This window comes from Prochlorococcus sp. G5PB11 (assembly GCF_059772425.1).
Genome location: NZ_CM186287.1, coordinates 547,076 through 652,240 on the forward strand (window position 1 = coordinate 547,076; position 105,165 = coordinate 652,240).

Genomic DNA, 105,165 nt, shown 5'->3' on the forward strand with positions numbered 1-105,165 from the left:
TTTATTGCAGAACTCTTATTATTTTGTTTTTATTCAAATAATCGATGGGAGAAGCAAAGAGAAGAAAAGAACTTGGATTACCACCAAAATCTTCAAAGCAGAAAAAGATAACTAGAGAAGAAAGGCTTTTCTCTTGGTCACCCTGGCCTACTAAATATCAAATGAGTCGATATCCTTATGCTCCAATTGTGACTATGGCCCTAGGTTTGATTTTTCTAATGTGGGGTTTCGAACTCAATAGTTGACTTGGCTAGTAAAGAAGAACGGACTGACCTGAGTCAGTCCCAAGGTTCCGATAGCAATCGGCTGTCGAGCTTTTTTATTTTGACAGGTTTAGGAAAAAACTCTTGGGTATGGAGTTTGTCCGTTCATTAATGTTGTGTCTATTGGCTTGCAGATATTCATTAATGCACTCAGTCCAAAACCAGGCCCTGTAGGACCATCAATGAATTCCTGGAATTCTTCTATAGAAATCCCTTCTTTTGTTTCCCAAATACAGTAGATAGGACCATTTGGAGTAACAGCATTAGCTGAATGGTTGAAAAACCCTTTTTCTTTGTTGGCTGCTACAGCTTCATCCCATCCTCCACCAGGAGCCATTGCTGAATAAGCAGTTTCCCACCACTTAGCGGAAGTACCAGCTCTGAATTCGTGATGAACGATATAAAAGTTAGAGGCCATTTGGATTTAATTTGCAGGATATTTTTAACTTAAAAAATGATTGTTGAGTTAATTCATCCTGCTTTCATGACATTGATTTTGATAAAGGTAAAAATCAATAAAAGCATTAACTATCGCCCAGGGATAGCTATAAAAAAAGAGTAAATGATTGATACGCATGCCTAAAAGAACATGGATGAGTGGTTTTAAATTAAATATTCATGCACCAGGAACGGGATTTGCACTGATGTTATTAGCTCTAACTCAAGTGCCAGTAGCTATTAAAACCACAGCAGAAATTTATTGTATGGAAAAGCTAGGTCAGAAATATAATTCTGCAGTCGTGGCGATTATTCAATGTAATGGTGGTAAATGAATCCATCCCAATCATCAATCGCTTTATTAGCTGTTTTGATTTTAGTAATATCTATGTGGTGGATCTCTAGAACACTCAAAGAAGGTAGAAAAGCCGTAGAGGAAATGAAACAGGTACAGTTAAATAATCATTCAACTTGATAAGAAGATCATTTATCGATATGGACTTGTAAATCAATTGTCTACAAATTTGAGAGGTTAACGCTAAGGAACAGAAGACCCTTCGGATGACTTTCAGTAAAGCCCAGATAAGTACGTAGAGCTGCAAGAAATGGATAGACGTTATTTAATTCTTATAGTAATCACCCTATCTTGGTACACCATGATAGGGTGAGGGCAAAAAATCTGGTAGACCAAGTTTTTGTGAGGCCTCCTTGTAAGGGATCTTTTCCACTGCTGCATTTGCACAAATGGCTTTTGCATCAGTAATGGCATAGCTTTGAGCCTTATTATTCATTCATACAGAGAGAAGCCCAGCAGTTAGGGCGAGTAGTAAAAAGTGCTCCATTGCTTGTCTTTTATTAATCCATAGGTACACAAAACAGGGTTAGCAATAAGGAGGATCCAATAAAGTGAAGGTTGACCAGACTCAACAATAATTCCCACGTTAAGAATATTGAATACTGCAAGTATCAATAAGCAAGACATCAAGCCCAGCTCACCTAATAAAACTTTCCGAGCAGATTCATGTTCTCTAATGGAACTTGCAACTATCAATAAAAATCCAATACCTATATTGCTTGCAGCGACAATATCGACAAAGTCTCTCATAAATAACATTGTTTTAGCTGAGACTGATGGGGCAATGGTATCAACTGAGAAAAATTAACATAGGGATCAGTATTACACCCAATACAATTTGAAGAGATCCAACAGTTTTTAGAATCGTTTTTATTTTCATATATAAAATCCGTGAGACGAAGGCGTAGAAATTGTTGGTTCTCACTTGACATTAGCCAATAACTCTAAAAACTAAAATGAATTACTTTACATACGTATTTGTGTGGCTTTGTGTCGCATTGTGGCTTCCTGTAATGCTCTTTCTCTGGGCGTTAGATATCAAGAGAACCTGGATTAACAAATATAAAAGTTACGACTGGACTTGGAGCAAGATTGCAAAAATCAATGGAGCAAAACCTACTAATGTTTAGTGGTGGTATAAAACTTAGTAACGAGCGTAGAGATCAAACAGAATACCACCAATAAACTCACCTAGTCCGAACCATGATTTCTTCTTTGGTTGTGCTGGAGTAGATGTTGTCATTACATGCACTGGCGAAGTCTATTAACAAGGATTGTTGAAAAGCCAATAAACAGACCTGCAGGAATAGCCAAGCTGGCAATAATTGTTGCTTCGTTGATTTCGTACATAATTTTCAAGCGTTGGCGTTGGCCTTGCTTAGTCGTAGTTTTAAATAAAAATTGTTTAGTGGCTCCTTTATGGAAAGTATTTTTCCGTAGAACTCTTCACAATGTTGGAGTAAAGGCTTGAAAGGATTCATGTCCATTTTTTTAGTCCTAAACGAATACTTAAAAAGAAAACTCCCACGTTGGAAGATTAACTAATGGTTTTTTGATTACAAAAAAAGTGCAGACCTAATGAACTTTTAATGAATTAGCGAAGAGGGGACTGGGATTTCGACGACCGTCCCCCGATCTAGCTTGATGATGCTTCCTTATCACGTCATCAATATTGTCTAGTTTAAAAAAGATTTATTGAGTCCTGATGTTCGGTTGAAGTAGGGCTTTCCCACTCCCTTATTAAAAGCAGGAGGAGGAGACCAAAGATGTAGCAAGGGGAGATCTTTATAAGACTATAAACTCACTTCACCATCCCCAAAAAAGGAAAACTGCGACTTTTTCAGAATTAACAAGAACAAGAGAAAAAAACAGTTGAAAAACACTTTTTAGATAACCTTTTAAAAAACATTTAAATGCAAAGATTTGATTTTGTTTTTGATTTACATGCAACTTCCAGGCGTTGGTCTTTGGCTTAAAGACTAGATACGAGGAAATATTTCTATTTAAACCTTTACTGGAGAACCAGCTTCGAAAACTCCTGCGAATAAAATGTCCCCTCCCCAATGGCAGAGAAGAGACACTTTGAAAATTGTGTTAAAAATCAGAGTTAGACAATTCCTGGGATAATCCAGCCAGTGAAACCGTAATTAATAACAGCTGCAAGAAGACCCATCATTGCAAGTCGACCATTCATTATTTCAGCTGTTTTCCAGTAGTTAGTTGTTTTATCCATCACACAAAACCTGGAATAATTTGTCCAGTTGTTGCATAGGCACCTACAAGAGCAATGCATCCAAATAATGCTGCATAGCCGTTAAGTCTTTCAGCAGTTACCTTTTCAGGATCAATCTTCCTACTGTTGTTGTCGTTTTGAGTAATCATTACACGACACCTGGGATGATTTGGCCAGTTGTAAGATATGCACCGATGAGTGCCCAGCATCCAACAAATGCTGCGTAGCCGTTGAGTCTTTCGGCAATTACTTTGCCTTCTTCGACTCTTGGGGTTTCAACAGTTGAATTTTTCACTAAACGACACCTGGGATAAGTTGGCCTGTTGTTAGGTAGATACCTGTTAGAAAAACGAATGCCATCATGGCTGGTCTGCCGATGCTTCTTTCTAGGATTGTTTTGTTAGATGGTTGCATTGTTGTGAATAGTTATTGGGTTAGAAAATACCAGGAATAATTTGACCTGTTGTTGCATATGCACCGAATGCTGCTACGAAGCCAAGCATTGCTGCCCAACCGTTGAACTTTTCTGCTTCTGGAGTCATTACTGTAGTTGCGTTGATGTATACAAACATAAAATATGAATTTTCCGAATGAAAGATACGGTCATGTACGGCTTCTTCTAATAATAGATATATTTACCTTTCAAACATCAAATACATCAACTGATTAGAGATGTATTTTCGAATAATTAGATTTATTAATGACTATAATAGATATAAATAGCCCGAACTGGTTAGCCATACTTCAACCGTCCTACATCACTTGAGAACTACTTTTATGTTGTTCACATCCTCAAAACAAGCTAAGGACCTATTAATCATGCTTGCAATCAATAAAACTACTGCTGCAAAACTAATCGTTCTGTGGAATCTTCCTGCACTTTTTTTGTTAGCTGAGGCTTTCGAAGTTGGTTCTACCTTATTTGCATAACTAATAATGGCATCATCTAAGAGCCCGAAAAATTGGTCTGAGTGGAATAACACCAAGCATTTAACTGACTATTAAATAGACTCAGGTAATAGCAAATTTGTTCGCTTTACTATTGCTGCATTGCTTTTCGTTCCAGTTGGCTTCTTTGTTTATATGACTATAATTAAATAATTAATGATATCAATGAACAATATTAGAAATAACAAAAGATTCTTTGAGGTGATTGCCTATGGCATACCTGATAAATAATCAACCTTTCCTGTATTTCTTATTTATCTGATGAGTAGCTAAACTATGATAAGACAAGAAAAAAATAAAAGCAGCTGAAGAGAGAATCAAAGAATTAAAAATACTCATAAAGCATTAAAAGAATTAGAATTCAATAATAAGTTGACCAATAATTATTAAGAAATAAAGTTAGCATTAATAGACTTATCGCATGTTGATTACTATATTTTTAAGATCAATGTAAGAGCACATATTCTAGAAAAACTTTAATTTTGTCTTAGGGAAATCCATTTTAGCTTTAACAAAGAAAAAGTTAACTCTTAAAATTATTATTTAAATTTATTCCTTTTAATGAAAGAAGTGATCATATCTCATATCTTTTTAAAAAGATTTACTTAATACGACTGATTATGAAAGTGAATGCATTGAATTTGTTAAAAGTTCGCCGATTAATTATGTCTTATGAATTTTCTATTTAGCTCGGCCTCATTTATTAATACAAGTTTGAGTAAAAAATTATTGATAGTTTATTGTTAATTCTCATTTTTCAGATGGACATCAACGCACTTTGTTGTACATTCAATGCCGCCATTGTCCAGTAAAAAAAAAAATGTCGCACACGCGAAGTATAATTCAATGCCATCTCTCTCTTCTAAGTTTTGACTCTAAGCTTAAGGAATAGAAGCCGTATTGACCCAAGCATATCACTAATAACTATTTAACATTTATGCTCCTCTTATATATTCTTCACTAATTTATATAATTACCTAGTTTATTCATCAAATCAGATATTAATTAAACGGTAATTCTCAAATCTAATTAAGGAAATTAAGCTATGTGGTAATGAAAAAGTAACAATAGAAATCAATACTTGATTCATAGTTAATAGAAAATCTCCTTTTGGACTTAATATATTAGTTGCCTTATACACAAATGATAAGAATGACTAATATAGGTGAATCTTATTAATCAGCTTCGGAAAAGAGAAATTAATGATTGGATAAGTAGGTTTTATCCATGCGAATAGAATTACTAATTTCCTTTAGCCAAATTTTGGTGAGTTTACCCATCCTTGTTATCTGATTTAGAAGCTAAATTCACTTTGTCAGATTTTTCTGATCTTACCTATTGCTCTTCCGAGCAAATACTTAACGTTCTAATTCATGACCACCATTCAGCAGCAGCGTTCTTCGTTGCTCAAAGGTTGGCCACAATTCTGCGAGTGGGTTACTTCCACCAACAATCGTATCTATGTCGGTTGGTTCGGTGTATTGATGATCCCTTGCCTTCTTGCGGCAACAACTTGTTTCATCGTTGCATTTATCGCTGCTCCTCCAGTCGATATCGACGGTATCCGTGAGCCAGTAGCTGGTTCATTTATGTATGGAAACAACATCATTTCTGGTGCTGTTGTTCCTTCAAGTAACGCTATCGGCCTTCACTTCTACCCAATCTGGGAAGCAGCAACTCTTGATGAGTGGCTATACAACGGTGGCCCTTACCAGCTTGTAATCTTCCACTTCCTTATTGGTATCTCTGCATACATGGGACGTCAGTGGGAGCTTTCATACCGTTTAGGTATGCGCCCATGGATCTGTGTTGCATATTCAGCTCCTGTATCAGCAGCTTTCGCTGTATTCCTTGTTTACCCATTCGGTCAGGGTTCATTCTCTGATGGTATGCCTCTAGGAATCTCTGGAACATTCAATTTCATGTTCGTTTTCCAGGCTGAGCACAACATCTTGATGCACCCGTTCCATATGGCTGGTGTAGCAGGTATGTTCGGTGGTGCTTTGTTCTCTGCAATGCACGGTTCTTTGGTTACTTCATCACTTATCCGTGAGACCACAGGACTTGATTCACAGAACTACGGTTACAAGTTTGGACAAGAAGAAGAGACATACAACATCGTTGCAGCTCATGGCTACTTCGGTCGTTTGATCTTCCAATATGCAAGCTTCAACAACAGCCGTAGCCTTCACTTCTTCTTGGCTTCATGGCCAGTAATTTGTGTTTGGTTGACATCTATGGGCATCTGCACCATGGCTTTCAACTTGAACGGCTTCAACTTCAACCAGTCTGTTGTAGATACTTCAGGCAAGGTTGTACCAACCTGGGGTGACGTACTTAACCGTGCAAACCTTGGTATGGAAGTAATGCATGAGCGTAATGCTCACAACTTCCCACTTGACCTAGCAGCTGCTGAGTCTACTTCTGTAGCTCTTGTTGCACCTGCAATCGGTTAAGTCTTTAACTTGATTTTTCAAAGCCCTCTTTTAGAGGGCTTTTTTTTTGCTTTTTTCAAACCATGATTACTATCACTTCTGGTGGTTGATTCTGATTAAATAGCCATAAATGAAAAGCCAATAAAAGTCAGTGCTAACGTCGAAAAGATCAAGAGTAGTTCAGTAAATTTCATTAGTCTCTGTAGCCAAAGAACAATTCATCTGGTCTTGGTGAGGTCATAGGTTTGGAACAGAAACCAAACTGCAAACACTCCATTTCCTCATCATTCCTGAACTTATGATCATGTTTAGGCAAATTGAGAATAGATTCTCTTACGTTGTGAAATAAATGATTAAAGGGATTTCCGCAGGACATAGCTAAACCTCCTATAGAGCTCTATCCATATCTACTCCTACCGCTTGCTGAGTGACATGAGGGAGATCACTCAAGTATTTATTACTGATATTCATGGAGTAAGTTCAACAATAGATAGGAGGTGGTCTATGGCTAAAAAATTTTATTGACAGCTATAAAAGCTTTTTCCACTTTTGAGTAATGCCATCGATATTGGCTTCTAGGAATCTTTGGATTGCTTTGTATGTAATGCCCCCCTTGAGAGTAGGTCTTTGTTTTCATCCAAAGTGAATCCACGTAAAAAATTAGAGGATTAATGCTATTGATCGAAAAATTGCCGTTACTATTTCGTAATGGCTTAGTTGAAAAATACGCTTGAATAAAAAAAGGGAGCATGTGCCCCCCTAACAAGTCGACTTTCAACCGTGCATTTACTTCATTACGAAGCAATCTCTTCCCAAGGATCATGTGAAGGTAGCTCCTTGAATGGTATCAATTTAAAATCACCTCTCCTGATACCACTACAGATTAATCCATCTGCATGTTCTCTATTAAATATGTCAACTGCATCTTGTTTTCGTTTTGCTGGAATAGTGACTTTATAAATTACGTCACCTGAATCACGAATCTTATAAACAAAAAACCAATCATATTCCTTAATATCCATCATCAGTTAATGCTGATTAACTTTGTTTTAACTCACTTTCGGCAGTCCTACAACTGTTAGGAGGTGGAGTTTTGCACAAAATAGAGGTCATAATGCCCTCAAAAAAAATCGACCGTCAACCAAGCTATTACTTTAACTTTTTATTCACATTTTTGTAGTGTTTTCCTACTCCCTATAGGCCAAAAGAAGGAGTAGACCAAAGTTGTAAGAAGAAGGAGGTCTTATGAGACTATTCACTCCCTTCACTATCCCTAAAAAGGAAAACTGCGACCTTTGCAGGATTAAAACTAATAAAAGAAAAGCAACTGAAAATCGATTCATAGATCAAATATTTAAATTCCTCTAAGGGATAGGGTTGATTTGGTTTTCGACTGACCTTGAACACAACAGTAGAGGAGGATTTGAAATGCGTTTAAATTTTGTTCCTACTCACGTTTTCCGTGAGACACCTCAAGTATCTTTCTTTGATGCAGGAGTAAAAGGATGTAATGGCTCTGATGTCGTAATTCATCACGGCAATGCCATCTCACCTCCAAACGATGACGATTTTGAACAGTATTACGTACATCGACATCAGATTGATCACAATTTAGTCATTGAAGGTAGTCGTATTTTTACTTTGATCAATCCTGAATGGGATGAACCACATCACATCATTTTTTTAAACCGCGCCATGGGAGCGCTTCAAATTCCTGTCGGTACATATCATCGATCAATTTCTAATAAAGAAGGAAGTATTGTTCTAAACCAAGCCATAAGAGATGAAAAATTTAATCCTGAAAATGAATTTATACCTGTTAGTTTAAGAGACAGAAAAGATCTTCAAATAGCTCAAAAGAAAAATCCTGTTTACTGGGTTTGGGAAAAAGATCAGATTAAAAGGATTAAGTTTGATCCAGTCCTTCATTGCAATTGCCCAATTCCTACATTTTGAAGTAACACCAAGTTTTTGTTTAGTTTCTCCAGAATTAACTTTGACGACTATTCCATCGGTAGGAAGATTTTAAAGAATTCACCACCAAACCATAGAGGACGCTGAGTACTAATTAAATACTTTTGTTTTTAGTTAAACCTTTCAGGCTTAAGTTCGTGAAGCGCAGCCTCAACTTGAGCAAGTATTTTATCTAGTTCATCAGTTTTAATTAATGATTTTTCTGCCATTAATCTAAGTTTTTTAAGTTCACCAGAGACTGATTTCATATCATCTCTTTGCAATAATTTTTGATGTTAAAGGGGTATCAATAAATAAATAAGTAAAAGTTAAGGTGAAAAAGGCTAGTAATGCACTTAAAAATAAAAACAGTATGAATAAACCTGTGCTTGATTCAATATGTAAAAAATCAGCAGCCTTTGTTAGTTCGTTTCCAGTAAAACCCATAAATAATAATTTAACTTTCTCTAAAATAATCATTTTAAAAATATATGTAGTAGTTAAAAGTTGACGAGACATACTAAAAATATATATTTCAATGTGACTTATAATCCAATTCAAACTTACAAATGCTAATTAAATAGAAAGTCAATTTATTTATATTCAAAAAAGTCCTCTCTATGGGCTAGAGAGAGCTAAAAATGCTTTATAAATTTAATAAAAAAAAATGATATGATTAAGAGCTACATTTTATATGAAATGAAAATATCAAATATACATAACAAATAGATTTTAAATACTTGATTATGTAAGCATTCAGAATTCAGTTGATTAAATTTTTAGATTAATCAACATTCTTGGGCTGGCTTCATACAATCGCTGGAGTATTTACACCATCAAAATTAGGACAAATTATTACTCCTACAATCGCAAAAAGTGCTATCGAAAGAACACCCGCCAAAGCTGCCTACGGAGCAGGGATGCCAACTAATGAAGCAATAATCATAAGTCAATAAAATAATTAGAAAGAAGCTAATTTAGCAAAAGATTTTTTAGTACTAGAAACAAGTGATATGTAATTAATATGTATTTAAATGATTTTAAAATTTGAACAAATAATAGATTGATGACTCTTTTTTTATAGATAAATCTTTAGAAATCGTTTTAGATCGATTTTATAAGAGCCATTATTCGAGAGCCGAACTAATGAATAGAAATACTTACTAGTAAGCCGATCTATTATTTTTTATTTAATTAATTCACCTTAAATCGATTTTTTTTTACATTGGGTCAAATTCGAACATTTCAAGAAAGCTTATCCGTTTTTCATTTGCTTCTGTTATGTTTTAGTCCTTTGCTTCCTTTTTTATATTTTGAATTAGTTTCTAAATTACTAACGAAAGACGATGACGACGATAGAGTAGTGGAATCATCTTCTTAGCTTATCAAGCTTCAGCGAACAAAGTAAACTAAGTAAAATAAGTAAAATAATTCGTATCTTTATAACTATTCTCCAAGAGCAATAGGTATATTTGCTGTGATCTTTCTTTCTCTCTGGTTGACAATTTGATACCAAATAATATGTTATAAAAACACAAGTATTAATTAAGTTAAGGGTTCAACCTAGCAATAGTAATTCATAAGATAAGATTTCGATTCATTTAATCTAAATTAATGAAATCAGCTCAAGATAGATATTTTTACTGCTTGGAAAATTGTCACCACCATGAACAAATTGAAACTCCAAAAAGGATTTGTTTAGCAGTTTTAACAGATGATCCTTTTGACAATCCAAAAGTAAGTATTGTTCAGTCTTAAATTTATCAAACCTAAATATATGGCTTTTGATTTTAAAACTGTAATTGAAGATTATTGTGGAACAGGAAAACTCTCAGAAGAAGAAGTTGACTTCTTAGAGAGGGAGCATATTAAAACAATGAGTACAATGAGTGAAATATTATCTCCTTCAATTGCCCATTGGAATATTTGCGAAGCTTGTAATCTTGAACAAGGAAGTTACTGGATTACTTGTAATGCCTCAATCCTTGATAGGATTCGTCCAGTTAGGACGGGAAAGCCAAGAGCTTACAAATTATTTGATGCTCTTTGTCAATATAAGCTTTATGGACAAAATACATAATTCAATTAATAGGACAAGTGTTAATGGTTGAAAATGATTTTAATTAACCTATACGTGCTTAGTACAGGATGAAGTAGATAATCTTAAGAAAAAATTATCACTTACATTTTTGATGAAAATATGAACTATTCAAATTTTCGAACGGATGTAGTTTGTTAAAACTACAAGTTAAATAATTATGCTTTCTAGAGAAAATGCTCATGAAGCAGTAGTAATTATGTTCGAACAAGCAGTAAAGCGTATGGAAGAACTAAATGAACCTGGCAGAAGGTGCCTTTACGAAGAATATAAAGAATGGATAGAAGGTCTTGGCGATAAAGGAGAAGAACAAGATGCGATGATCTTTAAATATATGGGCAAGCCCCAAATCAACTAAACATTTATTTCACCCAGGCAATTTGAATTAAGGAATGAATCCTATAAATTCTCTCAAAAAATGGTTACTAAATATATTAATTCCTTTTATAGAAGGGAAAAGGAAGCACAAAGGAAGGGATAAAGAATGAATGATCCTTGGAAATAGATTAGAAGACTGAAATATACGCATGACTAATATCAATTTTTTAGAAGATTGAGGCCGTAACTTAAGAAAGTAAATAGGTTTTCGAATGACTAGCCTCAATAACTAGGTAAAGAACCTAGCTTGGTTTACTGTTTTTATTAGAAGATGACATTCTCTGAAGCTTTTTAAGCATTCCTGAAATCTTGAAGATTCCTAAGGGAAATAAAACAAAAATCGAAAAAGCTACTGCCAATTTATAGTCATCAATGGAGAAGAAATTCTAGTTAGCCATCATAAAAAATATAAAAGCACCACCTATAATTATTTTTACAGCGATACCGAAAGCAATTATTTTCCCAAATCTAATTATTAATTTAAGTTTGGTGGTATTAGTTTTGGCTGGATTAGTGGAATTTATAATAGAAGTTCTTCCAAAAAGTGTTTGCATGATTATCGATAAAAATTATCTAAATAAACTAACAACTTTTTAACTTGGTTGAGATAAAGGTAACTAGCATCAAACTTCTTTTATCTAATTTTATAAAATAATGTAGTCTTATTTAGAAGTATTTTAATTTGAACAGGTCTCTCTTTTACAGGTAAAGTAATTCATCAGCCCTTTCCAATTATTTTTACTATATTTAATTATAAAAAATTCTTCTAGACTTTATTAACATATAATCTATATTCTTTTACTGCTTATCAATTTAACTTCTATTTGCAATAGTTTTTTTACTTTTATATCAACTTTTATCGCAAAAAGAAAACCTAAATTTATTTATCACATTAAAGTAGAAATAGTTAAAAATCATTTAGAACGAATATACAATCTGAATAACTTTAGAGACTCAGTGCATCAATAATCGACTTTTAGCAGAACCAAGTCTCAAGATCACTTCTTTAATCTAATATGGATAAACAGTATCTAATTAGTATTCATATAAATATTCTTGGAATTATTTGATTAGCTTAAAAAACGTCTTTAATTGTAAATTTAATCCATTTTAAAAAAGTAAATGGATTTAATAAGGATTTAATTTCTCTGTTACCAGTCAAAACAAATTCTATTTTAAGAAAATCTTTAATACGTTTAACTAGTCCTGAGGAAACAATTTTATCAGAAAAATAATAATTCCTTGTACATTCAGAAAGTTCATTTTCAGTAACTTTTATTTCAATATTGGAACGCAGTTTTATAATAAGAAATTCACCTGAAAGTTCACTACTGTAATCAGTAAGTATACCCTCAGGCATCAATGCTATTTCTCTATTTGACTCATCTTTTAAATTATATTTACTTTTAATAGTATCAATAATCACTGGAGAACCTAAGGGTATTTTCTGTTTTTTAGTCAATTTATTTTGAAATATTTATTAAAAATTTTAAAAAGAATAATTAGCTCTTGTAGCACTGTTAATTACAAATGATCGTAGAAATAAGCACCAAGCTCTTGAGTATAAGATCACTTTAATATGGTTCATTTAGGCAATAGAGGCAATGAAAATAAGAATTAATAAGTATATAAAACACAGGTAGAGCTGGAGAAAGATTGCTGATATTTATGGTGTGAGTCCTACTACTATCAGGCGGTGGAGTATGACTTAGCTCCCTCATATGAAAGACCATACTTCTTTGCATATCTATTAGCAAATCTCATGAATCTATTGAAATCTCTTTCTGTTCTCCAGCTGTAAATAGCCTCAATAGCTGTATATTTCCCATTTTTTCTTGATACAGCTATATGTATTTCTCTAGTAGTAATTTGTCCTTCCTCATCTAGTAAATACATTCCCTGTATTTCTTTGAAATCATCTGATAACAATGCTTCTGGATTCTCAAATCTAAAATAAGCTTGACCTGCTTGCCCTGACTTGCTTTTGCTAAGTCTTATTTGAGGTACAACTTTTTCATCTATGCCATTAAAAAATTGTATTGCAATAGCCGCCATGTTTATCTTCTGCTAGTGATTTTTACTTTATTAACTATTTGCAATCAGGATTTTTAAAGCCTCATTTCATACTTCGATATGTAGCTGATATACACTTCGCTGGCACCTCAAAAGTTGGGCGGTGGTATATAGGTTAAGTCCTAACAAAGGGAAAATTCAGTAGTCATCTAATCCTTCTTCCCGTACTTGATCATTGCGACAAGAAGTCAATTTTTAGCAAAAAGCATTATTTAGAGACTCCTGCAGTAATTAGAAACATTACCTTCTTCATTACGAATAAACTTTTTTTGAATCTTTTCGCTAGCAAGAAATCCCCTATTTGAGTCTTTAAGCGAATAATATTCAGCACATAAAAGTTTTGCTTTATTTACTTTGAATTGAGGAATTAATCCGACAACAATCGCAACCAAAGCTGCAGTTGAGGTTATGACGCAATACCTAATTATTTGAGGACCTTTATGTGGTGACATAAAAAAAGTAGCTAATTGATCCCAAAATAAATCGACATCAACCGAGAATTTATAATGTGTTAATAGATAATAATGAAATTTATATTTAACTCCTTTGTAAAATAGGAATCATTTTTCCCCCATCAAAATCATCATCATCATCATTATCATTTAAAAATCTCATTCCAAAATCCCATCCTAAAAATCCTAATAATGTAAAAAACAAGCTTTTCAAAAGTATTCCATGAGAAATATATGTCGCTAGTCCAATAATTATTCCAAAACAGATTATTAATATTTCCAAGCTTTTTTTAAAAATTGGATGCTAACAAAGCGATTTTGTTTTTGATGTCTCTTTTTTTTATATAAGTATTGATATTAAAGACATGAAAATAGTTCATTTAATCCTGGCTTTACCATTATTTATCAGGCGGTGGTCTATTACTTCTGAACGATTCCTTTTGCTTTAAGAATCGGCGTGTATGGGCAGTTATCTCTGCTAAGCAATTCAAGAGCTGATGCAATAGAGCTTCTTAATCCATCTCTTAAAACTTTTTTAAAATATTCACACATTTCAAGAAGTTCAACTTCTGAGGGAGCTTCTCTGGTCATCTATCTGAAATCTTCAGTGAACTCAATAACGTCTCTGCTTAATCCAAGCTTCATAGCTTCTTCTTCCAAAGTTAAATGACTTTGTTCGATGTCTTTTCTATAATTCATCACCCTTTTACTTTCGTTCCCTGAAGGGGGGATTCCATCAATGACATCAAATAAAATACTTTTTCTTAGTTTTAATTCCATAAAAAAGTAATCTCTTTTTTATTTATGACTAATAATTGGTCTTCGGTAAATGATTTTTTAACTCATTCTTTGTATCAAATGGATAGTTAACTCGATTGTTGATATATACGGTCTTAGTCCTACAGCTAATAGGAGGTGGTCTATAGCTTAATCCCGCCGCTCGTCCCGCCAAGTGGTTTCATTTTTTAATCTTTTTAAATTTAAAGATACCCATTATTCGTTCACCAAATGAACTCCAAAATATGACAACAAATGGGCTTAAAGCTATTAGTCCAGTAAAGAAAAGAAGACTTTCACCAATTCCAAATACTATTGCACAGAAGACTAAGGCACCAACGATTAAGGCGCTTTTTCTTTTCTTAAATAAGTCTCTAAATCTTTGCTCTTTAGATAAATCCTTCTTTTTCTTATTAGTGCCTTCGAGGTATGGCATTCCTTCTATGTAAGGCACCAAGATATTTAATAACCATTTCTTGAAAGCATTTATAGGATTCATTTCAAAGCCAAAGCCCAATTTGGTGTTTTTGAATTTACACCAAGCTTTCGCTTGACTTCACCTGAGTTAATCTTAACGACTAATCCATCACAAGGAAGGTTCTCAAATAATTCACCAGCCAACCATTCACGATGCCATCTTTTAACTTGCTTTGGATTGACTGTTCGATTTGTAGGAGGAATTTCAAAGAACCAACTTTCCAAGCGTTTAATATCATCAATTTCATCTGCAGTACTTCCAAGAATTTCATAAGCAACAAAACTAAGTCCATGACCAGTAGGAACTTTCTTTCTTAAATGTCCAGCGGCTAATGCTTGAGATCTAATCCTAGAAAGGTTTGGTGCATAAAGTTCACCACGGATCTCAAGTGGTTCTTCTGAAACTGCAATTCCATCTTCTGGAAGTTCTACAGGCAAATTGCAAATAGTTCTAGCTGCCTCGGTAACATCTTTTCCACTTCTAGTGAAGGCTGCAACAAGTGTTCCAGACTGGTATCTCAACCCCAAAGCACACCCATCAAATTTAGGTTGGACAATCATCGTTTCACATCTGGCAGACTTAGCCCACCATTCTGAAAAACAATAATCATCCAAACCAAGTAACTTCATTTCTTCTGAAAATATGAGTTCTGAGGATCAATCTCCTTAAGCCTATTTTCTAATTGATCAAATTGCTTTTCACTTACTTGCGCATTGCCCGATCTGTAGGCCAAGTCTAGCTTTTTGATGAAGACTGAAGGTTCTTTTGCATGAGTTTTGCTTGCCTTCATTTGGACCATTAAATAGGACTGCCTGGGAAAGCAGTCCTGCTCTGATCGAGAGAATGCTGAGCAATTAAAAGAAATCAAAGAATCATTATCAGCATTAGAAGGCGGGAGAGTTTTAGATATTTGATAGTTAAGGCTGTGATGATTAATTCAAAAAGATTATCCTTTTAAACCCTATGCAAAAATTTATTTACTCTTGTTTGTAGGCCTTATAAAAGCAAGCATGATGGAAGAGTAAATTCATTAATAAATAGATGGCTGAAGAATGCCAAGTGAGGTGGGAAGCAACCGAAGAACAAATTGAGACCATTATTATTCCTGCAATGAAAAATATTGCTCAACAATGTGCTGGATACGGGGAAAAGCTTCAATGTCCTCCTGCTTTTATTGCTGTAATGCTTAGAGATATTGCAGATGCCTTTGATAAAAAACCACCAGAAGGCGAAGGTAGTTGTGATTGTTGCTAACTATCAGCTCAATAGGTAATTGAAGTTTTACACTCCAATAGAAATTAATTAGTAAAAGCGGCATCATGATGGAAATAACTTTTTAGTAGAAATGGTATTAATGAGATTGATAAAGACTGATAAGCGATTATCCGAGCATATACAGAAAAAATTAAATTTCAGCAACCATAAAATGCTTTGCCTAAGTTGGGCGATTGGCCTAGTAATGGGTATAGCTATAGATATTCTCTTTATTTAAATCAGCGTGGCAAAAGACAATACTTTCAAATGGTTCGTACTCACTTACTTAGCAATTCCAATCTTTCTGATAATTACTGTATACGGATATTTAATTCTTAAGTAATTGGATTTTTTATTTTTATACCTAGCAGCTTAAGTTCTCTGGATCATATCCTCTATTCTTCATTTGATCTTTAATCCTGGTAACCCTACTTTCGCAATATCTTTTAGTTTCTTTATCCTCATTTAGATCAAGCTCTCTTATCCACTGATTGAGTTCGTTTTCCAACTTGACCAACGATCTCCATGTTCAGGATCAGGAATACTGTTGAAGAAATAACAAAAAGAAGCATGATTTAGTTATGAACTTCTCTGATAACTTGGCTAGGGTTTTTGTTGTGATTACTTTTCTTACTTTTGGAGAAGCTCAAATCATTGGTGGAATCGTTCCCAATCTGATTGCTTTTGGGCTGTTCCTTGGAGCAATTGGATACTTTGCTTCAACCGGCAAAATGGCTGAGATGTTTGGCTGGAAAAATAAGAAATAACAGATATAAAAGTTACGGCTGGAGTTAAAAAAAAGATTGCCGCAATTTATGGAGTAAGTCCAATTACTGCTACGCGTTGGTCCATTAGTCGAAGGCTAAGCAAAAGAAAATATTGTTCCTAATTGTTAGCTAAAAATTCAATATATTTTTTCAATGTATAACCATGACAATCGCAAGGGTATCTAGCTTGTAAACCTACTGCATCATCTTGACCTCTAAATCTTCGACAATTACAAACAAGATCAATATCATTTCCAGCTTTAAACTCTTTCACTCTTGCTTCAAACCACTTTTTAGCTGCTTTTGGAATATTTCCCTCTTCATGCCAACTCTGCCAAAACAAACTATCAAACATTTTTATTCCCTCTGCCCTAACCACTCCATCGATTCTGTCAAAGGGGTTTCTTACTGGGCATTTTGGTTCATTTATAAAGAATCTCTTTGGTGACTTTGGGCCATGGATCCATGAACGCTTTTCCATAGAGCCAAACACCTCTATTTGGTCAAAATATTTCTTTGGATGGACTTCAGGTTCAGTCATATTTCGCATTTATTCGGTATTTTGATCCATAAAAATGGGGACCAATGCCCCCAAGATAAATCTACTGTCAACAATTCAATTCTGAATCAAGAATCCATTGCTGCAACTTCATCACGAGCTTGATTTTGTCTTTCTTCAAAAACTGAAGGTTTGTAAGAAGTAAATACTCCTTTCTTAAATGTTGCAAGTTGAGCCGCGTGAAGCCTTTCTGCTTTTTCAATACGTTTTTTTGTTAAAGCTAGATTGTTCATGATCTGTTCAATCACTGGAAATCCCGTTCCGTATTTCCATCTCATGCACCCAATGATGTTGGGCGAACGTGCTTAAAGTTTAACAAATAAGAATAAGTAGTTAAGCCGGCATTACGACAATTTAAGTAGTGTTTTCCTACTCCCATGGAAAGAGGGTTGCTTATAAGTAGGCAAAAGAAAACCCTCGCAGTGGAGGGTTTCAAAAACTTAGTGAGGAAGTTTTACGAAGAGACGACAGGATTTCACCAACTGTCCTCTGATCTATCTTGAGCTTGTTGAACGCAACGCAGCCTTTAACCCAGTTACTCGCTCTAGCCTGAGGTAACACTAAAAGGAAGTTTTCTTAAACTAAAGTTCCGTTGGGGTAGTGCTTTCCATCTAATTCCCACTCAATTTCTTTTTGCCTATTTTTTTCTCATAGTTTTCAACCGTTGGAAGGATATTAGTTATTGGTCCTTCAATCGGAGATTCAATTCTTTTTTGTACTTCTTGCTCGTAAGTGGAAACTATCTCTCTAACCTCTTCACCATGCACAAATTTAATCTCGCCTGTATCTACATTTGCGACTTGAAAAAGAGTCGGGGCTAATGGATCTCTAGCACCTCCAACAAATGAGAGAACTTTGCAAATTTCATCTTCTCCAACTAAAACGGTGTCTCTGGATTTGACCTGGAGGAATAGTGGATTTTCTTCTATTTCGTGCATTTAACAAGAATTAATAGATAACGCCAGTCAGTCGAAGTACTGTAGTTTATTTATACCAAAAAATAGGGGGCTGACTGCTCGCTTGAAAATCGACTGTCAACGGAGATATAAATCTACCAATCGGGATACTCCCCTTGAACTGGTTCCTCGTAGAAATCACCTTTTTTTATACCAGCAAAATATTCAGTTAAAAATTCTTCCTGGTTGGCTTGATCTTCCAAATTAAGCGTCAGTTTCTTTTACTTGCTCAGTTTTTGTTTCTTGGTTTGTTTTGTCTTTTGAATAAGAGCAGCCACCTTCACCCCAACCCCATGCAAGAGATGGACTTCCAATAACTGAAACAGCAAAAACTAATGAAATAACCTTTTTCACTTTGAAGTTGTAAGTAGAATCAATATTTTAATTGCATTTTCTTTTGTCTGTTAAGTCCAGTCAAATCAAGCTGAACATTCATTAATGAGTTACTCCACCATCAATGATAGTGATGTTGGTATCTGTTGAATTTGCCCAACGTAATTTGCTTAGTTCTTGATATTCCGAACAATTGAAAGCATCAATTGCAGCTTGTTTTGAAGGGAACTCAATGATGACTCCTAATTTTCCACCCTTTCCTTCAACAGTTTCGGCTTCCATATCTTTGGCAAAAACTGAACCACCCACCGACTCTACCCAAGGCTGAAAGGCTTCAACATATTCAGCAAATGCTGGATTCGTAACCGTGGTAGTAACAAGCCAGAGACCCTTAGCCATGAAACAAAAAATAATTGAAAAGAGTTTCACACACTCCATCTACTTTGTATATAAATATTTAAGAATCCTTTAAATTCTCTTATTTCATCTGACTTTTGGGTTTAGCTTTTATCTCTTTTTGTAGTTCGTGTTCACGCTCATCAAGAACTTTGACTCTAGCTTGATAACTCTCTTCCAACCTCTTGCGAGAAGTCTCGATATTATCAAGTTCTTCTTGTCGTTGATTACGTTTGATTTCTTCTAGCTGACTATCAGAGACGACATAAACTGTTCTCATTGGAGAGAAGAAAGAATCAGCGAATACAGCATCAAATAAAGAGGAATACATTACATTCATTTCAAAGGACATAACTACTTTGACTCGACTAATTTGAATTTAAAATGTTGCAAACCGAAAAATTAGATACGGCCTCTACGACCAAGATCGGTTGCTACTACTTATTGGTTGGGTATGCCGATAGATCAATAGTAAGTCTTATACAAAACTCTTTACTATAAATTAGTGCAAAATGGAGTTAGCAATTGAATTAGATTTGGTTATTAGGGAATAATTCTTTAGTTGACTCAGGAGGGTAACCTTGTGGATTCATTGGCTGTAGATCCCGTGGAAAACCATACTTAAAAAATTCTCTTATGTTTAATTGATTCAAAGATTCTCGTTCAGGAATAACAAATGTATCTCGAATCAAGTTCACCTCAATTTTTTTTCTTTTACCTTTTTCGTTAGTTCTACCAATGACTAATTTAATTGGCTTATCTTTAGGACCTTTGATTAATTTAATTGCCTCCTTTAAACCCATTCCTTTAGTAGACTTTCCATCTATCTTTAGGATTACATCACCTGATTCCATATCTGCATCACTGGCAGGAGAGCTATTAATAACTGATTGAATTGTTAATTCTGCTGTATCACTATTCAGAAAAAGCATTATACCAATACCAGTCATTTCTCTTTTAAAACTTGGAGTTTTACCCCGGTTAGTCATTACGCAACCTGAGTAATCCCTAGCTTCTAGGCAACGTTTGTGAATCTCTTCTAAGACTTCAGCCTTTACAGTGATCGGCAATACAAAAGCAGAAATAAGAGGAAGTAGTAAGTGTTTCATTCTTGGATGTTCCCTACACTAAATTTAAGCTGTATGCGCTATCAATTTCTAACATATGCCGTCCACTTGATTTATAGCTACTCCTATTTTTAAAAGCTCTTTGAAATTTAAATATAACTAGTTAAAAATGAAAATACGGAATATCTTTTAGACGAGGAGGATTAGAGGAGCAAATACCAAATTGCATGCACTCAATCACATCATCATCATATTTGGGTTTGGAAGTGGAAAACAACTCATGGTTCAGGAAAGATCCTTTGACATTCTTTAGTAGATGATTAAATGGATTTCCACAAGACATAATAAGTCCTCCTAAAAATGTTGGGGAGGCATTCCATCCAATATGACTTTGAATGCCTTCCCCTCTACTATCAGAACCGAGTCTTAAAAAAATGTTCTGATAATTCTTTTCTAATCAAAGTGATCTAAAAATCAAATCAGTATAAATTACTGTTTTATCTTGCATTTTTTGCGGGAGGCATCTAAACCTCCCTAAAGCCTTAGCCAATAATCAAAGTGTAGGCAGAGACCCTGGGAAAGGTTTAATTGAAAACGTAATAATTGAAAAGGGTGCTATCACCCAAGTATTACTACAGTTGGGTTAATTAATAACTAATAATGCAAAGGATACTAATTACACTTGGACTTGTAATCGCTTCGATTGGCGTTCTATATCCCTATTTAAAACAAATAGGGTTGGGACGATTACCTGGGGACATCATTCTTAGAGGTGAGAACTCAACTTTCTATTTCCCAGTCGTTAGCTGTATAGCCATTAGTCTGCTTCTTACATTCATTTTTAATTTGTTTCGAACTTCCTAGTATCTGCCATGGCACAAAAGAAACTCCCGCCACACGTAGTGCTTAAAGAATCGAAAGAAGTGATTTTCTACTTGGAAAACCCATTGCCTTCAGAAATCACAATTCCTACATGGATGAAATCTTTCCCTGATGAGTACAAAGGAATGATTATGACAAATGCCTGCTTGTTTAAAAGATTAAAGGATCACTCATAAATCGGAATTAATAGAATTTATTGAGAGTTATCTTCTTTCTTTTCAACAGGTTGAACTTCTTCGCCAGGCTGAGTCTCTTCAACAGACTTAGCTTCTTCAACAGACTCAGCTTCTTTGACAGGTTGAACTTCTTCGACAGGCTGATTCTCTTTAACAGGCTGAACTTCTTCAATTGGTTGATTTCCTTTAAAGAATTCAGAAATTTTGTCGCTAAGTCCCTTTAAAAGCTCAGCGATTTTCTGACTTATCTCTTTTAAGTAGTCAGAAAGTTTTTGCAGAAAGTTTTTCATTGATTTAAAACACCTATAAAAATCAGATAACCTTATGAAGATTGCGGACTCATATAAACATTTTTAATACAGAGTGTCACTGGAGGCTAATACTCAAAACAAATGCAGTTGTGCTTTTTTGTCGCTCAAATAATTAATTCGGATACATTAGGCGTTGAGAATAATATTCTTGGTATCTTCTTTACTTACTCTTATATGTCTAATTCGTACTTTTCATTAAATGAATTAACTCACAATATATCTATAAATCGTAGTTAAAAAAAATGACTCTTGAGATTTCAGAAATTGTTCTCGCTAAATCATTTTTAGTCTTAGGCTTGCTTGCGTTTGCTTGTATCGGATTCGCATCGTTAGTTAATCAAAAACAAAAAGGAGCAGCTGTTAAATAAACTTATGCTCTAATTTTTAATAGAGCAATACCTTCTGAAAAGAGCCAAATAGTTAATCTCCTTTTTTATTATCCTCACCTGAATAAGGTTGAGTCCCTATATCTGGTGGTGGATTATTACCAAAATCATCAACCAAAGCATCTGCTTCGCTGGTGAATAATTTGCTGAACCATTGCTTGGTTGCAATGATGGCAGTCCAAATTTTGTCTCTTTTTCTACTCATAACAATATTCCTTTAATAGTTTTTTCATTATAAGACAAGTGTTTTTTCTTATTCTCACCTGTTCCAACAGGGTTTAAAAATAGATTAGGAGACAGGGCACGACAGGTATAAAAAACAAGTGCCTGTCTCAAATGGGGCGACCAAAATCTCGCCCCATTCTTCATGCCATTTTTTCTTTGAATTCGTATAAAGCGAACTTGCCAATAATGAGTTCTTCGTACTAACTAGGTATGAAATGTCTATCCATTATCTGCTATGAGATTTGCAGTTACAATGGTTAATTCAAAAGGAAAGACACACGAAGAAACCATAATTGCCAACAATAAACAAGAGGCAATGTGGCAGGCACAGGATTGCAATCCATTCTCAAAAATTATTGAAGCCAGTTGGGTTTACAAGTAAGAGAATTTCTTAAAGGAACTCTTCTTCGCATTTTGAACTATTCAACCATGTCGGCATGATCAAAAACAGCTAGAGAATCTTCGTAATGACTTTAACTTTTTAATTTTATTTGTTATGGTATGCCATACGTTCGTCTGGTTATAACTGGACGCATGACATGGAAATAGGGAACGGGGTTTCCATTAACAGATAAGGGTTATGAACAACCTAGCTTTAACTAAAAAGCGTATTAAGAAAGCAGAAAGGCTTCACGCCGCTCAACTTGCCGCGACGCAAAATGGAATGCTTATTTCTTATAGGCGTTCTGCTTTTGAAGAAAGGCAACAACAAGCTCGTGATGAAGTCGCAGCGATGGATTTTTAATTGAGAATCCATTGCTGAAAATGATAGCTAGGGGGCAATTAGCTCCCTTTTTTTATTTACACCTCTAACCTTTATTACCAAATTCAGATAAGCACATATCCGATATAGTGGATAAATAAATAGAACAAAAGCTATAAAGGCTCTCAAACTTTCATTTTTAGGATTTTTTCTAGCCTCTCTTTTTGTTCTGTTAGAGAGAGTTCTTTGTGGGTGATGTCTGTTTGCTTTATATAAAGTTGATTATTTGAAGCTTTATTTTCTTCTATATATTTTGTAGTAAACATTCTTCGAGATATAAGTATTTGATTGCCAAAAAAGTAAATTAGTTTGCTAAGTCCATGAAACATTCTTTCACTAAGAATTAAAATCAACAAGCCAACACCTGCGAATGACAAGAGAGCTCCTATCATTGCAATTGATGGGGACGTTGAAGCAAAATTAAAATAAAATTCCATTTTTCAAACCTAGCAAAGTCAAGAAGAACAGAATGATTATTTTTTACTTAAAGATGAATAGTTTTAAACTCTAATGGGTAGACGTTGCTTCTTTCTCTACTCCTAATTGGTTAAACATATGAGGTGGAATCTTTGGGATATCAAATCTGCTAATTAATTTTGAAATTCTTTTTTTAATTGTTTTAGAAATAAAAGCCATAAATCTTTTAGTCGTGGTTGTTTTGACGGCACACCAAGTACTTTCTATTCTCTGCTAACTGTTGAATTGTCGTAAGTGTATGGTGTGTCTTTATTGACTTTTTTAGCATTTTTAAAATGAATGACACCCATTACACTCTTGATAGCAGGGCTTTGTCTCACAGTATTGTTACCTGTGATGTTATTTATCTGGGCATTAGATACAAAAACGAGGGCTAATAGATATGAAAGTTATGGCTAGATATAGAGATTGATGAGTTTGATTTACTTTGTCCTACTGGATAATTCCTTTAGCCTTAAGCATTGGTGTATATGGGCAATCATCTCTACTGAGCAATTCAAGTACTGAGGTTATAGAGCTTCTAGATCCATCTCTTAAAACTTTTTCTAAGTAGTCACATATTTCAAGAAGTTCAACTTCTGTAGGAGATTGTCTAGACATCTACCTGAAATCCTCAGTGAACTCAATTACATCTCTACTTATTCCTAGTCTCATCGCTTCTTCCTCCAAAGTTAAATGACTTTGTTCAATTTCTTTTCTATAACTCATCACCGCTTTACTTTCATTTCCTGTAGGAGGGATACCATCAAGTACATCGAATAGAATACTTTTCCTTAGTTGCGATTCCATAAGAAATTAACCTCTTTTTTATTTATGCATAAAAATTAGTTTCCGAGAAATAATTTTTTAAACAATTCTATGTATCAAATGGATAGTTATCTCGATCACTTATATGCAAACTTATTCGAACCTCCATACAGGAAATATTATTAACTAAAAACTGTATCTAATGTATTCTTATTGTACACGTATTTTACTAAATAAGCCATTAAATTTTATCTTAAAAAATAAGATTTAATCTAGATATTAAGTATTTATTCTGCTTGAATAATGATGCTTTGGTCTTTAGTAGGACGCACACCAAAGTCAATTAAAGCTACGTTTAAGGCGCGTAGCTTTTTAATATTTATCATATAATTGTACTTTTAAGTCAGATAACATTAATCAAATTTTACAATGATATTAATTAATTTAAAAAAATATAAATTAAACAAATAATACTAAGTATCTAGTATTATTTTAGCTGAAATTTATTTATAAAATGAAATCAGCCCAAGATAGATATTTTAATTGCTTGGAAAATTGTCACATGCATGAGCAATTTGAAACTCCAAAAAAAATTTGTGTAGCAGCTCTAACAGATGATCCTCTGGACAATCCAAAAGTAAGTATGGAACAGCCTTGAAGTGTAACAACAAAACGTATGTCTTTTAACTTTAAAGCTATTATTGAAGACTACTGTGGCACAGGAAGACTGTCAGAGGAAGAAGTTGATTTTTTAGAAAGAGAGCATATTAAGACAATGAATACAATTAGTAAATTACTAATTCCATCAATAGCAAATTTGCATATTTGTGAAGCTTGTAATCTTGAGCCAGGAAGTTTCTGGATTATTTGCAATGCTTCAATTCTTGATAAGATTAGGCCTGTTAAAACCGGTAAGCCAAGAGCTCATAAATTATTTGATGGTTTATGCCAATATAAGATTTTTACTAGAGAGGACTGATTTTATAAGAAGAATGAATCCTATAAATTCTCTCAAAAAATGGTTACTAAATATTTTAGTTCCATACATCGAAGGCAGTAATAAAAAAAAGGGTAAGGACAAAAAATGAATTATCTTTTTTAAAACTATTTTTTTAAGGTAGAAAGATATATCTGCTTAAGCTAAGGGGTCTATCACTTAGAGAGTTGGCTCTAGAAAATAAAAATTAACTTGGTGATCTGCTCAATCCTTAGTGATTAAAAATACCATAGACTTAAATAAAGTCTAACTATTTCCTCTTGTTGGGAATTGTCGTTGGGACTCCTTCGAGGAATATAAGAAAATAATGATCAATAGTAACCATATCCCCCCTGCCAAAAAGAAAATAGGAGCATCATTAAGCGACTCAACAGAAAAAATGCTTCTTGCAGTTGGTATTAAGCCAATAGAGACAAAGGTGATTCCTGAAAGGTATGCAAGTTGAGATTTAGTCACGATTTAATCAGAAGTATTACTACCTGAGTCAATCTCAGATAAATTTTCTGCTCTTACTAGTTCCTTCTTCTCTTCTGTTGACTCATCGTTTGGAGCTGACTCTGGATTTACAACCTCCTTTCTTTTTACAGAAGTATCATTAGAAACTTCTTTTACTCTTTTAATTCCAAAATCATCCTTACCAATAACAAAGAATGCTATGCCTAAAATAAAAAATGCTGCAATAGCTATTAATGGAAACATGTCATTTATAATTATGAGTTATATATATATATATATTGATTTTTAATTTCCTTACTCGCGAGGATTTAAATATTTATATTGATGTTCATTCGAAAGGCATATTAATTACTTTCATTACAATTCTATGTTAAAAACAAATAGCAGAAATGCATCAATGAGTAAGTCAGAGTTTTTTTATCATTTCATTAATTTAAGCTTAGAGACAATCAAATCAAAACCCTTTGGTTTCTCCTCATCGGATATAGGTTGGACTTGAAAGAAGGCCTATTAAAATAAAAGTTCATACCAATATCTTTTTAATTTATTGAGTTCCTGCTAATCGGATATTATCTCTTTTTTAAACAAAATTGTAATTTCACTAGATATTATTTTGTAGCCTTTTTTACTTAAAAAAAGTTCTCTCTATACACACCTCTTAATTCTTCAATCCGTTTCAAATTATTCAAGTAATATAATTTACAGAAAAATTTATAAGAATAACTTTATTTCAATGCCATTAGCTTTATTTTACTGCTTGTTTATTTTACTTTTATTTGTGATATTTTTTACTTATACGTCAACTTTTATCGCAAGAAGGCAGCCAAAATTAATTCATAAGATTCAGATAGAAATGATCAAAACCCATTTAGAGCAAGCTTATAAATTAAATACTTATCAAGACTCATCGCATAAATAATTAACTTTCTTAGGTCTACTAACTTGTCAATTCTAGAAATACTATGAAATAGTTTGTTTTCAATTCAAATCAATTAGACATTGATTTAATTCTTGCTATTTTTTTACTTACTCTTAAAAAAAGTGATTTGATTTTATCTGATTTTACGCTACACCTACTAGCAATGAAAGTACCATTGAAAAGATTATTTTTTATCTCTAATTCGTATTCCCTTGCTTGACTTTTATTATCAGAATCTCTAGAGGAATTGAATTTTCAATCAGACTTAAATTATATGAATCAATTAATCAGAGAATCATTGCCAATTCCGACAGGCTGGCTAGTCTCTCCTACCAGAGACTTATGTATGTTTTTTATTCGTGATCCGAAATCACTCATGAGTTATCCAAGCGTGATGACTCAACTTTGGCACTGTACAGAAGAAGGAATACCTACCAAATTGAAAAACACAAGAAGATTGGAATATAAAAATGCACTAGAAACATGGCATGAGCTTCAATCGGACGGTTGGCAATTAATAGAACGTCAAATCAACGATGATGCTGCCTAATTCGTCACTTTTCATTTATTCCATCAATACTTTTCGGCTGACTTGTCTGCAAAATTCATTTCTAGACTTTGCTGCTTTTTCGGCATCTTCAAATTTATTTACATGAACAATTTCTTTGATATCCATCCCTCCAATGAAACAAGAAACCTCGACTTTCATTGTTGACCTCCTCCTGGTTAGGAATAAAGGGTTCATTTTTAAGAATTATCCATATGAAAACTTATTTAACAATCTCAAGCAATAGTAAAAAAATTGGGTCTTTCAGGTCAAACAAATTGAAGGAGAATCACTGTACGTTTATAGAGATGAAGATAACATTGAGGAAAGTCTTATAGAGAAAGAGTTGCTTCTTATTGATACCGATAAAAATCAATGAACAAACTTACAAAAATTACAACTATTGGATTACCAGCTGCGATTGGCTTAGGACTCGCATGGGTAGGCGTTCGGATTATGAGTAACGAAAGAAAACTTGCAACTAGAGAAATGGAGCTACGGCTTCAACTTGATGCTAGTCAATAGAAGTGAGTTACCCTCGCTTATTACAAATCCCTTTTTCATACTGCAAAGTATCTTTTCTTATCTCAAACCAATCCACATCACTATCACCCGCTAATTCTTGTAAACCCTCGAAATTCAATTTAAGTAAGTTGTTATACGATCTCATCTTGTTACATGCTGCATCATAGTCAGCCATTTTATAAAACCTAATTGCATTGTCATAGAGTCTTTTCATTGTTGGATATTGCTTCCTAGCAAGACCAGCTGAATAACTCTCAGCATTAGCAGCGATAGGGGAGAGAAGCCCAGCGGTAAAAGAAGGGGGCTTACTGCCCCCAAGATAAATCGACTGTCAACCGAGCTTTCACTTTAACTTTCAGGCGATGGTCTATGGCTCTAAGGAGTGGGCAAAAGAAAACCTCCTTTTTAGGGGAGGCTCTCTACTTCTTAACCTGAGCTAGCAGTTGCTAGCAGGGCTAAGCCTTAACTTGATGAGATTATTTTAACCTTCCCTTCAAAGATTTTGCGAGAAAGGGAACTGCCATGCAGTACAGCCCCCCGACTCTAATTAGTAGAAATTCCGATAACTACCAACGTGATAAAAATCTAAGAAAAAAAATTTTTAATCCTGAAGTTCGGTTGAGGTAGTGCTTTCATTCTCCCTTAGGCAGAGAGTTGCTTATAAGTAGGCAAAAGAAAACCCTCTTTTTAAGGAGGGTTCACTAATTTTATTTGGTTAATTAACCAGAGAATGGGCAAGCTCCAGACATAGCACTTGCAAGGAAATTCTTGAAGATCGGTGCTTGGCCTAATCCATATAAGAAGAAGGTAGAAGAAGTCAAAGTGAGAGCGAGTTTTGAGGCTCTGTTTAACTTGATGCCTTCGCCTCCTCTGGTAAGAGATGAATTCATTTGTTTTGTGAAAAGTTGGACAAACCTAACGGGTTATAAAAGTTTATGTAGTAAAGGAGGATACGTTGTCATATAAAAGAGTGGAGGGCAGTAGTCCTTCAGTGATAGATATTTAGACAAAAGAGAACCCTAACGAAGGAGGGGTAACTAAAATTACTGACAACCCCTTTAATTTTTTTCAGTCTTTCAACGCAACGGTTGGACTTCTATTTGGATTATCAATTTGTACGTTGGGAATAATGAAAAGCAACGGCCAACTAATTACGTTTAAGCCAATAACAACAGACCAAAATTTTGAAACCTTGTTCTGAAGATTAGTTATCTTCCTGTATTTTTGTAGATCAGAAAGTGAATTATCTTCAAAAATCTTTTTATATTCTGATTTCTTTTTACTCATAGACAGATTGTGTGAGGAAGTTTTGAAGGGAAAAGAGTGAACATTCCACCCCTTCAGGTTCTCAAAAAAAGTGCAGACCTAATGAACTTTTTTGAGTTAGCGAAGAGAGGACAGGATTTCGACGACTGTCCTCTGATCTGGCTTGATGATGCTTCCGTATCACGCCATCAACTTGTAACTAAGTTAGGGAGAAGTTTTTCAGAACTGATGTTCGGTTGGGGTAGTGCTTCCCTACTCCCATCCAATAAAAAGAAGGATTAGACCAAATGTGCAAGAAAGGAGGCTTTATGAAACTCTTTACTCCCTTCACCATCCCCAAAAAAGACAACTGCGATCTTTGCAGAATTAAAAGGAATAATCAGAAGAGGGGCAAATAGCCTCTCTTTTTACAGCTGCTTGATTTCCTCGTAAAGCGAAGAAGGCTTTTTGATTGTTGTCCTATATTCGCAAACTATTTCAATCACTTCTTCCCCATGAATCCAACGGATTTCGCCGGAATCTACGTTGGCAATTTGAAAGAGTGAGGGTGCATCAGGATCACGAGAGCCGCCAACAAAAGTAAGAACTTTTCCAATTTGGTCCTTTTCATATAGAACAGCGTCCCCAGGTCTGACTTTTAAAAATAAAGGTTCATCCATAAGTTCATTCTGTCCAAATCCATCAAGCAAGGGAAGTATGCTTTTAGACCAAATTTCTAAGTCCTTTTAATCCAGTTAAATCAAGTGATTTCAACGACTCTTTGCTCTCATTCCTGACACATATCTGACACAAACAGCTGTGTCAGTACGAGACATTAAAAAAGCAAGGGCTGGGAACCCTTGCTATTACTGATCGGGGCGACAGGATTCGAACCTGCAACCTAGTGCTCCCAAAGCATTAAAAAAGGCCTCTTCCGTAATGACAGAGAAGAGGCTTGTTTTTATTTGACTTGAAAGGTAGGACTATACAATTCCAGGGACGATCCAGCCTGTTATTCCGTAGTTAATCACAGCTGCAAAGAAGCCCATCATCGCAAGACGACCATTCATCTGCTCTGCTGTTTTCCAATAATTAGTTGCTTTGTTCATTACACGAAACCTGGGATGATTTGACCAGTTGTGGCATAAGCACCAACAAGAGCGATGCAACCAAATAATGCTGCATAGCCGTTAAGTCTTTCTGCAGTTACCTTTTCAGGATCAATGTTTCTGTTGCTGTTGTTTTGAGTAGTCATTAAACGACACCTGGAATGAGTTGACCGGTTGTTAGGTAGATACCTGTTAGTAGAACGAATGCCATCATGGCTGGTCTGCCGATGCTTCTTTCTAGAATTGTTTTGTTAGATGGTTGCATTGTTATTGGTAGTTATTGATTTAGAAAATTCCAGGAATGATTTGACCTGTAGTGAAGTAAGCACCTAAAAGACTGATCATTCCGATCATTGCCCAACGGCCATTTGTCTTTTCTGCTTCTTCTGGGTAGCTGGTGTAGTCCTCTACAAGCTGAGGCTGTGTTTCACGAGCAAAGATGTTTTGCTTGCCGTACTCAGTGATTACCTGAGATGAGGTTGAACTTGTCATTACTGGAATTGAGTTGATGTGAACAAATGTAAAGTATGAATTTTTCAAATGAAAGATACGGTCGGGTACGGCTTCTTCTAAAAGTCAATAGAAATAAGTCTAAAAACCCAACGGTAGCAACTAGTTAGAGAGATATTTTTTCAATGATTAGATCTATTGATGACTCTAATAAGTACAAATAGCCCGAACTGGTTAGCCCTACTTCAACCGTCCTGCAGCACTTGGGACCTCTTTTTTATGTTAGCCACGTTGATCCAACCCAAAAAACTTTTAGTCATGCTTGCATTCAACAAAATCACTGCTGCAAAACTAATTGTTCTCTGGAATCTTCCTGCACTTCTTTTCTTAGCTGGTGCTTTTGAAGTTGGTACTACCGTATTTGCTTAACTAACAATGACATCATCTGATAACAGCCCTAAGAATTGGTCCGAGTGGAACAACACAAAGCACTTCACTGACTATTCAAAAGACTCAGGAACGGGAAAGTTTGTACGTTTTACTATTGCTACCTTGCTCTTTGTTCCAGTTGGCTTCCTTGCTTACATGACTACTATTTAATTACTAATGATTTCAACAAACAATATTAGAAATAACAAAAGATTCGGGAAGGTGATTTCCTACGGCATAGCTACGAAATTATCAATCTTTTCTTTATTTCTTATTTATATGATGAGGAGTTAAATTATGACAAGACAAGAAAAAATAAAAGCCGCTAAAGAGAGGGTCACAAAATTAAAGCCAAATACCGACGACTGGGAAGAAAACAATGATTGCTTTATTCAATTTCAAAAGCTTGATATTGCAAAAACCAAACTTGAACTTAATTACAAAAATAGGCAGGAGCAAATAGATCTACTAACTGAATCTCTTGCATCTTCATCAAGAACCGATAGATGGATTTCGAGTGTTAAAGCAATTTTTAATTAATCTCAAAATATCTAGTCAATGATTTTTAGCAATTTTCTATACTCATACAATTTACTTATATTGATATAGCTTCTGAGCTAGCAAATTTATAAAACAATGAAAATATTGTTTAACTTTGCTCTGTCGTAGAAATTTGAAAAATCGAAGCAGAGATGACTATCAAAAGGTTCCGAAACAATATTACGTGATAAGGAGTAAACACAATGACTGAAGATAAATTGCATTAGGCAGATTTGATGATCAAATACTGTAGTGCAACTACTACTTTTATTAGGGGTTTCTACACGTCTAGAGGACCATGTAAATGCTTTAGAACTCTGATGTTTCATAGGAGAATTTATGAAATTGTTTACTCCTTTCAGCATTCCAAAACCAGAGATGAATGAGCTTTGCCGCATTCAAAAAGCAGCAAAGAAAAAACAATCAAAGATTTTTAGACATTTTAGCTAACACAATGAAATCAACTACTTTCTACCTCTCATTTTTTAGTCGTAGACCATTAGAAATGAGTTTGTTTTTTATCTATTGCGGAGCTTTAGCATGCTTCGTTAGCTCAATTGGTCACTATTAATAAAATCCAATGAACTCTTCTAATGATTTATTTCAAAAACCACTGGCGATGACTTTCGCTTTTGTTGTTTGCACTTTTTTAGCTGACTCTCTAATTGGTAACTTTGTATGAAAATTCCAACAATCAGCTTAAAAAGAACTCTTGAAGTAGCTATGAATAATGCATCAAAGAGAATAATGGAACTTGATAGGCTTGATAAAAAAGCTCATAAAGAAGAGTACAAAGAATGGATTCAAGCAAGTGAGGGTAGTAAAGACCAGCCACACGTTCTTTATGCCAACCAGATAAATATTGAACAACTATAGGTTTTAAACAAATAATAATCATGAATGCAATATCAAAATTGATAGAAGTTCTTGAACATACCCCTAAATCAAATCAGATCGCAGAGCTCATAAAACTAGCTGAAAGCGAATCATCTGTAGACATAACAAAACAAATTGATCTGCTCACAGGTGTATGGGAACTTAGATGGAGTACTTCTAACTCACCTCTTTTAAATTATTCACCACTATTAGATAACTTACAGATACTTGAGCCAAAGAGAAGTAGAGGGCTAAATTTATTAAGACCAAAAGGTTTTGCCAGAAAGCTATTTTCTACTAACATTCTTGCTAGCTTAGAAGTCATTGATCAGAGACGTATAAACGTTAGCTTTATAAAAGCAGGAATAATAGGTCCTAAGTTACTAGGTAAAAAGATTAGTTTCCTATCAGAAATAAAAAAGACTCAAAAAGGTTGGCTAGATACAACTGTATTATCTCCCGACTTACGTATATGTAAAGGTTACAAGGGTACAACTTTTGCGTTGTTAAAAAGAAATGATTTATCACTTACTGAGTTTTTTAATCCTTAGCCTTTGTCGTGTTAAGCGTAAAAATTTGTCGTACAAGCCTCAATCAAAAAGCATGCAGATGCTTTAGAACAAATTAGTCATCATTTATATCATTATGACTTCAATTCCTACTTATGATTTTCCATCATTCTCTCCAATCCTAGTTGTTGGTTTTTTAGGGATCGCTGTATCTCTTTACACACTTTATACAGTGAACAAAGCTTATTACAACTCACCTTTTCGAGGAGAAGCGTGACTTATTTTAATAGAATCACTCTGGAAGAAGTATTAGAGGAAGACCTATTCTTTGATTACAACGAGTATTCAAATCTTCTAGAAGACACTGATTGGTAAAAAACCAATCGACTACGTTCATACTTACTTTTTTTGACAAAATAACTAGAAAAATAGCTAAAAGCTAAATATTTTTAGTTATCCTTCATTGACCTGTGATTGGTTATAAATATGCACTATCTATCGTAGTACCCAAAAACAATGCCATTAAATAAATACTTTAAAGGATTTTGATTAAAAACATAGCTATATACAGCGTTAAAACTGGTATCTAATAAAGGTTCTTATAAAAGTCCTACTGACAATTAAGCTCTCGGATGTAAATCTGGGTACCTTGTCGTTTCATCTTTAACTCTGTTTGGATTTTCATGATCAGAGCTTCTAGCTGCGTTAAAAATTATTAGGAATGGAATAGCTATTGCAAAGAAATAAAAATGCAATAAAAGAAGGTCCCAAGGAACTCCTGAACTTCCATAGTCGGGAAAAAACAAAGCAGTAGATAACAGCATCAATCGAAGGAAAACCTTTTTTTATAGACTAAAAGGATTATGAACAATTCGTGAGATATTTTTTTTTGCTTATTAGTCCTTCAGAATTGAGAAGGCGTTGAATAATTAAAAACCAGACTAACTGACCAAACAGAATTAACACTCATTTATTTTCTGTTAATAGACAAATGCTACTGAGCGTGTCCAATATGTATATGCAGATCCTTACTTCGACTATGGATTCTCACAAAGAAGCTCATAAATATGCTTTCGAACTAGCAAAGGCTTCAAAAAAAATACCAGTCGATCGTGCAGAAAAGCAACCTCATATTCAAGAAATAAGAAAGAACTATCTACAAAAATCTTTGAGATTAAGAACTAATAAAAAGTTTAAATAGAGGGGCTTAAATTTGAAATTTGTTCTCAACTTAGTTTTTTAAATAATAATATTTTGGATTATTATTTAAGTCTCTCCACAGGCACGCCATTACATATAAAAAAGCAGCAGAAGCAATTAGAAAAAATGTAGAAGTCATATTAAGCCCAAACTCCCAGCAGTAAAACCAACTGCACAGAAAAAAATAAATTCAACTAAATCTCTACTTGCTGTTGGAATTGAATTTAGTACGACGTTAATACGTTGAGCCATTTAACCTTGTATTACATAACATTTAATCTAGAAGTAAAAACTTAAGGGCGTACCTACTTAAATGTAGGGTTTACGTGTATTAGTTAGACTTATAAGTATTATTCTTTAAGTTTCATAGAATTACCATATTTAGTTAGATAGCAAAAAGGTTATGCTTAAACTTGACCTAGCCAAGATTACTTAGGTAATGAAATTGATATGGAAGAGTGCTAGTGATACTAAACACGATCAAGAACATTCCTGTTTTATCTAAACGCTTCATATCTATAATTTTTTTTTTATATTTTAAAATTTAAAAATAAGAACTGTGATGTTCTAGGAAACTATTTTTTGTATAAATTGATTGTGAAGTTAACCAGCAAAACCTTGAACGATTCCTCCTGCCAATCCATTCAGTAATACCAATACGAACCACACACCGCCAAGAGCTTCTATTTTCCTTATGTTTGAATTTCTATTATCCTCTGGACTATCTTGAGTCATGTAAAAGACTGGAACACCTACAACTAGAAGTAAAGATGAGAACAAAAGTGCATTAGCGAGAATGCCTGCAAGGATGGACATTTGTCAGTCATAAAAAGGTTATTTTGGAAGCCGAAGTAATTTATTTCTAGCACGAAGAATGTCCCAATGAAAACCATACAGGATAAACACATAATCACATAGCTACTAAATTTGATGAGATTGATTTAATGATTATTAAATAACTACTAAATCTATCCCACAAACCAAGAATAAAAACTAGATAGAGCTCAACAACTGTTTCCTTATTTCCTTACTTTATTTCAAAATTTACTCCGTTGCAGTTTAAGCCGCTGCACTGAAGCTTGAACAAGAGAGATAAAACGAAATGATGAAAACTTGGGATAGCTTTATCTAAACAAATAAAGAATATCAACATAGAAACCATGGTCATTGATAGATATTGCATCCAATGGATCCCAATAGCATCTAAACCATCGTTATTAAATTGTTTTATTTCCATAGTTTTCATCTGACCCTAACCTAATATCAATTAGACAGTGGCTTTGGTTAAGCGCAGTTTTAAATAAAGCTTATTTAGTGGATCTTTCAACGCAAGCATTTTTCCATAATATTCTTCACAATGCTGAATAAAAGGCTTGAAGGAATTCATATCCATGGTTAAGTCCTAGACGATTACTGAAGTTCCGATTTCAAAAGCACCCGCCATAAGAAGTAAAGCTGGAAGGTTCCATAGAACCAAAACTTTTAAGGCAGTTGATTTATAAGTTGCAGCAGTCATGTTTAATTAGAGATCGAATGATTTTTCAGTAAAACGATTACTGAAGTAACTGATATTCTCAAATTAGAGAAACTAGCCGTGAAGCCGTTGTTCGGTTGAGGTAGGGCTAACCAGTTCGGGTGGTGAGGGAAGAATTACGAGGACTATCTAAGAAACCGTACTTGAAGTTCATTTCATTTGTTTTGCTTGGCTTGCTAACTTAAGTAGACGTTCGTTCCATCCTTGTGGGGTGCATGGAATGGAAGTATGGAACGGGATTTCCAGTAATCGAAAAAGGTCATGAACCGTTTAGTTCTAACTAAAAAGCGAATCAAAAAAGCAGAGAGGCTTCATGCGGCTCAACTTGCAACCTTTAAAAAAGGAGTATTTACTTCTTACAAACCTTCTGTTTTTGAGGATAGACAAAAGAAAGCTAGTGAAGAAGTCGCAGCAATGGATCCTCAATTCAGAATCCATTGCTGATAGTTGAAAGATAGGGGGCAATTAGCTCCTTTTTTTAATTAAATGAAAGTTGGCCTATTAACTTTCCCAAAACGAATCTAGACTTTTTCTTTGCTTTAACAGAAGTCAATGAAGTCATCAATTTAAGAAAGTTTTTGGATAGCCTTATCAGACTTTTTTAAAATTTTTAGAGCCTCTTTTCTTGAAGTACAAGCATCCGCTTTAGCTTGAAGTTTTAAAAGTTTGGCGTGTTGTTTATCTAAGTTCATCCAAAATTGGATAAAAACGAAGAAGTCAAACTAACAACTTTAGGCCCTAATCGAGGAAAGCCGACTCGTAAGGTTCTCTAATTTGTATATTTTGAATTTTTGCATTAGAAAACCCCTTTTTTATGAGGGGTTTTCTAACTTTAATAGTTACTTAAAGCTCCAAATAGGAGAATCGAAGTGAATGATTAAGCCCGGTATGTAGTAGGAAATGCAGAGCTTAGATTTGTTTATAAAGGAAATCGGAGGACTACCTTTAATAAATTTGCAAGCAAGGGGACAGGATTTCGACGACTGTCACCTTCTCTGACTAGAGCTTGAACGCAACGTGTCTTTAGTAGAAGTTACTCGCTCTTGCCTCAATAAAACATAAAAAGAATTTCTTTAAAACTGATGTTCGGTTGAGGTAGGGCTTTCCTACTCCCTTCTTACTAATAAGAGTTGTAGAACGAAGGTGTAGCAAGGAGGGTTTATGAAACTCTTTACTCCTTTCACCATTCCTCAAAAAAACAATTGCGATCTTTGTAGGATTGAAAAGAATAAGCAAAAAGTAGTTGAGAATCCATTCATAGATCGACTATTTAAAAACCTCTACAAGCAAAGATTCGATTTCGTATTCGACTAACCGCGTTCTTCAGTTGAAAGGCTAAACTCAAACTATCAAGTTAAGACTTCGCTCTGCTAGCAACTGCTAGCTCAGGTTAAGAATAAGAAAGCCTCCCCTAATAAGGAGGCTTTCAATTTGTATATGGCTGAATATTTAATCGACTCAAAACCAAATACTCACAAAGATCAATTATTAGAGGAAAAACTTAGTAGTACGATCATTAGATAATCGTTCATGATTATTTCTCTCTATTTTTTCTGATCAATGGGTTCTTTGGAAAGAAAAAAGTTACTAAACGACTAAGAAAAAGCTTCCTAGCAAAATGAATCCACCACCAACAACATAAATAAGTAGGTTTGCTTTAGTAGAGGTAGCGAGAATCGGAATCATGGCAACGGCATTTCATATAACCAAGTTAAAGTTCAATCAGTTCGTATTCAAAAAACAAAAATCAAAAAGAAATATTTTAAAATTTGCTGGATAGTTATTCCAAGCCAATTCTCTGAGTTCATCTAATTCATCATCCGTCATTCTTTTCATATTTGCGTAGACATAAAGAGCATCATCAATTTCCTTAGGTACATTTTCTTTAAGAGAAAATGTACCATCAGTTTTATTAGGGAGAAAAGCTTCTTGATTAGTGTTAAAGAAATCGATCTTTTGAATGTCCGTTTTACATTCTTTTGCTAATTTGCCGAACTTTGATTTGTTATTCAAGTCGATCACTTAATAGAAGTATGAGAAAGAATCAAATGAAGCTCTAATGGGGTTAAACCAGTATTTTCTATTCCCCATAGTTCTCCTTTGTCTGAAGCTTCAATAATTGATTCGTAAAAATCAGCAGAGAATATTGGCATTATTGGATTAAAAAGTACAGTTAATTAGGTGAATAATGTTTAGCGAGAAAAGGAAGATGCTTTGCAGTACAGCTTCCTTGACTCTGATTGATTCACTACTACGAAAATCGATATAAGACGACTTTAACTTGAAGCTTTTGAGAAAAATAGTTCGGTCGAGGTAGGGCTAACTAGTTACGGTTTACTTTTTAAGATCATTACTTAATCAAATAATTTTTAAAGTCACAGTCAGAAAATTCTCCTTTTAATATCGTTTTTTTAACAGATAATCATGGGAGAAGCCAAAAGAAGAAGAGAACTCGGATTACCTCCAAAGTCAAAAAAAGAGAAGAAAACAAAGACCAACGAAAAACAGTTCTCATGGTCACAATTCTCGATTAACAAACTAAAGAATCAGTATCCGGCAGCTCCTTTTGTGACTACTGCATTGGTTTTAATAGTTTTACAATGGGGTTTCTCGCTAAATAGCTGAATACCTAAATGGAATTCTTTGATGAGTTCGAAATAATTGGTGGAATCATTCCTAATTTGATTGGGTTAGCGGTTTTCTGCGGTGTGATTATTTATTTTGATCAAACCAGAAAAGCAAAAGTCAGACGAGGAGAGAAAGTACCTCCTCATCAATAAAAATGATTCTTTTAGCTAAAGCTCAGATCATTGGTGGAATCGTTCCCAATCTGATTGCTTTTGGGTTGTTCCTTAGAGAAATTGGATACTTTGCTTCAACTGGAAAAATGGCTGAGATGTTCGGCTGGAAAAACAAGAAATAAAGCTATCACTAGAAAGTAAAGACTCAGGAGATCCCGCTGAGATCCCAGTCTCATTTATCCATAAAAAAAAGACAGGCTGGGAAACCTGTCTCTGACTGATCGGGGCGACAGGATTCGAACCTGCGACCTAATGCTCCCAAAGCACCTGCAAGAATAATATTTTATTAAATATTACATTTTAAAAAATTAATTTATTGAATGAATCTTATATTGATAGTTATTGGATTAAAAATTTAGCTAATTTGAGTTTTAAGAAAATTATTACAAATTTACTTGTTAAAAATAAGTTTTATAAAAAACCTTTATCAATAAGAATGCTTACTTTAATTTTCTCAAGTTCAATATTAGTAACGTTTTCTGATTGGCTAATAAATGATCTGGATAGAGGTTCTAATGAGTTTTTTCAACAACATTTACTATTCTGGTGTGGAATTCTTTCTATTTATTGGGTATTAAGGAACAAATCTTTTCTTGCGATATCAATTCCTGGCATATATTTTTTCTTATCGCTGGATGATTATTATTATTATCACGATAGATTTGCAAATAATTTATTCCCTGATCTATACGAAAGGTTTTTTTCTTTTCCAATCCAATCAATTGCTCCTATTGAGCGTATTGGCGAATTAATTTACTGGTTGTTTATTTTTTTGTTTTTTATTTTTATATCTTTTCCAGGAATAAAATCAGGTATTAAGCCTATCAAGAACTTTATAATGATGAATTTTGCAATTTTATTTGCTTTATCTTTCTTTGAAATTTTTATTGATTATATATATATCTATATAAATTTTAATTCACCATTTTGGACTTGGTTTTTCAGTGGAACGCTAATATTTATTGAAGAAATTGGATCAACTATTACTCTAGCTTTCGCATGTATCAAATTATTTGATATGAATATCAAAAATCCTATAAAATTATTAAGTTAAAACCATTTAAAAGTTTAAATAAATTGATATCTCCTATTTAATTCAATTTCAAAGGAAGACCTAATCAAATACAAAGAAGATTTTAGAAAACTCGCTGATTGTGTAGATAGCCAAAGTCCTAACCATTAAAGAATAAACCAACTGACCAAATTATGAATATTTGAATTGTTTTAGTTTGATCTTGGATAAATGAACTTGGGATAGTTCAGCGAAGACAGATTTATTGAAAAAAGTTTTATGTGATATTTGTTTTAACTAGATCAGCTAGAAAGGTATAGAGATCTATATTCCTCATACAGAAAGAGTCCTAAATGAATCCAGACTTACGAATAAATGATCCTGATGACTTCGAGAAAGTCGTAGCGAGACAATGTATGACTCTGGGCTACGAAGTCGTGATGCCAACAAAAAATAATCCCGGATACGACATTGAATTAATTAAAGGGAAAGAGAGAATCGCAGTACAAGTTAAATGTCATAAAGCAAAGCAGAACACAGGTCAATACAAAAAGTTCGTTGCTTTTTTAGAACTTCCAATAGCTTCAAATTTCACTAGTGGATGGTTTATCTCGCAAAGTGGATATAGCAAAAATGTTTTAGCTCTTGCTGAAGCAGATCGAGAGCCAAATCTAAAGCTAGGAACTTCCTCACAAAGAGGAATCAAATGGAATTATGACCCTGATTTAGCCCCAGGAGAAAGCCCTGAGGAAGAGAAAGAAGAGGATATAGATGAAAAGAATTTAAAAGATGAAGCAGTCAAATATTTTGGAATTTTCACTTGTAAAGGAGGTGTTGGGAAAACGACTGTTGCAGCTCATCTAGCTGGTGCATTCGCAATAATGGGTTATGACGTAATCCTGCTAGATCTTGATCCTGACAGGAATTTGAGGAAATTGTTTCTTCAAGATCAGGACTCTGATGAAGATGCTTCTTTGTATATTCCCCCCAATAAAAAAGGTTTTTCAGGTGCAACAATCACTGTCTTAAATGCCGACGAATGGGATGAAAGGTCATATTCCGAAAAAGTCGTTATTTGTGATTGCTCGCCTGTCCTTTCCGAAAATCCTAAGTATCTAATAAGAAAATTTGATTATTGCGTAATACCCACAACCCTTAACCCTCTGGGTATCGCAAAGAATGGCGATGTGATCACAAGAACTTTTAAACATATTAGAAAAATGAATAACAAGGCTGAAATGTTTTGTTTGATCAACTCTTATAGCGGAGCTCAATCATATGAAGAAAGAAATAAACATCTATTAGCCTTGGTTGAAAAGCCAATCAAGGAATATCAAAAGAACGATCCAAAATGTCAACTTATACATCCTGATTACGTGAAGATTCGAGAAAGTAGAGCTCTTCGATATTGGGGGTATCACCTTGTCGATGGATCTCCACCTCAATTAGCTTTCAAATCTGTTGCGAATAGAAGTGCTCCACGAACTGACTTCATGCAATTGGCAGAATATTTAGAGGATCACACCTCAATCACTTCAACAAGAGACCTTGATTAAAAGCTAATAAGAAAAGAATTTCTTTTACCAGTCGCCACAACCTAGGGACTATTAATGCAAAAAATGCTCATTACAATAGGACTTCTGATCGCATCAATAGGTGTTCTATATCCTTACTTAAAACGAATAGGATTAGGACGATTGCCTGGGGACATCATTATTCGAAGTGAAAACTCATCTTTTTATTTTCCAGTAGTAAGCTGTATTGCCATAAGCCTGCTTCTTTCAGTCATTTTTAATTTATTTCGATCCTCCTAATGAGTTTCGCTGATAACTGGGCAAGAGTTTTTGTTGTGATTACTTTCCTGACTTTTGGAGAAGCTCAGATTATTGGTGGAATCGTTCCCAATCTGATTGCTTTTACTTTGTTCCTTGGAGCAATTGGATACTTTGCTTCAACTGGAAAAATGGCTGAGATGTTTGGCATTAGAAAACAGCCCAAATAAGATTAGTCCTCCACCGTTTGACCGCCGATTGCTATCGAAAACACAGGAATGATTGACTTAGTCAATCATTATTATCAAATTCTTCTTCATTCTGGATTTTAATTTCAACTCTCATATTCATTCCTAAAAAAACAATAATTACTCCTATTACCGGAAGCCAAAGGCCAAATTGTTTTGATTCAGCTGCTGCTTGATTAAAAATATCAGGAGTCATTGTTGATTAACGCTCCATTTATCTTGATAAGGAAGTTGGTAATCCTCTTTATTCATAGGAATCCAACTCCAATCAACGCAAATAGTTATTTGATAACCAATTACATATAAAGCAAGCATTGCATTGAATAAATTTATGTGTTGAACGGGAGCATCCATAATTATCACAAAAAATTTCACTAGATAGTCTCACAGAAGATAAGAATATAGTTGACGGAAAATACTACACAAATTCATCCGTCGGAAGGCTACCTCAAAAGTTACTTGATGTTAACTGGAAGACTTTTTGCATCTTTCATATCGATTTTCGTTAAAAATCAAATTCAAATATATTGTTCTTCAATGGCTCTTTTTAAACTTGACTGGGCATTTCCTACTCAGGAATCATCATTTGCAGGAGGAGAAAAATTTCTTGAATATCTTGAAGCTGGTGGTCCAGCTGACGAAACTGAAGGTTTTAAAATTCTTTGGCGTGTAACCAACCCACTTAATGGAACAGGTAGCTTCGTAGCTGAAGCAACTGATATCAGCAAGATGTGGGAACACGCTGCTCCTTGGATAAAAGGTTTTGGATGTATGTGCGAAGTAGAGGCTGTATTCTCAGATGAGCAATTTGTTACTACTGCGAAAAAAATCTACGCATCCTAAGTAATTGACTTATCTATATTTGCAATCATTTTTGGATGAATACTCAGGACTGACTTAGCTCAGTCCTTTTTTATTAGTTAGCCATCATATAAAAAAGAAATCCTGCAAGAATGGTGAGCTTTGCACCAATTCCGTATGCAATTATTTTTCCAAATCTTGAGCCTCTGGAATAATCAGACCAATGATTACGAGCCTTATTACTTGAAGTCATTTCTAATTAGAGAAAAGGTTTAGCGAGAAAAGGAAGTTGCTATGCAGTACACCTTCCTTAACTCTCATTGGATCAATGCTCACTGATAACCAATGTTCTAGGAACATAACTAGAAATTCATTATTCCTCTAGGCCGGTTGAGGTAGGGCTAACCAGCACAGAGAGGTCAAAACCATTGCAACTCAAGACAAGTAACTACTCGGGAGATCCCGCTGAGATCCCAGTCTCATTTATCAATAAAAAAAGACAGGCTGGGAAACCTGTCTCTGACTGATCGGGGTGACAGGATTCGAGCCTGCGACCTAGTGCTCCCAAAGCAAGGGTACTGTCCTAGCGAGAACGGTAATATTTAAGCTATAACTTCAATCACAGTCTGCCTACTAATGCTTGAGACTGTAAACTAATGACCACTAAAGGTTGATTTTACCCCCAAGTGGGGGTAGAAATAGGGAACCAGAAACCTAGTGCTCTCTTGCCTCGGAAATCAGATCAACCAAGCTGGGTAAAAGAATTTCGAAAAGCAGTTAAAGCTTCCACCCCAAAAGGGTGGTTAGTCATGCAAGGGAAAAAAGAATCTACAAGGGTTCAAATTCGTAAAGACGCTAAAAAAATTGCAGATATAACAATTCCATACGCTTGGAAGGAATCGGATTGGCCTGATTCATTGATGAGGATAAAAGCAGCGGCAAAAGCCTATGAGGAGTCAGGGCAAAAATTAGATCTAAAAACTTGCTTCAATATTGCTCATACAGTTTCAAGCGAAACCGAAGTTGATTGGGCTGGAGCTTTAGTTGCTTATCGAAAATCAAAAGGCAAAAAAGTAAAAGATTCAAATTGGGAAAATAAATATATGCCTGTCCTTGTTGATTTCAAACATGAAATTATTGATGGTCGAAGAAAATATAAAAAAGATTCCCAGGGTAAAAAAATCCCTTGCTCTCCTAGCAATATTGAGCGACTAGCCAAAAGGTATTCCAACGGTAAAGCTCTTTGCAAAGCAGCATTAAAAAGATGGGAACAAGGAACAACGCAACATAGGCACATGCGGCTTGCCCTTTATGGGTTCCTCAGATATTGCGTAGAAGAACAAAACTTTGAATCAATTTGGATGCCTCCAGCGGTTACTTCTAAAGATGCTGTAGAGGAAGTAAAACGAATTGGATACCCATTAACTGATGCTCAAATAATTCGATTATTAGATTCATTCCCCATTGATGATGTTGGTAATAAATGGAGGTTTGCTTTTCAATGTATGGCTGTTTATGGCTTACGTCCTGAAGATCTTAGACACATCCACACCCGTAATGGAGGCCAAGAAATTTGGTCAAATTATGAAAAATCTAAGGGTGGTAAAAAAGGCAATAAAACAGAACCAAGGCGTTTATATCCCCTGCTGGTACATGACATTGATGGACCTATTTCCTGGCATCTAAAAGAACAGCTACATATTTGTGAACAGGAGGGCAGATCTCTTATTCCACCTCTAGGCAAGGAAGGCGAGGCGGCTGCATCTTGCAAAACCTACTTAAGCCGGAGAAAAGTTTGGGATGCAATTAAAAAAGAAATTGCAAAGGAAAAGCAAGAACTAACCCCCTACTCCTTCCGGCATAGATATGCCTATTACGGTCACAATCGACCTAAAGCGGATGGAAGTTATAGAGCACCAAAACAAGTTGCTGATGCAATGGGCCACACGTTAGATACTCACCTATTGAGCTATTCCAGATTTCAAACGAAAGATCTTGCTAGTGCTTTTGACGAAACCTCGCTTCTAGTAAAAGCAGCTGCTTAGTAACTTTGCTTACATCAAGAAGATTAGTTGTACTAGATCAGGAATATTTAAAAGCTTGTTCCTACTTTTAATTTGTATGCATTTTCTGGTTCTGGATCAGACAAATCATGATAGATATTCTCATAACCCAAAGCTGTAAATAGGTTTGAATTTACATCCGGATAAAACTTTAATTCTAATTCCAATCGATTGCTAGATATAGCTCGATCTCCTTCGCCGTTTGCATTTGTATAGGTATTATATAAATCAAATTCGAGATGTTTACTTATTAACCATCCAAATGTTGCCTCTAGATTAGTTGCATAGATCAAGTCCCCACAACTTGTAGTAATTGAACAGTCTTCTCCTCCTTCTGTCCAAATCAATGCGGGACCTAATGAAATTTGAAAATCTGAACTTTCATTTTTAAAAAGATAATAACCTAGTCCAACAGATCCTTCTATATCATGCTTGCCGGCGTGACTTTGAGAATCAAAATAATAATCAGATGATGTATATACTGAAAATTTATCAGTTAAAAGATAGTCATTTCGTGCCTTTATTTCGGCGTCATAACTACTAAGTTCTTCACCAGTTTCTTTATCTTCCTCACTTCCGTAATTAAATTCGACCTCAAAATTTGATAAATTCTTTTCTCCTTCATATTTACCCTTTGATTCAATTGAAAAGCCGGAATTTTTATAATACTGATTATAATTACCATCTAATCCAATGAGTACTTTACCTGACAATAATTTCTGATCTGTCGGCAATTCATCTTCATAAATACTATCAACATCAATCTCTAATCTTCCTAATATTGGATGTAATATAATTTTTTTACTATTAGTACTCTCTTCCTCTATTAATTCACCACTAATTGTATCTCCATTTTTAAGCTCAAAAAAAACTTCTTCTGCTTTTATTGAAGGCGCTGTGGTTAAAACTATTGAATTAAAAATTAAAAGGAATTGTAAAAGCTTTTTTTTCACTTAATTGTTAACTAAGAGTCCTCATTGAATTAATAAAAGCACTTCTTCTGGAAAGAGCAACATATCAATGTAAAGGATGTCCAGCTGTTTTTGAAATTTTGGCTAAAGTCGAGAATGATTCAGATTGTTGTAACTTCAACTTAAATATCTTATGCGCCGTTTAGCCGTTCTAGCTCTTAGTTTGGTATTGTTTTCACCTACTACTGTTAATGCAGGCAATAATCTCAAGAGAGGAGAGAAATGTACACAGAATAGTGAATGTAAGTCGGGTTATTGTAGAAGGGAGAGGGGACAAAGTTGTGGCGCTAGCAGGAGAAAATATGAAGAAAGAAGATGTCTTTGTCACTAATAAGTTTTCGACTTAATTATCTTATGCGCCGTTTAGCTTTCATTGCTGCTGCTTCTCTTGCTTTTATAGCAATTACCGAGCCAATATCTGCTCGTCGTCACCGCAACGATCACACTTTAAGAGTCGATAATGAAGAGTATCTAAAATGTATGGAAAATTGTTATCAGAAGGCGCCTAAAGAGACAACCAAAAACATTAAAATATGCTCAGATGGAAGAGTTTGTAACAACGACTATCAAAGATGCAAGAGAAGTTGCTGTCGCAAACATATAGGCTTTTGTCCAAAAGAAAAATTGCCGAAGAGTATTCCATAGTAGTCCCAAAGGACATGAAGGCGCAGTAGTCATGTCTTGGGTCCTAATCACATAAAACTCATGTGGGTCATCCTACGGCTCTCGATTTCTCTAGGGTCAGAACTTCAAATTTTGAGAATCTCTTGTAGACAAGATTAAGCAAGAATAAGAGTGTTTAAGCGGCTTTTAGAGAGAGTTAAGGTTAACTTCTATTGACTTTCTTCGGTTAATCTTTGTTGCTTTTTTTCGTAGTATCTATCTCTCACTTTTTGCAAACTTTCCTCCTCTTTAGGGTCAAACATGAACATTTCATGCCCACCTCTAAAGTTAACTAACGCTCTAACACGCTTCGCCAAAGCTGGAGATTTACCTCTAGTACCCATCCTGAGTAATACCTGCCCTTCATACATCTCTATATAGTCGTCAAGCAATCCAGCCTTAAGCAATCTGTATAAAGTTGCTGGACTTTGATAATTCAAATAGAACGCTGCTTCGGGTACATCGCAATACATTGGTTCTCAAGGCAATTGGTGGAATTTGTTTGTATGACTTGGATATTGGTGGTAAAATGTTCCGCTCTTGGTGACTTATTCTCAAGTTGCTGGGGTTGACCCTAGTTAAAATTTGAGGATCGAATACCCCCTTGGCGAAAAAAGACAAATTGGGACCCGCTGCTAAGTTTGAGATAAGAAGATTCATCCAATGAATAAAAAAAAATCTTTTAAAGCTATTTACTAAAGCTGCAATTTTTGGGTCAGCATTAGTTGTCTTAAGTACTCCAAAGACTTTTGCTCAACCAAGTGATCAAATGGCAAATGTATTAAGAAGGCTTGGATGGATGCAGGCTTCATGCACTTTTTATAAATTGGGATACATGTCCAAAGCAAACGCTCAAATGGCTTTGACAGTAGCCCTTGAGAACATTGAGAAAGAAGCGACAAAAGAGGCGGCTGATCTAGTCAAGAAACAAACATTGGCACAATATCCTGCTTGTTCAAAAATCATGCCTTGATAAGGACTTAGATCAATAAAAACAAAAACCGACGCTCCGGAACACTAGATCAGGGCCATCTTTTCCTAATGGTGCAATGAAAGTAGGCAAGTACTGGAGGTTCACTCACCCACTTCCACAATTACGGCCAACTCCGCACCACCAGCCCTGCAACGTGCCACAGAGGGAGGATACAAACCTTGAAAAGCTCCTCCAGTTGACCGCTTTTATTAGGACGCTGCTATGGCATCCTTCATTGCTGCAAATGACTCAGCATGAGCAACAGCTATATCTATTGATTGAATAGCTCTAACTCCAGTTGTTCCCTTTGCGAAATCGGTGTAAGGATCAACAAGAATTTCTAGTGAACCCCACATGCCAACATAAAGATCACGGAAGTTTCCATAAAGGATTGCACTCAAGTTTGACCCTGAACCTTTACTTAAATTTGATGGAATAGCATTAGTTACTTCAAAGCGGCGTGATGCTATTTGCTGCTTTCCAATTTCCCCTGCATAGGGTGATAAGTGATAAGCGGAATTTCCGTCTTTTAGTTTTGAGAGAACTGCTTCTACTTTTGAATTAGTGACATAAGCCGCATTAGCAGAATCAGCGTTATCTATTGAGACAGCCTTCTTGAGATCAATAACGTGGTCAAGAGTAGGAGCGAGCCCATTACTGCCACCTGCCACTGATCCAATCCCTGAAGTCTGGAGGATTCCAGTTGGTTGAGAAGACGAACCGCTTCCATTTAATGCTGCCTCATCAATAGCGTTTGCAAGGATCGCAACAAAGCCATTTCTAATGACCTGTTCGATTTCTGGCGTGGACTGTAACCTCATCAAGTGTGAGAACTTTGTATAAGCCCCAACAGTCTTAGGTGACATTGTTACCTGTCCAATCGTGCCAGTGGTTTCGGTGATTGCATCGCTGTTATCAGCTCCAAACCATGTAACGGAATTGTCACCAGTACGTTTTGGAATAGCGACATCTCCAACTAATCCAGGAAGCATTCTTGCTCCAAGTTCACCAACAACAGTTCTATTCCTGAGAGCTTCAATAAAGTTGTCAGCTAGTAAATCAGTTGCAACTAAATTGCCACCAGCAGAAGCAGTCCCAGCAACATAAGCACGTTTAGACCAACCGTTAGAAGGGACGTAGAACCCTTGAGTTCTCTTGCCACTGCGATTCTCCAACTCTTGATTAATTTCTAGCTCGCGACCTGAAAGACCTCTGCCAGATGCGATACCTTTTGCAGCATCAACAATAGAAAAGTTGCGACATGATGGATTTATAAACAGGGATAAAAAGGTTCTTCTAACTTTCATTGCTGCGATGCTGGGCGCAATAGCTTTTGCTGCAGCTCAAAATCTTTTCTATGAGATCTGGAATTATCAATTCAATCTTGGCTTCTTAAGTTCGCAGCGTGTTTTCTACCCTAAATCAATTTTTGATTACAGAAATCCTCTAGCCTTTTTGGGAACAATCGAATTTGTTTGCGAAATTCTCGGTCTTTTATTTGCTGGAGTCTTTACCAGTTGGCCTATTTATTTAGGCATTAGAAAATTTATCTGGAAGTAATAAAAAAAATAAACTACGCAAGCGTAACGAGTTGGAACAGCTAAAACAAATATGCTTCGACTTTTTAATAATGATCTTTGCGCAAGAAGGACTTGGTGTTGAAATCTTTTCTCCATTAGGGATTTTGATTCTTGTTATCGGAGCTGCTTTTACTGTTGGACTTCCTGTTGCAATGATTAAGTACGGAAAGAAGGATTAGATAACTACTGAATTTCCCCTTTGTTAGGACTTAAACCATAGACCACTGCCTGACAGGATGAATATTTATTTAATACGCTATCGCATAGCTATCACTTCATACGCACTTAGTTCGAAAGAGTAAAAGTTGAGAGGATTAAAAATCGAAAGATTTATTTTTGATCGGTTTAATAATTGTATATTCTTTCTCTCTAGAGCGTTTAAGTTGTGAAAAAGAAGGACTTATATATTTAATTTTTTGTAGCTTATTTTTAGAGGTGATAGATATGTTTTGTGGATTAAATGTTAATGACTCAGATTTGGTTGATTTAACTTTGATTGGATTGTTGAAATTACTTGTTTTAATAATATTAGGCAAGTTCTTATTAGCAGCTTGCAAAGCTAGAAAACCTGACCCTCCTAAGGCTATAAAAGCTAGACTTCCGAGTCCTACTATTTTGGGAGATGAAAAGCTACTTAGTTTATTTATTATTGTCTTTTCCGGGGTTAATGTTTCTTGAACACATTCTTCAAAGTCCAATTGATTTTCAATTTTATTTTTAGAAAGAACAAAAATCTTTCTTTCTTGTAATTCTCTAAAAATATATTGACTGCAAGAAATTATTAAACCAAGTCCAATCAAAATAGGTAGAAGAAAGATTGAATCTGAAGTTATTGGAATTTTAATCGTATTGAAGTTGCCAAATAAAAGTTCAGTAATTACAAATGTCATATTTAATGTATAGCTCAATACATTAAACCTCTTTATATTAGTAATGCTATAGAGGGCTTACTTGTTTGTATAATTTGAATTTATATTAATACCGATTATACAACCTAGATGAAGAATAAACTCATAGTAGTCAATTCCAAAAACAGAGTAGGGGTAATACTAGGTTAAAAGTACTAGACAGGCCTAGTTATAAACACTTAATAGCTTTTACATCAAGTTAAAGCCGTAGCTCCATTTCTCTAGTTGCAAGTTTTCTTTCGTTATTCATAATTCGAACGCCTACCCATACGAGTCCTAATCCAATAGCAGCTGGTAAGCCGATAGTTGTAATTCTTGTAAGGTTGTTCGTTGATTTTTATCGTATTAGATAAGAAGCAAGTATGTCTCTAGAGGATTTTCCTAACGGAAGGTTATACCTGTGATATTAATGAATTAGCAGCCATTATATAAATAAATTATTTGTGTATAGAGTCTTTATAAGTTTGTAAATCATATATTTCCTCTAATTGATTTTTAAGCGTATCTAAATGAATTTTATAGACAAATTTTGGCCGTCTTCTTGCGATATAGGTTGACGTATAAGTAAAAAATATCACAAATAAAAGTATAGTTGAAAGGCAATAAAACATTGCGAAAGACATAGCCCCTGAGCTTGGTTTAATATTTTCTTTACAATCTAATATAGTTGAGCGTTGCGAATAAAAATATTCAGAATATCTATTTGTAAAAAGGGAGCACTTACACAAATAAATTGGCTACAAAAATATAGGTATAGATAATACAAAAATCAATCAAATATTTTCTTGGATATATTCATACAATTTAAATTTTCAATCAAATCCATACTTAGTTAATTCCTAGCTTGCCAATATACTTAAAAATTATTGCATCTTGACCTATCCCTTTGTCGCCAAGCCCCTCAATCCACTCTTTGTATTCCTCAAAAAGACATTGCCTATAAGGCTCATTTAATTCTTCAATTCGTTTTAATGCATGTTCGAACATGATTTCTATTGATTTATGAGCATTATCTTTAGAAAGCATAATTCCTATTTCGTTTTTAATAAACAGCTATACAAAAAATACATTCAAGAAAAAATATGAAAAGTCCATATTTACACTCAAAATGTAAGTGCTTATTTTCTCTTTATATTTTCCTTTTAAATTTATAATTTCTTTGATATTCAGAGGGCAATGGCTTTATCTATAAGCTTATAAAAGGCTAATAAAATAATTAGATTAATATAACTGTTTTCTAATTCTCGCCCGTCAGGTCTTGGAGGTAAAAAGTTGATATTCACAAAGTGCATCAAATAATTTATGTGCTCTTTGCTTACCAGTCTTGACTGGTCTAATTCGATCAAGTATGGAAGCATTGCAAATAATCCAAAAGCTTCCTGGCTCAAGATTACAAGCCTCACATATATCTATGTTAGCAATGGAAGGATAAATTATCTCACTAATAGAACTCATTGTTCTTATGTGTTCTCTCTCAAGGAAATCCACTTCATCTTCTGAAAGTTTGCCCGTTACGCAATAATTTTCGATTAAAGTTTTAAAATAATATGCCATAGGTAATGTATAAAGTTGTGCAGAGTTGAGAAATCATTAATCTTGGAATATCAAAAAAGTCGTATTTCATAGTTGCTTTGCAAATCTTTTTGGAGTTTCAATTTGCTCATGATGGTGATAATTTTCTAAGATTGCAAAGCTAAAATATTAATCCCACCATCAAAGTCATCATCATCATTGTCATTTTTGAAATTATTTATTAGTTCAAAAAATAAAAATGGAAGTAAAGGAGTAAAACACAATAAAAGTATTTGAAGAACTGAAAAGCTTTCTGGAATTGCTTGAAATAGATCCATCTGTGAAATCTCGTAAAAAGTTGAGCAAACTTAAATTAATTAAATAAAAAAAAATAGATCGGCTTACTCGTAAGTATTTATATTTAGTAGTTCGGTTCTTTAAGAATTGCTAATATGAAATTTGTTTAAATCGATTTCTAAAGGATTTATCTATAAAAAAAGAGTCATCAATCTATTATTTGCTACATTCTTAAAATCATTTAAATACAGATAAATTACATATATCTTATTTCTAGTACTAAAAAGCTTTTGCTATATTAGCTTCTTTCTAATTATTTTATTAACTTATGATTATTGCTTCATTAATTGGTACGCCTGCTCCAACAGCAGTCTTAGCAGGTGCTCTTTCGATAGCACTTTTTGCGATTGTAGGATTAATAGTTGGTCCTAATTTTGATGGTGTAAATGCTCCAGCTATTGGGAGTAGCCCGACCAAGAAAGATGATTGATCAAAGAATATTAATAAACTAAATTTCAAATGATTACATAAAAAGCATTTAAAATTTATTGATTATGTATATTTTGATGTTTTCCTTGTAACTTAAAATTCACGCTTAAACTGATTGCATCTATAGTTGATTTGATAAAGCATTTTAAGTTCTCTCTAACCCATGGAGAGGACTTTTTTTTGAACATAAATAACTTTACTTTTTTATTTTTTTCTAATTAGCATTTGAAAGTTAGAATTAGATTATAAGTCACATTGAAACATGTATTTTAAATCTGTCTGATCAACTTTTAATTACTTCGTATGTTTTTAAAATGATTATTTTAGAAGAAGTTAGATTATTTTGTAATGGGTTTTACTGGCAACGAACTAATAAAGGCTGCTGATTTTTTGAATTTTCAATCAAGTTCAGGTTTATTCATCCTGTTTTTATTTTTAAGTGCATTCTTGGCTTTCTTTATCTTAACTTTTACTTATTTATTTATAAACAATCCTTTAACATCAAAAATCATTGCAGAGATTAGATACAGATTGGTTCGATGAAATGAAATCAGCCTCCGATGAACTTAAAAAACTTTGATTAATGGCAGAAAAATCATTAATAAAAACTGATGCACTAGATAAAGGGCTTGCTCAAGTTGAGGCGAAACTTGCACGAACTGAAGCCCGAAAAGTTTCAGATAAAAACAAAAGTGCTTAATTAATAATCAACGTACTCTATCGAAAAGCTCTCCTCAGCCTTGCGTTGAACTAGATCATATAGAAAGACGTAGTAATAGAAAAACGCTTCAAGTTGGTTAATATGTGACCAAAAAAAGAATCATATTTTATTTTTTTGATTTTATAAGTTGGATACTTTGTTTTTATAGCGTCTTAAATTTTTATCATTAATGGATTTGCATAGCTTATATCTATTGATTTTGGTTCCAATAGCTGTTGTTAAATTTATTTTGTTTTTTAATAAGGTCATATGGTTATCACAAGATCAACTCACAAGGGAAAGAAAAAAGCTTGAAAAGATTTTCATATCAAAAAGTGCTATGAGCACCTCATAAAACTTGTGAACTTTTCCGCTCAGATATTCATTTATTTAGATGCTTTAGCTTTTTTACTGCTGTTGGCAATGTTTTTTCTTTTGTTTAAAAGTACTAAGTGGTTTCAAAGTTCTCGATCTTTATCAAAAAAAAAAGATGACTAAGTCTGCGATAAATACGCCAAGTTCTACATGAAACGCTTACTACAGTCATGGGAATAGCAATCACTTATGCCATAGCAAATCTTGCAGTGCTTGGATTGTTCTTTTATGTCACCTATCGAATGACTAAGAAGTAGCTAATAGTTGATTGCCGTTGATTGATATGTATCGGTTATTGCGTCCATTGCCCGTTGATTGAAATATTGAGCGTTCATTGCGTCCATTGCGTTGATATAGTTTTTAGAAATGCTTTAATTCAGAGTAAGAACAAATAATTAAATGACTACTGCATTTTATATAATTGCGATGGCTTGTTTTATGTATTTGTCTGCTTGTTTATGGAGAGATTTAAAAAGAAAAAAAACAGAATGAAACGCTTCTTCCTACTCGCCCTAACCGCTGGGCTTCTCTCCCCTATCGCTGCTAAAGCAGAAAGTTATAAATTACTTGTCAAAGTGAGTGAACGTGGCGCAGTCTCTACTTCTGTCCTGACAATGGCTAGTAAACAAGCATGTCAAGAAGCAAAGGAAAAAGTAGTGGATATTGATAATTGGGATGGAAGTTTTTCTGCAGATAGTCTGGCTGCAATTTGCATTAAGAGTGAATAAAGCATCCATAGGTTCTTGTATGGGCTTCACCATGGGTCGTCTAAAACGGCTTTTGTTTCTCAGCGTCAAACCTTCAAATTTTGAGAATAATCTACTGTTGGCAACAAGCAAAAATAGCAGTGTTTAAGGGCTTTTAAGACGGTTTAAGGATTAACAATTATTGTTTAGCTTCGGTTAATTTCTCTTGCTTTTTCTGCTCGTATCTATCCCTTACTCTTTGCAATGATTCCTCCTCTTTAGGGTCAAACATAAACATTTCATGCCCGCCTCTAAAGTTTAAAAGTGATCTAACCTTTTTTGCCAGCGTGGGAGATTTACCCTTAGAACCCATCCTTAATAAGATTTGCCCCTCATAGTTGGAGGTATATTCTTTTAATAAGCCTGCATTGATTAGACGATATAAGCTCGCTGGACTTTGATAGCCCAAATACCAAGCGGCTTCGGTGACATCACATAACATGGTTCTCAAGGCAAAAGGTAGAAATTGTTTGTATGACTTGGATATTGATGGTAGAATGTTTCGCTTTTTGTGAATTATTCTCAAGTTGCTGGGGTTGACCCTAGATAAAATTCGAGGATCGAATCCCCCCTTAACGAAAGTGCCAGAAAGGACCGACAATTATTAATCATTCAAAAACTACCATATTGGTTCTACGTTATATTTAAGACGATTTTTGTTAATTGGATCTATTAAATCATCAAGTATCCTTTGTGTCTCATGTATCTTTTAAAGACGTGGTAGACATTAAAGACCCCTCCAAAGTAAGGACACTCTAATTTACATCTAATGGGTTTCTCCATTGCCAGTGTCATCAATTGCACTATGTCCTTTGAGTCCTTGCTGTCCTTTGATGTTGTACTGAATTTGCCCTTTACCCTTACCAGCACCTGCAATTTGAATAATTAAACCTTTTTTTCTTAGTTGAGTTAGCGTTCTGCCTGCCTGCCTATGAGATATTTCAAGTTTAGTTTCGATGTCTTTAGGGCTTGTATTGACATTCATTGCCGAACGTCTACGAACTTCCTCAAGAGTTTCATCTTGGGTGTCATTTAATTCTTGCTCTACATCAATCAAGCGTTGCTTTGCCATAACTTCTGTCGCATCACCTTCTAAAGACCACCTTTCCTCTTCCTGCAAAATTATTATTGAAAAATCTTCGCCTCTCCCCTCAGTCTCTATCACAACCCTTTTATCATTTAAATCTTCTTCACGCCTTAGCCATCTCATATTGATAATTTGACTAACCGCCCCAGGGAAGGCGGTTGAACCTCTACATGCAGCCACAGCACCTTGACCTTTTCTACTATGTCCAGAGTGATGAATCATCACAGTAGTTGTTTTATATGGTGCAACTGCTTCAAGCAAATCCCCTATGGGACCGGCAAAGTTCGCATCACCTTCTGACAATCCAAAAGGTTGAACCAACTTTGCATAACAATCACAAAGCAAAAAACATCCTTCATATTTTGCGGCCTCATCAGCTATTCGACTTAAACCTGCATCATCTAAATGGAGTGGATTATTTGTAGTAAATAGTCCTTTAATTGGTCCATCTTTTATAAAGTGCCACTTCTTATCCTCACCTAAGTAAGCCAATCCAAATCGGCCTAACAATGGCATCCATCTGGCTGTAGGCATATCAGTGCCAACAATTAAAACAGGCGGGCATTTTCCATGAAATTTCTGTCCTAAGTACTCATCACAACCAAAATGCCATTTAGCAATTAGATCAATCAATAAAGTAGTCTTCCCAACTTTTGGAAGTGCAACCAATACATTTGAATCTGCCTGCATTATTAGGTTTTTACATGCCCACACTTCTTCTGGGGCATCAATAGCCATATCAGGGGTCAGCATTTCAACTGACCCAGCCTTGCGCTTTCGGCCCTCCCAAATCTTTTTCCTGATTTCATCATCCCTAATTCTTAAACCTGATTTTTTTATATGGTCACGCAGGTGAATCATTCGATCCTGAGGTTTAATTATGCTGTTCTCTAGGAACAAGCGATCAATTTCCTCATCAAAATCAAGTAATAATTCCGCAGTAGTTTTCTTGCGGTTTTTCGTTGCCTCGACCTTTGCTTGGCAAGAGCTCCAACTAGGTTCAGTATTATTTACTTTCATTTTGCACTGGCGTCCATTTTTTTGAGGAAGTAGCTAATTCATTTAAATGGCTCTGGTTATAAACCTCTTTATCTTTGATCTTTTCTGAAGCTGCTTTTGCTTGCTTTGCAGTTTGATCAAGTAGAGCCTGGCGGCAAAGTTCAACACAATAAATGTGCTTACCACCTTTAGAGATATTGCCGAGAGCATAAAAATGTTCTCCAGCTTTTAAAACCTCAAGGCGTTTGGCTGAATAAATAACTTTTTCTGAGCAAAGCAAATGCTTACAAAGCTCGGTTATTTCAACCCAAGTTAAATTTGGATTCATTGAAACTAATTAGAGAATTTATTTCTGCTGACTTCTTGCCGCCTTAATTTCCTTCAAATCTGCCAAAACATTTTGAGTTCTTACTACCCATTCGTGATCTGTTGCTAAGCCATCATCGAAATGCTCATTTAAAAGCTTTTCATTTTGAGCTATTTGCATATCCAACTTTGAATTAAACCCAGAGCCACGCATCAAAAGCTGGTCAAAATTGGCCGATTTCTTTTGCTTACGTGTATAAGCTTTCCTCCACCTTTTTAGTTGAGAAGGGGTTGGTTCAAAATCACTTGGTATAGGTTTAAGAGATATTCGAGATTTTCCTTGAGATGAAGTTTCTAACCAAGCATGTTCACGTACCCAATCGTTTTTAACTTTTAGGCACATAGATCTGGCTTGCTCATATTCTTTCTGCTCTAGGAGAACACCACGAAAAACACCCTTTTTATTCTGACTAGAAGTCATAAGGCGAAATCAACAGCAATTCTCCCCATTGGTTCTGAATGTCACATGTCTCGATTCTGGGGAAGAACCTTCGAAGTTGACCGCTTCAACAACGAATGATCAGAGACAAGAGATCTACGCAAAACCTTCTTATACACCATATATAGCATGACTTTCTTTTATTAACTACTAGATACCACTAGGACTGAATAAAGTTGCGTGTAAAAAATCCTAAAAACCCTTACTATATGGTTGTATTTACACTCATTTCTACACTCAATTAATTTGAGACATAAAAAAGACAGGCTGGTAAACCTGTCTAAAACTGATCGGGGCGACAGGATTCGAACCTGCGACCTAGTGCTCCCAAAGCACCCGCGCTACCAAGCTGCGCCACGCCCCGTAACTAACTAATCTTAATGCTTCAAAGGCAATTAATTACGTGGAATCAAAAAATATATTGATTTTACCGTTATTTTCAAAAAAATCTGTTAAATTAATTTCACAATTTAACTATTTAGATTAAAAATCTAAAACAAACATTCAAGATCAAAAAAAAAAAAAAAATATTAATTGGTTAAATATTATTTACATTAATTATGAATTACTTCACTATATTCAGATAAGTCCAAACTTGAAAATTATTTTCAGGAAACACCAACTATTAAGTTCTCGACTAACAAATATTTCTAAACTTATATTCGTACATAAATAAAAATATAGAAGAACGAAGCATAATTAACAAAAAGATTTTTAAAGATAAAGATCTAAAAAATACAACTTGCTTGCTCTATTGAAATTCTAAAATTGCAAAAATCTTTGAAAAGAACAACGATTGAAATTTTAGTAGATGAATATTGTTTTCAAATCAAAAGATACCTGGAACAATTTGGACTGTCATTGCATGTGAACCAAAAAGATCAAAGGAACCAATCATTACAACTCAACCTTGAAATTTTTACATCCACAGCCATGATCGCTCACAGATGTTAAAAATTTTTTCTTAAGTATTTAGTTTTGTAAAGCTTACAATCCTTTCAAGCCTATTGGAGTGGTAATTATCAGACCTAATCTTTCAGATTCAATCCATGAACTCGTGGGAATCCATCCAGTTGATTAAAATATAAAAAAATTTAAACCATTGGCACCTCATTTAGAACACCCTTTTTTAATATTAATCTGGCACATACTTGTTGGATATCTGCTTACTGTAAGCTGCGACTGGAACTGGATTCCATTGACAAAGGATGAGAAAAAAAGAGGTCCTTCTCTAGACCAAGTCAGAGGTAGAATCTTTAGTTGAAAAATATGAGATAGGAAAATAAGGTTTGTTGGCCAAAAAATTCCACTCAAGCTAATAGATTTTTCCATGAGGAAACTCATAAATCAATTTGACTGTAAAACGAATAAAATTACGCTTTAATTAAGCAAATATAAACTTAAAATAAGTAGAAATTATAAAGGTACGGTTAAACACCGAACAATACTCCACAACAAAGAAATTTTTCTATTATCTTTTTCTTTTCACCTGCGAGTACAAGGTCAAATGGCTCAACGAATTAACGTTGCATTGAATTCAATCCCCTCTGGATGTAGAGATTTAGCTGAGTTTGCTTTCTTTTGCGGTATCGGTTTTGCATTTGGTAGCCTGGGCCTGATATGAACAATTATTTTAATGGCAGCATCATTCTTTTTTCTTTAATCTTATTTATCAAGTAAAATACAAATTGACTTTTTTCAAATAAGTAGGTTAAACGTAAGAACATAATATAGATTTTACTTTCAAAAAAGATATATTAATAGAAATTATTAAAGTATTTAGCAGATAATAGTCATAGAAATAAGTATTTATAGAGGATTAAGAACAATTCCAAAAATTCCACCTCCATCAAACGAAGATTGAGGACAGTTTTTTTATTTGATGTCAACCCGCAGCTTTCTATTCTTTTTACCATATGAAAATTTTATGAGATTTTAGATACACATTTGAAATAATAGATAAACAGCATCCAATTCTCTTCACGAAAAGAATAAAATTCTTTCATAATTCATACATGCATTCAGGTCAGTCAGTGAAGCTGATACCAAATTTTGCTGAGTTACTTCATGAGATTAAATTACCACCGCCAGAAAAATGCTTTTTAATTGAGGATGGCGATGAAAAATACATAGGAGAATGGATTAGAAATGGAGAACTCACATGTGAACTTGAAAAACTCTTCGAGTGGATAAATATGAAGTACAAACTCAAAAAAAATAACCTAAACCCCAAAGAGAGAGAAATTGCTGAAGATGTAAAAAAAAGATTTCCTTTAGAACAATGGCGAGTGATAAAAATTTTTAGCGACCACCAACGAAAATATCGATATTACAAAAAAGCCATAGAAGACGTAAAAAGTAGAACAACTCCTCGAATGAACGAACAAGCAATCATGACCATATTCAGACCAGGCTGGAGTATAAATACTTAGTATGGTATAATTACCTATAAGATTTTAAGGATTTTAAATTCACATGTTTAAAAAGTACCCCTTGCTTCCTTTCATTATTTTTGCTGGAGCGTTATTAAGCACCGCTACAATTGGTTTGCCTGTATTTGCAGGATAATTTGAATACAAATTCAAATTACTTAAGTTAATCTACCTTTAGCCCTTACTATTAAATATAGTTTAAAATAATATTAGAATCTCATAACCAACTAAAAATTGTAAATAATAAACAAATAAAATTTAATTCAATTTTAAATTTGAAAAGATATTATTATTTTGATAGAATAGTAGACCAATAATTAAACAAGAAATATGATGAATATAAAAATATAGAAAGGTAAACCCAATTAAGCCAGGCCGGACGCTCATTACCATTATTCATTGAATCTAATAAAAGTATGGTCTATATAATATACTTTCTAAATATGTTATTTAACAATAAGCTTATAATGCTTAACGTTAATTCTAAAAGTTGAAACCCAAAAGTAATTACATAAGAGGAGGTATCTATGAAAAAACGATACAAGTTTCTAGAAAAACACGTAAATGAATTTATCAAAACTTTCGAAAGCTTAAGGGGAAACGAATGGTCTTTGAATTTTCCAGTTTTTATTTTTGATAGAGATTGGTTTAAACTTAAAAAAGTAAAACTTTATGATTTAGCGAGAGAACTTAAGCCAGACAACTCACAAGAAGCCCCAGAACTAATTCAATATCAAAAATTACTCAAGGATGGACACGATCATTTGCTTGCCATTCAAGAATGTTGGAATGAATTTGGAATTGAAGACTTTCATAGATCTCTAAGAAACTCATCAGAATGGAAATCAAGAGGGAATAACGGGTGGACTTTTAAAAAATACGCTGAACTACTAATAGGATATAGAAATATTATTGAAAATAAAGAAGTTCGCATACCTATTATTATCCTCGGAAGAAATTCAAGCGAAGATCACAAACTTGAATGGATAAGCTATGAATTCATTACAGAATTAACTACCCAAGACTAAAACATATAAATTCTATTACTTCTCAAGACTTTCAAGCAATAGTTAAATCGTCAGATCTAGTACCCCACTCAGTGTCTTCGAGAAGATCAGAGTAACAAGAGGCATTTACCAAGTTATATTTCTGAAATTTCCAATCTGAATCTTCAAGGTAATCTGAATACTCGAATGTTTTGGCAAGAAGAGAGAATTCCTTACTGAAAGGGCACATAAATCTTATGCATTTTTTCAATCATTCACACTCCTAAAGATAAAAGCAACTAAAAATTATAATTCCTAAATATTTAAATAGAAGAATTAAGTCCCAATACAACAAAGTAATTCAACACAGCATCTGTTATACGATGATTGACTGAGAAAAACCTTTTTCAAAAAGAATGAATAACGTAAGAAATGAAAAAGATGGGGAAATTGATTTCGAAAACCTTCCAGAAGGTGTTTATTTCTTTACAGGTCAAGAGGGTTTTGTGAAAGTTGAGGTAGATAATCAAGGTAATCAAAATTGGGATCTAAATAATTGGTTTGACTCATTAGACCCAGACATACATGAGGCTCAACATCAAAAAATAATTCAAAACATCAAAAAAAGAATAAATGCTGAAACAGGAAGGATCAATCCACCTGAAAATTTAGTAAAAAGAATTTTCTCTAATCCTTTTAAAAATAAATAAAAGAGAACACCTTATTTATAAGACAAAAATATTTGATTCACTGCTAATCCAATTAGCAAATATCTCAATAATGTACACCATGCAAACAAATAAACACATTCATAATCTGACTTAGAAATTTCATCACCTTTTCGACTTAATAAAAGATTAAAACGATAGTTTGAATTGTTTTTAATAATAAATACAACAGATAATATAAATGTTTTTAAAATACTTGTGTTTATACATAAAGCCAGAGCCGCAAAAAAAGAAATATTTGATATGAAGTCAAAAAAAGGAATAATTACGGCAGGCAAAACAAACAAATTAGATAAAGTATAAACAACTCTGTTTTGCTTAATCAAAAAAAACATCGTTTATACGAATACAAATATTTATATCTTTAGCAAACAATTAAAGGAATGGCCATTTTCAAATAAAAATTAATAGAAAAAATCCCTTTCTGATAAGCAAATAAATCAATACCCCTAAAGATTGACATCATTGATTAATCAAATAAAATTATCAGTATTATGATTCGAAGATCTTATAACTAATTATATATTTTTTTTTCATATTTGAAAACGGCATTTCTAAGAAGTTATAATTATGTTATTACAAAAGACAAAATGAGAATATTACTTCTCCTTTCTATATTTATATTAGCTGTTTTATTCATTGGGAAGAAAATTCTTTATTCTGCAAAAAGGAATCTATTCAAAGATCAAGCCGCATGGTCTGGTAAAGATATAACAATTACATATAACAACTCAAAAGAAGTTTCACAGAGAAAAGAAATTGATAACTATTTAAAAATCATTGCTGATGAATCAAAAATCTATTTAGAAGACCAGTCTAAAAAAGAGGAAGAATAATACCAAACAAATCAAAATAGAAGAAAGAATCAAGAGAGATTAAATAAAAAAAATTAATTCATACTTTAAACTATAATAGGATTAATCATTTTATAAAAATGTATTATCACTTGTTTTCCATAAATAATTTATATTTCATGTTAATAAAGACAACTCTAATTAATATGACTATTAATAATCCACTTTTTATTTTAGCAGTAATAACAGTGATTTGGTTCATTCCAGGAATTATAGTTAGACGGTATAATGAATCAAAGCAGATAAAGAAAAAGGAAAAGAATCAGGCTGATGCCATAAGAAAGCTATACCCTGAGTCCAAAGATTGATTGAATATATAAACCAATAACAAGTTTATATATTAATAAAAAATTAGAGCCTTAGTTATTCTCTGAAAAAGTAATAACAGTTACTTTAAAGTCAAAAAACAAATACCTTTTAGTATTAGTTGTACGATTTTAGATAGAATGAGTTAGTCTTAAAAAAAAAGAAGTTGATGATGATAAGGAAACTAGGACAATATGGTGGTTATTTACTAAGTGGAATATTAATAGCATGGCTAATAAATCCAACAGCAGCTCTAAGATTCCTTGAGATTTTTGTAAAAATGACTTTATTAGTAACTATTCCAATTGGTGGAGCTTATCTTCTAGATAAAATTATCCTTTTAAAGCATCAAAAGTTATGGAATATAATTTTTCCAACATGGATAATAGTCAGTGTCTATTTTAGTTTCAGGCTAGTTAAATTAATAGAAAGACTTATTAATTAAAGATTTAAGGTTATCAAAAATATTTAATTAATAATAAAAAATATTATTACTAATTATTCTTTTCTAAAGGGTAATTTCAAATAAGAATCGATTCATAACTCAAGTTAAAAGCTTAAGAGGCAAGACCTCAAAGTATGCTTTTGCAAAGTACATAGCATTTCTAGAAGTTAAAATATCCTCCTTTATCGAAAAAATTAATGCTTTATGGATAATGATTAATACAGTTGAAATTCGAACATCATGGTCCTCCCTTTCCTTACCGCAATATTTTTCCCTGATTATGGTTACCAAGGTATCCCTTGGGATTTATATTTACTTCATTTTTTCTTCTTTGCAATTGTGATTCCATTTCATGTAATTATTTTTGCAGCTCGTAGTGCTCAAAAGGTCAAGCCTAATGGGGTGAAAGACTGGCTCAAGTGGGAAACCAATGCAACTAAAGACGACTTGACTTCAAGATTTCCAAATAATTTCCCTACCGCTTGAGTAACTTTAGAGCCTCTTAAAAATGTCTGAATTTATCAAGGTGCTACAACTTCATTAAATTTGGGCAATTTTAGGTTTATATATATACCTGCATCTAAAAAAAAATGCTTCATTTGCCATTCTTAACCTTTGCTTTGGGAGGAGGAAGCCTCTCAGCAACAATTGTCGGTGTTCTATCCGTTGTTCTTTTTGGACTAGTTGGTGTAATTGCTGGTCCTAATCTATCTAAATTTGATTCTGAAGCCTAGGAATACAGCTCATAGGCTAAATCTATGAGCTAATTTCCCTAGCTAACTATTTTTAGATTGCCAAAATCTATCTAACGAATCAAACTATCAAATTAAAAAAGATCTTTATCCATCAAGTGTTTTTACTCTTGATGGATTTTTATTTTTTATCTCAATTGCAATTGAAAAAAATAAATAAACAAAATCACCAAAATTAATGGCTAAAGACAAAAAAATATCTAGAAAAAATTAAATTTAGACAAAAACAAAGCCTGGTATATACATAAGTAAATCTTATAGCCAGCATGACCATAAGAAATGAGGGTTGATTAGTTGCAGCGCTGGCTTATACATTTATATGTACAAAATTTACAAAACTCAGTCAAATGGAAATGAATCCTTATAAGCCTTTGATACAAGCTATTCAAAAAGTCTGCAGAAACTTCAAGTAAAAGATTAGACGAATTTAATGAGCAGATTTAAATTCACCTCCTCTTCCTCCAGCTTCAGAGGCTTGTCCTATTCGAGAAAATAAATTCAAGCTTTCATCATTTAAATTAATCACTTCGACTTCAGATCCGCCTAATTTTATTCTCCTAATTACTTGGTCAAGCACCGTTACGCCACTTTGATCCCATATATGTGCTTCTGCCATATCGATAGTAATTTTTTTAGGATGTTCGTGAAGTTCAAAGCCTTGCCTAAAGTAAATACTACTAACAAAGAATAATTGGCCTTTAACTTTATAAACCCTGTGGTCTTCGCTATTTAAAGAGGACTCAACCTTAATAACTTTTGCAACCTTTCGACTAAATAATATTGCGGCAAGCCCAACCCCTGAAAGCAGTCCTAGGGCTAAATTATGTGTAATAACAGTTACGAACACAGTTAATATCATAACTGAACTATCACTTCGAGGGATACGGCGTATATCTTTAATTGAGATCCAACTAGCAGTATTTATTGCAATCATTATCATTACACCAACCAATGTCGCCATTGGTATTTGATTCACCCAATCTTTAGCAGCAAGAATCATTGCTATTAAACAAACCCCGGAACTCAATGTTGAAAGGCGAGTTCTTCCCCCATATCCAACGTTCATAACCGATTGTCCTACCAAAGCGCATCCGGCCATACCTCCGAAGAGAGAACTAACAATATTACCTATACCCTGTCCTCGAGCCTCAACATTTTTATTTGTAGTTTTATCAGTCATATCATCAAGAATATCTTGAGTAAGAAATGTCTCCATTAGACCTACTAAGGAAATTGCTAAAGCTGTTGGAAGTATCAAACCGAGCGTTTCAAAATTAAGAGGAACTTTTGGGAAACCAAAGCCAGGTAATCCATTTGGAAGGATTCCTAAATTCGATACCGTTGGAACATTTAATTTAAATCCAATAGAAATTGCAGTACAAATAAAAATGGCTACCAATGCTGAAGGCAAAAGCTTAGAAACTCGTGGTAGCAAATAGATAATTAACAACGTAAGTATGGTCAAACCCCAAACCGCAGGTAGTTGAACTGCAGTAACTACTTTTTCAGAATGTGCCATCTCAATACCCAAATGAGGCAATTGAGCAAGGAAGATTAATATAGCCAAACCATTTACAAAGCCATCCATAACAGGTTGAGGTACAAATCTCATCTGATGAGCAAGTCTCAAATACCCCCAAGCGATTTGAAGAATTCCCGTGAGCAATCCAGCAGCCAAAAGATATTGCAGGCCAAGGCCAGGGCTAATGTTTTCTCCTTGTTGAACAATCCCAGTCATCAAAAGAGCAGTTGAACCAGTTACTGAGGTAATCATGGCCATTCTGCCCCCAAAAATTGCCAGAGTTACAGAGAGCAAAAAGGCACCAAACAACCCCACTCTTGGATCAACACCTGCAATCCCAGAAAAAGCTATCGCCTCTGGGATCATCGCGAATGCAACAACTAGTCCAGCAAGCACATCGCGAGAAGGGGAGACTATTCTCTCCTTGGCTAAAAAATTGTTCAATTTCAAAACAACGCTTTTACCATCCTGCCTCATTAGACATAAGAATTCAGATTAACAAGAAGATCTTCTTACTAATCTGAATAAATAATCAATCGGATTCCTCTTTTCTTTCAATAAATGAATCCATCAATTTTTTATATTCATTCTCTCTTGAACTTTTCGCAAAGCCGACAATAAAAACGACAGATGATACGACAATTAAGGTTAGTATTGTCGGACTAAGACCCATTTCACTAGAAGTCAAAGCAAAGAAAAAATGAGCTATCATTAAACAAGCAAATACTTTAAAAAGAATAAGTTGAATAGAACAATCTTTAAAGTTTTTTAGACAGAAGTTTATTTTTTAGATAAACCAAAAATAATGAATACGAAAGTTTATAACTATTTTTCTTTTATTAAACTAACAAACTCTTCAGTAGTTAAGGCAGGTTTATACTCCCAAGTCATTCCAAATTTATCTCTCCAGGGACCAAAAACCTTAAATAAAACTGATGCACTTGAAGCTTTACAAATGATCACTCCAGTTCCATCTTGTGGAGTATGAGCCCATTCAATTCTCTCATAACCATCAATAAAATCCTCAGATTTTCCACTTTCGACATAATCTACAAATGCTTCAGATGAATAATTTTGATCCTCAGATGATTCGAATTTCCAAGTGACTATATAAAGCTGCATTTTTTTAGTAAAAAATTTATTCTATCTGAAAATTATTTTTTATTCCTAAAACCAGGCTCAAATTGCCTTCGTGCTGCCTGTGTTCTTAGAATTATTTGCCTTCCAGAGCTTGATAGTGTAAACCTTAAAGCTTTGCCAGACTTGAACATCGCCTCTCCGATTGCCTTTGTTCTGGATAATTCAATTTGATAAGCACGAGAAACTGCTCTTTCAGCATCTACATTTGCTAACTTTGCTTGTTGGGCTAAACGTTTAGTTTTTGATTTAGGAATTACGGAGAGTTCACTTTCTGGTTCTGCCCACCTCCATAGCCAATTAGAATTCGATTTTGTGATAGAAGAAGATTTCTTAACCATACTTCCATTTTCATAAGTAAAAAAGGCGTTTTTCGCCTCAAAAGACCCTAACCGGTACTGGTAAAAAAAAAGGATTGAGAATGCAAAAAAAAATGAAAGTTTAAAAAGTTCTTAAAAATACTAAAAAAAAATTAATTACTACAAACCTAAAAATTTTTTGTATTTCAGATGATCAAGTTAAGGTATCAAAAAAATTTCAAGCGATTTAATAAGTCAACCACCAAATAAAAAAAATTATAATTTATGGAGTGATTAAAATTTTAAGGGTAGATCCATTAAAGCCCAAATATACAAAGATATGTTTAATGCAATGGCAGCTCCTACTGTAAGTTTCTTCATACCAAAGTAAATCATCGCATTTTTAATTCAGCAAAAAAATCTCTTTTGAGAAAGTATTTATACCCTCATCAACACATAAGTATTTTTTAGAGCTTTATGGAGTTTCAGGAAGGAAAAGAAGTCCTGATCTGCAATCATCAAGAAGTTCTTTGATTTTAACTAATTTTGAATCAAGCAATTGGTCAGCTTTAACAGGAATCCAAATAGGTTTTATCAATTCATCATTGGGTCCAAGTCTTATCCGAGCTCCAAACCAATTGGCATGTGAAGGTATTGAAGCTCTGCATTTTGTCTCATTGAGAATTAAATCAACTTTCCTCTCGATAAGCCAATCTTCAATAAAAATCAAATTAGTAAAACTATTCACCCCAGCATGTACGCATAAAAAGCTTGAAATCAAAAGAGACAGAAAAAAATAATTCTTCAAAAATTCAGAAGTAGTTATAACTTCAGTTTATTTAGTAACAGTTTTATGAAATGGGTCGCCTGAGATTCGAACTCAGGACCAGCCGGTTAAAAGCCGGATGCTCTACCACTGAGCTAGCGACCCCTAATAGACCAATAGTAATAGTCCAATATGAAAAATATCACGTTGTCGAAGCATTAACCGCTTTAATGTTCCTTTTTGAGGACTAAAAAACAATTTCAAAATCATTTTTTTCCATCCTCATTGATTTTTCAGATATTTTTGAAGTCTTAATAAAAAGTTGAGGTATATGAGAATACTATGTAATTAAGCTTTTAATAGAGAAAAAAACGACAGTTTGACAGAAATTCCATCGGTAACCGTAATAGGCGCTGGTCTAGCAGGCTCAGAAGCAGCATGGCAAATAGCTAGTGCAGGAGTCAAAGTAACTCTCTTTGAAATGCGGCCAAAGAAGAAATCTCCAGCTCACCACTCACCCGAATTTGCAGAACTTGTTTGCAGCAATAGCTTTGGAGCGATTAGTAGTGATAGAGCAGCAGGGCTTTTACAAGAAGAGTTAAGAAATTTAAAATCTATTGTCATAGCAAAAGCTGATCAACACTCTGTTCCAGCAGGAGGAGCACTTGCAGTGGATAGAAGTCAATTCAGCCTATCAATCACAAATAAACTTTCTTCTCACCCCCTAATAAAAATCATTAGAGATGAATGTCCTTGCCTCCCAAATGCTAAAGAAATAACAATTTTAGCCACAGGTCCTTTAACAAGCGAATCGTTAGCTAATGACATTAAACAATTTACAGGAGAAAATGAATGTCATTTTTTTGATGCTGCTAGCCCAATAATTACTGGTGAAAGCATTGATTTTTCAACAGCATTTCGGGCAAGTAGATACGACAAAGGCGACGCTGATTACATCAACTGCCCAATGAATCAAGAGTCATATTTGAAATTTCACTCTGAGTTAATTAAAGCTGAACAAGCTGAATTAAAGGATTTTGAAAAAGAATCAGCTCTTTTTTTTGAAGGATGCCTTCCCATAGAGGAGCTTGCAAAAAGAGGTCTTGAGACAATGCGTTTTGGCCCATTAAAGCCAATAGGGCTGTGGGATCCAAGATGGGGGGATGTAAACGACAAAAGTCTGCGAAGGCTGAAAAGAGCTCATGCTGTCATTCAATTAAGACAAGAAGATAAGGCAGGTCAATTATGGAATTTGGTAGGTTTTCAAACAAATTTAAAGTGGGGAGAACAAAAACGCATATTCAGGATGATTCCTGGCTTGTCAAAGGCAGAATTTGTTCGGTTAGGAGTAATGCATAGAAATACTTTTCTCGATTCTCCAAAGTTATTAGAGCCAACACTTCAGTTCATTAATAGAAAAACTTTATTTGCTGCTGGACAACTCACTGGGACAGAAGGGTATGCTGCTGCTATAGCTGGAGGTTGGTTGGCAGGAACTAACGCAGCATTGTTAGCGAAGGGATTAAATACAATCACTTTGCCATCGTCAACCATGATTGGAGCCTTAACAAACTTTGTCAGCAATAGTCAAGCAAGCTTACGAGTTCAAAATAAAAAAAACTTTCAACCCATGCCAGCTAATTTCGGATTACTACCTGAACTAGATAATAGAGTTCACAACAAACGTGAAAGATACAAAAAATATAGAGATAGAGCTCTGAGTCAAATAAAAAAAATAAGGGAAAAATTATTAGACAAAAACCCCTCTTACACGACCATCTAAAATTTCTTGTATCTCATGACTCAATTAACAAATAAAACTAAACCCTCTTCCCACTGGGATTCGATAGTTATTGGTTCAGGTCTTGGTGGATTAGTGACTGCAAGTCAACTAGCAAGCAAGGGTGCTAAAGTTCTCGTCCTTGAGCAGTATAAAATCCCTGGTGGGAGCGGTGGTTCATTTAAAAGGAAAGGATACACTTTTGATGTTGGAGCATCCATGATCTTTGGATTTGGTAAAAAAGGGTATACAAATTTACTAACGCGAGCTCTCAAAGATGTTGGACAAGAATGTGACACAGTTCCTGACCCAACACAATTGGCCTATCATCTACCTAATGACTTGGAAATTACAGTTGATAGAGACTATAAAAAATTCATTACCAAGCTAATTGATTTATTTCCTCATGAAGAAAAAGGAATAAATCATTTCTACGAAACATGTTGGGAAGTATTTAATTGTCTGAATTCGATGCCTTTACTTTCAATAGAAGATCCCGGATATCTACTGAAAGTTTTCTTTAAATCACCTTTATCATGCCTAGGATTGGCCAGATGGTTACCAGTTAATGCCGGAGATGTTGCGAGACGACATATCAAAGATCCCGCTCTTTTAAAATTTATAGATATTGAATGTTTTTGCTGGTCAGTCATGCCCTCCGACTTAACGCCTATGATAAACGCAGGGATGGTCTTTTCTGATAGACATTATGGAGGGATAAACTATCCAAAAGGAGGTGTTGGAATTATTGCAGAAAAATTAGTGCAAGGAATTAAAAATTTCAAAGGAGAAATTAAATACAAATCTAAAGTAAAAAAAATAATTTTTGAGAACGGAAAGGCAATTGGTGTCTCATTAGATAATGGTGAAGAATTTTTTGGTAAAACGATAGTCTCCAATGCAACAAGATGGGATACATTTGGTGGCCAAGGAATCAATGATCCACTTGTGGAACTAGATAAAGCCCCTCAGGCCGAGACAAAATGGAGCGACAGGTACATCCCTTCTCCTTCATTTTTATCTTTACATTTGGGCGTAAGTAAAGACTCCATTCCTCCGAATACAGATTGCCATCACTTACTTCTCGACGCATGGGAAGAAATGGAAAATGAGCAAGGAGTTACTTTTCTATCAATCCCGACTTTACTAGATCCATCATTAGCACCTTCAGATAGCCATATTGTTCATGCCTTTACTCCTTCTTCAATGGATTACTGGGAGGGATTAAGCAATACAGAATATCTTAAGAAAAAGAAGAGAGATGGAGATAAACTTATATCTAAATTGGAAAAATTATTTCCAAATCTTAGTCAAAATATTTTACACAAGGAGATAGGTAGTCCAAGAACACATAAAAGGTTTCTTTCAAGAGCCAAAGGTAGTTATGGGCCAATTCCTTCAATGAGATTACCTGGCCTACTTCCTATGCCATTTAATACTACAAAGATAAAAGGACTTTATTGTGTAGGTGATTCTTCGTTCCCCGGACAAGGGTTAAATGCGGTGGCGTTTAGTGGGTACGCTTGTGCTCATAAGATTGGCACCCTACTAGGAATTAACAAATGGGAGCTTCCAGAATAATTTTCATACACTAACCAAAGTTATGAAGGCAAATTATCAAGACTAAACCTATACCCCTGCTGACGAACAGTTGTAATTCCTCCACCATCACCAAGACCAGCTTGCTCTAATTTTCTTCTAAGCGTCAAAACCTGAGTATCAACAGAGCGAGGTCCTCCACTAAATGGAGGCCAAGCCATTCGAAGCAACTCATGTCGGCTCCTTACCATTCCTGGTGGCATCAACAAAGCACACAACAAAGCGAATTCCCTTGGGCTGAGTTCCACAGGTTTCTCTCTCAATGTGACCTGTCTAAGAAGAAGATGGACCTCAAGGGGACCAACCGCGACGCGTTCTTGTAAACCAATTCTTCCTCTTTTGAGTAAAGTCCTGCATCTAGCAGCTAATTCTTCTAGGCCAAAAGGTTTCCTTAAAACATCATCAGCCCCCTCATCTAAAAGACCAACAACAGGTTCAACTCCTGTTCTTGCAGTTAAAACAATCACTGAACAGCCCAATTGTTGCGCAAGTCGAAGGGCTGAACTTTTTTCCAATATCTCTGCACTAACTAATAAATCTGGTGATTGATCACGACAAAGATCAACTGCCTCCTCAGCAGAACCTACTGCTGCGGCTAGCTGCCCATCTTGCCTAAGCCTCTGAACCAAAACAGTTCTGAGAGTTGGATGGGGTTCGACAACAAGCACCTTGGAAGGTGATTGTGTGGTTGCTTGAATAGGAGAAGAACCTGATGAGGATCCTTGAATTTGCTCAGTACCGAGCTGATCTGCAGGTATTAATGTCACAAGTCGGAAATGTAGACCCTTAGACTAGAGAAGATATTAAAGCAAACTGTTCGCTGACTAACAAGAATAGTCTGTGTCTTAGCAAACCATGACATCTTTTGATAATCCAGAAGCAATAAAACACTTCCAATCAATTTGTGATGCCTGTCAAGAGCTAACAAGTCGATACCACAGTCCTTCTGAGCTTCGGATCTATGCAGACGGATATTTGCATTCCCTAAGGAATTGCAAGAGATTAGGCTCAAAGGATCAAGAGAAGTTAGAAGCATTAATTGATAGATGGATAATGGATCCTTCAAGCTTTATTGGGCCTGATGGCGATATTAACAACCTGTTTTTTCAAAAAGAAGCCTAGAGATGAATCAAAAAAGTAACAAGTTATGAAGCAAGCGCGATTTCTAATTTTTCTTTCAATTCCCCAGAGTTATACATGCTTATCAAGATATCGGAGCCTCCAATAAATTCGCCCTTAACATAAACTTGAGGGATTGTTGGCCAATTTGAAAATTCCTTTATTCCCTCTCGAATTTCCATATCGGAAAGCACATCAAAAGTATCAAAGCTCATTCCCAAGGAATTAAGAATTTGAACAACATTGTTGGAAAAACCACATTGTGGCATCAACTTATTTCCTTTCATGAAAACAAATATTGGTTTTGAATTAATTAAGAGTTCAATTTTTGAACGAGTTGTAGAATCCATGTCTGAAAAATTATTGAGGTGTTGAGGTTTTCAAGGCCAAAGCATGAATTGTTTCTGTTTTCAATTCATTTTTTAATGCACCATAAACAAGTTGATGTTGTTGTACAAGAGATAGCCCAGAGAATTGTTCAGATACAACATTGACTTCAAGATGATCACCACCGCCCATATCTTTCACATCAATTTGAGCATCGGGAAGTGTTTGCTTAATTAAAATAATAACTTCTTGGGCTGTAATCATTTTCGAATAAGGAATTAAAGTGAATTTGGAGAAGGTAAAGTCAATGTGGGTGCTAAAGATTCAACTAAGTAAAATCATATTATCTTCTACCAACAGCTAACAAAGCGGATTGTTCAGCACTTCTCATACTTTTGGAAAGTTCAATATTAAAGTCATTTGTAGATTGCTTAAAATCCTTCGAAATAATTATTGGTTTAGAGAAACAAATTGATGCCGATCCATAAAACTTCGGAACAACATCGCTATAGGCCAAACCGACTGGAACAATTTTAATTTCCAAACCTTTGTTAGACGCAAGTTGAGCTATGCGAATCAAGCCTTTTTTCAATTTCACAGGCTCGCCAAGTCGATTTATCTTTCCTTCTGGGAAAACAACTAGTTGCTGACTTGAAATTAACAAATCAACTGCATATCTAAGAGTGGTTAAAGAAGGCCTTCCTTGATCAATTGGGAAACAACCCAACCTGTTTAAGAACCAACCTTGCAACCCTCTCATTTCTGATCGGGTGACCATGTATCTACAATCTCTATTTGTAATCCTTCTCCCGGCAGCCATAGTCAACATCAAAGCATCCCATCTAGACCTATGAGTTGGAGCAAGTACGACAGAACCACTTAAAGGTAAATTTTCTCCGCCAATAACTATTCTTCTTCGAAAAAAATTGTTCAACGCAAAATCTTGTGTAACGAACATAGCTAATCGACTCCAGAAGGGATCAACCCCAAGGCATATTTTTTTTTCTCTATGAAGAAGGGGCAAAAAAACCCTCTTTAACAAACTATCTTATGAAGTTAACTCCGAAAGCTTTACTATTAATGGTCAGACTGGGCAGTTACTACAGCGGCTAAACCTTATTTGCTTTTAATGAATACAATCAGAGTACATTTTAGATACCTATGGCAAGTCTTGGCGTAAACATTGATCACATAGCAAATGTCCGAGAAGCTCGTAAGACATTTGAACCTGACCCAGTAAAAATGGTTCTTTTAGCGGAATTAGGTGGTGCCGACGGTATAACAGTTCATCTAAGAGAGGATAGAAGGCATATCCAAGATAGAGATCTAAATCTTCTAAAAGAGACTGTACATACTCGACTAAATCTGGAAATGGCAGCAACTGAAGAAATGGCTTCAATTGCACTTAATCTCAAGCCAGATATGGTTACATTGGTTCCTGAAAAAAGGGAAGAGGTCACTACAGAAGGAGGACTTGATGTCATTAAACACAAAAACAAATTAAAGGAAATAATCCAACATCTTTCAGATGAGGATATTCCAGTTAGTCTTTTTGTTGATCCAGTCCAAGCTCAATTAGAAAATTGTGCTGAAGTAAAGGCCGCCTGGATTGAACTTCATACGGGTAAATATGCAATCACAAAAAACAAGGCAAGAAGTTTTGAATTATCAATTCTTAAAGAAAGCACAGCCCAAGCAAAATCCTATGGTTTGAGAGTAAACGCAGGGCATGGATTGACTTATCAAAATGTTGAACCGATTGCGGCTATTGAAGGTATTGAAGAATTAAATATTGGCCATACAATTATTTCTAGAGCACTTTCAGTAGGTCTATCTAAGGCAGTAAAAGAAATGAAAAGCCTAATTATCAATCCAAGAAAAGACAACTACTTACTTTAAAAAATATATTTAAATCGCATTTTGACTCTTGCTAACAATTTATCGAAGTAATAAAGCTGAATGGTTAGCAGAGATACTGGGGCAGGAACTCCGATTAAACCCTCCTGAAATAACAGAAGAAGTTAATATTATTGTAAGTACATGGCCAACAAGCAGATGGCTAAGTGAAAAACATTCAATAATTAATAATATCAACGCATTAGTTAAATACCCTTTTCCTGGTACATATTTAAAAAGTTTAGTTAAGAGAATTATTGGTATTGATCCTAATGAAAAAGATCCATGGGAAAAAAATCAACTTGTATGGAATATTCTAGAATTATTACCAGAATTAATGAAAGATGACGAAGCACAGGTAATTCGATCCTGGCTAAAAATAAGCAATGTAGATAATGAGCAAATCAATCTTAATTTATGGGATTTAGCAAACAATATTGCAGAGACATTTGATGATTACATACTTTATAGACCTGAAATTATCAAGCAATGGCTAAGCAAAAAAACGAAGAAAGATTCTAGAGGAATTAGTGTTAATAAAAATATCCTTTGGCAAGAAATATTATTTAATTTACTATATACGAAGATAAACAAAGATCCGTTCTGCATCCAAGTCGAAAAAGCTATTAAACGTCTAAAGAAAGATGATATTCCTAAAATAGATTATCCAAAAAATCTATATGTCTATGGAATAAGTAGTTTGGCACCACTGCAAATAGATTTAATTCAAGCATTATCAAAAGTAATAAATATAAAAATTTATCTGATTTCTCCTTGCAATGATCTTTGGCAAAGATGTGAAGCGAGAAGACTACAATTTAGAAACACATGGAATACTCCTCCCGACAGGCAATGGTTACTAGAATCTCCAAGACTTGAAGCCTTCCTTGGACGTATGGGAGCGGAATTTCAACAGTTGCTAGAAGGAAGTGGTGAATATCAATTGGGAGAAAGAAATGAAGAAGATATTTTTTCTCTTACAGCAGATATCGCCACTAATAAAGGGAACAAACCAAATCTATTAGAGCAACTACAACAAGAATTGTTATCCACAAAAAGTGAGAGTATCTTAACTAAAGAAAAATCTGACAAATCACTCCTTTTCCTTAAATCTCCAGGGAAGTATCGACAAGTTGAATTGATACGAGACCATATATTACAGCTCTTCAGTAATGACAAGAAACTTCAACCTAGAGACATTTTAATAATGACACCACAAGTTGATAGCTATACGCCAATAATTACCTCAGTCTTCAACAATATAGATCACAACACTACTCAGCTACCCTGGGTAATCACCGACAAGAGTCAAGAAGATAAAGTAGGTTTAACACATTTTGTGTTAAACCTATTAGAGATTTCTGCATCTCGTCTAACATCATCAATTTTTGAGAACTTATTAACTAATCCAGCATTAATAACACAACAGAATATAACTATTGACGATGCGAGTGAAATAACTAAAAGCCTTCAATCTGCTGGCTTTACTTGGGGACTTGATTCCTCAGAAAGATTTGGGGAAGAAACTCATAGCCTATGTTGGTGTCTAGAAAGGTTTCTACTTGGTCTTATTTTACCAGATGATCCAATTAATGAAATAAGCAATATCTCCCCTTATTCTGAGAATATTTCAAGTACAGAGTTTATAAAAGCTTGGGGTATACTTTCAAAACTTTGCAATTATATCGATGCGGTTCGCAGTAAACGTTCATGTAAAGAATGGATAAAACTTATAACATCGCTCGTTAATGATTTATTTGGAGATGGTGGGGTGTGGGCATGGGAAAAGCAACAACTACTAACTATTGTTAATAACTGGGGGCTCGTAACAGATAATTGTGACCTAGAAATTGATTGTCTAGTAGTCAAAGATATTATCAACAAAGCAATAAGTTCTACAAATGGCAAATTTGGTCATAGGACTGGGAAAATCACGATCAGCGCCTTAGAACCAATGAGAGCAATCCCTCATCAAATCATCATCATCATGGGATTAGACAGTAGAACTTTCCCAAGAATAGATAATAGAAGGAGTTTTAATTTTCTAGACAGAAAGAGAGAGCTTGGAGACCCAAACCAATATGATAAAGACCGCTATTCATTGTTAGAAGCTTTAATCTCAACTCGTCAAAATCTTTTGGTTTCCTGGAATTCCAAAGATGAAAAGACAGGAGAAGATCTTGAACCTCCAAGTCCTATTCAACAATGGATGAATTACTTAAAAATCAAATTAGGAGCCAACACCTTTGAAGAGATTCTCATTGAGCCACCAGCAAACCCTCTTGATCATTTCAACTTTATAAAAACCGAAAGTCCACAAATCATGAGTTGTGATAGGAAGAATCTAGAGGCCAGAGAATGGCTTGAAAAAGAAATGCCAACAAAAAATATTTCACTAGCATTACCGTTAAAGTGGAAAGAAATAAACATAAACGAAATAAAATCTTATTCCTTCGAGAAAACAAAAGAATGGTTACTCAATCCACAAATAACATGGTTAAAAGAGCATGAAATCCAATCAAAAGAATTTGTCAATATTATTGAAGACAATGATTTACTCGAGCTTTCAGAATTAGAACGATATAAAATTCTTAAACATCGACTAGAGAATAGTGATCTCAGAAATATTGACGATACAAAAAATAATTTAAACTACTGGAGAGAGACCTATTATGGCAAAGGTATTTTCCCTCCAAAAGGTTCAGGATTAATAGAAGAGGCTCTTCTTGAGGAGCGATGGAATAATTTAATATCCTCAATTTATGCTACTGGTCGAATCACGAAAAAGTACATTGAGATGAAAGAGCTAGAGGGTGAATTTTACTTTGGAGGGAAGAATTTGATACAGATTGAAGTTGGAAGTTTAAAATATAAAGCTCTTATGAATGGATGGCTAAATCATTTATATTTATCTGCCAATAGTTCATTTAATTATAAAACACTAATTATTTCAAAAAAAACAGATTATACCAAAAAGATTAATTTCGAAATAAGCAAGGAGATTTTACCAATCAATGCCAAAGAAGCAACTGACACTCTAAGACAATTGCATCAATTAGCAGCCGCAGGAAGAACTGAATGTTGGCCCATACCACCAGAAAGTGGGCTGACATATGCACTAGCTACCAAAGACAAGAATAAGAATGAGCAAGATTTATTTCAAAAGAAATGGGAAGGTGATTTATATATGAAAGGAGAGCGAGAAACTCTATCAATGGAGCTTTGCTTTGGCAAAAAATGCAAAGCCTCTACTTTTTTAGAATTTTTATCATTTAAAGATGTATTAATGAGTCTCTATGAACCTCTCCTAAAAAACAGCACCTAAAATGAAGCCAAATAAAAGCAATCTCTTTAAAAATATTAAAACTCTCTTATCAAAATGGGGATTCAGTAAAAAGGGGTTATTTAATAATTCAAAAGGAGAGTGGTATTTATTTTCACAAATATTTTTAATCCTCCTACATTTAATACCTCCCTATCCAAAAATAAAGCATATAGCATTTTCAATAGATACATTTTGTACAATTCTTGGAGTAGTAATTTTGATCTTAGGTCTATTCACTATCGTTAAAGCATTTATAGATTTAGGAGAAAACCTTACACCACTTCCTTATCCAATGAATGAATCAAGTCTGATAAAAAACAACTCATACCAGAATGCTCGTCATCCGCTTTATAAAGGATTAATATTTACTTCTTTAGGAATATGTATTTTGTCTTTGAGTCTAATACATTTTACTCTACTCATATCATTAGCTTACATTTTAAAAATAAAAGCATTAAAAGAAGAAGAAAAACTGAAAGTTAAATTTCCTGAATACAAAGAATATATAAAAGAAGTACCGGCTATTATAAAAAATATAAACTATTTAGATTGGAGGTCCTAAATGTTAATCATAAGAAATTTAATCAAACGTTACCAAGGCATAAAAGATACCAAAATACTTAAATATTATTTTTTATAATCCCTATGAAATAAATATGGCTAATATTAAATTATTTGAAGCGAATAAATATCCTTTAGCTAATGGAATGCGGCTAATAGAAGCTAGTGCTGGAACAGGTAAAACATTTTCTCTATCTCATCTTGTATTAAGGTTATTGACTGAAAGAGAATATTCAATAAATGAGATACTAGTTGTTAGCTTTACAGAAGCGACAGCGTCAGAAATAAAAGCAAGAATTATTGAAAGATTAATTTTAACATTAAAGATAGTGGAATCAATAAATACAAATCTGAAACCATATAAAATTGACAAAGTATTAAATGAATGGGTGAAATTAAATATAACTTCTAAAGAACGAGCTTTATATATATCTTCACTACTTTTAGAGGCATTAGAGAGAATTGACAGTGCTGACATAACAACAATTCATGGATTTTGTAGTAAGTCACTTCGTAGAGAGGCTATTGAAAATGGAAATAGTTTAAACCCAACCATTGAAAAAGATTCAAAATCACTAATAATTGAAATTGTTGAAGAATATTGGAAAAAAGAAATATTAAGAATAGAAATTTCTGAATTAAAAGGGATATTTAAAACTAATTTCAATCGTAAGAATTTAATAGAAGTTCTTAATTCATTGGATAATGATCCAAATAATACCTTCAAAAAAACATTTAATGATTTAAGAATAGAAGAAAGTCTTTCAAATCAGTTAAACAACTATATTGATTCATTATGGATAGAATTTACTACTCTATGGAAAGAAAAGGGCAAGGAGCTTGAAGATAGATTCATACACATTGCTGAGAATTTAAAGTCTCAAGGTATTACAGATACAAAGCCATACTCATTCAAGCCTAGAAAAAATCGTTATGATCTTTTAAGTAGTTGGATTGAAGGATATAAAAAGAAAAAGCGGCCATCATATGAGGATATTCAAAGTCAAAGCCTTATAAATAAATATTTTCATCCTAAAAATATTTACCAATTAGAGAGAAAGTATAAAATTGATTTTTGTTCAAAAGAAATTAAATCTATTCTTGATATTATAGGAGATTTATATGATAGTCCAGCCGAATTAGTTTGGGAACATGCTTTGTTGTGGACTAAGAGAGAGCTTGAAAAAAGAAAATCAAAAAAAGGGTTGATAAATTATTCAGATCTACTTAAATTATTAGATCCTAAAAATTTAAACAGCAATGAAACTAAAGATGTAGTTAATACTAATAATATCTATAAAAACATAAAGCATAGATACAAAGTAGCCTTAATCGATGAGTTCCAAGATACTGATCCAGTCCAGTTAAGAATACTAAAAGAAGCCTTTGGCAATAGATCATCACATCTATTACTAATGATTGGAGACCCAAAACAAGCAATCTACAGTTTCAGAGGTGGAAGCTTAAATACATATATGAAAGCCAGAGAAACTTGTGATCAAATTCATTTAATGAATGCTAATTATAGAAGTACAAAACCTCTAATTCTAATACTAAATAAATTATTTATTGATGGATTAAAAAGATCAAATCTATCAACTCAAGAACTTAATCCATGTTCACAAGAAGATCTACTAAAGTTGAATGGAATAAAAGAACCATTAAAGATAATAAATCTAATAGATAATCATCAGATAGAAAATATACAAAGATTAAAATTAGAATCAAAAAGCAAAATAGAGGATAAAATCCCGAAAGTTATTGGATATTATTTGTTAGAACTTTTAAGCAATAATACCAAAGATTTAAACCCCTCAGATATTTGCATACTAGTCAATAGACATGATCAAGCTACAAACATCCATAGGTATTTATCAAAAATAAAGATTCCTGCACAACTCCTAAGTAATGAAAATATATTTACTAAAGAAGGTGCTCAAATCCTACAGTTTTTTATTAACTGTATAGTGAGTCCACATAATCAAGAAAAGCTTGCACTTCTAGCTTGTTCCGAGCTAATGCAATGGAAAAAGAAAAAACTTATTGAATCAAAAATTAATGGTGATTTTGATTCATTATCTTCGAAGTTCGACGAACTTGCAAAATCATTTCCTAAGATTGGATTATTAGGCTGTTTATCAAGTTTTTTAGAAGGAAAATCTATAGCCGATCTTTCTCAAAGAGGAACTTTATTGAGTGATCTTTATCAAAGCTCTCAGTTAGTAGACGAGCAGATTCATCGTCAGAAATTTAATGCTTTAAGAGCATCACAATGGCTTAGTAGTCAACGGTTCCAGTCATTTGAGTCAATACCTGAAGAATATCAACCTAATAGCGCCATTAGTAATAGCGCAGTAAATATAATTACAATCCACAAGAGTAAAGGACTTCAATTTAAAATAGTAATCTGTCCATATTTGTGGCAAAAACCTCCAGATAAAAAAAGTCATTTATGGAAAGACAATCAAAATCTATTAATTTCTAAAAAGTATAAATGGCATAAAAAATATATTACACATCAAGATTTTATTAGAAAAGAATCATTAAATGAAGCAGAGCGGTTAGCTTACGTTGCTTTTACAAGAGCTAAAAAACAATTAATAGTCCTTTGGGCAAAGGCTGCTGGTCAAGAAGGGAACCCTCTTTCAGGATTTTTATTTGGATCTGAATCAATAAATCTAGATATAGAAGATCATACAAGAGAAATGATGGAACAGTCATTCAAGGAAAGAGAACTAAAAGTTGATATTCAAGATATTAAAGCAGTTGAAACTAATAAAGTATGGACTCAAACTAAAAGTGAAGTTAAATTATCACTTGGAGAAATTCCTAACCATCAGTTTGAGAATAGTTGGGGAAGGTATAGTTTCTCAAAATGGATAACACAAAAAAATGACGAATTGATTCTAAAAGACTTATCAGATGAATTAAATGAAGATCATACATTTAAAGATGAAATTGAAGATGACTCTCTACAAGAAATTGATCAAGTATTTAAAGATAAAGATCAAAGAAATAAAAGATTAGAAGCTAAGGTATGGTCAGAAAGTCCTATTAGTAATTTCCCTCGAGGACCTATAGCAGGAACTTGTCTTCATAAAATACTTGAAAGAGTAGATTTTAATGATATTGAAAATCAACTACAAATTTCAACCATAATAGAAGAAGAATTAAATATAGTTAATATAAGTAATTCATTTGTTGAACCAATTAAGATTTTATTAAAGAGAATTGCAAATATCCCTTTAGGAGGTCCTTTAGGTAAATTTAAAATGAAAAATTTAAATTCTAAAAGCTCTCTCAAAGAATTAAAATTTGATATTCCAATTTGTCATGAAACTAATCCCATTAATACTCACACATTATCATCAATATTTAGAGAAGATGTTCAAAATAAATATGGCTCAGACTATATCAATAAATTGATGAATCTAAATATATATAGCAACGGGTTCCTAACCGGATCCATAGACCAAGTTTTTGCAGAAAACTCAAATCATGAAACTGCTAAATGGTGGGTTTTAGATTGGAAAAGTAACTGGATAGGCACTCCGCGTCAAAAAGGGGATGGCTTTTCTTGTGGTCCCTCAAATTATTCAATTTCCAGAATGGATGAAGAAATGTGCCATCACCACTATCCACTACAAGCCCATATTTATTTACTTGCTTTACATAGATTTTTAAATTGGAGGCTCCCCGATTATTCACCTCAAAAACATCTTGGAGGTTACATTTATGTGTTTTTGAGAGGACTCCCAGATAATAGAGATTTAGAAGAAAGAAATTTCACTAAAAGTACTCCAGGCTTAATCGTCGAAGCGGCTCCTATTGAAAGAATTAAGAAATTAGATTTATTGTTTAAAGGAGAACATAAATGAAAGAATCCCTGAAAAATAAATTTTCAACTGATTTAAATAAAGCATTATTAGCAACTCTAATTCGCTATTTCCCACCTGTAGAGTTTGATGAGGCTTTAACTGATGTCGTAAATGTATTAATGGATGGATTTTCAAGAGGTGATGTTTATATAAACATGAAAGAAATCCCTAAACGTCTTGAACTTAAATACTCAGGCTGGCCCAGCTGTCATTTGAAAGCTTTGTTAGAGAGTGGCTGGACTAAAGGAGAAAACTCTCCGATAGTGTTAAGGGGGGATTTAATAAGTTGGCGTAGAACACATAATGAGATAGTTGAGACCATTAATAAAATACTCGTAAGGAATCAACCTATTAATAATCTTTCTAAGGTATTACCTGATAGAATTTATGCTAAGAATCTAGAGCATCTAAATATTCAACAAATAGAAGCTGTTAACCTTGTACAAAGTGAACAAATCATCTTATTAAGTGGAGGCCCAGGCACAGGTAAAACTAGTACCATCCTTCAAATGCTTTTACAAGCACTAACAAGAAATCCGACTCTTGATATTGCATTGGCTGCTCCAACAGGGAAAGCCGCAAAGAAACTAAAAGACACTATTCAGGCGGGTATTGAAGATTTTGAAGATCCTATAAAAGATAGGCTTTCAAATATTCCTTCTAAAACATTGCATAAATGGTTAGAGGCAGGACCAAATGGGTTCAGAAGAAATTCTCGACGTCTATTAAATTTAGATCTAATAGTCATAGACGAGATGTCAATGGTTGACTTGTCAACCATTAATGGAATACTCGATGCATTAACAAAGTCCTGTCAAATAATTTTAGTAGGTGATCCTGACCAATTATTACCAATAGGAAGTGGTGGCATATGGAGAATCTTGCAAGAGAAAGAAACGAAAACAAACTTTCAATCAAACTCGATCAAACTTACAAAGTCATACCGAAACAAAGGAGATATTGCTTTATTAAGAAATACACTAAAAGGTGAAGGAGTAGATGCCTTTTGGCACCTGCTTTCAATGACAGAAGATTCATCAAATACAAGTCAGTATCTTTCATCCCTAAAAAGTATTCCAGATCCCGTAGTAAGGACTCTTTTCAACTATAGAAAGAGACTTAAAAAGCTAACAGCTAATTGTATTAATTATATTCCTAAAGAAGCATGGCAATCAAGCATGATTGAGGTAGAACAATCAGTTGAGATACTAAAACTATTTAAATTTATAGATAATCTTCTCATACTTTGTCCGCAAAGATATGGGCCCTGGGGTGTAAAAAAAATCCACAAGTTCCTGTTAGGGGAAAGATTTGAGAAGGACTTACACAAGTGGGAGGAGGGAACACCAATCATGGCAAAAAGTAATCAACCAGAAATAGGTATAGCTAATGGAGACGTAGGGATAATTATTGGCAATGGTATGAAAAGACGTTTTTTATTTAATGTTTTTTCTGAGGAAGAAAGACTCGTAACTCGATTAATAAACCCTTCAAGGTTAAATAGCTATGATGCAGCATATGCAATGACAATTCATAAAGCACAGGGGAGTGAAGCTGATCAAGTCCTTTTACTTTGGCCAGACACCTCAAAAGTTTCAAAAGAGAATAGTCTCAAAAATTTTTATTCTGATGATTATGAAAAACGAATGCTTTATACAGCAATAACTAGAGCAAAAAAACAATTACTTGTAATAACTAATAAAGAAGAAAACTTTTAAAGATGTGATCAACTTATTCCTAAAAGGATTTTTAAGATGATAAAATTAAAATTACAATCCCTTTAACAAGGCGAGTCAGCAAAGCACGGTTATATACCGATCGGAAGTTGTCTGCCTAATTTGAAGGACAAAAAGGCAACCATTATTAGATGACGACTAAAAATCTACATGAGGATTCCTCATGTCCAGTAGATCAAGATGTTCTTGAAGAGTCTAGTGAGGTGATATTGGATGAAAGCGAACAAAATCAAGAAAATGGATTTTCTGCGTTCAATTTTAGTGAAGAACTAGTTCAAACACTTGCAGAAAAAGGCTACTCATCGCCAACTCCAATTCAAAAAGCTGCTATTCCTGAATTACTTCTAGGTAGAGATTTAGTTGGACAAGCTCAAACCGGCACAGGGAAAACAGCTGCTTTTGCTTTGCCAATTCTAGAAAGACTGAAAAAAAACGTTAAACATCCACAAGTTTTAGTTCTAGCTCCAACTCGTGAGTTGGCGATGCAGGTGGCCGAATCATTTCGCTCCTACGCAGCTGGTCACCCTCATTTAAAAGTACTTGCAATATATGGAGGCTCAGATTTCCGAAATCAAATTAACACCCTTAAAAGAGGAGTTGATGTGGTCGTAGGGACACCTGGGCGAGTCATGGATCACATGCGGCAAGGGACGCTAAATACTAGTCATCTGGGTTGCTTAGTTTTGGACGAAGCCGATGAAATGCTAAGGATGGGTTTCATTGATGATGTTGAGTGGATTTTAGAACAATTGCCTGATGAGAGACAACTAGTTTTATTCTCCGCGACAATGCCAACTGAGATAAGAAGATTATCAAAAAAATATTTAAATAGTCCTGCGGAAATAACAATAAAAGCAACTGAATTGAAAGAAAGGCTTATCAGGCAAAGATATATAACCGTTCAAAATGTTTATAAAGTAAATGCACTTCAGAGAGTACTTGAAGCTGTATCTGAAGAAGGTGTAATAATATTCGCAAGGACCAAGGCTATTACTATTATCGTAGCTGAAAAATTAGAATCATATGGATATAACGTAGCTATTTTAAATGGAGATATCCCTCAAAATCAAAGAGAACGAACTGTTGAAAGATTAAGACAAGGGTCTATAAATATTTTAGTTGCAACAGATGTGGCGGCCAGAGGTCTGGATGTCGATCGAATAGGTTTAGTGATTAATTATGATATGCCATTTGATCGAGAAGCATATGTTCATAGAATTGGTAGAACTGGTCGTGCTGGAAGGAATGGTGAGGCAATTCTTTTTGTTAATCCAAGAGAAAGATCATTTTTAAGTAATCTTGAAAGAGCTGTAGGTCAACCAATTGAGAGAATGGATATTCCAGACAATGAACTTATTAACAGTAACCGAATTAAAAAACTTCAAGCAAAATTAGTAAAAGCCGCATCAACAGAGAGAGATAACCCAGAAGAGATCAATATTTTACAAAAGTTAATAGGCAATGTTGAAAAAGAGCTAGATATAGATCCAAAAGACTTAACACTTGCTGCATTAAATTTAGCAGTTGGTTTTAATTCACTCCTTGAGAAAGGAAATGAGGATTGGATCAAGCAATCAGCTCAAAGGAATACAAGAAATGATCGAAGAGATAATAAATTCAAACAACGCCGAAGAGGTGATTTTGATAACAACAGACTTGAGGATGAAATGGACAGATTCAGGGTTGAAGTTGGGCACCGAGATAGAGTTAAGCCTGGAAATTTAGTTGGGGCAATTGCCAACGAAGCAGGTCTAAAGGGAAGGTCGATAGGCAGAATAAGAATATTTGAGACTTACAGCCTTGTAGATTTGCCAAAGCAAATGCCAGATAATATTTTTCAGGCATTAAAAAAAGTCAAAGTAATGAATCGAGAATTACAAATTAATAGAGCTGACTAATAGAAAATACGATAAATAAAATGCTAAATAAATTATTATTCAGCAGTATGATCATATTCTTTATTTTAGAGATGAGTATCACCTTAAATGCTCAGGAAAGAATAATTAGTACTAAAAATAGACTTATCAATAAAATCTGTATTGCAACATTAAAATCAAAACTTGACATGAAGAATAAGAAAAATTTAAAAGAAATTAGTAATTTTACATGCCAATGTTTTTTTGAAAAATATAATTCTGGATATTCGCTAAAAAGTTCTCGTATTTATTGTAGAGATAAAGCTTCTGAGAAATATAATCTCTAAAAAAATAACACTCTAAATAAAATGTATACATCAATTACAAACAAAAAGAAAAAACCATTAGCCAGACTTTTAAGTAATCTTAGGAGTCAAAAGCATCTAATTTATTCAGCTATTATATGCTCAACATTAAATAAATTTTTTGATCTTGCACCACCTGTATTAATTGGTATATCTGTTGATGTAGTCGTAAGAAAAGAAAGTTCTTGGCTTGGTTCAATTGGATTAAGTACTGTCCCAGAGCAGTTAATTGCACTTGCAATAATTTCATTTTTGATCTGGACGGCTGAATCATTCTTTGAATATTTATATGGATTAATGTGGAGAAATTTGGCTCAGCGAACACAGCACTATTTAAGAATAAAGGCATATGACCATTTACAAAAACTAGAGATGACATTTTTCGAATCAGATAATACAGGAAGGCTTATGACTGTGCTTAATGACGACATCAATCAACTTGAAAGATTCCTGGATGAGGGAGCTAATAAAATAATTCAATTAATAATTACTGTTTTTATTGTTGGAGGGGCAATGATTTTATTGGCTCCTGGCATTGCATTGCTTGCCTTCATCCCTATTCCATTTATTCTGTGGGGGTCGATTAATTTTCAAACAAGTCTAGCCCCTCGTTACCGAGAAGTCAGAGAGAAAGCTGGAGATCTTGCCTCAAGACTTAATAATAATCTCAGTGGAATGCTTACAATTAAAAGTTTTGCTACTGAGGATTGGGAACTTGAGAGGCTAAGAATCGATAGCAATTCATATCAAGAAAGCAATAGAAAAGCGATTAAGTTTTCAGCCGCATTCATCCCCTTAATTAGATTTGCAATCTTATTTGCATTCCTTGCAATATTAATTGCTGGAGGCTTCCAAGCATGGAAAGGACTAATGCCTGTTGGAACTTATAGTTTTTTAGTATTTATAACTCAAAGATTGTTATGGCCCTTAACGACATTAGGGCATATTTTGGATGATTATCAAAGATCAATGGCATCAACAAATAGAGTTTTAGATTTAATAGATACTCCAATTAAAATTAAAACTGGGAAAATAAAATTAGATCCCAAGAGTGTTCAAGGTGCAATAACATTTAAAGATGTTGATTTTAAATATGAAGGCCGGTCTAAAGTTATCCAAAAATTTAATTTAGACATTATACCTGGCAAAAAAATAGGTATTGTAGGAGCAACCGGATCTGGTAAAAGTACTCTTGTAAAACTGTTGTTGAGGCTATACGAAATCAGTAAAGGTTCAATAGAAATTGATGGAAACTCAATTGAATCATTAGATTTAAAAAGTCTAAGACGATGTGTTGCATTAGTAAGCCAGGAAACATATTTATTCCAAGGCACAATTGAAGAAAATATTACTTATGGATCACAAATTATCGATAAGTCAGAAATCAAAAATGCTGCAGATATTGCAGAAGCAACTGAATTTATTAATCAGCTACCCCAGGGGCTAAACACAATAGTAGGAGAAAGAGGACAAAAATTATCTGGTGGACAAAGGCAAAGGATTGCAATAGCAAGGGCAATATTAAAAAAAGCACCGATACTTATTTTGGATGAGGCAACAGCATCTGTTGACAATGAAACTGAAGCTGCGATTCAAAGGTCTTTAAAAAAGATAACAAATAATTGTACTTCAATTGTTATTGCACATCGTCTAAGCACAGTAATAGATGCTGACGAAATTATCGTCTTAGATAAAGGTAAAATTATTGAGAAAGGAACACATTCTTCTCTTTTAAAAAATAAAGATTTTTATTACTATCTTTGGAAAATCCAAGCTGGTGAAAATAATACTTAAATTAGATAAAAAGAGTAAAAGAAGTAACTACTCTTTTAAAAGTATCTTTCATTTTTGGCCAGCGTTGTTCATTCGTACTAGCAGCAAGTGTGTATAAATAGCCTCTATCTACAACTACAGTTGCAATTTCATGCCTACTTTTTTCTTCAAGATCTATAAAGTATTCAAGATCATAAAATTTATGATTATTTACTTCTCTCTCTGAAGCTTCGATCAACTTAATAGGATTGTTCATATCTTTTTGACCAAAGAGTCTTTCACCTACTGCATCAGCCCCACCCAAATCATCTAAGTCAACTTCATTTTCCAATTTAGAAATAACAAGACTAAGAGTTTCATCTGAATTAATTAGATCATGGTAAACAACCTCTGGGCCATTATCGACAGCCACTCTTGTCCAACCTGTTGGGAAAAGAAAACCATACTGTCCATTTTGACTTTTGAATGGTTCCAATCCAGAGGCTCCCCCTGTAGAGCATGCTCCCAGTATCAAAACTAGAGCTATTGCAAAAAGGGCTTTAAAAGATGTTCGAAAAAATTTGATCATTTTGGAGGGCTCACCTTCAATATTTTGCTATATTTCCAATTTAACTGACGGTAATCTTCTTTAAATTAGTGCAACCAAGATAAAACTCCGACTAAATTCAAGTTAATTGCTTCTGAACTCTGAGCGGCTTCACAAAACCATTATCAAAATTAATTGATCAATTTGAGCAATTGCCGGGTATAGGTCCCAGAACTGCTCAAAGGTTAGCTTTGCATATTTTGCGTCAACCAGAGGATAAAATTAGACTGTTTTCTGAAGCCTTGGTTAATGCCAAGAGTCAGGTAGGTCAATGTCAGACGTGTTTTCATTTAACGGCAGGAGAACAATGTGAAATTTGTTTAAATAAACAAAGAAATCAAGATCTCATATGCGTTGTGGCCGAGTCAAAAGATTTACTTGCTCTTGAGCGAACTCGCGAGTACAAAGGGCTTTATCATGTAATTGGTGGCCTGATTTCTCCGATGGATGGTATTGGCCCAGAAATGCTTGAAATATCAAGTCTTATAAAAAGAGTAGATAAAGAAAACATCAAAGAAGTAATACTTGCCTTAACACCAAGTATTGAGGGGGACACTACCAGTCTTTATGTTGGAAGATTATTAAAACCCTTCACAAAAGTCACTCGTATTGCCTATGGACTTCCTGTTGGAAGTGAGTTGGAATATGCCGACGAGGTAACACTTTCGCGTGCTTTAGAAGGACGTAGAAATCTAGATTAACCATCAAAGAAAAATGACCACAACTACAAGAAAAACAACAAAATATAGCAATATCGTCCCAGAACAACGTTTACCTGATTGGATCAAGCCATCAATAGGTAACGCCTCTCAACTAGAAAAAGTTCAAAAACTCGTTAAGGAAAACAAATTACATACAATCTGCGAGGAAGGTAGATGCCCGAACAGAGGGGAATGTTATGCCGCTGGTACGGCTACTTTTTTATTAGGCGGCTCGATCTGTACAAGAAGCTGTGCATTTTGCCAGGTAGAGAAAGGGAAGTCACCAGAGAAAGTAAATATTTTTGAAGCTGAAAAAGTAGCAAATGCTGTTCAGATATTAAATCTTAAATATGTAGTACTAACCGCAGTCGCAAGAGATGATTTACCTGATCACGGTGCAAGTCTATTTACGACAACAATGGATGCAATTAGATCATTGAACCCTACTGTCAAAATAGAGGTACTAACACCCGATTTCTGGGGTGGAAACAACAAGGACAATATACAAAAGCAAAAAGAGCGACTTAAGCTAGTTCTCTCAGCTAATCCTATTTGCTTCAACCATAATCTTGAAACTGTCAAGAGACTTCAAAGAGAAGTCAGGCGAGGAGCTACTTACGAACATTCGCTCAATCTTCTCAAATTTGCCAGAGAAATTGATCCAGAAATTCCGACAAAGTCGGGAATAATGCTTGGATTGGGAGAGAAATTTCATGAAATAATTCAAACTCTTAAAGACCTTAGAAAAGTTGACTGTCAATATCTGACTATCGGTCAATATTTACGACCTTCACTTGCTCACATTCCAGTCTCTCATTATTGGTCACCAACAAAGTTCAATGATTTTGCAGAAATAGCAAAAGAATTAGGTTTTAAAAAAGTAAACAGCGGTCCATTAGTCAGAAGCAGTTACCATGCAAATAACACTTTGGATTAATCTATAATAATCTGTAGCTACTCCCACCAACTTCTATAACTTCTCTCAAAAACTTTCTCACAATTACCTACCATAAACGCGCCTGCACCTCCCCAAACAAGTCTTAGAGGTAAATCCAAAGGAGAAGATCCAACTTTACGCACAAGATTAAAACCACGCCGACGAAAATAACGTTGCAAGATTTCATGCTGATTGTTTTCATCATAAATAGCCAATAACCTCGCACTTCGACATGGGGTCTCTTCTAAAGCCCAGGCCATAGTTGCCGCCCAGATTAAATCACCTACATCAGAGTTAACATTCTTACCAACCTTCATAGTGTCCAGCTGAAGTCCTTTAGTATTTTGATATGCCCATCCTTTCATTTCACCTAGTAATTGAATTTTTTCATTACTGGTTATTTCGCCAACGACCAGCTTAAAAGACCAAAGGCTGAGAGGTCTTCTAACTTGTATTCGCAGCAATAAACCTCTATCAGATGCTTCTTTTTCTAATAGAGTTAAATTAGGTTTAGTCATGAAGAAGGCCATATAGAATTCTCAGGTAGACGTTTCATTATCTCATCAATTTGTCGTTGTCTTTCTGCAAATCTAGCTCGATCGCTATCTGTAAATTTATCAACACAAGCATCACATTGTAAGCCTTTAATATACGTTGGTTTTTTCAAGTCCTCCGGAGAAATAGGCAATCCACAAGCATGACACATCCGGTGTGAACCTGGTAATAGCTCATGATCTAGAGAAACACGTTGATCAAAAACAAAACATTCACCATTCCATAAACTCTTTTCAGGAGAGACATCTTCTAAATATTTTAGTATTCCACCCTCAAGATGATGTACGTCAGGAAAGCCTTCATCTATCAAATAAGAGGTGGCTTTTTCGCATCTTATTCCACCCGTACAATACATTCCTATTTTTATCGATGGATTCTCTTCAATTAAAGGTTTTAAATATTTTTGCACCCATGCTGGAAATTCACGAAATGAACTGGTATGAGGATTCAGAGCACCTTGAAAATTTCCAATTTTTATTTCATACTCATTGCGAGTATCAATAACGACACTATCAGGATCTTCTAAAAAATCATTCCATTCATCAGCTTTTATATATTTACCAACAGATTTAGTAGGATTGATTTGTTTTAGCCCAATCGTGACGATTTCTTTTTTCTTGCGAGCCTTAAAGCGTCTAAATGCCTGTTTCCCAGTCCAACTATATTTAATATTGATATCCGAAACATTTAAAAGTTTCTTTAATGTCTCAACGAATTGAATAATAGCATCCTCATTTCCACAAACCGTACCGTTAACACCCTCAGAAGCTAATAAAATTGTTCCTTTTATTTCTTCACTCGTTGCTAAATTTGTTAATTCTTCTTTGATTAATAAAATTTCTTGATCCAGAATCGATATAAAGTTGTAAAACGCAGCCACTTTATATTTTAATTTTTTGAGGTTATTCTCTTTTTTCATACCTAATTATTATCAAGAAAAGTTAGCCGTAATCCCAGCATCAGCCAGAAGCTTGCGGTCTGCCTCTACCTCCGGATTGCTAGTAGTAAGAAGCGTATCACCATAAAAAATAGAATCAGCTCCAGATTGTAGACATAAAATCTGAGCTTCCCTACCTAATTGCTGTCTTCCTGCACTAAGTCTAATTCGACTTTTAGGCATAATGATCCTTGCCGTCGCGACCATCCTAACCATCTCTAATGGATCAATAGAAGATAGATCCTCCATAGGTGTACCCTCTACGGCAACCAAAGCATTTATAGGCACACTCTCAGGATGAGGATCTAAAGTTGCCAAAACTTTAAGTAAAGATGCTCTATCGGAAAGAGATTCTCCCATACCGATAATTCCACCACAGCACACTGTAATTCCAGCCATTCGTATTCTTTTCAATGTTTCAAGTCGATCTTGGTATGTTCTTGTTGAAATGATATTTGAATAATGTTCAGGACTAGTATCTAAATTATGGTTGTAAGCTGTTAAACCTGCTTCTGCCAACCTAGAGGCTTGAGAATCAGTAATCATTCCAGCAGTAACACAGGCCTCGAGGCCAAGTTCTCTAACACCTCTTACCATTTCAAGCATTGAATCAAATGCGCTCCCATCTTTGATCTCACGCCAGGCCCAACCCATACAAAATCTATCTGCTCCTGCATCTTTAGCAGCTCTTGCTTTGTCAAGAACTGACTTAACTTGAAGTGAAGGGGAAGGTTTAACTCTTGTTTCATTATGAACGGATTGAGGACAATATGAGCAATCTTCTGAGCATCCTCCTGTCTTTACACTTAGAAGAGAAGCAAGTTGGACTTTATAACCTGGATTATAAGATCTATGAACTATTTGAGCTCTCCACAACAAGTCCATTAATGGCAATTCATGTATCTCTTTGACCTCTTCTAAAGACCAATCATGCCTAATATCTCCTCCTTTTATTGAATTAAAATCTAAAAATAAATCATCTTTAATATCGAATTTATCAGATTCCTGAATATTAGGATTAATAAGAGTCATAAAAGAATTTAAATATAAAAAAATATAATTCCTATTTAGTTTTAGCTAATAATCTATAAAAAAACATATAAAGCAATATATTCAATTATTATGGTCATACGCCGCCAAATCGCCTTCTTCGAGATTGATAGTCAAGCAGAGCCTTAGTAAGAGTATCAGCGTTGAAGTCTGGCCATAATACATCTGTAACATGAATTTCAGCATAAGCTAATTGCCACAATAGAAAATTACTTATTCTTTTTTCACCACTAGTTCTAATAAGCAAGTCTGGATCGACCTCGCTTGCTGTAAATAATTCAGAGGCGAATAAATTTTCATCAATCAAAGAAGGCTCTAATTCACCTTTAACTGAACGTTCAGCCAACTTCTGTGCAGCTCTTACCAATTCACGACGTCCCCCATAGTTAGTGCAAACATTAAAGTGAATGCCTTTATTATGAGATGTTGATTCAACTGATTCTTTTATTAAGTCCTTTAATGCGTTGGGTAAAGGGTCAAGGTCGCCCAAGAAATTAATCTTTACTTCTTCTAGTTTTAAATTAGTCAATTCACGCTTGAGAACACTTTCAAAAAGTGTCATTAGAAAATTCACTTCTTCCCTAGGTCTAGACCAATTTTCAGTTGAGAACGCATATACAGTCAAAGCTCCTATTCCCCAGTGACTACATAAATGCAAAGTATTTTTCAAAGCCTCAACACCAGCAGTATGTCCAACCGTTCTAGGTAAACCCTTTAATTTTGCCCACCTTCCATTCCCATCCATAATTACCGCAATATGGTTGGGCATCCGGAGACTATCCAAATCTTTAGGTATTGGAGATACCTCTCCTGAATTATCAGTACTTATCACAGAAGGGTAAGTCAATTTAAAGACTCCTTGCCGTCATTGATTATCCCAAGATTAACTCTGGACTGAGAACTTTTAGGGTCATTATTAGCGGAAGATGTTTTCAATGAAGAATTAGGGCTGGTGGATTTCGTTGCAGATGGATTAGAAGGATCAAACAATTCTTGCAAAAGGTCAAGTAATCTACTGCTTGTGATAGGTCTTTCGAGTCGTCCTTGGCTAGCTAAAGATAAGGTACCTGATTCTTCTGAAACTACAACACAAATACATCGATCAAATCGTTCAGTTATTCCCAGAGCAGCAAGATGCCTAGTTCCATACCTACTAATACCTTGTCTTGAAAGAGGCAAAATTACCCCTGCAGAAATAATTCTATTCCCCTTTACCAAAACAGCCCCATCATGAAGAGGGGTGTCTGCGGCAAAAAGGTTTAATAGCAATTCAGATGATAATTGAGCATCTATTGGAACTCCTGGGAAGAGGAAATCTTCAGGACGTAAATCACTCCCCATATCAACAACAATTAGGGCTCCTTTTCTGTTTTGTGATAAACGACCAGCTGCTTCAGTTAATTGAGCGAAAGTATTAGAACTTGCCCTAAATTCTTTTTGAGTATTGCCAAGAATCACAGCTAATCTTCCAGTACCTAATAATTCCATTAATCTCCTTAATTCCCCTTGCCACAAAATTGCTAAAGATAATGAGCAGGCCAAAACCAAGGCATCAACAAGTTTTGAAGTAATTGGTAAATTTGCAAATCTCTGAACGAACCAAGCTAATGAAACCAGAAATAGATAACCTCTCAAAAGCCATAATGTTCTTTGCTCTTTAACTCTTGTAAAAAGAAGAACGCCAAGAGAAGACGCAAACAAGACATCAAGTAGGACACTCAAGTTTATAAGCCACCTAAAATTCACTCCTACTCCCCAACGTTATTTCAACTTACCTAATTCCGGCGAATAAAGCGATCAGGTAATACATCTAATTGCAATAGATCTTCAGGAAGTTCTCTCCTTTGAATTAACTCGGCAAGACCATCACGAACCATAATTGTGGCTGGTCTTGGAATTCTGTTGTAATTAGAACTCATTGAGTAGTTATAAGCACCAGTTCCAAAAACAGCCAGAAAATCTCCACTTTCACAAGAAGGAAGAAAAAAATCTTTTAACAAAATATCCCCAGATTCACAATGCTTCCCAGCAATAGTAACTTTTTCAAGATTTGTATTCAATGGTTTATCTACCAAGCTCGCACTGTATAGAGATTGATAAGTTATCGGACGAGGATTATCACTCATACCTCCATCAACAGATAAATAGGTTCTAACTCCAGGGACAACTTTTTTAGCTCCAATCTTATAAATAGTAAGCCCAGAATTAGCCACAAGAGATCTGCCAGGTTCACACATTAATCTTGGCAAATCTATATTTCTTTCATTACAAGCCCTGACAACAGCATTAGAAATAACTTCAATCCATCTTTCAATAGATGGCGGATTGTCTTCTTGGACATATTTAATACCTAGACCACCTCCTACATTCAGATCAGCTATTGGATGACCAATTTCCTTTGCAATCTTGAACGTGTCGACCATTACACCAGCAAGATCAACGTGAGGTTGAATTTCAAAAATTTGAGACCCTATATGAGCATGTAAACCAGTTAAATTTGCCCATTTATATGTTTTTAATTCTTCTAAAACTGACTTGATATCATCTGGATCAAAACCAAATTTGCTATCTAAATGTCCAGTCCTAATATATTCATGAGTATGGCATTCAATTCCAGGAGTAAATCTCAACATTAATTTTGCTGGTTTTTTATCGTTAGCAATATTTTTTAGCAACGTAATGTCATGATGATTATCTAAAACAATCGTCACGTTATTTTTATAGGCAAAATTCAACTCATCGTAAGATTTGTTGTTTCCATGAAAGACGATATTTTCCCCTTTTATTCCTCCTTTCAGGGCAGTAAGTAATTCACCTTCCGATACTGCATCAAGGCCAAAACCCTCAGAGGCAACTACGGCACAAATTGCTAATGAGCTATTTGCTTTTGAAGCATAAAGAGGAAGAGTATCTCCTGGATAATGCTTTTTCAAAGAAGAGACATAGGTTTTGCATGCCGTCCTAAGTGACAACTCATCAAAGACATAAAGAGGTGTTCCATATTTTTCTGCGAGTTCACTAAGTTGACATCCACCAACTAATAATTTTTCACTTTCATTAATTTCCGAAGAAATTGGGGATATGTTTAGATTTGGACTATGAATATCCCTATTGGGTTCAAAAGCTTTTGAGCCTTGCATGGAAAAATTTTCACTTGAATATTTAGCCAATCTAGAGATCAATCAACCAATTGGTATTCTTTTTAAAGAAAGAAGGATCAATCAATTAAAAGTTGCATATGAATTTCGAAATAATTGAACTTGGGATGATGCATATAAATGATTGCTTGGAACTAGACCAAAAATCATTAAAAGGTCTTTGGACTAAATCTCAATGGGAAAGAGAATTAAAAGATTCTAAAAGGATTTGTCTAGGAATAATGGACCTAAAAACGAAAAAAATTTTAGGTCTTTGTTCTTCATGGTTAGTATTAGACGAATTACACTTAACTTTAATTGCCGTTCATCCAATACATCAAAGGAAAGGACTAGGTAAATTTCTCTTGTCAGATTTAATCAAACGTTCAAAGTCTTTACGAACAAATCAAATACATTTAGAAGTTAAAGAGACAAACGAGCCTGCCAAAGCTTTATACAAATCCATGGGCTTTAAAACTATAGCTAGTAGATCTAACTTTTATGAAGATGGAACTAGTGCTCTACTTCTTACAAAAGAAACCAATAATTAACAAAAAAAAGCAATACTTCAGTACGGTTTACCGAAACAAAACACAAATAAATCGATCATTCTTTGCATCAATTAATACTTTTAATTATTTTTCAACGAACACTTAATATTTACCCTTTATAAAAAAAAACCTAACCGTACACATTTCACACTTAACCCTGATAAATTAGAAACAACAGTAAATGGCTAAAGCTAAATGTTTGAGAGGTTTACAGAAAAAGCTATAAAAGTCATCATGCTTGCTCAAGAAGAGGCAAGGCGCCTTGGGCACAATTTTGTTGGAACAGAACAAATCCTTTTAGGTCTTATAGGAGAAGGAACTGGTGTTGCCGCAAAAGTTCTTAAATCAATGGGGGTAAATCTTAAAGATTCAAGAGTAGAAGTTGAAAAAATAATAGGAAGAGGATCTGGATTCGTTGCTGTAGAAATACCTTTTACACCAAGAGCAAAAAGAGTACTTGAGCTTTCATTAGAAGAAGCTCGACAACTAGGTCATAATTACATTGGTACCGAACATTTATTACTTGGCCTAATTAGAGAAGGAGAAGGAGTTGCAGCAAGAGTTCTTGAAAATCTAGGTGTTGATCTAACTAAAGTCAGGACACAAGTTGTTCGAATGCTCGGTGAAACCGCTGAAGTTACAACTGGTGGAGGGTCATCAAAAGGATCAGCCAAAACTGCAACACTTGATGAATTTGGAACAAACCTTACCAAATTAGCTAGCGAATCAAAGCTTGATCCTGTAGTTGGGAGGCATTCTGAGATTGATCGTGTAATTCAAATACTTGGAAGAAGGACAAAAAATAATCCTGTTCTAATTGGAGAGCCTGGAGTAGGAAAGACAGCTATCGCCGAAGGCTTAGCTCAGAGAATTCAACAAGGCAACATTCCAGACATTCTCGAAGAAAAAAGGGTTCTAACACTTGACATTGGTTTACTTGTCGCTGGGACAAAATACAGAGGTGAATTTGAAGAAAGGTTAAAAAAAATTATGGAAGAAATAAAATCTGCTGGAAATGTAATTCTTGTTATTGATGAAGTTCATACTTTAATAGGAGCAGGTGCTGCTGAGGGGGCAATCGACGCTGCAAACATATTGAAACCAGCTTTAGCGAGAGGCGAACTTCAATGTATTGGAGCTACAACGCTTGATGAATATCGCAAGCATATAGAAAGAGATGCTGCTTTGGAACGTAGATTCCAACCAGTAATGATTGGAGAACCTTCAATAAAAGACACAATAGAAATCCTTAAAGGATTGAGAGAGAGATATGAGCAACATCACAGATTAAAAATTACTGACGAAGCACTAGATGCAGCCGCCAATCTTGGGGACAGGTACATATCAGACCGTTTTTTACCTGATAAAGCTATAGACCTAATAGACGAAGCAGGGAGCAGAGTTAGATTACTCAATTCAAAATTACCACCTGAGGCAAAAGAAGTTGATAAAGAATTAAGGGAAATACAAAAGAGCAAAGAAGAAGCAGTAAGAGATCAAAATTTCACCCAGGCAGGTGAACTTAGGGAAAAAGAAGTCGAACTTAGAGACAAAATTAGAAATCTTTTGCAAAATATTAGACAAAAAACCTCACCAAATTCTGAGGTTAGCCCTATTGATAATCAGAATAAAACCGATGAAAGTGCTGATCAATCAACTAATCAGTCAGATGAATCAAAAGTATCTCAACCAATAGTTAACGAGGAAGATATTGCTCATATTGTCGCATCTTGGACAGGCGTTCCCGTTCAGAAATTGACAGAGAGCGAGTCTGTCAAACTTTTAAATATGGAAGATACCTTGCATCAAAGATTGATTGGTCAAGACGAAGCAGTCAAAGCGGTTTCAAAAGCAATTAGGAGAGCAAGAGTTGGTCTTAAAAATCCAAACAGACCAATTGCCAGTTTTATTTTCTCTGGCCCAACTGGAGTCGGAAAAACTGAACTTACTAAAGCTCTGGCGGCCTATTTCTTTGGAAGTGAAGAAGCAATGATACGCCTAGATATGTCTGAATTCATGGAAAGACATACTGTTAGTAAATTGATAGGTTCGCCTCCTGGCTACGTGGGTTTTAATGAAGGTGGACAACTTACTGAAGCTGTAAGAAGAAGACCCTATACAGTTGTTTTATTTGATGAAATAGAAAAAGCACATCCAGATGTCTTTAATCTGCTCCTTCAATTACTTGAGGAAGGAAGATTAACCGACTCAAAAGGAAGAACTGTTGATTTCAAAAATACCTTGATAATAATGACTTCGAATATTGGGTCTAAAGTTATCGAGAAAGGTGGTGGTGGATTGGGATTTGAATTCTCAGGGGAGAATTTAGAAGATACTCAATACAACAGGATTAAATCATTAGTAAATGAAGAACTAAAACAATATTTCCGACCTGAATTTCTTAATAGATTAGATGAAATAATTGTGTTCAGACAACTAACTAGAAACGAAGTGAAAGACATCGCTGAAATAATGTTAAAAGAAGTATTCTTAAGGATAAAAGAAAAAGGAATATCATTAACTGTCTCAGATGATTTCAAAGAAAGATTAGTTGAAGAAGGCTACAATCCATCTTACGGGGCTAGACCTTTAAGAAGAGCAGTAATGAGGTTATTAGAAGATAGCCTTGCCGAAGAAGTTTTATCTGGAAGGATAAAAGATGGAGACAAGGCAGAAGTTGACATTGATGAAAGTAAAAAAGTAATAGTCAAACATCTTGGCAAAGATAGCTCTACACCAGAATTAGCCAGTGCTGCTATTTAACTTTCAATAGAAAAGTTTAATGTCTATAAATAATCACAGTATTTCACCTTCAAAGGTTGTTAGGGGAGAGGGAGCATGGATTAAATCCCTTGATCTAATAACCATACTTTGCAAAAGGCCTTTAATAATAGGTAGAAGTAGCTCTACAAAAAAAATAAGAGCTTCTTTCAAAAAAGATTTACTTTTAAAAGGTATTCAACCAATCTCTTTCGAATTAGATCATGATTGTTGTGAACTAGATATTCAAAATGCATGTCTACTCTCAAAAAACAACAAATGTGATGGGATCATTGCAGCAGGAGGAGGGAAAGTACTTGATGCAGGGAAATTAATTGCTGATTTACTCGGCATCAATTGCATAACCGTGCCATTAAGCGCTTCAACATGTGCTGGATGGACTGCTTTATCTAATATTTATACTCCCGATGGCAAATTTGTAAAAGATGTAACTCTAAAAACCTGCCCAAGCTTATTGATCTTCGATCACACAATTGTCAGAGATGCCCCACCAAGAACTCTTGCTAGTGGCATAGCAGATGCCGTAGCAAAATGGTACGAATCTTCCTTAACAAGCAGTAAAAGCCAAGACGGTTTTGTGCAACAAGCAGTTCAGATGGCTCGGGTTTTAAGAGATCAATTATTATTAAATGGCCACCAGGCTTTCACAGATCCACTAAGCAATTCTTGGAAAACTGTTGCAGAAGGATGCGCTCTGACTGCTGGGATAATTGGAGGGCTTGGTGGTGCAAAATGCAGAACTGCAGCAGCTCATCCCATTCACAATGGTTTAACACAACTTGCATATACAAGCAAACCACTTCATGGAGAACTTGTTGGATTTGGATTACTAGTGCAATTAGATCTAGAAGAGAAAAATTCAACAAGTCAATTACCAAAACAAGCTAAAAAACAGCTTATAAATTTCTTCTCAGAACTAAATCTTCCTATTTCAATTGAGTCAATTTGTCTTAGAGATACTACCTCGAAAGAACTACATAAAGCCTGTGAATTTGCCTGTAAAAACAACTCAGATATTCATCAATTACCTTTCCAAATAAATGAAAAAGATCTTTTTGAAGCAATTCAAAGTTATCAACCCTTGCCTAAAACCTCCAAAATAATAATAAAAAATAATTAATATCATTGAATCAAGAAGTGAATAAAAATATAGATAAAACAAATGCATCGAAGGCATACATTAATAAAATTCGAAACAAAATTATTGACAAACAAGCAAGTAAACTTTTTGAAGATCTTAAATGGTTAAGACTTGAGAATGTTTCACGGAATCCATCTGATCTATTTCCAACAGTCTTAACAGGAAAAGGAGAAAAAATACTTCTAATCCATGGCTTTGATAGCTGTTTTCTTGAATATCGACGTCTCACACCATTTCTAAAGAAAAATAATAAATTAATAATTCCAGATCTATATGGCTTTGGATTTTGTCCTAGATCTAATGGTAACAAATATGGCTTTAAATATTTAATGAAACATTTGAATTATGTTTTGAACTATTTCTCAGAGAATCAACCCATAGGAGTAATAGGTGCCTCAATGGGCGGGGCTTTAGCTCTAGAGCTCGCAAGACAAAACCCAAAGAAGGTAAATAAGTTACTGCTTTTATCACCAGCGGGATTGGCAGGAAAAAATCCAAAAATACCTTGGCCCTTAAATCATTTTGGGGCCTTTTTCCTTGGTCAGCCTTTTGTTCGCAGGGGGTTATGTAGACAGGCATTCGCAGATCCGAGAAATAGTGTTGGTCCTGCAGAAGAACAGATCGCATCCATTCATTTAAAAGTTCCTGGATGGCAATCATCCCTAGCAGATTTTGCAGCCGATGGGGGAGTTTCTGACTGCGGACTCCCAAAACCAACTCAACCTCTCAAAATTATTTTGGGGAAATATGACAGAATCATTCCCAAGAATGAAAAGGAGGAAACCTACAGGAACTATAAACAAGAAATAGAAATAGCATCAAATTCAGGACATCTTCCACACTTGGAAGAACCAAAGTTAGTTGCTGATTTTTGGGGAAAATTATAAAACAAAATGATAGTCAAGCGGATTCAAGGAAAAGGAATTCTTGCTAAATTATCAGAGCAATGTGTAAGGATCTTAATACTAAAAGAGTGTAAAAGAATTAACAATCTTAAAATAAATATTATCTCAAGTTCTGCTAAAATAATAAAAGGAGAAATACAAAAAATTGATATTTTTGCTGAAAATATTAATTACAAAGATCTTTTATTCGACAAACTTGAAGTGGAAGCTGATAATATTAAAATAATTTTTAAGTTAACCAATAAAGAATTATACTTTAAGAAAAATCCTATAATAAAATTCAAAATTTCTTTATCTCAAAAATCACTAAAAGGAATTTTATCTTCTGATAGCTGGTATTGGATTAGTGAAGTGATTAGCAACGAAGTCTTAAATCAAGAGAAATTAGAAGATATAGAAATAATCAATGATGAATTATTAATTAAAGCCTCTGAAAAAAATATCACTAAAAATAAAGAAGAAAAGATTAATATTAAAACTGAAAAAGGGAAAATCTACCTGCGAAAGAAAGGCAATAAAAAGAGTATTCAGATACCAATTGAAGATAAAATATTTATTGAAAATATATATATAGAAAATAATTTAATTAATATTATTGCAAATTCTCCTATTAGTATATAATTATTTCAAGAAGTAATTAATGGTGATAATAAAATTACTATATAAAAAACAATTGCCGGAGTAAATAAATAGCTGTCTATTCTATCAAGAATCCCCCCATGACCAGGTAAAAAATTACCTGAGTCTTTTAATCCTGCGTTTCTCTTCAACATCGATTCTGTAAGGTCTCCTACGAGAGAGAACAATGCTACTAAAACACCAATAAATATTCCAATCAATATTCCAAATTCCCATCTAAGTAGATAACCAAAAAAGGCTCCTATAATTATTGAAAAAGAAAGTCCCCCTATGACACCTTCTATAGTTTTAGAAGGTGAGATTGGAGATAATAAGTGATTACCAAATTTCTTACCTACAAAATAGGAACCTATATCAAATCCAACGATCATAAAACAAGTAGAAAAAGTTATTAGCATTCCAAAAGTAATAGATGTTGGCCAGTCAATGGGTATCAAGTTAAAGTTATTTGTTAAATCACTTTCTAAAAGATTTCGTAACTTAATCCAATGACTTGGTAAGAATCCTAAGTAAAATAAACCGAAAATTGATGCTGCCACATCAGCAATGGAACCAGTTATTGGTTGTAGCAACAACCAACCACAAATAGCGGCACCTGACAATGGCAAAATAGCATCTGATATTTCAATTGAGATATATCCAAGAGAAGATAGTTGAGTGAAGAAAAGTAATATTTGGCAGGCCAATAATGTGGTCTTCGTAGCTGGCCTTATCCCCGTAAACTCTGCCATCCGAAAAAATTCTAGAAGAGCCAAATGAACAGTTAAACTTATTGCAATAGAAAACCACCAATCACCTAAATAGACTATTAAAAAGCCAAAAGCCCCAACTAAAAGTCCACTTAATAATCTCTTTTTCGAAACAGTTAAAAACATTAAATTAGATGAAAAAAATATAGATTTCTTCTACAAAACATACTTAAAAGGATTTATTAATAATAAATTTCATTATAGCTGATAAGTAGATATGTTTAATCAAGAAATACTCTTATAAAATCAGAGATTTGATCTGGCCAAAAGCATTTTTGCTCTATCAACCAATCAACACGAGCTTCGTCCAAAATCTCACCAGGAATCAATAATGGGATTCCTGGAGGATAAGGACAAACCATCTCAACTGAAATTCTTCCAATAGCATTCTGCAGATTTACAGTCTCAAAATCCGATCCCCAAGAATATGAACATGGCTTGCATGGCTTAGAAACGATGCTGAAAGGCGGTTTTTTAAAAAAACACGATTTCTGTTGGCCAAAAGTTGTAAGGATTTCATTCCAAATTCCTACAAATCTTTTTCCTAATTTGTTGTGAGATGAAAGCCCAAGGCAAAAAGTTAGTGTTCCTGGCTCAGCTAATTCACCAATTATTCCTTTACTTATAAACCTTTTATCAACTTCAATACCACTCAAACCGAATCTTGAGGTATGAAGAATGATTCTTAATGGATCACTGTTTTCAAGAAGAGGAACTTTTTTATTAATCAAAAAATCTTTAAATAACTCAGCTTCTTCTATTCGGGATTTCAACTTCTTTAGCCCTTGGGGTTCGATAAGTTCCTTTATTGAACTTTCACAAGAAGCTAACAATAAAGAACTTGGGCTTGAAGTCTGAAGCAATTCTATACTTCTATTGATTTTGAATGGATCAACCTTCTCACCTTGCGACCATAAGACTGCAGATTGAACCAATCCAGGAGCAGATTTATGAAGAGAGTGAACAACTAGGTCTGCACCATAAGATATGGCTGATTTAGGTAAATCTGGTCTTATTTCACTTATGAAGTAAGCGCCATGAGCCTCATCAACTAATACTGGCAAAGAATGTGCATGAATCTCCTTAATCAGTGATTCCATGTCTGCAGAATATCCTTGATATGTGGGGTTAACTAAAACCACCGCAGCTATGTCCTCTTTAAGTTTTTTTGCTTTTTTTAAAGCTCTTTTAAGCCACTTACTATCAAAGACAGAAGCATGACCTCGATCAGTTAAGTAAGGCACATCGAAAAGTAATGGTATTAATCCTCCAAACAAGCATGCTTGAATACAGCTTTTATGTATATTCCTGGGCATAAGAACAGCTTGACCAGGACGTGCGAGAGCTAGTAATGAACTTTGAAGTAAACCAGTCGCCCCGTTGACTCCATACCAGCATCTATCAACACCCACTCGATAAGCAGAGGACTTTTGACTTTCAGCTATGGCTCCTTCACTAATTAACGGGCCACCAATCTCGAAAAGCTCTGGCAAATCCCATATACCTGGCTTTAGTTTCAATAGTTTTTTTATCTTTTTTGGGAGAGCATTTCCTCTCCCATGGGCCGGCAAAAAAAGGTTTTCGCTTCTATCAGCAGAAAGCAAGTTAAAAAGCCTCATTGAGTAAAAGGAATACCTAAAATCAATGTAGTTAAATTAATCAGTAAGCAAATCAAAAGAACTTCATATAGCGGTAGCTAAAAGAACTTATGATGAATTCATGAAATACGATTTCAAAAGAGATTTAATCTGGCTAATTACAAGGCCGTGGATATTGGTGCCTAGATTTATTCAAATAGTTGGGGCGATATCACTATTGTTAGCAAGACTTATTTTTCAAGGTTCAAGCAATGACGAGAAGACTCAAAAAAACCTAGCTAAATTTCTACTTAAAACACTTATTAGCCTGGGTCCCTGTTTTATAAAAGTAGGTCAAGCCCTCTCAACAAGGCCAGATCTAATAAGGAAAGATTGGTTGGAAGAATTAACAAACCTTCAAGATAACTTACCCTCATTTCCTCACGAAAAAGCACTTCAGATTATTGAAAGTGAGCTAGGAAGACCAGCGAATGATCTTTTTGAAGAATTTCCCTCCATACCAATAGCCTCAGCAAGTCTTGGACAAGTTTATAAAGCAAAGTTAACTAGCAATTATTGGGTAGCAGTTAAAGTTCAAAGGCCTCTTCTTATTTTCAATATAAGAAGAGATATCGTAATTATAAAAATACTTGGTGTTCTCAGTGCACCAATACTTCCATTAAATCTTGGGTTTGGATTAGGTGAAATAATAGATGAGTTTGGAAGAAGCTTATTTGATGAAGTTGATTATACAAAAGAAGCTAATAATGCTGAAAGATTTTCTACACTTTTCCACAATAACAAGTCTGTAACTATACCAAAAGTAGAAAAACATTTATCAACTGTAAAGGTATTAACGACTAGCTGGATTAACGGTACAAAATTAAAAGACAGAAATGAATTAGTTATAAATAATTTAAATCCATCAAAAATCATTAGAACAGGAGTTATCAGCGGAATACAGCAGTTATTAGAATTTGGATACTTTCATGCAGATCCTCATCCGGGGAATATGTTTGCTCTTGAAGGTAATAATGATGATTTAGGCAATATCGCTTACGTTGATTTTGGAATGATGGACTCAATTTCAGAGGAAGACAGATTAACTCTTACTGGCGCAATTGTTCACTTGATAAATAATGATTTTTATGCCGTAGCAAAAGATTTTCAAAATCTTGGCTTTTTAAATAAAGATCAAGACCTTAAGCCTCTAATACCTGTTTTAAAAGAAGTTCTTGGAAGCGCAATTGGTAAAGATGTTGCATCGTTTAATTTTAAAGAAATTACTAATAAATTTTCTGAATTAATGTTTGATTATCCCTTCAGAGTTCCCGCAAGATTTGCTCTAATTATAAGAGCTGTTATTAGCCAAGAAGGACTTGCTCTACGCTTAGATCCTGATTTCAAAATTATAGATCTAGCTTATCCTTATGTAGCTAAAAGATTACTTACTTCAGATACAAATGAAATGATAAATATATTATTAGATGTTATATTTGATCAAAATGGACACATTAGAGTTGAACGAATAGAAAATTTATTTAATGTTCTAGTACAGGATTCAACTACACCGGCAAAAGAACTGATTCCCGTAGCAGGTGCAGGAATTAAGCTCTTAACTAGCTCTAGAGGCTCGCTAATAAGAAAGAACTTATTAATGAGCATTATTAAAGATGAAAGAATAGATACAAAAGATATGAAACAATTAATTAAGCTAGTACGAAAAACATTCAATCCTTTAAGAATGGCTTCAAGTCTAACAAAACAAAACAAAACACAAGTTGCGTAGAATATTTTTATAAAATACAATAACAAAAAATTTAAATAAGCATAAAAGCATGATCAATAGCAATATTAAAAATATTTTCGCATTTATTTTAGCTAACTTAGAAGCGGAAGATATTCCAGATATAAATGAATTCATCTCAAATTATCAACAAATAAAGCCAATTGAAGATCCTATTTTTTGGCTATCTTGTGGAGCATTTATTTGCCTGATGTCTGGATTGGTATTTGCAGACATCATGAAATCAAAACTAAATAATTGGTCATCAAAGAAGATTTCACCAAATCCGCTACAAAATCCTAGAACAATATCAAGTTGGTTTTCATTCTTTACAGGCCTAACAATTATTTTCATAAGTGCATTAAGTATCATA

The 105,165-nt window shown here is 34.4% G+C and carries 158 protein-coding genes and 2 tRNA genes (1 of these 160 running past the window's edge); 76 read left to right on the plus strand and 84 right to left on the minus strand.

From position 1 onward, the window contains the following. The first annotated feature begins 44 nt into the window (after positions 1-44). Entirely contained in the window at positions 45-245 is a 201-nt protein-coding gene (locus AC6EI0_RS03375) for a DUF2839 family protein (protein ID WP_498523067.1), read from the plus strand. Positions 246-333: 88 nt separating this feature from the next. On the opposite strand, the gene AC6EI0_RS03380 is transcribed toward AC6EI0_RS03375, so the two are convergent. Continuing rightward, positions 334-681: a hypothetical protein gene (locus AC6EI0_RS03380; RefSeq protein ID WP_498523068.1), complete on the minus strand. Its 348-nt coding sequence runs from the start codon at positions 679-681 to the stop codon at positions 334-336. Positions 682-838: 157 nt separating this feature from the next. On the opposite strand from AC6EI0_RS03380, the gene AC6EI0_RS03385 reads away from it, so the two are divergent. Both AC6EI0_RS03385 and AC6EI0_RS03390 read left to right on the plus strand, forming a co-directional pair. Further along, positions 839-1,036, plus strand: coding sequence for a hypothetical protein (locus AC6EI0_RS03385; RefSeq protein WP_498521190.1), 198 nt, complete (start codon positions 839-841; stop codon positions 1,034-1,036). Further along, on the plus strand, positions 1,033-1,176 hold the full coding sequence (locus AC6EI0_RS03390; protein WP_498523069.1) for a hypothetical protein: 144 nt from the start codon (positions 1,033-1,035) through the stop codon (positions 1,174-1,176). Before AC6EI0_RS03385 ends, AC6EI0_RS03390 begins: the two co-directional genes overlap by 4 nt. 166 nt (positions 1,177-1,342) lie before the next feature. Here AC6EI0_RS03390 and AC6EI0_RS03395 read toward each other — a convergent pair whose 3' ends face one another. Both AC6EI0_RS03395 and AC6EI0_RS03400 read right to left on the minus strand, forming a co-directional pair. Then, on the minus strand, positions 1,343-1,492 hold the full coding sequence (locus AC6EI0_RS03395) for a hypothetical protein (protein WP_498523070.1): 150 nt from the start codon (positions 1,490-1,492) through the stop codon (positions 1,343-1,345). Positions 1,493-1,515: 23 nt separating this feature from the next. Next, on the minus strand, positions 1,516-1,806 hold the full coding sequence (locus tag AC6EI0_RS03400) for a hypothetical protein (protein ID WP_498523071.1): 291 nt from the start codon (positions 1,804-1,806) through the stop codon (positions 1,516-1,518). 206 nt (positions 1,807-2,012) lie between these two features. On the opposite strand from AC6EI0_RS03400, the gene AC6EI0_RS03405 reads away from it, so the two are divergent. Both AC6EI0_RS03405 and AC6EI0_RS03410 read left to right on the plus strand, forming a co-directional pair. Then, positions 2,013-2,186, plus strand: a complete 174-nt coding sequence (locus AC6EI0_RS03405; protein ID WP_498523072.1) for a hypothetical protein — start codon at positions 2,013-2,015, stop codon at positions 2,184-2,186. 116 nt (positions 2,187-2,302) lie between these two features. Further along, positions 2,303-2,527, plus strand: a complete 225-nt coding sequence (locus AC6EI0_RS03410) for a hypothetical protein (protein WP_498523073.1) — start codon at positions 2,303-2,305, stop codon at positions 2,525-2,527. A 636-nt stretch (positions 2,528-3,163) separates the two neighbouring features. Here the strand turns inward: AC6EI0_RS03410 and AC6EI0_RS03415 are convergent. From AC6EI0_RS03415 to AC6EI0_RS03435, 5 genes are read right to left on the minus strand one after another with little or no spacing between them, the layout of a single operon-like run. After that, positions 3,164-3,289 carry a high light inducible protein gene (locus tag AC6EI0_RS03415; RefSeq protein WP_498523074.1) on the minus strand — a complete coding sequence of 42 codons (126 nt, stop codon included), beginning with the start codon at positions 3,287-3,289 and terminating at the stop codon, positions 3,164-3,166. Then, positions 3,289-3,438 carry a high light inducible protein gene (locus AC6EI0_RS03420; RefSeq protein ID WP_498522871.1) on the minus strand — a complete coding sequence of 50 codons (150 nt, stop codon included), beginning with the start codon at positions 3,436-3,438 and terminating at the stop codon, positions 3,289-3,291. The genes AC6EI0_RS03415 and AC6EI0_RS03420 overlap by 1 nt, the downstream gene beginning before the upstream one ends. Next, the gene (locus AC6EI0_RS03425; RefSeq protein ID WP_269615540.1) at positions 3,438-3,584 is read right to left on the minus strand and encodes a high light inducible protein; all 147 of its coding nucleotides are present in this window, start codon (positions 3,582-3,584) and stop codon (positions 3,438-3,440) included. The genes AC6EI0_RS03420 and AC6EI0_RS03425 overlap by 1 nt, the downstream gene beginning before the upstream one ends. After that, positions 3,584-3,703 (minus strand): high light inducible protein, encoded by a 120-nt coding sequence (locus AC6EI0_RS03430; protein ID WP_269611256.1) that lies wholly within the window; start codon positions 3,701-3,703, stop codon positions 3,584-3,586. The genes AC6EI0_RS03425 and AC6EI0_RS03430 overlap by 1 nt, the downstream gene beginning before the upstream one ends. Positions 3,704-3,723: 20 nt before the next feature. Next, positions 3,724-3,831: a high light inducible protein gene (locus tag AC6EI0_RS03435; RefSeq protein ID WP_011125327.1), complete on the minus strand. Its 108-nt coding sequence runs from the start codon at positions 3,829-3,831 to the stop codon at positions 3,724-3,726. 235 nt (positions 3,832-4,066) lie between these two features. Here AC6EI0_RS03435 and AC6EI0_RS03440 point away from each other — a divergent pair, with 235 nt between their 5' ends. Continuing rightward, complete coding sequence (locus tag AC6EI0_RS03440) at positions 4,067-4,219, plus strand: hypothetical protein (protein WP_498523075.1); 153 nt, start codon at positions 4,067-4,069, stop codon at positions 4,217-4,219. A gap of 761 nt (positions 4,220-4,980) precedes the next feature. Here the strand turns inward: AC6EI0_RS03440 and AC6EI0_RS03445 are convergent. Further along, positions 4,981-5,085, minus strand: coding sequence for a hypothetical protein (locus tag AC6EI0_RS03445; protein WP_498523491.1), 105 nt, complete (start codon positions 5,083-5,085; stop codon positions 4,981-4,983). A gap of 525 nt (positions 5,086-5,610) precedes the next feature. On the opposite strand from AC6EI0_RS03445, the gene psbA reads away from it, so the two are divergent. Next, the gene (gene psbA, locus AC6EI0_RS03450; protein WP_011294225.1) at positions 5,611-6,693 is read left to right on the plus strand and encodes a photosystem II q(b) protein; all 1,083 of its coding nucleotides are present in this window, start codon (positions 5,611-5,613) and stop codon (positions 6,691-6,693) included. A 172-nt stretch (positions 6,694-6,865) separates the two neighbouring features. Here the strand turns inward: psbA and AC6EI0_RS03455 are convergent, their stop codons facing one another. Beyond that, entirely contained in the window at positions 6,866-7,048 is a 183-nt protein-coding gene (locus AC6EI0_RS03455; protein ID WP_498523076.1) for a hypothetical protein, read from the minus strand. A 418-nt stretch (positions 7,049-7,466) separates the two neighbouring features. Further along, positions 7,467-7,697 carry a hypothetical protein gene (locus AC6EI0_RS03460; protein WP_498523077.1) on the minus strand — a complete coding sequence of 77 codons (231 nt, stop codon included), beginning with the start codon at positions 7,695-7,697 and terminating at the stop codon, positions 7,467-7,469. Between the two features lie 403 nt (positions 7,698-8,100). Here AC6EI0_RS03460 and AC6EI0_RS03465 point away from each other — a divergent pair, with 403 nt between their 5' ends. After that, positions 8,101-8,628 carry a hemagglutinin gene (locus AC6EI0_RS03465; RefSeq protein ID WP_498523492.1) on the plus strand — a complete coding sequence of 176 codons (528 nt, stop codon included), beginning with the start codon at positions 8,101-8,103 and terminating at the stop codon, positions 8,626-8,628. A 128-nt stretch (positions 8,629-8,756) separates the two neighbouring features. On the opposite strand, the gene AC6EI0_RS03470 is transcribed toward AC6EI0_RS03465, so the two are convergent. Further along, entirely contained in the window at positions 8,757-8,894 is a 138-nt protein-coding gene (locus tag AC6EI0_RS03470) for a hypothetical protein (RefSeq protein ID WP_498523078.1), read from the minus strand. 1 nt (position 8,895) lies between these two features. Further along, complete coding sequence (locus tag AC6EI0_RS03475) at positions 8,896-9,144, minus strand: hypothetical protein (RefSeq protein WP_498523079.1); 249 nt, start codon at positions 9,142-9,144, stop codon at positions 8,896-8,898. Positions 9,145-9,422: 278 nt separating this feature from the next. Here AC6EI0_RS03475 and AC6EI0_RS03480 point away from each other — a divergent pair, with 278 nt between their 5' ends. The 4 genes from AC6EI0_RS03480 to AC6EI0_RS03495 all read left to right on the plus strand — a co-directional run bounded on the left by AC6EI0_RS03480 (position 9,423) and on the right by AC6EI0_RS03495 (position 11,081). Then, on the plus strand, positions 9,423-9,581 hold the full coding sequence (locus AC6EI0_RS03480; RefSeq protein ID WP_498523080.1) for a hypothetical protein: 159 nt from the start codon (positions 9,423-9,425) through the stop codon (positions 9,579-9,581). Positions 9,582-10,239: 658 nt separating this feature from the next. After that, complete coding sequence (locus AC6EI0_RS03485; protein ID WP_498523081.1) at positions 10,240-10,383, plus strand: hypothetical protein; 144 nt, start codon at positions 10,240-10,242, stop codon at positions 10,381-10,383. 19 nt (positions 10,384-10,402) lie between these two features. Beyond that, complete coding sequence (locus AC6EI0_RS03490; RefSeq protein WP_498523082.1) at positions 10,403-10,705, plus strand: hypothetical protein; 303 nt, start codon at positions 10,403-10,405, stop codon at positions 10,703-10,705. 178 nt (positions 10,706-10,883) lie between these two features. Next, positions 10,884-11,081, plus strand: coding sequence for a hypothetical protein (locus AC6EI0_RS03495; RefSeq protein WP_498523083.1), 198 nt, complete (start codon positions 10,884-10,886; stop codon positions 11,079-11,081). A gap of 1,095 nt (positions 11,082-12,176) precedes the next feature. Here AC6EI0_RS03495 and AC6EI0_RS03500 read toward each other — a convergent pair. The 9 genes from AC6EI0_RS03500 to AC6EI0_RS03540 form a co-directional block, all read right to left on the minus strand. Further along, a complete protein-coding gene (locus AC6EI0_RS03500) occupies positions 12,177-12,527 on the minus strand; it encodes a hypothetical protein (RefSeq protein ID WP_498523084.1) in 351 nt (116 codons plus the stop codon). A gap of 263 nt (positions 12,528-12,790) precedes the next feature. Beyond that, a complete protein-coding gene (gene psb28, locus AC6EI0_RS03505; protein WP_498523085.1) occupies positions 12,791-13,156 on the minus strand; it encodes a photosystem II reaction center protein Psb28 in 366 nt (121 codons plus the stop codon). 230 nt (positions 13,157-13,386) lie between these two features. After that, the gene (locus tag AC6EI0_RS03510; RefSeq protein WP_498463017.1) at positions 13,387-13,626 is read right to left on the minus strand and encodes a hypothetical protein; all 240 of its coding nucleotides are present in this window, start codon (positions 13,624-13,626) and stop codon (positions 13,387-13,389) included. Positions 13,627-13,711: 85 nt separating this feature from the next. Further along, positions 13,712-13,909: a hypothetical protein gene (locus AC6EI0_RS03515; protein ID WP_498523086.1), complete on the minus strand. Its 198-nt coding sequence runs from the start codon at positions 13,907-13,909 to the stop codon at positions 13,712-13,714. A gap of 137 nt (positions 13,910-14,046) precedes the next feature. Then, a complete protein-coding gene (locus tag AC6EI0_RS03520) occupies positions 14,047-14,217 on the minus strand; it encodes a hypothetical protein (RefSeq protein ID WP_498523087.1) in 171 nt (56 codons plus the stop codon). Beyond that, complete coding sequence (locus AC6EI0_RS03525; protein ID WP_498523088.1) at positions 14,218-14,406, minus strand: hypothetical protein; 189 nt, start codon at positions 14,404-14,406, stop codon at positions 14,218-14,220. A gap of 178 nt (positions 14,407-14,584) precedes the next feature. Beyond that, positions 14,585-14,902 (minus strand): hypothetical protein, encoded by a 318-nt coding sequence (locus AC6EI0_RS03530; RefSeq protein ID WP_498523089.1) that lies wholly within the window; start codon positions 14,900-14,902, stop codon positions 14,585-14,587. Continuing rightward, the gene (locus AC6EI0_RS03535; protein ID WP_498523090.1) at positions 14,899-15,510 is read right to left on the minus strand and encodes an NAD-dependent DNA ligase; all 612 of its coding nucleotides are present in this window, start codon (positions 15,508-15,510) and stop codon (positions 14,899-14,901) included. Before AC6EI0_RS03535 ends, AC6EI0_RS03530 begins: the two co-directional genes overlap by 4 nt. Next, positions 15,507-15,671 (minus strand): hypothetical protein, encoded by a 165-nt coding sequence (locus AC6EI0_RS03540; protein ID WP_498523091.1) that lies wholly within the window; start codon positions 15,669-15,671, stop codon positions 15,507-15,509. Before AC6EI0_RS03540 ends, AC6EI0_RS03535 begins: the two co-directional genes overlap by 4 nt. A gap of 251 nt (positions 15,672-15,922) precedes the next feature. Between AC6EI0_RS03540 and AC6EI0_RS03545 the strand changes: the two genes are divergently transcribed. Beyond that, positions 15,923-16,135: a hypothetical protein gene (locus tag AC6EI0_RS03545; RefSeq protein ID WP_498523092.1), complete on the plus strand. Its 213-nt coding sequence runs from the start codon at positions 15,923-15,925 to the stop codon at positions 16,133-16,135. 581 nt (positions 16,136-16,716) lie between these two features. Continuing rightward, positions 16,717-16,902: a hypothetical protein gene (locus tag AC6EI0_RS03550; RefSeq protein WP_498523093.1), complete on the plus strand. Its 186-nt coding sequence runs from the start codon at positions 16,717-16,719 to the stop codon at positions 16,900-16,902. A gap of 118 nt (positions 16,903-17,020) precedes the next feature. On the opposite strand, the gene AC6EI0_RS03555 is transcribed toward AC6EI0_RS03550, so the two are convergent. The 7 genes from AC6EI0_RS03555 to AC6EI0_RS03585 form a co-directional block, all read right to left on the minus strand. After that, a complete protein-coding gene (locus AC6EI0_RS03555; RefSeq protein ID WP_498523094.1) occupies positions 17,021-17,443 on the minus strand; it encodes a hypothetical protein in 423 nt (140 codons plus the stop codon). An 86-nt stretch (positions 17,444-17,529) separates the two neighbouring features. Then, on the minus strand, positions 17,530-17,739 hold the full coding sequence (locus AC6EI0_RS03560; protein WP_498523095.1) for a hypothetical protein: 210 nt from the start codon (positions 17,737-17,739) through the stop codon (positions 17,530-17,532). A gap of 333 nt (positions 17,740-18,072) precedes the next feature. Then, positions 18,073-18,399, minus strand: coding sequence for a DUF3104 domain-containing protein (locus AC6EI0_RS03565; protein WP_498523096.1), 327 nt, complete (start codon positions 18,397-18,399; stop codon positions 18,073-18,075). A gap of 222 nt (positions 18,400-18,621) precedes the next feature. After that, positions 18,622-18,771, minus strand: coding sequence for a hypothetical protein (locus tag AC6EI0_RS03570; RefSeq protein WP_498523097.1), 150 nt, complete (start codon positions 18,769-18,771; stop codon positions 18,622-18,624). 81 nt (positions 18,772-18,852) lie between these two features. Next, positions 18,853-19,149 (minus strand): DUF1330 domain-containing protein, encoded by a 297-nt coding sequence (locus AC6EI0_RS03575; RefSeq protein ID WP_498523098.1) that lies wholly within the window; start codon positions 19,147-19,149, stop codon positions 18,853-18,855. Positions 19,150-19,228: 79 nt separating this feature from the next. Further along, positions 19,229-19,477: a hypothetical protein gene (locus tag AC6EI0_RS03580; RefSeq protein WP_498523099.1), complete on the minus strand. Its 249-nt coding sequence runs from the start codon at positions 19,475-19,477 to the stop codon at positions 19,229-19,231. Between the two features lie 199 nt (positions 19,478-19,676). Continuing rightward, positions 19,677-20,255: a S41 family peptidase gene (locus tag AC6EI0_RS03585; protein ID WP_498523100.1), complete on the minus strand. Its 579-nt coding sequence runs from the start codon at positions 20,253-20,255 to the stop codon at positions 19,677-19,679. 618 nt (positions 20,256-20,873) lie between these two features. Here AC6EI0_RS03585 and AC6EI0_RS03590 point away from each other — a divergent pair. Then, a complete protein-coding gene (locus tag AC6EI0_RS03590; RefSeq protein ID WP_498523101.1) occupies positions 20,874-21,077 on the plus strand; it encodes a DUF2905 domain-containing protein in 204 nt (67 codons plus the stop codon). A gap of 8 nt (positions 21,078-21,085) precedes the next feature. Then, positions 21,086-21,271: a hypothetical protein gene (locus tag AC6EI0_RS03595; RefSeq protein WP_498523102.1), complete on the plus strand. Its 186-nt coding sequence runs from the start codon at positions 21,086-21,088 to the stop codon at positions 21,269-21,271. A 17-nt stretch (positions 21,272-21,288) separates the two neighbouring features. Here AC6EI0_RS03595 and AC6EI0_RS03600 read toward each other — a convergent pair whose 3' ends face one another. After that, positions 21,289-21,561 (minus strand): hypothetical protein, encoded by a 273-nt coding sequence (locus AC6EI0_RS03600; protein ID WP_498523103.1) that lies wholly within the window; start codon positions 21,559-21,561, stop codon positions 21,289-21,291. A 263-nt stretch (positions 21,562-21,824) separates the two neighbouring features. Here AC6EI0_RS03600 and AC6EI0_RS03605 point away from each other — a divergent pair, with 263 nt between their 5' ends. Next, complete coding sequence (locus AC6EI0_RS03605) at positions 21,825-21,950, plus strand: hypothetical protein (RefSeq protein ID WP_498461872.1); 126 nt, start codon at positions 21,825-21,827, stop codon at positions 21,948-21,950. Between the two features lie 52 nt (positions 21,951-22,002). Here the strand turns inward: AC6EI0_RS03605 and AC6EI0_RS03610 are convergent, their stop codons facing one another. After that, a complete protein-coding gene (locus AC6EI0_RS03610; protein WP_498461871.1) occupies positions 22,003-22,173 on the minus strand; it encodes a hypothetical protein in 171 nt (56 codons plus the stop codon). Positions 22,174-22,446: 273 nt separating this feature from the next. Between AC6EI0_RS03610 and AC6EI0_RS03615 the strand changes: the two genes are divergently transcribed. Together AC6EI0_RS03615 and AC6EI0_RS03620 are read left to right on the plus strand one after the other, a co-directional pair. Further along, positions 22,447-22,575 carry a hypothetical protein gene (locus AC6EI0_RS03615; protein ID WP_498523104.1) on the plus strand — a complete coding sequence of 43 codons (129 nt, stop codon included), beginning with the start codon at positions 22,447-22,449 and terminating at the stop codon, positions 22,573-22,575. Positions 22,576-22,773: 198 nt separating this feature from the next. Beyond that, the gene (locus tag AC6EI0_RS03620) at positions 22,774-22,938 is read left to right on the plus strand and encodes a hypothetical protein (protein ID WP_498523105.1); all 165 of its coding nucleotides are present in this window, start codon (positions 22,774-22,776) and stop codon (positions 22,936-22,938) included. Positions 22,939-23,081: 143 nt separating this feature from the next. Here AC6EI0_RS03620 and AC6EI0_RS03625 read toward each other — a convergent pair whose 3' ends face one another. The 3 genes from AC6EI0_RS03625 to AC6EI0_RS03635 all read right to left on the minus strand — a co-directional run bounded on the left by AC6EI0_RS03625 (position 23,082) and on the right by AC6EI0_RS03635 (position 24,222). After that, positions 23,082-23,393: a hypothetical protein gene (locus AC6EI0_RS03625; RefSeq protein WP_498523106.1), complete on the minus strand. Its 312-nt coding sequence runs from the start codon at positions 23,391-23,393 to the stop codon at positions 23,082-23,084. Positions 23,394-23,865: 472 nt separating this feature from the next. Then, entirely contained in the window at positions 23,866-24,033 is a 168-nt protein-coding gene (locus AC6EI0_RS03630; RefSeq protein ID WP_498492384.1) for a hypothetical protein, read from the minus strand. Then, complete coding sequence (locus tag AC6EI0_RS03635) at positions 24,034-24,222, minus strand: hypothetical protein (RefSeq protein ID WP_498523107.1); 189 nt, start codon at positions 24,220-24,222, stop codon at positions 24,034-24,036. It abuts the gene before it with no gap. A gap of 472 nt (positions 24,223-24,694) precedes the next feature. Between AC6EI0_RS03635 and AC6EI0_RS03640 the strand changes: the two genes are divergently transcribed. The 3 genes from AC6EI0_RS03640 (at position 24,695) to AC6EI0_RS03650 (ending at position 25,622) form a co-directional block, all read left to right on the plus strand. After that, positions 24,695-24,838, plus strand: a complete 144-nt coding sequence (locus tag AC6EI0_RS03640; protein ID WP_498523108.1) for a hypothetical protein — start codon at positions 24,695-24,697, stop codon at positions 24,836-24,838. 18 nt (positions 24,839-24,856) lie between these two features. After that, positions 24,857-25,159: a hypothetical protein gene (locus AC6EI0_RS03645; RefSeq protein ID WP_498523109.1), complete on the plus strand. Its 303-nt coding sequence runs from the start codon at positions 24,857-24,859 to the stop codon at positions 25,157-25,159. A 325-nt stretch (positions 25,160-25,484) separates the two neighbouring features. Then, on the plus strand, positions 25,485-25,622 hold the full coding sequence (locus tag AC6EI0_RS03650; protein WP_498523110.1) for a hypothetical protein: 138 nt from the start codon (positions 25,485-25,487) through the stop codon (positions 25,620-25,622). A gap of 14 nt (positions 25,623-25,636) precedes the next feature. Here the strand turns inward: AC6EI0_RS03650 and AC6EI0_RS03655 are convergent, their stop codons facing one another. Further along, complete coding sequence (locus AC6EI0_RS03655; protein ID WP_498523111.1) at positions 25,637-25,876, minus strand: hypothetical protein; 240 nt, start codon at positions 25,874-25,876, stop codon at positions 25,637-25,639. A gap of 923 nt (positions 25,877-26,799) precedes the next feature. Between AC6EI0_RS03655 and AC6EI0_RS03660 the strand changes: the two genes are divergently transcribed. Continuing rightward, positions 26,800-27,102: a DUF1651 domain-containing protein gene (locus AC6EI0_RS03660; RefSeq protein ID WP_498523112.1), complete on the plus strand. Its 303-nt coding sequence runs from the start codon at positions 26,800-26,802 to the stop codon at positions 27,100-27,102. A gap of 15 nt (positions 27,103-27,117) precedes the next feature. On the opposite strand, the gene AC6EI0_RS03665 is transcribed toward AC6EI0_RS03660, so the two are convergent. After that, positions 27,118-27,261 (minus strand): hypothetical protein, encoded by a 144-nt coding sequence (locus AC6EI0_RS03665; RefSeq protein WP_498523113.1) that lies wholly within the window; start codon positions 27,259-27,261, stop codon positions 27,118-27,120. A gap of 213 nt (positions 27,262-27,474) precedes the next feature. On the opposite strand from AC6EI0_RS03665, the gene AC6EI0_RS03670 reads away from it, so the two are divergent. Next, positions 27,475-27,624: a hypothetical protein gene (locus tag AC6EI0_RS03670; protein ID WP_498523114.1), complete on the plus strand. Its 150-nt coding sequence runs from the start codon at positions 27,475-27,477 to the stop codon at positions 27,622-27,624. A gap of 7 nt (positions 27,625-27,631) precedes the next feature. Here AC6EI0_RS03670 and AC6EI0_RS03675 read toward each other — a convergent pair whose 3' ends face one another. The 3 genes from AC6EI0_RS03675 to AC6EI0_RS03685 form a co-directional block, all read right to left on the minus strand. Next, positions 27,632-27,838, minus strand: a complete 207-nt coding sequence (locus AC6EI0_RS03675; RefSeq protein WP_498523115.1) for a hypothetical protein — start codon at positions 27,836-27,838, stop codon at positions 27,632-27,634. Positions 27,839-28,343: 505 nt separating this feature from the next. Next, on the minus strand, positions 28,344-28,514 hold the full coding sequence (locus AC6EI0_RS03680) for a hypothetical protein (RefSeq protein WP_269610819.1): 171 nt from the start codon (positions 28,512-28,514) through the stop codon (positions 28,344-28,346). 178 nt (positions 28,515-28,692) lie between these two features. Next, positions 28,693-28,911: a hypothetical protein gene (locus AC6EI0_RS03685; RefSeq protein WP_498523116.1), complete on the minus strand. Its 219-nt coding sequence runs from the start codon at positions 28,909-28,911 to the stop codon at positions 28,693-28,695. A gap of 36 nt (positions 28,912-28,947) precedes the next feature. On the opposite strand from AC6EI0_RS03685, the gene AC6EI0_RS03690 reads away from it, so the two are divergent. Continuing rightward, a complete protein-coding gene (locus AC6EI0_RS03690) occupies positions 28,948-29,172 on the plus strand; it encodes a hypothetical protein (RefSeq protein WP_498523117.1) in 225 nt (74 codons plus the stop codon). Between the two features lie 125 nt (positions 29,173-29,297). Here the strand turns inward: AC6EI0_RS03690 and AC6EI0_RS03695 are convergent, their stop codons facing one another. From AC6EI0_RS03695 to AC6EI0_RS03715, 5 genes are all read right to left on the minus strand, one after another. Beyond that, positions 29,298-29,579 (minus strand): DUF3104 domain-containing protein, encoded by a 282-nt coding sequence (locus AC6EI0_RS03695; RefSeq protein ID WP_498523118.1) that lies wholly within the window; start codon positions 29,577-29,579, stop codon positions 29,298-29,300. A gap of 273 nt (positions 29,580-29,852) precedes the next feature. Continuing rightward, positions 29,853-29,978 carry a high light inducible protein gene (locus tag AC6EI0_RS03700; protein ID WP_498522940.1) on the minus strand — a complete coding sequence of 42 codons (126 nt, stop codon included), beginning with the start codon at positions 29,976-29,978 and terminating at the stop codon, positions 29,853-29,855. Further along, positions 29,978-30,124, minus strand: coding sequence for a high light inducible protein (locus AC6EI0_RS03705; protein ID WP_269613088.1), 147 nt, complete (start codon positions 30,122-30,124; stop codon positions 29,978-29,980). Before AC6EI0_RS03705 ends, AC6EI0_RS03700 begins: the two co-directional genes overlap by 1 nt. Then, the gene (locus AC6EI0_RS03710) at positions 30,124-30,243 is read right to left on the minus strand and encodes a high light inducible protein (RefSeq protein ID WP_011294968.1); all 120 of its coding nucleotides are present in this window, start codon (positions 30,241-30,243) and stop codon (positions 30,124-30,126) included. The genes AC6EI0_RS03705 and AC6EI0_RS03710 overlap by 1 nt, the downstream gene beginning before the upstream one ends. Before the next feature lie 20 nt (positions 30,244-30,263). Beyond that, positions 30,264-30,470 carry a CAB/ELIP/HLIP family chlorophyll-binding protein gene (locus AC6EI0_RS03715; RefSeq protein WP_498522366.1) on the minus strand — a complete coding sequence of 69 codons (207 nt, stop codon included), beginning with the start codon at positions 30,468-30,470 and terminating at the stop codon, positions 30,264-30,266. 237 nt (positions 30,471-30,707) lie between these two features. Between AC6EI0_RS03715 and AC6EI0_RS03720 the strand changes: the two genes are divergently transcribed. The 6 genes from AC6EI0_RS03720 to AC6EI0_RS03745 all read left to right on the plus strand — a co-directional run bounded on the left by AC6EI0_RS03720 (position 30,708) and on the right by AC6EI0_RS03745 (position 33,059). Continuing rightward, the gene (locus AC6EI0_RS03720; protein WP_498522365.1) at positions 30,708-30,857 is read left to right on the plus strand and encodes a hypothetical protein; all 150 of its coding nucleotides are present in this window, start codon (positions 30,708-30,710) and stop codon (positions 30,855-30,857) included. A gap of 6 nt (positions 30,858-30,863) precedes the next feature. Beyond that, the gene (locus AC6EI0_RS03725; RefSeq protein ID WP_498522364.1) at positions 30,864-31,028 is read left to right on the plus strand and encodes a hypothetical protein; all 165 of its coding nucleotides are present in this window, start codon (positions 30,864-30,866) and stop codon (positions 31,026-31,028) included. A gap of 126 nt (positions 31,029-31,154) precedes the next feature. Then, the gene (locus AC6EI0_RS03730) at positions 31,155-31,397 is read left to right on the plus strand and encodes a hypothetical protein (RefSeq protein WP_498523119.1); all 243 of its coding nucleotides are present in this window, start codon (positions 31,155-31,157) and stop codon (positions 31,395-31,397) included. Between the two features lie 678 nt (positions 31,398-32,075). Then, the gene (locus AC6EI0_RS03735; protein ID WP_498523120.1) at positions 32,076-32,273 is read left to right on the plus strand and encodes a hypothetical protein; all 198 of its coding nucleotides are present in this window, start codon (positions 32,076-32,078) and stop codon (positions 32,271-32,273) included. Positions 32,274-32,293: 20 nt separating this feature from the next. Beyond that, positions 32,294-32,824, plus strand: coding sequence for a PAP/fibrillin family protein (locus tag AC6EI0_RS03740; RefSeq protein ID WP_498523121.1), 531 nt, complete (start codon positions 32,294-32,296; stop codon positions 32,822-32,824). Positions 32,825-32,918: 94 nt separating this feature from the next. Continuing rightward, positions 32,919-33,059, plus strand: coding sequence for a hypothetical protein (locus AC6EI0_RS03745; protein WP_269604600.1), 141 nt, complete (start codon positions 32,919-32,921; stop codon positions 33,057-33,059). Positions 33,060-33,402: 343 nt separating this feature from the next. On the opposite strand, the gene AC6EI0_RS03750 is transcribed toward AC6EI0_RS03745, so the two are convergent. Next, a complete protein-coding gene (locus tag AC6EI0_RS03750; protein WP_498523122.1) occupies positions 33,403-33,606 on the minus strand; it encodes a hypothetical protein in 204 nt (67 codons plus the stop codon). A 215-nt stretch (positions 33,607-33,821) separates the two neighbouring features. Between AC6EI0_RS03750 and AC6EI0_RS03755 the strand changes: the two genes are divergently transcribed. After that, the gene (locus tag AC6EI0_RS03755; protein WP_498523123.1) at positions 33,822-33,983 is read left to right on the plus strand and encodes a hypothetical protein; all 162 of its coding nucleotides are present in this window, start codon (positions 33,822-33,824) and stop codon (positions 33,981-33,983) included. Positions 33,984-34,585: 602 nt separating this feature from the next. Here the strand turns inward: AC6EI0_RS03755 and psbZ are convergent. Further along, positions 34,586-34,798, minus strand: coding sequence for a photosystem II reaction center protein PsbZ (psbZ, locus tag AC6EI0_RS03760; protein WP_498507674.1), 213 nt, complete (start codon positions 34,796-34,798; stop codon positions 34,586-34,588). A 979-nt stretch (positions 34,799-35,777) separates the two neighbouring features. On the opposite strand from psbZ, the gene AC6EI0_RS03765 reads away from it, so the two are divergent. Further along, the gene (locus AC6EI0_RS03765; RefSeq protein WP_498523124.1) at positions 35,778-35,960 is read left to right on the plus strand and encodes a hypothetical protein; all 183 of its coding nucleotides are present in this window, start codon (positions 35,778-35,780) and stop codon (positions 35,958-35,960) included. A gap of 122 nt (positions 35,961-36,082) precedes the next feature. On the opposite strand, the gene AC6EI0_RS03770 is transcribed toward AC6EI0_RS03765, so the two are convergent. The 3 genes from AC6EI0_RS03770 to AC6EI0_RS03780 form a co-directional block, all read right to left on the minus strand. Continuing rightward, entirely contained in the window at positions 36,083-36,208 is a 126-nt protein-coding gene (locus AC6EI0_RS03770) for a hypothetical protein (RefSeq protein ID WP_498523125.1), read from the minus strand. Positions 36,209-37,238: 1,030 nt separating this feature from the next. Beyond that, positions 37,239-37,529, minus strand: coding sequence for a hypothetical protein (locus AC6EI0_RS03775; RefSeq protein WP_498523126.1), 291 nt, complete (start codon positions 37,527-37,529; stop codon positions 37,239-37,241). A 5-nt stretch (positions 37,530-37,534) separates the two neighbouring features. Beyond that, the gene (locus AC6EI0_RS03780; RefSeq protein ID WP_498523127.1) at positions 37,535-37,669 is read right to left on the minus strand and encodes a hypothetical protein; all 135 of its coding nucleotides are present in this window, start codon (positions 37,667-37,669) and stop codon (positions 37,535-37,537) included. Between the two features lie 271 nt (positions 37,670-37,940). Here AC6EI0_RS03780 and AC6EI0_RS03785 point away from each other — a divergent pair, with 271 nt between their 5' ends. The 7 genes from AC6EI0_RS03785 (at position 37,941) to AC6EI0_RS03815 (ending at position 41,331) form a co-directional block, all read left to right on the plus strand. Further along, positions 37,941-38,141: a hypothetical protein gene (locus tag AC6EI0_RS03785; protein ID WP_498463053.1), complete on the plus strand. Its 201-nt coding sequence runs from the start codon at positions 37,941-37,943 to the stop codon at positions 38,139-38,141. 8 nt (positions 38,142-38,149) lie between these two features. Next, entirely contained in the window at positions 38,150-38,296 is a 147-nt protein-coding gene (locus AC6EI0_RS03790) for a hypothetical protein (protein WP_498523128.1), read from the plus strand. A gap of 2 nt (positions 38,297-38,298) precedes the next feature. Further along, positions 38,299-38,439 carry a hypothetical protein gene (locus AC6EI0_RS03795; RefSeq protein WP_498523129.1) on the plus strand — a complete coding sequence of 47 codons (141 nt, stop codon included), beginning with the start codon at positions 38,299-38,301 and terminating at the stop codon, positions 38,437-38,439. Positions 38,440-38,753: 314 nt separating this feature from the next. Further along, on the plus strand, positions 38,754-39,371 hold the full coding sequence (locus AC6EI0_RS03800) for a hypothetical protein (RefSeq protein ID WP_498523130.1): 618 nt from the start codon (positions 38,754-38,756) through the stop codon (positions 39,369-39,371). A gap of 311 nt (positions 39,372-39,682) precedes the next feature. After that, entirely contained in the window at positions 39,683-40,885 is a 1,203-nt protein-coding gene (locus AC6EI0_RS03805) for a nucleotide-binding protein (protein ID WP_498523131.1), read from the plus strand. A gap of 63 nt (positions 40,886-40,948) precedes the next feature. After that, positions 40,949-41,143 carry a DUF2905 domain-containing protein gene (locus tag AC6EI0_RS03810; protein WP_498523132.1) on the plus strand — a complete coding sequence of 65 codons (195 nt, stop codon included), beginning with the start codon at positions 40,949-40,951 and terminating at the stop codon, positions 41,141-41,143. Further along, on the plus strand, positions 41,143-41,331 hold the full coding sequence (locus AC6EI0_RS03815) for a hypothetical protein (RefSeq protein WP_498523133.1): 189 nt from the start codon (positions 41,143-41,145) through the stop codon (positions 41,329-41,331). The genes AC6EI0_RS03810 and AC6EI0_RS03815 overlap by 1 nt, the downstream gene beginning before the upstream one ends. 61 nt (positions 41,332-41,392) lie before the next feature. Here the strand turns inward: AC6EI0_RS03815 and AC6EI0_RS03820 are convergent, their stop codons facing one another. Together AC6EI0_RS03820 and AC6EI0_RS03825 are read right to left on the minus strand one after the other, a co-directional pair. After that, positions 41,393-41,545, minus strand: coding sequence for a hypothetical protein (locus AC6EI0_RS03820; RefSeq protein WP_498523134.1), 153 nt, complete (start codon positions 41,543-41,545; stop codon positions 41,393-41,395). After that, the gene (locus AC6EI0_RS03825; protein WP_498523135.1) at positions 41,542-41,724 is read right to left on the minus strand and encodes a hypothetical protein; all 183 of its coding nucleotides are present in this window, start codon (positions 41,722-41,724) and stop codon (positions 41,542-41,544) included. Before AC6EI0_RS03825 ends, AC6EI0_RS03820 begins: the two co-directional genes overlap by 4 nt. A gap of 162 nt (positions 41,725-41,886) precedes the next feature. On the opposite strand from AC6EI0_RS03825, the gene AC6EI0_RS03830 reads away from it, so the two are divergent. After that, complete coding sequence (locus AC6EI0_RS03830) at positions 41,887-42,192, plus strand: DUF3303 domain-containing protein (RefSeq protein WP_038655309.1); 306 nt, start codon at positions 41,887-41,889, stop codon at positions 42,190-42,192. A 73-nt stretch (positions 42,193-42,265) separates the two neighbouring features. Here the strand turns inward: AC6EI0_RS03830 and AC6EI0_RS03835 are convergent, their stop codons facing one another. Continuing rightward, positions 42,266-42,403, minus strand: coding sequence for a hypothetical protein (locus tag AC6EI0_RS03835; RefSeq protein ID WP_498523136.1), 138 nt, complete (start codon positions 42,401-42,403; stop codon positions 42,266-42,268). 472 nt (positions 42,404-42,875) lie between these two features. Here AC6EI0_RS03835 and AC6EI0_RS03840 point away from each other — a divergent pair, with 472 nt between their 5' ends. Then, positions 42,876-44,195 (plus strand): site-specific integrase, encoded by a 1,320-nt coding sequence (locus AC6EI0_RS03840; RefSeq protein ID WP_498523137.1) that lies wholly within the window; start codon positions 42,876-42,878, stop codon positions 44,193-44,195. 47 nt (positions 44,196-44,242) lie between these two features. Here AC6EI0_RS03840 and AC6EI0_RS03845 read toward each other — a convergent pair whose 3' ends face one another. Then, entirely contained in the window at positions 44,243-45,166 is a 924-nt protein-coding gene (locus tag AC6EI0_RS03845; RefSeq protein WP_498523138.1) for a DUF481 domain-containing protein, read from the minus strand. Positions 45,167-45,317: 151 nt separating this feature from the next. On the opposite strand from AC6EI0_RS03845, the gene AC6EI0_RS03850 reads away from it, so the two are divergent. Both AC6EI0_RS03850 and AC6EI0_RS03855 read left to right on the plus strand, forming a co-directional pair. Continuing rightward, positions 45,318-45,515 carry a hypothetical protein gene (locus AC6EI0_RS03850; protein ID WP_498523139.1) on the plus strand — a complete coding sequence of 66 codons (198 nt, stop codon included), beginning with the start codon at positions 45,318-45,320 and terminating at the stop codon, positions 45,513-45,515. Next, positions 45,500-45,829: a hypothetical protein gene (locus AC6EI0_RS03855; protein ID WP_498523140.1), complete on the plus strand. Its 330-nt coding sequence runs from the start codon at positions 45,500-45,502 to the stop codon at positions 45,827-45,829. Before AC6EI0_RS03850 ends, AC6EI0_RS03855 begins: the two co-directional genes overlap by 16 nt. Positions 45,830-46,017: 188 nt before the next feature. On the opposite strand, the gene AC6EI0_RS03860 is transcribed toward AC6EI0_RS03855, so the two are convergent. Further along, a complete protein-coding gene (locus tag AC6EI0_RS03860) occupies positions 46,018-46,320 on the minus strand; it encodes a hypothetical protein (RefSeq protein WP_498523141.1) in 303 nt (100 codons plus the stop codon). Positions 46,321-46,616: 296 nt separating this feature from the next. On the opposite strand from AC6EI0_RS03860, the gene AC6EI0_RS03865 reads away from it, so the two are divergent. Next, positions 46,617-46,820 (plus strand): hypothetical protein, encoded by a 204-nt coding sequence (locus AC6EI0_RS03865; RefSeq protein WP_498523142.1) that lies wholly within the window; start codon positions 46,617-46,619, stop codon positions 46,818-46,820. A gap of 209 nt (positions 46,821-47,029) precedes the next feature. Here AC6EI0_RS03865 and AC6EI0_RS03870 read toward each other — a convergent pair whose 3' ends face one another. Then, positions 47,030-48,127 carry a phage major capsid protein gene (locus AC6EI0_RS03870; protein ID WP_498523143.1) on the minus strand — a complete coding sequence of 366 codons (1,098 nt, stop codon included), beginning with the start codon at positions 48,125-48,127 and terminating at the stop codon, positions 47,030-47,032. Positions 48,128-48,134: 7 nt separating this feature from the next. Here AC6EI0_RS03870 and AC6EI0_RS03875 point away from each other — a divergent pair, with 7 nt between their 5' ends. Then, entirely contained in the window at positions 48,135-48,380 is a 246-nt protein-coding gene (locus AC6EI0_RS03875) for a hypothetical protein (protein ID WP_498523144.1), read from the plus strand. A gap of 70 nt (positions 48,381-48,450) precedes the next feature. Beyond that, positions 48,451-48,579, plus strand: a complete 129-nt coding sequence (locus tag AC6EI0_RS03880) for a hypothetical protein (RefSeq protein WP_498523145.1) — start codon at positions 48,451-48,453, stop codon at positions 48,577-48,579. A gap of 135 nt (positions 48,580-48,714) precedes the next feature. On the opposite strand, the gene AC6EI0_RS03885 is transcribed toward AC6EI0_RS03880, so the two are convergent. From AC6EI0_RS03885 to AC6EI0_RS03900, 4 genes are all read right to left on the minus strand, one after another. After that, the gene (locus AC6EI0_RS03885) at positions 48,715-49,290 is read right to left on the minus strand and encodes a hypothetical protein (RefSeq protein WP_498523146.1); all 576 of its coding nucleotides are present in this window, start codon (positions 49,288-49,290) and stop codon (positions 48,715-48,717) included. An 846-nt stretch (positions 49,291-50,136) separates the two neighbouring features. Continuing rightward, entirely contained in the window at positions 50,137-50,334 is a 198-nt protein-coding gene (locus AC6EI0_RS03890) for a hypothetical protein (protein WP_498507697.1), read from the minus strand. Between the two features lie 225 nt (positions 50,335-50,559). Beyond that, positions 50,560-50,862: a hypothetical protein gene (locus AC6EI0_RS03895; RefSeq protein ID WP_498507696.1), complete on the minus strand. Its 303-nt coding sequence runs from the start codon at positions 50,860-50,862 to the stop codon at positions 50,560-50,562. Between the two features lie 125 nt (positions 50,863-50,987). After that, complete coding sequence (locus AC6EI0_RS03900) at positions 50,988-51,158, minus strand: hypothetical protein (RefSeq protein WP_498523147.1); 171 nt, start codon at positions 51,156-51,158, stop codon at positions 50,988-50,990. Positions 51,159-51,445: 287 nt separating this feature from the next. Between AC6EI0_RS03900 and AC6EI0_RS03905 the strand changes: the two genes are divergently transcribed. After that, the gene (locus AC6EI0_RS03905) at positions 51,446-51,607 is read left to right on the plus strand and encodes a hypothetical protein (RefSeq protein ID WP_498463078.1); all 162 of its coding nucleotides are present in this window, start codon (positions 51,446-51,448) and stop codon (positions 51,605-51,607) included. Positions 51,608-53,169: 1,562 nt separating this feature from the next. Further along, positions 53,170-53,409, plus strand: coding sequence for a hypothetical protein (locus tag AC6EI0_RS03910; RefSeq protein ID WP_413391086.1), 240 nt, complete (start codon positions 53,170-53,172; stop codon positions 53,407-53,409). Between the two features lie 157 nt (positions 53,410-53,566). Here the strand turns inward: AC6EI0_RS03910 and AC6EI0_RS03915 are convergent, their stop codons facing one another. The 5 genes from AC6EI0_RS03915 to AC6EI0_RS03935 all read right to left on the minus strand — a co-directional run bounded on the left by AC6EI0_RS03915 (position 53,567) and on the right by AC6EI0_RS03935 (position 56,682). Then, a complete protein-coding gene (locus AC6EI0_RS03915) occupies positions 53,567-53,869 on the minus strand; it encodes a hypothetical protein (protein WP_498523148.1) in 303 nt (100 codons plus the stop codon). Positions 53,870-54,193: 324 nt separating this feature from the next. After that, positions 54,194-55,534, minus strand: a complete 1,341-nt coding sequence (locus AC6EI0_RS03920; protein WP_498523149.1) for an AAA family ATPase — start codon at positions 55,532-55,534, stop codon at positions 54,194-54,196. Next, complete coding sequence (locus AC6EI0_RS03925; RefSeq protein WP_498523150.1) at positions 55,521-55,841, minus strand: hypothetical protein; 321 nt, start codon at positions 55,839-55,841, stop codon at positions 55,521-55,523. The genes AC6EI0_RS03920 and AC6EI0_RS03925 overlap by 14 nt, the downstream gene beginning before the upstream one ends. Positions 55,842-55,859: 18 nt before the next feature. Next, positions 55,860-56,300 carry a hypothetical protein gene (locus tag AC6EI0_RS03930; RefSeq protein WP_498523151.1) on the minus strand — a complete coding sequence of 147 codons (441 nt, stop codon included), beginning with the start codon at positions 56,298-56,300 and terminating at the stop codon, positions 55,860-55,862. Between the two features lie 308 nt (positions 56,301-56,608). Further along, positions 56,609-56,682 (minus strand) — tRNA-Pro (locus AC6EI0_RS03935). A gap of 1,651 nt (positions 56,683-58,333) precedes the next feature. Between AC6EI0_RS03935 and AC6EI0_RS03940 the strand changes: the two genes are divergently transcribed. From AC6EI0_RS03940 to AC6EI0_RS03950, 3 genes are all read left to right on the plus strand, one after another. Further along, positions 58,334-58,750: a hypothetical protein gene (locus AC6EI0_RS03940; protein ID WP_498523152.1), complete on the plus strand. Its 417-nt coding sequence runs from the start codon at positions 58,334-58,336 to the stop codon at positions 58,748-58,750. Between the two features lie 527 nt (positions 58,751-59,277). After that, on the plus strand, positions 59,278-59,778 hold the full coding sequence (locus AC6EI0_RS03945) for a hypothetical protein (protein ID WP_498523153.1): 501 nt from the start codon (positions 59,278-59,280) through the stop codon (positions 59,776-59,778). 374 nt (positions 59,779-60,152) lie between these two features. Continuing rightward, a complete protein-coding gene (locus AC6EI0_RS03950; protein ID WP_498523154.1) occupies positions 60,153-60,446 on the plus strand; it encodes a hypothetical protein in 294 nt (97 codons plus the stop codon). A gap of 11 nt (positions 60,447-60,457) precedes the next feature. On the opposite strand, the gene AC6EI0_RS03955 is transcribed toward AC6EI0_RS03950, so the two are convergent. Continuing rightward, positions 60,458-60,790, minus strand: coding sequence for a hypothetical protein (locus AC6EI0_RS03955; RefSeq protein WP_498523155.1), 333 nt, complete (start codon positions 60,788-60,790; stop codon positions 60,458-60,460). A 264-nt stretch (positions 60,791-61,054) separates the two neighbouring features. On the opposite strand from AC6EI0_RS03955, the gene AC6EI0_RS03960 reads away from it, so the two are divergent. The 5 genes from AC6EI0_RS03960 (at position 61,055) to AC6EI0_RS03980 (ending at position 62,803) form a co-directional block, all read left to right on the plus strand. Further along, positions 61,055-61,300: a hypothetical protein gene (locus AC6EI0_RS03960; RefSeq protein WP_498523156.1), complete on the plus strand. Its 246-nt coding sequence runs from the start codon at positions 61,055-61,057 to the stop codon at positions 61,298-61,300. Positions 61,301-61,464: 164 nt separating this feature from the next. Further along, positions 61,465-61,626: a hypothetical protein gene (locus AC6EI0_RS03965; protein ID WP_498463094.1), complete on the plus strand. Its 162-nt coding sequence runs from the start codon at positions 61,465-61,467 to the stop codon at positions 61,624-61,626. Positions 61,627-61,793: 167 nt separating this feature from the next. Beyond that, positions 61,794-62,069, plus strand: coding sequence for a hypothetical protein (locus AC6EI0_RS03970; RefSeq protein ID WP_498523157.1), 276 nt, complete (start codon positions 61,794-61,796; stop codon positions 62,067-62,069). Between the two features lie 240 nt (positions 62,070-62,309). Continuing rightward, positions 62,310-62,555, plus strand: coding sequence for a hypothetical protein (locus AC6EI0_RS03975; RefSeq protein ID WP_498463096.1), 246 nt, complete (start codon positions 62,310-62,312; stop codon positions 62,553-62,555). 113 nt (positions 62,556-62,668) lie between these two features. After that, positions 62,669-62,803: a hypothetical protein gene (locus tag AC6EI0_RS03980; protein WP_498523559.1), complete on the plus strand. Its 135-nt coding sequence runs from the start codon at positions 62,669-62,671 to the stop codon at positions 62,801-62,803. Between the two features lie 445 nt (positions 62,804-63,248). Here AC6EI0_RS03980 and AC6EI0_RS03985 read toward each other — a convergent pair whose 3' ends face one another. The 6 genes from AC6EI0_RS03985 to AC6EI0_RS04010 form a co-directional block, all read right to left on the minus strand. Continuing rightward, entirely contained in the window at positions 63,249-64,820 is a 1,572-nt protein-coding gene (locus AC6EI0_RS03985; RefSeq protein WP_498523158.1) for a SulP family inorganic anion transporter, read from the minus strand. Between the two features lie 55 nt (positions 64,821-64,875). After that, complete coding sequence (locus tag AC6EI0_RS03990) at positions 64,876-65,016, minus strand: hypothetical protein (protein ID WP_498523159.1); 141 nt, start codon at positions 65,014-65,016, stop codon at positions 64,876-64,878. Between the two features lie 152 nt (positions 65,017-65,168). Continuing rightward, positions 65,169-65,465 carry a DUF3303 domain-containing protein gene (locus AC6EI0_RS03995; protein ID WP_498523160.1) on the minus strand — a complete coding sequence of 99 codons (297 nt, stop codon included), beginning with the start codon at positions 65,463-65,465 and terminating at the stop codon, positions 65,169-65,171. 32 nt (positions 65,466-65,497) lie between these two features. Then, the gene (locus tag AC6EI0_RS04000) at positions 65,498-65,821 is read right to left on the minus strand and encodes a hypothetical protein (protein ID WP_498523161.1); all 324 of its coding nucleotides are present in this window, start codon (positions 65,819-65,821) and stop codon (positions 65,498-65,500) included. Between the two features lie 433 nt (positions 65,822-66,254). After that, positions 66,255-66,527, minus strand: a complete 273-nt coding sequence (locus tag AC6EI0_RS04005) for a hypothetical protein (RefSeq protein WP_498523162.1) — start codon at positions 66,525-66,527, stop codon at positions 66,255-66,257. A 111-nt stretch (positions 66,528-66,638) separates the two neighbouring features. Next, a tRNA-Lys gene (locus AC6EI0_RS04010) sits at positions 66,639-66,710 on the minus strand. A gap of 214 nt (positions 66,711-66,924) precedes the next feature. Between AC6EI0_RS04010 and trmFO the strand changes: the two genes are divergently transcribed. Together trmFO and crtH are read left to right on the plus strand one after the other, a co-directional pair. Continuing rightward, positions 66,925-68,328: an FADH(2)-oxidizing methylenetetrahydrofolate--tRNA-(uracil(54)-C(5))-methyltransferase TrmFO gene (gene trmFO, locus AC6EI0_RS04015; protein ID WP_498523163.1), complete on the plus strand. Its 1,404-nt coding sequence runs from the start codon at positions 66,925-66,927 to the stop codon at positions 68,326-68,328. Positions 68,329-68,343: 15 nt separating this feature from the next. Next, positions 68,344-69,906, plus strand: a complete 1,563-nt coding sequence (gene crtH, locus AC6EI0_RS04020; protein WP_498523164.1) for a carotenoid isomerase — start codon at positions 68,344-68,346, stop codon at positions 69,904-69,906. 20 nt (positions 69,907-69,926) lie between these two features. On the opposite strand, the gene AC6EI0_RS04025 is transcribed toward crtH, so the two are convergent. Next, the gene (locus AC6EI0_RS04025) at positions 69,927-70,691 is read right to left on the minus strand and encodes a response regulator transcription factor (RefSeq protein WP_498463103.1); all 765 of its coding nucleotides are present in this window, start codon (positions 70,689-70,691) and stop codon (positions 69,927-69,929) included. 88 nt (positions 70,692-70,779) lie between these two features. Between AC6EI0_RS04025 and AC6EI0_RS04030 the strand changes: the two genes are divergently transcribed. Beyond that, on the plus strand, positions 70,780-71,046 hold the full coding sequence (locus AC6EI0_RS04030) for a DUF6761 family protein (RefSeq protein WP_498523165.1): 267 nt from the start codon (positions 70,780-70,782) through the stop codon (positions 71,044-71,046). A 23-nt stretch (positions 71,047-71,069) separates the two neighbouring features. Here AC6EI0_RS04030 and grxD read toward each other — a convergent pair whose 3' ends face one another. The 3 genes from grxD to AC6EI0_RS04045 form a co-directional block, all read right to left on the minus strand. Then, positions 71,070-71,393 carry a Grx4 family monothiol glutaredoxin gene (gene grxD, locus AC6EI0_RS04035; RefSeq protein WP_269606209.1) on the minus strand — a complete coding sequence of 108 codons (324 nt, stop codon included), beginning with the start codon at positions 71,391-71,393 and terminating at the stop codon, positions 71,070-71,072. Between the two features lie 10 nt (positions 71,394-71,403). Then, positions 71,404-71,634 carry a BolA family protein gene (locus AC6EI0_RS04040; protein ID WP_498463106.1) on the minus strand — a complete coding sequence of 77 codons (231 nt, stop codon included), beginning with the start codon at positions 71,632-71,634 and terminating at the stop codon, positions 71,404-71,406. A 79-nt stretch (positions 71,635-71,713) separates the two neighbouring features. Then, positions 71,714-72,394 (minus strand): lysophospholipid acyltransferase family protein, encoded by a 681-nt coding sequence (locus AC6EI0_RS04045; RefSeq protein ID WP_498523166.1) that lies wholly within the window; start codon positions 72,392-72,394, stop codon positions 71,714-71,716. Positions 72,395-72,531: 137 nt separating this feature from the next. Between AC6EI0_RS04045 and AC6EI0_RS04050 the strand changes: the two genes are divergently transcribed. The 7 genes from AC6EI0_RS04050 (at position 72,532) to AC6EI0_RS04080 (ending at position 86,781) form a co-directional block, all read left to right on the plus strand. After that, positions 72,532-73,269, plus strand: coding sequence for a pyridoxine 5'-phosphate synthase (locus tag AC6EI0_RS04050; protein WP_498523167.1), 738 nt, complete (start codon positions 72,532-72,534; stop codon positions 73,267-73,269). Positions 73,270-73,297: 28 nt separating this feature from the next. Continuing rightward, a complete protein-coding gene (locus AC6EI0_RS04055; protein WP_498523168.1) occupies positions 73,298-76,591 on the plus strand; it encodes an exodeoxyribonuclease V subunit gamma in 3,294 nt (1,097 codons plus the stop codon). Position 76,592: 1 nt separating this feature from the next. After that, positions 76,593-77,153, plus strand: a complete 561-nt coding sequence (locus AC6EI0_RS04060) for a methyltransferase (RefSeq protein ID WP_498523169.1) — start codon at positions 76,593-76,595, stop codon at positions 77,151-77,153. A gap of 94 nt (positions 77,154-77,247) precedes the next feature. Continuing rightward, positions 77,248-81,030: a UvrD-helicase domain-containing protein gene (locus AC6EI0_RS04065; RefSeq protein WP_498523170.1), complete on the plus strand. Its 3,783-nt coding sequence runs from the start codon at positions 77,248-77,250 to the stop codon at positions 81,028-81,030. Beyond that, positions 81,027-82,748, plus strand: a complete 1,722-nt coding sequence (locus AC6EI0_RS04070) for an AAA family ATPase (protein WP_498523171.1) — start codon at positions 81,027-81,029, stop codon at positions 82,746-82,748. The genes AC6EI0_RS04065 and AC6EI0_RS04070 overlap by 4 nt, the downstream gene beginning before the upstream one ends. A 149-nt stretch (positions 82,749-82,897) precedes the next feature. Beyond that, positions 82,898-84,664, plus strand: coding sequence for a DEAD/DEAH box helicase (locus AC6EI0_RS04075; protein ID WP_498523172.1), 1,767 nt, complete (start codon positions 82,898-82,900; stop codon positions 84,662-84,664). Between the two features lie 326 nt (positions 84,665-84,990). Continuing rightward, entirely contained in the window at positions 84,991-86,781 is a 1,791-nt protein-coding gene (locus AC6EI0_RS04080; protein ID WP_498523173.1) for an ABC transporter ATP-binding protein, read from the plus strand. 1 nt (position 86,782) lies between these two features. Here the strand turns inward: AC6EI0_RS04080 and psbP are convergent, their stop codons facing one another. Next, complete coding sequence (gene psbP / locus AC6EI0_RS04085; RefSeq protein WP_498523174.1) at positions 86,783-87,328, minus strand: photosystem II reaction center PsbP; 546 nt, start codon at positions 87,326-87,328, stop codon at positions 86,783-86,785. Positions 87,329-87,447: 119 nt separating this feature from the next. On the opposite strand from psbP, the gene recR reads away from it, so the two are divergent. Together recR and lipA are read left to right on the plus strand one after the other, a co-directional pair. Further along, a complete protein-coding gene (gene recR, locus AC6EI0_RS04090; protein WP_498523493.1) occupies positions 87,448-88,047 on the plus strand; it encodes a recombination mediator RecR in 600 nt (199 codons plus the stop codon). A gap of 13 nt (positions 88,048-88,060) precedes the next feature. Then, positions 88,061-88,984 (plus strand): lipoyl synthase, encoded by a 924-nt coding sequence (lipA, locus tag AC6EI0_RS04095; protein WP_498523175.1) that lies wholly within the window; start codon positions 88,061-88,063, stop codon positions 88,982-88,984. A 17-nt stretch (positions 88,985-89,001) separates the two neighbouring features. On the opposite strand, the gene AC6EI0_RS04100 is transcribed toward lipA, so the two are convergent. From AC6EI0_RS04100 to lysA, 6 genes are all read right to left on the minus strand, one after another. After that, a complete protein-coding gene (locus AC6EI0_RS04100; protein ID WP_498523176.1) occupies positions 89,002-89,502 on the minus strand; it encodes a hypothetical protein in 501 nt (166 codons plus the stop codon). Then, the gene (trhO, locus tag AC6EI0_RS04105; RefSeq protein ID WP_498523177.1) at positions 89,499-90,458 is read right to left on the minus strand and encodes an oxygen-dependent tRNA uridine(34) hydroxylase TrhO; all 960 of its coding nucleotides are present in this window, start codon (positions 90,456-90,458) and stop codon (positions 89,499-89,501) included. The genes AC6EI0_RS04100 and trhO overlap by 4 nt, the downstream gene beginning before the upstream one ends. A 12-nt stretch (positions 90,459-90,470) precedes the next feature. Beyond that, entirely contained in the window at positions 90,471-91,508 is a 1,038-nt protein-coding gene (bioB, locus tag AC6EI0_RS04110; protein ID WP_498523178.1) for a biotin synthase BioB, read from the minus strand. 94 nt (positions 91,509-91,602) lie between these two features. After that, positions 91,603-92,373: an undecaprenyl pyrophosphate synthase gene (uppS, locus tag AC6EI0_RS04115; protein WP_498523179.1), complete on the minus strand. Its 771-nt coding sequence runs from the start codon at positions 92,371-92,373 to the stop codon at positions 91,603-91,605. Then, positions 92,370-93,272: a diadenylate cyclase CdaA gene (gene cdaA / locus AC6EI0_RS04120; protein WP_498523180.1), complete on the minus strand. Its 903-nt coding sequence runs from the start codon at positions 93,270-93,272 to the stop codon at positions 92,370-92,372. Before cdaA ends, uppS begins: the two co-directional genes overlap by 4 nt. A gap of 29 nt (positions 93,273-93,301) precedes the next feature. Further along, the gene (gene lysA / locus AC6EI0_RS04125; RefSeq protein ID WP_498523181.1) at positions 93,302-94,666 is read right to left on the minus strand and encodes a diaminopimelate decarboxylase; all 1,365 of its coding nucleotides are present in this window, start codon (positions 94,664-94,666) and stop codon (positions 93,302-93,304) included. Between the two features lie 98 nt (positions 94,667-94,764). On the opposite strand from lysA, the gene rimI reads away from it, so the two are divergent. From rimI to AC6EI0_RS04150, 5 genes are all read left to right on the plus strand, one after another. After that, a complete protein-coding gene (gene rimI, locus AC6EI0_RS04130) occupies positions 94,765-95,214 on the plus strand; it encodes a ribosomal protein S18-alanine N-acetyltransferase (protein WP_498523182.1) in 450 nt (149 codons plus the stop codon). Positions 95,215-95,409: 195 nt separating this feature from the next. Next, the gene (locus AC6EI0_RS04135; protein ID WP_498523183.1) at positions 95,410-97,977 is read left to right on the plus strand and encodes an ATP-dependent Clp protease ATP-binding subunit; all 2,568 of its coding nucleotides are present in this window, start codon (positions 95,410-95,412) and stop codon (positions 97,975-97,977) included. Positions 97,978-97,996: 19 nt separating this feature from the next. Beyond that, a complete protein-coding gene (locus AC6EI0_RS04140) occupies positions 97,997-99,115 on the plus strand; it encodes an iron-containing alcohol dehydrogenase family protein (RefSeq protein WP_498523184.1) in 1,119 nt (372 codons plus the stop codon). Between the two features lie 17 nt (positions 99,116-99,132). Beyond that, positions 99,133-100,023 (plus strand): alpha/beta fold hydrolase, encoded by an 891-nt coding sequence (locus AC6EI0_RS04145; RefSeq protein ID WP_498523185.1) that lies wholly within the window; start codon positions 99,133-99,135, stop codon positions 100,021-100,023. A gap of 6 nt (positions 100,024-100,029) precedes the next feature. Continuing rightward, positions 100,030-100,662 (plus strand): hypothetical protein, encoded by a 633-nt coding sequence (locus AC6EI0_RS04150; protein WP_498523186.1) that lies wholly within the window; start codon positions 100,030-100,032, stop codon positions 100,660-100,662. 5 nt (positions 100,663-100,667) lie between these two features. Here the strand turns inward: AC6EI0_RS04150 and AC6EI0_RS04155 are convergent, their stop codons facing one another. Both AC6EI0_RS04155 and AC6EI0_RS04160 read right to left on the minus strand, forming a co-directional pair. Next, complete coding sequence (locus AC6EI0_RS04155) at positions 100,668-101,555, minus strand: phosphatidate cytidylyltransferase (protein ID WP_498523187.1); 888 nt, start codon at positions 101,553-101,555, stop codon at positions 100,668-100,670. Between the two features lie 95 nt (positions 101,556-101,650). Continuing rightward, positions 101,651-103,048 carry an Orn/Lys/Arg family decarboxylase gene (locus AC6EI0_RS04160; RefSeq protein WP_498523188.1) on the minus strand — a complete coding sequence of 466 codons (1,398 nt, stop codon included), beginning with the start codon at positions 103,046-103,048 and terminating at the stop codon, positions 101,651-101,653. Between the two features lie 100 nt (positions 103,049-103,148). Between AC6EI0_RS04160 and AC6EI0_RS04165 the strand changes: the two genes are divergently transcribed. Together AC6EI0_RS04165 and AC6EI0_RS04170 are read left to right on the plus strand one after the other, a co-directional pair. Continuing rightward, the gene (locus AC6EI0_RS04165) at positions 103,149-104,795 is read left to right on the plus strand and encodes an ABC1 kinase family protein (RefSeq protein WP_498523189.1); all 1,647 of its coding nucleotides are present in this window, start codon (positions 103,149-103,151) and stop codon (positions 104,793-104,795) included. A gap of 49 nt (positions 104,796-104,844) precedes the next feature. After that, positions 104,845-105,165, plus strand: the 5' portion of a protein-coding gene (locus tag AC6EI0_RS04170; RefSeq protein WP_498523190.1) for a hypothetical protein. 138 nt of this gene lie beyond the right edge of the window; 321 of the gene's 459 nt are visible here — the first part of the coding sequence; its start codon is at positions 104,845-104,847; the stop codon falls past the right edge of the window.

Coding starts and splice junctions, on each gene's coding strand:
- AC6EI0_RS03375 (WP_498523067.1), top strand. CDS start 45: ATGGGAGAAGCAAAGAGAAGAAAAGAACTTGGATTACCACCAAAATCT.
- AC6EI0_RS03380 (WP_498523068.1), bottom strand. CDS start 681: ATGGCCTCTAACTTTTATATCGTTCATCACGAATTCAGAGCTGGTACT.
- AC6EI0_RS03385 (WP_498521190.1), top strand. CDS start 839: ATGCCTAAAAGAACATGGATGAGTGGTTTTAAATTAAATATTCATGCA.
- AC6EI0_RS03390 (WP_498523069.1), top strand. CDS start 1,033: ATGAATCCATCCCAATCATCAATCGCTTTATTAGCTGTTTTGATTTTA.
- AC6EI0_RS03395 (WP_498523070.1), bottom strand. CDS start 1,492: ATGAATAATAAGGCTCAAAGCTATGCCATTACTGATGCAAAAGCCATT.
- AC6EI0_RS03400 (WP_498523071.1), bottom strand. CDS start 1,806: ATGAGAGACTTTGTCGATATTGTCGCTGCAAGCAATATAGGTATTGGA.
- AC6EI0_RS03405 (WP_498523072.1), top strand. CDS start 2,013: ATGAATTACTTTACATACGTATTTGTGTGGCTTTGTGTCGCATTGTGG.
- AC6EI0_RS03410 (WP_498523073.1), top strand. CDS start 2,303: ATGCACTGGCGAAGTCTATTAACAAGGATTGTTGAAAAGCCAATAAAC.
- AC6EI0_RS03415 (WP_498523074.1), bottom strand. CDS start 3,289: ATGGATAAAACAACTAACTACTGGAAAACAGCTGAAATAATGAATGGT.
- AC6EI0_RS03420 (WP_498522871.1), bottom strand. CDS start 3,438: ATGATTACTCAAAACGACAACAACAGTAGGAAGATTGATCCTGAAAAG.
- AC6EI0_RS03430 (WP_269611256.1), bottom strand. CDS start 3,703: ATGCAACCATCTAACAAAACAATCCTAGAAAGAAGCATCGGCAGACCA.
- AC6EI0_RS03435 (WP_011125327.1), bottom strand. CDS start 3,831: ATGACTCCAGAAGCAGAAAAGTTCAACGGTTGGGCAGCAATGCTTGGC.
- AC6EI0_RS03440 (WP_498523075.1), top strand. CDS start 4,067: ATGTTGTTCACATCCTCAAAACAAGCTAAGGACCTATTAATCATGCTT.
- psbA (WP_011294225.1), top strand. CDS start 5,611: ATGACCACCATTCAGCAGCAGCGTTCTTCGTTGCTCAAAGGTTGGCCA.
- AC6EI0_RS03455 (WP_498523076.1), bottom strand. CDS start 7,048: ATGTCCTGCGGAAATCCCTTTAATCATTTATTTCACAACGTAAGAGAA.
- AC6EI0_RS03460 (WP_498523077.1), bottom strand. CDS start 7,697: ATGATGGATATTAAGGAATATGATTGGTTTTTTGTTTATAAGATTCGT.
- AC6EI0_RS03465 (WP_498523492.1), top strand. CDS start 8,101: ATGCGTTTAAATTTTGTTCCTACTCACGTTTTCCGTGAGACACCTCAA.
- AC6EI0_RS03470 (WP_498523078.1), bottom strand. CDS start 8,894: ATGAAATCAGTCTCTGGTGAACTTAAAAAACTTAGATTAATGGCAGAA.
- AC6EI0_RS03475 (WP_498523079.1), bottom strand. CDS start 9,144: ATGTCTCGTCAACTTTTAACTACTACATATATTTTTAAAATGATTATT.
- AC6EI0_RS03485 (WP_498523081.1), top strand. CDS start 10,240: ATGAAATCAGCTCAAGATAGATATTTTTACTGCTTGGAAAATTGTCAC.
- AC6EI0_RS03490 (WP_498523082.1), top strand. CDS start 10,403: ATGGCTTTTGATTTTAAAACTGTAATTGAAGATTATTGTGGAACAGGA.
- AC6EI0_RS03495 (WP_498523083.1), top strand. CDS start 10,884: ATGCTTTCTAGAGAAAATGCTCATGAAGCAGTAGTAATTATGTTCGAA.
- psb28 (WP_498523085.1), bottom strand. CDS start 13,156: ATGGCGGCTATTGCAATACAATTTTTTAATGGCATAGATGAAAAAGTT.
- AC6EI0_RS03510 (WP_498463017.1), bottom strand. CDS start 13,626: ATGTCACCACATAAAGGTCCTCAAATAATTAGGTATTGCGTCATAACC.
- AC6EI0_RS03520 (WP_498523087.1), bottom strand. CDS start 14,217: ATGACCAGAGAAGCTCCCTCAGAAGTTGAACTTCTTGAAATGTGTGAA.
- AC6EI0_RS03525 (WP_498523088.1), bottom strand. CDS start 14,406: ATGGAATTAAAACTAAGAAAAAGTATTTTATTTGATGTCATTGATGGA.
- AC6EI0_RS03530 (WP_498523089.1), bottom strand. CDS start 14,902: ATGAATCCTATAAATGCTTTCAAGAAATGGTTATTAAATATCTTGGTG.
- AC6EI0_RS03535 (WP_498523090.1), bottom strand. CDS start 15,510: ATGAAGTTACTTGGTTTGGATGATTATTGTTTTTCAGAATGGTGGGCT.
- AC6EI0_RS03540 (WP_498523091.1), bottom strand. CDS start 15,671: ATGAAGGCAAGCAAAACTCATGCAAAAGAACCTTCAGTCTTCATCAAA.
- AC6EI0_RS03545 (WP_498523092.1), top strand. CDS start 15,923: ATGGCTGAAGAATGCCAAGTGAGGTGGGAAGCAACCGAAGAACAAATT.
- AC6EI0_RS03550 (WP_498523093.1), top strand. CDS start 16,717: ATGAACTTCTCTGATAACTTGGCTAGGGTTTTTGTTGTGATTACTTTT.
- AC6EI0_RS03555 (WP_498523094.1), bottom strand. CDS start 17,443: ATGACTGAACCTGAAGTCCATCCAAAGAAATATTTTGACCAAATAGAG.
- AC6EI0_RS03560 (WP_498523095.1), bottom strand. CDS start 17,739: ATGAGATGGAAATACGGAACGGGATTTCCAGTGATTGAACAGATCATG.
- AC6EI0_RS03565 (WP_498523096.1), bottom strand. CDS start 18,399: ATGCACGAAATAGAAGAAAATCCACTATTCCTCCAGGTCAAATCCAGA.
- AC6EI0_RS03575 (WP_498523098.1), bottom strand. CDS start 19,149: ATGGCTAAGGGTCTCTGGCTTGTTACTACCACGGTTACGAATCCAGCA.
- AC6EI0_RS03580 (WP_498523099.1), bottom strand. CDS start 19,477: ATGTATTCCTCTTTATTTGATGCTGTATTCGCTGATTCTTTCTTCTCT.
- AC6EI0_RS03585 (WP_498523100.1), bottom strand. CDS start 20,255: ATGAAACACTTACTACTTCCTCTTATTTCTGCTTTTGTATTGCCGATC.
- AC6EI0_RS03590 (WP_498523101.1), top strand. CDS start 20,874: ATGCAAAGGATACTAATTACACTTGGACTTGTAATCGCTTCGATTGGC.
- AC6EI0_RS03595 (WP_498523102.1), top strand. CDS start 21,086: ATGGCACAAAAGAAACTCCCGCCACACGTAGTGCTTAAAGAATCGAAA.
- AC6EI0_RS03600 (WP_498523103.1), bottom strand. CDS start 21,561: ATGAAAAACTTTCTGCAAAAACTTTCTGACTACTTAAAAGAGATAAGT.
- AC6EI0_RS03605 (WP_498461872.1), top strand. CDS start 21,825: ATGACTCTTGAGATTTCAGAAATTGTTCTCGCTAAATCATTTTTAGTC.
- AC6EI0_RS03610 (WP_498461871.1), bottom strand. CDS start 22,173: ATGAGTAGAAAAAGAGACAAAATTTGGACTGCCATCATTGCAACCAAG.
- AC6EI0_RS03615 (WP_498523104.1), top strand. CDS start 22,447: ATGGTTAATTCAAAAGGAAAGACACACGAAGAAACCATAATTGCCAAC.
- AC6EI0_RS03620 (WP_498523105.1), top strand. CDS start 22,774: ATGAACAACCTAGCTTTAACTAAAAAGCGTATTAAGAAAGCAGAAAGG.
- AC6EI0_RS03625 (WP_498523106.1), bottom strand. CDS start 23,393: ATGGAATTTTATTTTAATTTTGCTTCAACGTCCCCATCAATTGCAATG.
- AC6EI0_RS03630 (WP_498492384.1), bottom strand. CDS start 24,033: ATGTCTAGACAATCTCCTACAGAAGTTGAACTTCTTGAAATATGTGAC.
- AC6EI0_RS03635 (WP_498523107.1), bottom strand. CDS start 24,222: ATGGAATCGCAACTAAGGAAAAGTATTCTATTCGATGTACTTGATGGT.
- AC6EI0_RS03640 (WP_498523108.1), top strand. CDS start 24,695: ATGAAATCAGCCCAAGATAGATATTTTAATTGCTTGGAAAATTGTCAC.
- AC6EI0_RS03645 (WP_498523109.1), top strand. CDS start 24,857: ATGTCTTTTAACTTTAAAGCTATTATTGAAGACTACTGTGGCACAGGA.
- AC6EI0_RS03650 (WP_498523110.1), top strand. CDS start 25,485: ATGATCAATAGTAACCATATCCCCCCTGCCAAAAAGAAAATAGGAGCA.
- AC6EI0_RS03655 (WP_498523111.1), bottom strand. CDS start 25,876: ATGTTTCCATTAATAGCTATTGCAGCATTTTTTATTTTAGGCATAGCA.
- AC6EI0_RS03665 (WP_498523113.1), bottom strand. CDS start 27,261: ATGAAAGTCGAGGTTTCTTGTTTCATTGGAGGGATGGATATCAAAGAA.
- AC6EI0_RS03670 (WP_498523114.1), top strand. CDS start 27,475: ATGAACAAACTTACAAAAATTACAACTATTGGATTACCAGCTGCGATT.
- AC6EI0_RS03675 (WP_498523115.1), bottom strand. CDS start 27,838: ATGAAAAGACTCTATGACAATGCAATTAGGTTTTATAAAATGGCTGAC.
- AC6EI0_RS03680 (WP_269610819.1), bottom strand. CDS start 28,514: ATGAATTCATCTCTTACCAGAGGAGGCGAAGGCATCAAGTTAAACAGA.
- AC6EI0_RS03685 (WP_498523116.1), bottom strand. CDS start 28,911: ATGAGTAAAAAGAAATCAGAATATAAAAAGATTTTTGAAGATAATTCA.
- AC6EI0_RS03700 (WP_498522940.1), bottom strand. CDS start 29,978: ATGAACAAAGCAACTAATTATTGGAAAACAGCAGAGCAGATGAATGGT.
- AC6EI0_RS03705 (WP_269613088.1), bottom strand. CDS start 30,124: ATGACTACTCAAAACAACAGCAACAGAAACATTGATCCTGAAAAGGTA.
- AC6EI0_RS03710 (WP_011294968.1), bottom strand. CDS start 30,243: ATGCAACCATCTAACAAAACAATTCTAGAAAGAAGCATCGGCAGACCA.
- AC6EI0_RS03715 (WP_498522366.1), bottom strand. CDS start 30,470: ATGACAAGTTCAACCTCATCTCAGGTAATCACTGAGTACGGCAAGCAA.
- AC6EI0_RS03720 (WP_498522365.1), top strand. CDS start 30,708: ATGTTAGCCACGTTGATCCAACCCAAAAAACTTTTAGTCATGCTTGCA.
- AC6EI0_RS03725 (WP_498522364.1), top strand. CDS start 30,864: ATGACATCATCTGATAACAGCCCTAAGAATTGGTCCGAGTGGAACAAC.
- AC6EI0_RS03730 (WP_498523119.1), top strand. CDS start 31,155: ATGACAAGACAAGAAAAAATAAAAGCCGCTAAAGAGAGGGTCACAAAA.
- AC6EI0_RS03735 (WP_498523120.1), top strand. CDS start 32,076: ATGAAAATTCCAACAATCAGCTTAAAAAGAACTCTTGAAGTAGCTATG.
- AC6EI0_RS03740 (WP_498523121.1), top strand. CDS start 32,294: ATGAATGCAATATCAAAATTGATAGAAGTTCTTGAACATACCCCTAAA.
- AC6EI0_RS03745 (WP_269604600.1), top strand. CDS start 32,919: ATGACTTCAATTCCTACTTATGATTTTCCATCATTCTCTCCAATCCTA.
- AC6EI0_RS03750 (WP_498523122.1), bottom strand. CDS start 33,606: ATGCTGTTATCTACTGCTTTGTTTTTTCCCGACTATGGAAGTTCAGGA.
- AC6EI0_RS03755 (WP_498523123.1), top strand. CDS start 33,822: ATGGATTCTCACAAAGAAGCTCATAAATATGCTTTCGAACTAGCAAAG.
- psbZ (WP_498507674.1), bottom strand. CDS start 34,798: ATGTCCATCCTTGCAGGCATTCTCGCTAATGCACTTTTGTTCTCATCT.
- AC6EI0_RS03765 (WP_498523124.1), top strand. CDS start 35,778: ATGAACCGTTTAGTTCTAACTAAAAAGCGAATCAAAAAAGCAGAGAGG.
- AC6EI0_RS03770 (WP_498523125.1), bottom strand. CDS start 36,208: ATGAACTTAGATAAACAACACGCCAAACTTTTAAAACTTCAAGCTAAA.
- AC6EI0_RS03780 (WP_498523127.1), bottom strand. CDS start 37,669: ATGCCAATATTCTCTGCTGATTTTTACGAATCAATTATTGAAGCTTCA.
- AC6EI0_RS03785 (WP_498463053.1), top strand. CDS start 37,941: ATGGGAGAAGCCAAAAGAAGAAGAGAACTCGGATTACCTCCAAAGTCA.
- AC6EI0_RS03790 (WP_498523128.1), top strand. CDS start 38,150: ATGGAATTCTTTGATGAGTTCGAAATAATTGGTGGAATCATTCCTAAT.
- AC6EI0_RS03795 (WP_498523129.1), top strand. CDS start 38,299: ATGATTCTTTTAGCTAAAGCTCAGATCATTGGTGGAATCGTTCCCAAT.
- AC6EI0_RS03800 (WP_498523130.1), top strand. CDS start 38,754: ATGCTTACTTTAATTTTCTCAAGTTCAATATTAGTAACGTTTTCTGAT.
- AC6EI0_RS03805 (WP_498523131.1), top strand. CDS start 39,683: ATGAATCCAGACTTACGAATAAATGATCCTGATGACTTCGAGAAAGTC.
- AC6EI0_RS03810 (WP_498523132.1), top strand. CDS start 40,949: ATGCTCATTACAATAGGACTTCTGATCGCATCAATAGGTGTTCTATAT.
- AC6EI0_RS03815 (WP_498523133.1), top strand. CDS start 41,143: ATGAGTTTCGCTGATAACTGGGCAAGAGTTTTTGTTGTGATTACTTTC.
- AC6EI0_RS03820 (WP_498523134.1), bottom strand. CDS start 41,545: ATGACTCCTGATATTTTTAATCAAGCAGCAGCTGAATCAAAACAATTT.
- AC6EI0_RS03830 (WP_038655309.1), top strand. CDS start 41,887: ATGGCTCTTTTTAAACTTGACTGGGCATTTCCTACTCAGGAATCATCA.
- AC6EI0_RS03835 (WP_498523136.1), bottom strand. CDS start 42,403: ATGACTTCAAGTAATAAGGCTCGTAATCATTGGTCTGATTATTCCAGA.
- AC6EI0_RS03850 (WP_498523139.1), top strand. CDS start 45,318: ATGCGCCGTTTAGCCGTTCTAGCTCTTAGTTTGGTATTGTTTTCACCT.
- AC6EI0_RS03855 (WP_498523140.1), top strand. CDS start 45,500: ATGTCTTTGTCACTAATAAGTTTTCGACTTAATTATCTTATGCGCCGT.
- AC6EI0_RS03860 (WP_498523141.1), bottom strand. CDS start 46,320: ATGTATTGCGATGTACCCGAAGCAGCGTTCTATTTGAATTATCAAAGT.
- AC6EI0_RS03865 (WP_498523142.1), top strand. CDS start 46,617: ATGGCAAATGTATTAAGAAGGCTTGGATGGATGCAGGCTTCATGCACT.
- AC6EI0_RS03870 (WP_498523143.1), bottom strand. CDS start 48,127: ATGAAAGTTAGAAGAACCTTTTTATCCCTGTTTATAAATCCATCATGT.
- AC6EI0_RS03875 (WP_498523144.1), top strand. CDS start 48,135: ATGCTGGGCGCAATAGCTTTTGCTGCAGCTCAAAATCTTTTCTATGAG.
- AC6EI0_RS03880 (WP_498523145.1), top strand. CDS start 48,451: ATGATCTTTGCGCAAGAAGGACTTGGTGTTGAAATCTTTTCTCCATTA.
- AC6EI0_RS03885 (WP_498523146.1), bottom strand. CDS start 49,290: ATGACATTTGTAATTACTGAACTTTTATTTGGCAACTTCAATACGATT.
- AC6EI0_RS03890 (WP_498507697.1), bottom strand. CDS start 50,334: ATGCTTTCTAAAGATAATGCTCATAAATCAATAGAAATCATGTTCGAA.
- AC6EI0_RS03895 (WP_498507696.1), bottom strand. CDS start 50,862: ATGGCATATTATTTTAAAACTTTAATCGAAAATTATTGCGTAACGGGC.
- AC6EI0_RS03900 (WP_498523147.1), bottom strand. CDS start 51,158: ATGGATCTATTTCAAGCAATTCCAGAAAGCTTTTCAGTTCTTCAAATA.
- AC6EI0_RS03905 (WP_498463078.1), top strand. CDS start 51,446: ATGATTATTGCTTCATTAATTGGTACGCCTGCTCCAACAGCAGTCTTA.
- AC6EI0_RS03910 (WP_413391086.1), top strand. CDS start 53,170: ATGAAACGCTTCTTCCTACTCGCCCTAACCGCTGGGCTTCTCTCCCCT.
- AC6EI0_RS03915 (WP_498523148.1), bottom strand. CDS start 53,869: ATGTTATGTGATGTCACCGAAGCCGCTTGGTATTTGGGCTATCAAAGT.
- AC6EI0_RS03920 (WP_498523149.1), bottom strand. CDS start 55,534: ATGAAAGTAAATAATACTGAACCTAGTTGGAGCTCTTGCCAAGCAAAG.
- AC6EI0_RS03925 (WP_498523150.1), bottom strand. CDS start 55,841: ATGAATCCAAATTTAACTTGGGTTGAAATAACCGAGCTTTGTAAGCAT.
- AC6EI0_RS03930 (WP_498523151.1), bottom strand. CDS start 56,300: ATGACTTCTAGTCAGAATAAAAAGGGTGTTTTTCGTGGTGTTCTCCTA.
- AC6EI0_RS03940 (WP_498523152.1), top strand. CDS start 58,334: ATGCATTCAGGTCAGTCAGTGAAGCTGATACCAAATTTTGCTGAGTTA.
- AC6EI0_RS03945 (WP_498523153.1), top strand. CDS start 59,278: ATGAAAAAACGATACAAGTTTCTAGAAAAACACGTAAATGAATTTATC.
- AC6EI0_RS03950 (WP_498523154.1), top strand. CDS start 60,153: ATGAATAACGTAAGAAATGAAAAAGATGGGGAAATTGATTTCGAAAAC.
- AC6EI0_RS03960 (WP_498523156.1), top strand. CDS start 61,055: ATGAGAATATTACTTCTCCTTTCTATATTTATATTAGCTGTTTTATTC.
- AC6EI0_RS03965 (WP_498463094.1), top strand. CDS start 61,465: ATGACTATTAATAATCCACTTTTTATTTTAGCAGTAATAACAGTGATT.
- AC6EI0_RS03970 (WP_498523157.1), top strand. CDS start 61,794: ATGATGATAAGGAAACTAGGACAATATGGTGGTTATTTACTAAGTGGA.
- AC6EI0_RS03975 (WP_498463096.1), top strand. CDS start 62,310: ATGGTCCTCCCTTTCCTTACCGCAATATTTTTCCCTGATTATGGTTAC.
- AC6EI0_RS03985 (WP_498523158.1), bottom strand. CDS start 64,820: ATGAGGCAGGATGGTAAAAGCGTTGTTTTGAAATTGAACAATTTTTTA.
- AC6EI0_RS03990 (WP_498523159.1), bottom strand. CDS start 65,016: ATGGGTCTTAGTCCGACAATACTAACCTTAATTGTCGTATCATCTGTC.
- AC6EI0_RS03995 (WP_498523160.1), bottom strand. CDS start 65,465: ATGCAGCTTTATATAGTCACTTGGAAATTCGAATCATCTGAGGATCAA.
- AC6EI0_RS04000 (WP_498523161.1), bottom strand. CDS start 65,821: ATGGTTAAGAAATCTTCTTCTATCACAAAATCGAATTCTAATTGGCTA.
- crtH (WP_498523164.1), top strand. CDS start 68,344: ATGACTCAATTAACAAATAAAACTAAACCCTCTTCCCACTGGGATTCG.
- AC6EI0_RS04030 (WP_498523165.1), top strand. CDS start 70,780: ATGACATCTTTTGATAATCCAGAAGCAATAAAACACTTCCAATCAATT.
- grxD (WP_269606209.1), bottom strand. CDS start 71,393: ATGGATTCTACAACTCGTTCAAAAATTGAACTCTTAATTAATTCAAAA.
- AC6EI0_RS04040 (WP_498463106.1), bottom strand. CDS start 71,634: ATGATTACAGCCCAAGAAGTTATTATTTTAATTAAGCAAACACTTCCC.
- AC6EI0_RS04050 (WP_498523167.1), top strand. CDS start 72,532: ATGGCAAGTCTTGGCGTAAACATTGATCACATAGCAAATGTCCGAGAA.
- AC6EI0_RS04060 (WP_498523169.1), top strand. CDS start 76,593: ATGAAGCCAAATAAAAGCAATCTCTTTAAAAATATTAAAACTCTCTTA.
- AC6EI0_RS04065 (WP_498523170.1), top strand. CDS start 77,248: ATGGCTAATATTAAATTATTTGAAGCGAATAAATATCCTTTAGCTAAT.
- AC6EI0_RS04070 (WP_498523171.1), top strand. CDS start 81,027: ATGAAAGAATCCCTGAAAAATAAATTTTCAACTGATTTAAATAAAGCA.
- AC6EI0_RS04075 (WP_498523172.1), top strand. CDS start 82,898: ATGACGACTAAAAATCTACATGAGGATTCCTCATGTCCAGTAGATCAA.
- AC6EI0_RS04080 (WP_498523173.1), top strand. CDS start 84,991: ATGTATACATCAATTACAAACAAAAAGAAAAAACCATTAGCCAGACTT.
- psbP (WP_498523174.1), bottom strand. CDS start 87,328: ATGATCAAATTTTTTCGAACATCTTTTAAAGCCCTTTTTGCAATAGCT.
- lipA (WP_498523175.1), top strand. CDS start 88,061: ATGACCACAACTACAAGAAAAACAACAAAATATAGCAATATCGTCCCA.
- AC6EI0_RS04100 (WP_498523176.1), bottom strand. CDS start 89,502: ATGACTAAACCTAATTTAACTCTATTAGAAAAAGAAGCATCTGATAGA.
- trhO (WP_498523177.1), bottom strand. CDS start 90,458: ATGAAAAAAGAGAATAACCTCAAAAAATTAAAATATAAAGTGGCTGCG.
- bioB (WP_498523178.1), bottom strand. CDS start 91,508: ATGACTCTTATTAATCCTAATATTCAGGAATCTGATAAATTCGATATT.
- lysA (WP_498523181.1), bottom strand. CDS start 94,666: ATGCAAGGCTCAAAAGCTTTTGAACCCAATAGGGATATTCATAGTCCA.
- rimI (WP_498523182.1), top strand. CDS start 94,765: ATGAATTTCGAAATAATTGAACTTGGGATGATGCATATAAATGATTGC.
- AC6EI0_RS04135 (WP_498523183.1), top strand. CDS start 95,410: ATGTTTGAGAGGTTTACAGAAAAAGCTATAAAAGTCATCATGCTTGCT.
- AC6EI0_RS04140 (WP_498523184.1), top strand. CDS start 97,997: ATGTCTATAAATAATCACAGTATTTCACCTTCAAAGGTTGTTAGGGGA.
- AC6EI0_RS04150 (WP_498523186.1), top strand. CDS start 100,030: ATGATAGTCAAGCGGATTCAAGGAAAAGGAATTCTTGCTAAATTATCA.
- AC6EI0_RS04155 (WP_498523187.1), bottom strand. CDS start 101,555: ATGTTTTTAACTGTTTCGAAAAAGAGATTATTAAGTGGACTTTTAGTT.
- AC6EI0_RS04160 (WP_498523188.1), bottom strand. CDS start 103,048: ATGAGGCTTTTTAACTTGCTTTCTGCTGATAGAAGCGAAAACCTTTTT.
- AC6EI0_RS04165 (WP_498523189.1), top strand. CDS start 103,149: ATGAAATACGATTTCAAAAGAGATTTAATCTGGCTAATTACAAGGCCG.